The sequence below is a fragment of the Bradyrhizobium australafricanum genome (assembly GCF_020329495.1).
In the GTDB taxonomy this organism is placed as follows: Bacteria; Pseudomonadota; Alphaproteobacteria; order Rhizobiales; family Xanthobacteraceae; genus Bradyrhizobium; species Bradyrhizobium australafricanum.
On sequence record NZ_JAGKJL010000021.1, the window covers coordinates 1 to 115,343 of the forward strand.

The window sequence follows — 115,343 nt, forward strand, 5'->3', positions numbered from 1 at the left end:
TTACTAACGAAATGGAACTTGCAGCAGAGGAAATATTCGGGCCGGTGGCGCCGATTCTCCGAGTCGGCAATGCCGAAGAAGCGTTGGCTGTAGCCAATGAAACGAGTTTTGGATTAAGCGGCGCCGTGTTCACGCGCGACGTGCACCGGGGCATGCACTTTGCCCAGCGAATGCATGTCGGTATGGCCCATGTCAATGATCAGCCTGTCATCGATTTGCCGACCTGTCCGTTTGGCGGCGAGAAGAACTCCGGCCTCGGCCGGTTCAACGGCTCTTGGGCCATCGAGGCTTTCACTACCGATCAGTGGCTGACAGCACAGCACGCGCCGCGAGGCTTTCCCTGGAATGCTTCCGCCGTACAGGGGCCATGGTCCTGAAGGTGCATAGCGCGGACGATGTTGCTCAGCAGGCCAATTCCCCCTGATAAACTACGCTACCGGCTTTTGTTTTGGGGACTGTTGCTGCCCCTGGCGCTGTCGGCACGGGTATCGTTATTGGGCGCCGGAACCGCTGGAACGGGGCTCGCATTGGGTTGCGTATATGCGCTTCGCGGCGTGTCAGAGGCTTGGAACTCGCGTCGTCCGCTGCTTGTTTCTTTCATGGCCCAGAGCATCAGAATTATGGCAACGCAGACCATCGCGATCAGGAAGATAATTGCAAAGGGTACATTTTTGTTCATGCGATGCTCCTTCGCGTCGGGCTCAGCGAATGTGGCAACCGGTGTGCCAGCCATCTCATCAATCATAGAGGTCGGACGGCGCGGCGCGTTGATATCACGCAACCTCCGCGACTCTCGAACAGGGCTACCTGCATCATGTGCGCTCGCAAGGAGCGGACCGGCCGATGTCGTCGTATGATGCGCCTTGAGCTTGCAGGGTTCGGCGCAACGCCGTTGATCGAACTCTATCTGACGGCCAAGGCGCCGGGAGAATTGGACGCTGCCTAGCTCAAAGCGACGCGTCTGCTGACCGGGTCCTGCCGTAACATCACTAGGCATGGCCGGCGCATCGATGAGTGCATGTCATGGCAGATGGCTAATAAATGTAACGATGCGCCGATACTTGGCCGTGGACAATCCTCACTAGCGTACTGGGTTCAGGAGATGGTTGGATGGAGGTCTCGCGCCCGGAACGCCATCGAGGCGCGGCATCGGCAAACAGTCGATCCAAGCAGCGGACGAAAATGCGCTGGTCGAGGCATACGGTGCAGCTGATTCTTCTGAAGAACGTCCGGCGACGACATGAATAGTCTCATGACAGATGTCGTCGGCGGCCTGATCGAAAGAATGCGCGCCGGTTGGTCCGTCGGAAGGCTGGTTGACGGCCGTAAAGCAAGTCAGGGCTAAAGGCGCAACCGGACCTAGCGCTTAACTGACTTGGAGATAGATTTGGGTCTCAGCGGTTATCGCGTCGCCACTCTTCCGTTGCCAGACGCATGGCTTCCGTGCGGTCGCAACCGGTCCGATCCATCCAGCGCTTGATCAGGCCCTCCTTCCCCTGCGCGCTCGTCATTGAAAAGACGCGCTGAAAATCCCGCTGGGTTTCCGATTGCCGTCGCAAGTCGGCTTGTCGCCGCGTTGCCGGATCCGGCCGCAGCGGCTGCGATCCATGCTGCAACAGGTAATAAGCGACGCCACCGACTAACAGCAGCAGCAACAGGCCTAGAATGATTTGTTCCGTATCCATGTTCGCCACTCCGCTTGAGCTGGCCCAATATCCCTCCCGGCCCGGCCATTCGCATTGACGGATCGCAAGCCGGTGGGTGGCGGATCCAAGGGGTGGTTAGCTAAGGAGCACCATTGAACATTTTGGCCCGTTTTGCGTGAGCGTAAAATTCGCCAACTGCTCACATTTCCCGTATTGAATGTCCGTTTTGTCCCCACCAGCAGAGGAAAAGCGACATGCCGGGTCGAGCGGGGCGCGACTCGGCTAAGCGGGAGCGTGATCGCGGGTCGCGCTCAGACGTTCGGCAAGAAGTATCTCTTGATGTTGTCGCCGTCGGTCTTGAACAGCACGCGGGTGCCGCGAAGCTGCCGAATCTGCTTCTTGGTCCTTTTGATCATGCCGTGGCGCTTGCCGGCGTGGGCCGCCATTACTTTGCCGGTGGCAGTCACCTTGAAGCGCTTCTTTGCGCCTGATTTGGTCTTCAACTTGGGCATTCTGGCCTTCCTATGGCTGCGAGATGACAAAGCGACTCGGCGATGGCCTCAATCGTCGCTTCGTTCTGAATATCCGAGACAGCGAAATCCTGCGGAAGCATTAGATCAACGATCTGCCGCTAACCGTCCGGACGCACGGCCCACTATTTGGGAATTTCCTGAACATGATGGCGGGCTTAATCTTAGCGAACGATCCAGCCGCTTCACTGCGCAGCATTGTACTGAGAGTATCCGCCGATAGCAGGCCACGGGATAAGTTCTTATATTCATACTCGCACCCTTGCTTTGGCCGGGGGTAACGCTTTCGAGGTAACCGACCGGAAAGATGAACGATCGCCTCGCAAGAACGTTCAACTAAATGCTGCGAATTCCCGCACCGTAAAAGTACGTAATGCGGTCGCCGATGTCACAAACGAAGCGGCGCAGAGTTGCACGCTGGAAATTGATTGCAGCCAACGAGACGATGCTGACCGTTGAACGTGAAGAAGCGAGTCGGGCTTTCGATACCTTTGCACCGGATTTCATACTGCAGGCCACCCCCGACCAACACCTCAACGACCATGAACAAAAAGCCTTCATATTCTCTCGCAGCCGAGTTGAGGCCTTTTGTAGCTCCGTTCCGCTTCGACGGATCGAGCGAGTTTCACCTCAAATCACAGAAGACCAGAGAGAGGGGAGGTCTCGACAAGGGCCAGGGCGAGGAGATCATCGAGGCCAACCACAAACGGTTGAGTGATTTCCAGGAAAAGCTCTACGCGCAGAACAGTTGGTCGTTGCTGCTGATCTTCCAGGGCATGGACGCCGCCGGCAAAGACAGTGCCATCAAGAGCATCTTCAAGGGCATCAACCCGCAGGGCTGCGAGGTTCATTCCTTCAAGCAGCCGTCAACGCTTGAGCTCGATCATGATTTCATGTGGCGCAGCGTGATCGCGCTGCCGCGGCGTGGCCGCATCGGCATCTTTAACCGTTCTTATTATGAAGATTGCCTGGTGGTGCGGGTGCATCCGGAGATTCGCGCTAAGGAGAAGATTCCCGCCCGGTTGATTACCAGGAATATCTGGCGCGAGCGGTTTGAGGACATCTCTTCCTTTGAGCGCTACCTCGCGCGCAATGGCACAATCATCCTGAAGTTCTTCCTCAACATATCGAAGGAAGAACAGCGCCAGCGTCTTCTCGCGCGACTGGATGAGCCTTCGAAGAACTGGAAGTTCTCGATGGCCGATATCGCCGAGCGCGCACTGTGGGAGAAATACCAAGCGGCGTATCAGGAGGTTATCAGGCATACCTCAAACGAGGCGGCGCCGTGGCACGTGGTACCGGCCGATCACAAATGGTTCGCGCGAGTGGTGATCGGCTCCACTGTCGTCAGCGCGCTCAACAGGCTCGATTTGCAGTTCCCCAAGGTCGACCCTGCTTCGCTGCAGGAGTTAAAGCTGGTCCGCAAGGCATTGCTGGCGGAAGGGCAGGAGCGAAAAGTCGGTAAAGTCGCCGGTCAACAGGTTAAGTGAACCTAGAAAGGGTTTCATGCGCTTAGCAGACCCGGCACAGCCGCGGCGTCCGGGCTGGTCGGGTGGTTCGGGGCGACTTTCTTTATGCGTCCATGCTGGCAGGTCCATTGGTACCGATGCGTGCCCACAGCATCAGCACGATTGCAAAACAGACGAGCGCGACGATGACCAGGACGGCATAAGGCTTTCGGGGCTCATGGGAGTTCTCCTTTGCCTGGATTATCAAACCCAAGAATGAACTTGAGCGCGGCGCAAAGATCGCAGCCATAACCGTATCATTTTGGCGATGGCGTTGTCCCATCGCTGACCGCAGCTGCTCACTCGACGAGCGCCTGCTATTTTCCCAATTAACCGGCGCCGCATTCGGGCAGGCCGCAGTACTATTCAAGCGCTCCGAGCCGCGACGTCACCAACTTTTGCGTCTGGCCCTTGATCCCCAGTCGATCGAGTAGAGCGTTGGCAACAGCTTCCGAGGATGCTGGATTCTGTCCCGTGATTAGGTCGCCATCGGAGATGGCATAGGGCTGCCATTTCTCTTTCCGGGAATAGTTGCCGCCGTTGTTCCTCAACATATCTTCGACCAGGAACGGTAAGACGTCAGTCAGTTCAATTGCAGCCTCCTCGAGGTTGGAAAATCCGGTGACGGATTTGCCGGCGACAAGGGGCAGCCCATTGGATGCCCTGGTAGAACGCAACGCGCCGGGCCCATGGCAGACGAGCCCTAATGGACGACGCGTGCGGGCCATGGTTTCGATCAGTGCGATTGAGTGGGGGTCATTGGCGAGATCCCATAACGGCCCGTGGCCGCCTGGATAGAAGGCGGCATCATGGTCGCGGGCCGAAATGCTCGACAGCGTCCGGGTGTTCGTCAACTCGGCTTGCGCATGACTGTCGCGCTGAAAGCGAATAGTCGCTTCGGTCTCCGCCTCGGCCCACTCGCTTCTTGGATCGACCGGGGGCAGGCCTCCGTCGGGAGATGCAAGTGTGAGAACGATGCCGGCGTCCTTGAAGATGTAATAGGGCGTAGCGAGTTCATCGAACCAGAGGCCAGTCTTCTTCCCAGTGTCCCCAAGTCGGTCGTGCGAGGTTAGTACGATCAATATCCTCATCTCAGGTTTACTCCTCTGCTCGGCACCTCGGTGGTGGAGCATCGGGCATCATGGTTCGACGTTCATTGAGGGTCATCAATTTTGCCGTCAAAGTGCAAACCAGCGCTGATTGGCACAGGCTTTTGGTTGTTGTCACGTCACATTAATTGTCGGCGAACTTTCGAAGCTCGTCCTGGTCGAGCGCCTCTTCGGTTTTACCAGAGACCAGGTCGCTCTGATTTCGAACCGGATTACTCTCGTGATCGGCCCCAAGATAAAGGCGACGAGTTGGTGCGCAGCCTCTTTCGTGGAATGTCTGTTGTTGAAGCATCATCATTTGATGGGGATCTCAGCTGAGCATCTCCCATTCATGAAAACTGATCCCCGTCAAGGCCCTAGGACAACTGCAGCGGCATACTGTGCCACGCTTCCGTACTCCCGGAACGAAAGACGGCCGAGTGTTGAGAAGATTCGACGCTGCTGAATAGGCTGATCTGAACAAAGTTGGACTTCTGCCGCATGTCCCACAGTCGATCATGTAGGCCAAGCAGAGGTGTCGTTGAGCCGTCCGCCGACCCTCTCCTCGAGCTGTGTCGCTGTTACGGCCGCTTCGGGTGGGATTGCGGTTGCCAATCTCGATTACGACCAGCCGATGCTGACCGAAATCATGTGTCTAGGCTTAGGTTCATCGCTCCGCTGGTCCGACAAGAGGGAGAGACCGCATGCGAAGTTCGTGTACCTGCGTCGCGCTTGCCGCGTTCATCCTGGGCATTTGCAGCTCCATGGGTGCAGCCCAGCCGCAGAGTGAAGGTAAAAAGTCGGGAGATGCTCCTTGGAGCACCGGACGCACAGTATTGCCGGACAATCAGGGTCAACCCCAGCCACAGGGATGGACCGGCCCACTATCGACCGGCACTGGCGGCGCTCCACCGACAAGTCCACAGGGGGGCACACCGCCAGACATGCAACCCGCGCCGGGCGGTGCGACCAAGAGCATCGTTGATCCTTCTCCTAAGTACTAACGCGTGACGTGGCTGCACGAAGGGAGAGCCCCGATGAATGGCCCCATTGCCGGTCCGGCCTTGTGGTTTGCTGATGCATCTACGGGGTCAGGGCAGGAGGCCTCGGTACTCTCACTGTTCGCAACCACAGCGGAGAGAGCCGTGCTCTCGGCGCGCAGTAGACGGGGCAGGAGGAAAAAATCTGTCTAGAAAATGATGTTTGTCATGATGCCCACGTCTCGTGCTGTGCGCATAGTGGCAATTGAGTTTGATCTCCAACGCCCGTTGGAACCGTGTGGAAAGGCTTGTGTATGAAGGGACGTGTCCAGGCAGCTGTGTACCGGCGTGATCTGCTTCGCCTCGCGATTGTGAGCACTGCCGCCGCGACCGGTGGAACGTTGACCATCGAGCCCATCGTGGCTGAGCCCACGGGTAGCGCTAAGCGGAAGCCCCGTTACCGGGCGAACTCAGCCGAGGTTCAAAACTTCTATCGCGTCAACAGCTATCCCGCCCCATAGGGAGGCGCGCATGCTGTTCAGGAAGTCGGAACGTCGCAGTCGTGGGCAAGCAGCTGTCGCGCCGTGTCAACCACGCACGGGTATCGATCGCCGGACCTTCTTGAACCGCTCGGGCGTCACCATCGGTGCGCTGGCGGTGCTTGGCGACTTGCCACTTGGTTGCGTTCGTCAGGCGGAAGCCGGCCCGCCGCCTCCCGCGGGTGCCACAGTTAACACCCGTAAGAACATCTGCACACATTGCTCGGTCGGCTGTTCGGTTATCGCAACAGTCACGAACGGCGTGTGGACCGGGCAGGAGCCAGACTATGACAGCCCGATCAATCGTGGATCGCATTGCTGCAAGGGTGCTGCGGTTCGAGATGACGTCTTGAGTGAGCGCCGCTTGCGCTACCCCGTGAAGCTTGTCGATGGCCGATGGACGCGTCTGTCATGGGAGCAGGCCATCGACGAGATCGGAGACAAGCTCATTGAGATTCGCGAGAAGTCCGGACCGGAGTCGGTGTACTGGCTTGGATCCGCCAAGTTCACCAATGAAGCCGCCTACCTCAACCGCAAGCTTGCGGCCTTCTGGGGCACGAACAATGCCGACCATCAGGCGCGTATATGCCATTCCACGACGGTCACCGGGGTAGCCAATACCTGGGGCTATGGCGCGATGACCAATAGCTACAATGACATTCGAAATGCCAAGACCATCATGGTCATGGGCGGCAACCCAGCCGAGGCGCACCCGGTTTCGCTTCAACACATTCTTGAAGGCAAGGAGCTGAACCGGGCCAACATGATCGTCATCGATCCACGAATGACGCGGACGGCCGCGCACGCGACGGAGTATCTTCGTGTTCGCCCCGGAACCCACATCGCGACGATCTACGGCATGCTTTGGCACATCTTTCAAAACGGCTGGGAGGACAAGGAATTTATCCACCAGCGGTCGTACGGCATCGACGAGATCCGCAAGCAAGTCGCGAAGTGGACGCCCCGGGAAGTCGAGCGTATTACAGGTCTGCCTGAAGCACAGGTCAGCCATGTCGCGGAAATGTTCGCCAAAGAGAAGCCCGCAACATTGATCTGGGCTATGGGGCAGACGCAATTCTCGACCGGCACAGCGAACGTCCGTGCCAGCTGTATACTGCTGCTGGCGACAGGCAACGTCGGATGTCCCGGAGGCGGCGCCAATATTTTCCGCGGCCACACCAATGTGCAAGGCGCTACCGATCTCGGCCTCGATGTGACGACGTTGCCACTCTACTACGGCCTGACCCAGGATGCCTGGCAGCATTGGTGCAGGGTATGGGAGATCGATTACGACTGGATCGCTTCGCGCTTCGCGAGCAAAACGCTGATGGAAAGTCCGGGAATTCCGAGCACGCGCTGGTTCGACGCGAGTTTATTGCCGAAGGATCAGGTCACACAGCCCGACAATGTGCAAGCGATGTTCGTCATGGGGCATGGCGTCAACACGATCACCCGCATGCCGGAAGCCAAGCGAGGGATAGAAAAGCTCGAACTGCTGGTTGTGTGTGATCCGTATCCGACCGCATGGTCGGTGCTCTCGGAACGCAAGAACGGCATCTATCTTTTACCGGCCTGCACCAGCTTCGAGATGGATGGTTCGCGAACCGCCTCGAACCGCTCGCTGCAGTGGGGTGAGAAGATCGTGGACCCAGCGTTCGAATCGAAAAACGACTACGAGACGTTCTATCTGCTCGCCCGCAAGCTGGGTTTCGCCGACCGTATGTTCAAGAACATCAAGGTAGAAAACGGCGCGGTATCGGCGGAGGATATTCTGCGCGAGATCAATCGCGGCGGCTGGTCGACGGGCTATTGCGGACAATCGCCGGAGCGGCTCAAGGCGCACATGAGGAACCAAGCCAAATTCGATCTGGTCACCCTGCGGGCGCCGAAGGATGATCCGGAAGTGGGTGGAGACTATTACGGCTTGCCGTGGCCGTGCTGGGGGACGCCCGAGTACAGACATCCCGGCACGCCGATTCTCTACAATACCAATCTTCCGGTAAGCGAAGGCGGCGGCACGTTCCGCGCGCGGTTCGGCGTCGAACGCATCGTCAAGCGCAAGGTGATGGAGAACGGGCAGGAAGTCGAAAAGGAGCAACACGACAATTTGCTTGCCGAAGGGTCGTATTCGGTCGGCTCCGAAATCAAGGACGGCTACCCCGAGTTTACGCTGGCCGTGCTGAAGAAACTGGGCTGGGACAAGGACCTGGCTCGGCAGGAAATGGAGGTCATTCAACGCGTCAACCGTGCCAATCCCGATGCGGTGTCATGGGCGCTGGATCTTTCCGGCGGCATTCAACGTGTCGCAATCGAGCACGGCTGCTCGCCGCACGGCAACGGCAAGGCGCGCATGATCGCCTGGAATTTGCCTGATCCAATTCCGGTCCATCGCGAACCGATCTACACGCCCCGTCCAGATCTCGTGGCTGATTATCCGACGCTGCCGGATGCCAGGCAATTCCGCGTACCCAATATCGGCTTCAGCATTCAGAAGGCTGCCGTTGACAAAGGCATTGCCAAGCAATTTCCCTTGATCCTGAGTTCGGGACGGCTTGTAGAATACGAAGGAGGCGGCGAAGAGACGCGATCCAGTAAATGGCTAGCAGAACTGCAGCAGCACATGTTCGTCGAAATCAATCCGGTGGATGCAGGCGCCCGCGGAATCAAGGATGGCCGATGGGTTTGGGTAACCGGGCCAGAGAGTAATTCGAGGGCTCGCATGAAGGCCGTTGTGACGGAAAGAGTAGGCGAGGGAGTGGCCTGGATGCCTTTCCATTTCGCCGGTTGGTACGAAGGCACCGATCTGCGTCCCAAGTATCCGAAAGGTGCCGATCCGATCGTGCTCGGCGAGAGCGTGAACACGCTCACGACTTACGGATACGATCCATCGACCGGCATGCATGAGCCGAAGGCCACCCTTTGTCAGATCAGGGCGGCGTAAGAGGATAGAGCCCTGGCGTGCATGAAATTCCCTTGTAGATGCTGCAAAGCCTGCGTCACCATCCGCAAAAACTAGAATGACGTCTCCTGGAGAATGACGGCTAGCCCAGTAAGTTCGGTTTCGATGCGTGCATTGCACGGTCCACCCTGCGGGGGGCCGTGTGACATGCATCAATCCGACAGACGATTGCACTCGTGCTGCTTCGAAAGATTTGTGCATCAGCTGCGGCTACTGCTTCTATGCCCGCTCACTCGCGGCGCCGCAATATCCGATGGTCAATTTCGAGTTTCGCGGCAAGACGTCGCGATCCTGGAAGGTTGGCTGTTGGGTGCAGCGATACAGATACATCAGCGATCGCCCGGTTGATACATGGTGGTGCGCCAAACGGGCGTTCGCATGGCAGGCCCTGCGGCGGATCAAGGTTTGGTGGCGGACCTCAGCTACCAAGTGCACGACTTTGCTCGCTAATCTATGATGTACAATTTCCAGCGCGAGATCGTAGCGCCCGAACCGCTCAGCTATCCCCTCTGCCGTCAGTTCGAGCGCGCGCCCGGGGCGGGATTGCCAACTGAAGCTACTGCGTCCGGCGCGCTGGAATCGACGATTTCGGCGGCGCGCCGAGGTGTGCTGCTTCGATGAGAGGCCTCGCGATAGTGTTCACGGGACATCAGAAGCAGCAGCAATCCAATAATATCTGACCTGCCAATAGTCATAGATGTCCTGGTTGCGGGCCCGAGCTGTTTGCTCCCAGTGTTCCCCTTGCTCGATCTTCGGCGCGTTCTTAAGCTCCCCTTCGGTGATGTCCACCTGGAAGCCATCGGGCTTTTCATTCCAGGTCAACATCGACCAGGGAATAGGGTAGTGGTCCTCTCCGATGCCGAGGAAGCCGCCGAAACTCAGGATCGCGTAGGCGATCTGGCCGGTGAGCTTGTCGATCATCAGGCGCTCTACCTTCCCGATGCGCTTGCCGTGTACGTCATAGACCGGCATTCCTTCCACGCTGTCGCTAGTGATGAGGGAAGAAGTGTGGCCCTCTTGCATCGGGACGGGTTGCTCCCAATAACCATAGACCCGCTCGTCGCGGTCCGGGTTCGCTTGCTCCCAGCTTTCCACTGGTTCGGCCTTCGGAGCGTTCTTGAGTTGCTCCTCGGTGATGTCGACGCGATATCCACCGAGCTTCTCATCGTAGTTCAGCATCGGCCAAGGAATCGGATAGTGGGTCCCGCCGATACCGAGGAATCCCCCAAAACTCAGGACCGCGTAGGCGATGCGGCCGCCGGCCTTGTCGATCACTAGCCGCTCGACCTTCCCGATGCGCTTGCCCTGTGGATCATAGACCGCAGTGCCTTCTACGCGATCGCTTGCGATCACGGAAGACGCAGTTTCGCTCTCCGTCGCGGATGCGCGCTGCATTGTAGTCACCATTGATTGTCTCCTTGATTGGCACATTCAAAACCAGAGCATCGGCCCCCGGATTACTAATCGATGGTTTCGGAGGCTTGCACTCTATTGCATGCAGCTACGAGCTACGCTGCCATCTCGTCCGCTGCATTGATGGCCGTCAACGCACGTGCACGGTCTGCGGATGCTCGCGTTTGGTGAACTCGACGTCCAGCTCGCATAGCGACCGTTGCGTCAAGTGAAGAGCGTTGCAGCGTGTAACAGAACGCCAATTGAGCGTCAGGGTCAGCGTCCATTACCATGCTAGGCGTCGTTCACCACGACTGAAGCTGTTAAATCACCGGCCGGGCTGGCCGATTCGAACGTGGCGCAGCGCGTCCCCGCACGAGGACTGGCGATGTGACGCGACTTTTCGGGCCGTCAATGCTCGAGCAGGTAACGCGAACTGCAGCGGGCAAGCGACATTTCTACGAAACCCTAGCATACAGATAGCATTGTGACCCAGCTCTCATGACCTGGTTCAACGGCGCGTCCTAGCTGATGAACGTCGACTGTTGGGGAGCCGCCAAATGGAGCGACTTGCTGCCTCGACAGGAGATGGTCAATATCATGGTGCAGCTCAAGCTCCCCAGCTGCGACACCCGTTACGCCGCGGCCCCTAACGCCGCTACAGTAGTATTTGAGATGGACGGTTTCTTCGCGGGCCGTCCGCCGTAGCGGGCATGGCGTGATCCTCGCCGCGCGGACCGCCTGTCCGCGAGTTCTAGCAGCGCCGGACTTTGCGAACGATCAAAGTGCCGTCGGGCCGGTGGTGGCGCTCGACTACTATCCGGCAGTCGTCCCAGGCGTAGCTACGCCACGCCGGCTCGCGCACGATCACGTCGCGTTCGACCACGCGAGGTGGAGGACGAACGACTTCTTCTTCCCAGACCTGAGCTGAGCTGGGCCATGCGGCCAAAGTCGTCATGATGCCCGCAAGACCTATCGCGAAAATTCTCATGCTGTCTCTCCTTGCAATTTGACCGGTTGGCAGTGGGGGCCCAACGCTTGGCGATGTTGGATGTTGCCGTCGGTTGCGAAAATAAAGCACATGAGGCGCGGGCCGGAAATTGACGGCTGTCAAGGGCGCACTCGAGCAGCAGAGCTAGAAAAGCAGCCTGCGCCAGTTGGGCCACCAGACGCTCTCGAATGGTCCATATTGCTGATGCTGCTTTCTCGACCGGTGTGCTCAGCTACGATCTTTGCTCTGCTTTGTCTTTACTTTGCGGCCGCCGGCACATGGCTCGCCGTTCTCGGACGCACCTGGTATTATACGATGGCCGGAGTCGGCCTGCCCGCAGACTGCCTTGCGAGGAAGTCTACGTCACCTTCGGCTTACATCCCCATCTCGGAAAAGAATGCCATCGATCTTGCCAGAACGGTGAGCCGATTGCACCCTCTCTACCATTCTTATTGATGACCGGGAGGCGAGATGGACCAGTTGAAAGAAATTGCAGGATGCGGGTTCTTCAGAAGCCGATTTTACAGAAGCCATGGACTCGGCGAACTGGCGGAGGAAGTCACCTGGCGCTCGGCTAAGATCAGGTGCCTCGGCATCGATGATCCACGAGCATTTCAAATCAAGTCATGCTGCCCGGCATGAAGCAGCGGACCGTGGTTCCCATGTAGTCGCGGATCGGCCAAACCATGGTTCTTCCCACTCTGTTCGGCTCGGTGATGACGGCCTCATCCGGAACGTCAATCCATTGGTTGTCGAGCCGTACGCGGTAGTGGCCGTCGCGGGTTTCCCAATCGACATCGCTGACCGCCGTGCCGTCGGAGCAGCAGGGTCCCTTGCCCGATCTGAGCTGGTCGAACCAGGCTTTCAGCGGCGAATTGGCATGGCGGCCGTCGTCGCGGGCGTGCGCCGATAGTATCGGCGATGCCAGCGCCAGGATACAAGCAGCCGAAATGGCAATGGGTCGTTTCAAGCGCTTTGCGAACACATCACTCTCACGTCGAGATGTTGGAGCTGCGGGCGCGATCTGAATGGTAACGTCGTGCGTCAACGCCGTCGTTGACAACGAGCAATTTTAGAATGATTGGGATTTGACCTGCATTGCGTGCGCGTGCAATTGCGAAAGCTCTTCATCTGCGGGGTCTTGTCCTTCCAATCTTCAATAGCTACCGTGTCGATTTGACCGCTTTTCAGGCGCTATCGAGATGCGCCGCGGATCAACCAGTTGGATATCTCATTGACGCGCGCGAGATGTTGCAGCTCCCGGAATGGGGCTCGTCGACGTCGGGCAACATTTCCGCCGCGGTACTGGCCAGAGCAATCGCACCTCGAAGTCACCGTGCCGCCAATGCTCGATGGCGGCGTGGATCTGCCGCATCGATGCGTAGTGGAAACAGCTCTCGACGTGATGAGTGTTGCCGATCGCCGGTTCCCTCACGCTAGATGCGAGCCCTCACTGAGGCGAACGCAGTTCGCTATTCGCAAGTCTGGAGAGGCGGGGCCAATAGAGCGGATCGCCGCCCGCACAATTGATACAATCAAGAAACGGTCCAGCGCTCCACATACCGGACAGGGAACTGGGGCAACGTTCCTCTGCAGGTAACGCCTCATCTTACAACTCCATGAGAGGCGCATCTTGTCGGGCGGACACTGTGTGATCATGCGCGCAACGAACGCCGACGGCGTGACGAGGGGTAACACCGACTGACCAGTTCTTGCCAGCTATCGGCCAGCAATGCCGGTTTCCATTCCTGAATTGACAGCGGTCAACGCTTCCTATTCAGGAGCGGGCTAGCGTGGCTTATTCATTCGGGATTGGCCATGCGAAAGATGATGCAAGGCATCGCCACGGTTTTCGCGATCGCTGTCGCATCGCCAGCGTTCGCCCAAGGCAGCGTACGCTACGAGTTGCTCCCTGAGCCGGATGTCAAATCCAACACCTCATATCGGACGGCTACGGCCTATGTAGTCGACAAGAAGGAAAATCAAATTTTTGTATGTTCGGCGCGCTACAACTATCGTGACCTGACAGCGAACAATGGTTCGTGCGTCAAGCTCGACCCGACGATCGGCCGGCCATCGCTAAACGAGACATATGTGGCCCATCCAGTGACGGGCTCCACGATATTGAACCCGTTCCTGCCGGTGATCTGGTTTATCCATCCAGGCAGCGGCGATGTTCAGTTCTGCGCCATTCGTCACGCCGGCCTATGCGTGAAAATTAGTCTGCCGTGAACGACAGAGGAGTCGCATCATGACCGTGACGGAGGCCACCCGCACTATTGTACTACCTTCAGGTGAACACATTCCAATGCTCGGCCAAGGGACCTGGCACATGGCCGAGAATCCGCTGAACCGGACCAACGAGATCAAAGCGCTACGGCTCGGCATCGATCTCGGCATGAACCTGATCGACACGGCCGAAATGTACGCCGACGGTGGCGCCGAAAGGCTTGTCGGCGAGGCCATCAAGGGACGGCGCGACGAGATTTTTCTGGTGAGCAAGGTGCTGCCTCAGAACGCCACCCCACAGGGCACGATAGCGGCTTGCAACCGAAGTCTTGCCCGGCTTGGGGTGCATGAGATCGATCTCTATCTGCTGCATTGGCGAGGACTCGCTCCGCTGGAAGAAACCGTCGATGCTTTCGAGGCTTTGGTTGGCGCAGGCAAGATCCGGAACTGGGGTGTCAGCAATTTCGATATCGGCGACATGCAGGAACTCGTCGACTTGCCCAATGGTGCCAACGTCGCGACCGATCAGGTGCTCTACAATCTCGAGCGTCGCGGCATCGAGTTCGACCTCTTGCCATGGTGCCAGCGCAGCGGCGTCCCCGTTATGGCCTATTCGCCGATCGAGCAGGGCCGTGTGTTGCGTGATGTCACACTCAAGACCATTGCGGCTCGTCTCGGCGCGACCCCGGCACAAGTGGCGCTGGCATGGGTGCTACGCCAGGACGGCGTATGTGTTATACCGCAGTCGGGCAAGCCGGAACATGTTCGCGAGAATCGTGGCGCGCTGGACGTTCGCTTGACGCCACAGGATCTCGCCGATCTCGATGAAACCTTTCCGCCGCCGGACCGCAAACAACCTCTGGCGACGCATTGAGCCCAGTTCGGGAGCCATCCTAACATGAGTGCACAAATCCGCCACATCGTTTGTCCGCATTGCACAAGCATCAACCGAATTCCGGCCGAAAAAGATGCGCGCCGGGCGAAATGCGGCCATTGCCACCAACTCCTGTTTACGGGGCATCCGACGCCGGTTTCCGCTCGCGCCTTTGCCACCCACATCCAGCGTAACGATATTCCCGTCGTGGTCGATTTCTGGGCAGAGTGGTGTGGGCCCTGCAAGGGGATGGCACCGGCTTTTGAGCGCGCCGCCGGCGAGTTCGAACCCGAACTTCGTTTTCTGAAGGTTGACACAGAGGCCGAAGCCGAGCTGTCAGGTCGTTACAACATTCGAAGCATTCCAACGCTGATGCTATTCCATAAAGGCAATATCGTCGCCCAACGCACTGGAGCTGTGGGTGCCGAGGCGTTGCGCCAATGGCTACGCCAGCATGCGCCATTGGCCGCGCCTGCAGCCTCATGAGTACACCATCACAGTCTTGATGTTGACGAACTCCCTGATGCCGTAGCAGGACAATTCACGCCCATAGCCGCTTTCCTTGATGCCTCCGAAGGGCACTCTCGGATCGGAACGAACGTTGTCGTTGACGAAGACCATTCCCGATTCGATCTCGAACTCTGCAATCCTTTCTCCGCGCGCAAGATCGCGGGTGATCACGCCGCCGCCAAGTCCGAATGGGCTGTCGTTCGCGACCGCAATCGCCTCGGCCTCGTTCCGGGTCGGGATGATTGCCGCAACCGGACCGAACAATTCCTCTTCATAGGCCGGCATGCCTTTCCCTACGTCGGTGAGAACTGTCGGCGGATAGTAGGCTCCCGGATGATTGGGCACATTGCCGCCGAGGAGGAGGCGCGCTCCCTTTCCGACGCTTGCGACGACCTGCCGGTGCAAGGAGTCGCGCAAATCGTGCCGCGCCAGCGGACCTATCTCTGTCCCATGCTCGAACGGGTCTCCCATCTTGGTCTGGCTCATCAGCTCGACAAAGCGTTTCTCGAAAGCCGGCCTAGCCTTTTCGACCACGATGAATCGCTTGGCAGCGATGCAGCTCTGGCCCGAATTCAGCAGCCGGCCTCTGGCGCATATGGCGGCGGCGGAGCCGGTATCGGCATCTTCCAGGATCAGGTAGGGGTCGCTGCCGCCGAGCTCGAGCACTGTCTTCTTGAGCATGGCGCCAGCCTTGCTCGCGACTGCGCGCCCGGCGGCGCCGCTGCCCGTCAGGGTAACCGCGCGTACGAGCGGATGCTCGATCATGGCCTCGACTTGCTTGCTTGTGATCATCAATGTGCGGAGCAGATTTTCGGGAAAGCCGGCGTCGCGAAAGATCTGTTCGATCGCAAGCGCACAACCCGGAACGTTCGAGGCATGCTTGAGCAACGCGGCATTGCCCGCCATCAGGCTCGGTGCTGCGAAACGAAAGACCTGCCAGAATGGAAAATTCCAGGGCATGACCGCCAATACCACCCCGAGCGGGTTGAACGCGACGAAAGTTCTGCGTGCTTCCGTCCATACCGGCTGACGTCTCAGGAAATTCTCCGCATTGTCGGCAAAGTACTCGCAAGTCTTGGCGCATTTCTCGGCCTCTGCAACACCCTCGTGAAAGGGCTTTCCCATCTCCTCCGCCATCAACTTTGCATATTCGCGCGCCTTCTTGTTCAGGATCTCGGCTGCATTGCGCATCAGCGAAGCGCGGTGTTCGAAACCGGTGCGGCGCCAGGCGAGGTAATCCTGGTGAACCGTGCCGACGACGTCTTGCGCCTCCACGGTCGACCATTCCTCATATGTCGCAAACGGCTCACCGGTGGTGGGGTTGACGGATTGAAATGTCATCGCGGATGGTCCTCGCATCGCGCTCGGCCGGGCGGCACTCGCTGTCGATCACCATGAGTATGCGGGGTTCGATAGACCATGACGGCCGTCAATATGCGCTCTTGCAATGCAAGCTTTGATTATCGCCAGCTCTGGTCCACGCACGCCTTGGGCTGTTCGCCGCGGTCCTGGGCCAGCGACGGGTAGTCGGTGTATCCCTTCTCACCTCCGCCGTAGTAACTGCTGGGATCATCGGCGTTGAGTGCCGCGCCCAGACGCAGACGGTCTGGCAAGTCGGGGTTGGCGAGGAATTTCCGGCCGTACGCGATCAGATCGGCCCATCCCTCCCGAAGCCACTGCGCTCCGCTCTCGGCATCGAAGCCGCCTGCCACGATCAGGGTTCCCCTGAACTTGTTCCGGACCAGCTTCGCCATATCCAGAGCGGCTGGATCCGGTTCTTTCCCGCTTTGCATCTGCTCGAGCGCGGGGTTGACCATATGCAGATAGGCCAACCCGTATTCGCTCAGGCGTTCGGCCACATAGCCAAAGGTTGCTTGTGGGTTGTCGTCATGTATGTCGTTCAATTTTCCCAACGGGGATATGCGCACGCCGATGCGATCCGGTCCCCAGACCGGCGTCAGGGCCTCGACGATTTCAAATAGCAGGCGGGTGCGGCTCTCCACCGCGCCGCCATAGGCGTCGGCGCGCCGATTGGTGCCGCTTTCGATAAACTGGTCGAGCAAATAGCCGTTGGCTGCATGGATCTCCACGCCGTCGAAATCGGCCGCCACTGCATTCCTTGCCGCACGCACATATTGCGCCACCACGTAGGGCATCTCCTCGATGTCAAGCGCGCGGGGTCGTACAAAGGGAACGAGCGTGCCTTCCCCCCGCTCGTTTTCGATGAAGGCTTTTCCAGCAGGGATGATGGCCGAGGGAGCGACGGGCAGCATGTTGTCGGGCTGTAGCGCAGGATGTGAAATGCGGCCGACGTGCCAGAGCTGGCAAAACATCAGGCCCGCCGCCTGATGCACCGCGTCGGTAATACGTTGCCACGCCTCGACCTGCTCGCGGCTATGAATGCCGGGTGTCCAGGCATAGCCCTGACCCTGCATCGACACCTGCGTCGCTTCGCTGACGATCAGCGCCGCCGAGGCGCGCTGCGCATAGTAGCAGGCCGCCAACGCGCCCGGCACATTGCCGGGCTGTCGCGCGCGCGAGCGCGTCAGCGGGGCCATAACCACGCGATGGGACAGATTGAATGGACCAAGGCGGTACGGCAGGAACAGTGGTGCGGTATCCGTCTTCCGGCTCGCTTCTTGCGTTGGTGTCGCTGTCACCACGTCATCCATCGCCTGCTCCTGCATAGGGAAGAACCTCATTACAATCCTAGCTACCTCGAGAACCGCCCTCACTGACGATTGTCAACCAAACGGGTCAGAGCAACGATATGACTAAGACAAAATGGTTGGAACGCGTCAGCCGCCAGACTATCGCTGCAGTCATTCAATCGAGATGGTCTCCGATCGATGGCCGGACGAAGCCCGGCGATCGGAGACCGAGCTGCGATTCGTCTGCACGGCCTGCGGTGACCGGGGGCGCTGATGTACGGCCGCACGTTGCGCCTGCCCTCATGGGCACGATGCAATGAAAGAGGCCGCCAACTGATGCGGCCCTGCTTCAGCGTTATGACTTCACCGGTGCCTTGCAGGTCTTGCAGCCGTCCTCGGTATTAACGTCTTAAGGCCATTCGGGATGAGATCGACGGTTGACGCGTCTTCGTTGTCCTGAAAGAGGCTGGCCGTGCCGGTCCGTAGCATGGTCTTTCATGACGAACCGCCAAATTCATGCACTCGGCATTCGTTCAAATCAAATTAGGCCACCGAAATTTTAAGATAGGCCACTCGATGTCGGTGGCACACAGCAAGGCCTTTGATGATGCAGTGATTGCCATCCTGGAGGCACGCGCCAAACACTGAGGATAAACGTGGTAGCGCGATATCAAAACCTCCAGCTTGCGACCGGCCTTCACCACTTCAGCATTTTCATCGCTCCTTGTGGCGAGCTGATAAAGTTCCTCCACCGCCTCTTTCGACCGCGGCTTGGTCGCGTCCTGCGCTTGCGAAACGGAAAGGCGTTTCAGCGCGTCAGATCTTCAATCAAATGCTTCTCCAGCAATGCGTCAGCTTCCCCCAGTAGCCCGGCTGCTGGTCTGGCGGACGTCATCTGTCCGCGGATGTTACACTTTGGTTGATCTGCGCCTTCAAGGGGGCCATGAGTGTTCTTCCGCCTACGCTTGATTTCCAACTTTCGTTCTTACACCGCACGCAGCGCCAGCGTGTCGTGACTGCGATCAATTATTGCGGTCCGTAGGGAGCTCCTTGGCGACCGATTACGTATTCTTACGGTACGGAGATTTGTAAAAAGGTCGGATCATCAGGGCGATAACAGGGTTAGTGTGGTGGGAAATGGGCAGAATGAAGAAGAACGAGAACAGGAAGGTGCAGCGATGAAGGCGAAAACGCGCGCACTAGACTACTATCGGCGAATGTTAGCCGCGCAGAACCATGCGATGAAGCAGCTCGATGAGCATGCCAAGATAATGCTGATTGCCAGGAGCCAGGAGGTTCCAGGCAATTCGGAGCCGGCGGCCCATTGGTACTTCGTAATTTCGGGAGCGGTTCGGCGATCCGCCATCCGTTCAGACGGGCGGCGGCAGATTCTCGACTTAATGTTGCCGGGAGATTTCTTCGTCGTCGTCGATGGAAACGAAGATCTAACGGTTGAGGCGATCGCCGAGGAAACAGCGCTGGCTAGTTATTCTAGTCAAAGGGTCGAGCAATTGGCGCAGCGCGATGTGGAGTTCGCCCGCGAGCTCCGCAGTGTCGCATTTCAGACCTTGTCGCGGATTCAGGACCAATTGCTGATCATCGGCGGCGTAAGGGCGGTCGAAAAGGTCGGTTCATTCCTGCTTGCGTTGGCGAGCCGTTCGTCGAATGATAAGGGGCAGGTCGTATTGCCCCTGACGCGTTACGACATCGCCGAGTATCTGTCAGTTTCGGTCGAAACCGTTTGTCGTTGCTTCACTAGCCTGCAGCAGCGTGGCGCGATCACGCTGTCGGGAAAACGCACCGTCAGGATTATCGATCGAAATGTCTTGAGGAGAAGAACGAACATGATCCCGTGCGGCTCGGCGGCTAGCAATTCCGACCCAACTTATCGCCCTGAGCTATAGCGCTGACCACGAACTGCGTTAGGCCAGCCGCGCCCTGATGCCGAGACAAAGCGCTTCCGCAGTTTGATCGCATGCCGAGCCGCACTATCATACGCGTGCGCTGAACCTCGATCGTGCGCACGCTAAGGCCCGCTGATGAGCGGTCATCTTATTGGAGCTGTCGTCGATCAGCGACTGAAGTGCTTTTGCTTTCGCGCAAGGACATTGACGCGGCGCGTGGCATCGGCGGTCCTTCGCACGAACAGTCGTCCCTCCGTTCACGAAGGCGGCCTCAATAGCTTCCAGCTATGCTTGCTCCCTATGTGGTGTCTCAGAAATTCGAGTACGTTCGCATGGCGCGAGCAGCAACCTGAATACTGCCTGGGCCGCCATGGCGATGGCCGCAAATGGTCTCGGATGCGATGCCGCGCCTCCGACACTTCAATGCCGCTTGTGGTCGGGGGCCCAACATCCAGCGGGGCGTAGCCCTCCATTGTGCTTATCGCCAGCCCGGCGCCGATATCGCCGGAAATGCAGGACTTCAGGCCGAGGCTGATAGTCTGTGAAGCGAGATGTTCGAGGCGGCGCTCCTGTCGACCTTGCTTCAGGAGTCTGAGGCGATAAGAAGAATCAGCCGGTAAGAAGCTAGGGGTAGTGTCCGCTCAACAGGTTGGGGAAGTTTGCAAGCCGGGCTGCCATTGTCCCTGCCGGAACAATGCGATCTTGCCCTAGCAACAACAGACGAACACGCAAAATTTTGGTTACAAACTTGGTTGCGACCGTGCCGCCAAGGCGCCTGGGTAGTTGCATATGGCTTCGAGAAGCCACGCGGGGGTGGGTAGGTGATGCAGCGCCTTCGTTGACGAGCGGTTGCCCAGTTAGGCGCAAAAAGCTGATCAATTGCTCACGTCGTGTTTCGGCTTCTAGCACCCCAAGGCGAACACAGCGGTTGGGTCCTATGATATGCGGCGGCGGAGGAACACGTTCCCGGCAAGTGCAGTGACAAGGGGCGCGCGTCAATGTCGTTTCGATGATTACGACGAGCCCAGCAATGGTGCTGATGAATTGCGTAGACGAGCAGACTGCTTTGTCGATCTCGCTAATCTGCGTTGCGATTGTGCCCGGCATCTAACGGTGAGGGCTTCGATTGGAGGTCTGAACTCGAAAGAATTTGCTCTTCTGCTTTCCTCATAAGGGCCTATCGGCGCTGTGCGCTGGGTCGGTCAATGGCGATAGCGTAGGCGCTGCGTTCCTTCGCCACAAGCGCAGAAGCCGATCGGCCGGCTTGATTGACGTCCCGCGCTGGCGCAAGATTGCTGCTCTGAATCCGAAGCTTGCTACTTCGAATCCGAGGCGGGTGACGCTGAATCGGCTTCTGGCTTGGGGTCCTTAATCAGCACGGCAGGTTCGTCGTACCCCTTGCGGCTGCTGTAAAAGAGCAGGGCCATGAGTCCGAAGCCGAGGACAAGCGAGAAGGTCACGCCGAGTGCCATGGCGATGTAACCCGATGCGGGTACCTCGGCATCTCCGAGGCGCAAGCCCTCATTTGCAACGAAACCGGCGGCTGCCAGCAGCAACAACAATAGAGTGATGACCAGCCACGAACCGAGGCCCTTGGGAATTGACATCAGTCGTTCCTTTTTTTGAACGCAGGATTGGCTCTGTTCAGTTTTCTGCGGCTTCAGCCGCCACGCTTGCTGCGATCCAGCGTCTCCATGGTGTGGATATCCTGAACTAGGCAACGCAGCCCGTGCAGCTGATCCAGCAGGTGCAAGATTATCGAAATGCCTTCGTCGTTAACGCCGAAATCGGCCTTGAGGTCCTGGATCAAGCGCACCCGCGCAAGTTCGGCATCAGAAAAGTCCAATCTTCTTTTGGCAGCGATGGGGACAAGCCATTCCGCTTCGATCCACACATTTAGTGTCGGGAGGTCGAGATGTGATCGGTCGATGAATTCCTGCATTTGCATGTCAAACCCCCATAGACTGCCGCGGGCTTTCCGTGGCCGGCTGCCATCGGGCGACGAATTTCTCGAGTTCCGGATCCCGCTTTTGCGGCAGCACCAGCTTCAGTGTAATGTATTGATCGCCCTTGCCTCCGTCAGGACGCGGAACGCCGCGCCCCTTGAGCCGGAGCAAGCGACCGGTGCTCGACCATTTCGGCACCGTCACCGTAACCGTCCCGCTCGGCGTAGGGACGCTGATCTTTGCGCCCAGCACCGCTTCCTTCAGCGAGATCGGTAGATCCAGATGGATGTCGTCGCCTTTGCGGGTGAAGTAGGGGTGCGGCTGAACGCTGATCTCGATCAGGGCATCGCCGGGTTGACCTTCGGCGGCCGCCGGACGGCCTTTGCCTTTCAGACGCAGTGTCTGGCCGTCTCGCACACCCGGGGGGATGTTGACCTCGAGCCTGGATCCATCGGGAAGCACAAGCGATTGCTTGCCGCCGTTGACGGCATCGAGGAAGGCGAGGTCGATATGATAGCGGACATCTTGGCCCCGTCTGCGGCCGCCGCGGCCCGCGCGACCGAAAATCTCCGAGAGGATATCCTCGCTACCGGAAAAGTCGCCGAAATCGGCAAAACCGGAATTGCTGGTGTAGGTCGACCAGCCGTCCTGATCGGCGAAATCCCGATAGTACCGCCGCCTCGGTCGCTCAGCGCCCGAACTGTCGATCTCGCCGCGATCAAAGCGTGCGCGTTTCTCCGGATCGTTCAACAGATCGTAGGCGGCGGAGAGTTCCTTGAATTTTTCCTCGGCGGCCTTGTCGCCGGGATTGAGGTCAGGATGCGATTTCTTCGCGAGACGGCGATAGGCCTTCTGGATATCTGCTTGCGTGGCATCCTTTTTTACTCCCAGTGTCGCATAGGGGTCTGCAGCCAATATCCGCTCCCGTTCCTTTTGTACGCGGTTGGGCCGCGCGCAGCCCGCCTCACTGTCGTGTTGCCTGCGGAGATGGCTGTCGAGCTTTGGCTACCGCGACGCGCGCCGGCCGCAGTAGACGATCGTGCAGCGTGTAGCCATTCTCGAGAACCTGAACCACATTGCGGGACGGCTGCCCGGCTGCATCGATCTCCAGCACAGCTTCGTGTTTCTCGGGGTCGAACGGTGCGTCCAGCGCCTTCATCTCCTCCACGCCGAACCGCTTCAGGACCTCCGTCAGAATGCGGTCAGTTGCTGTCACGCCTTCGATCAATGGATCCTGCTGGCCAGTGTCAGCCCGGTTACTGCCGGCACCGATCGCCCGCCGCAGATTGTCGACCACCTGCAGCAGTTCGCGGGCGAAGCTCGCGATAGCGTACCTCCGTGCCTCCTCTGTGCGCCGCTCGCCTTGCCGGCGGGTATTCTCGGTCTCGGCGAGCGCGCGCATCAAACGTTCCCTCAAAAGTTCATTCTCGACCTCGAGATCGCCGCTCCCGGTCTCGACGCTATTCACCTGCGTTTCGCGGCTATTCGCCTGCGCCCTATTAGGATCCTCGTCCACGGGATTTGTTGCCATGTCATTCGCCTGTTTTCATGTGCGAGTTCGCGCTTCACGATGCTCATCGGTCGCGCGGGTCGACTTCCTCGAATTCGGCATCGACGACGTCTTCACCGGAAGAACCGCTTCCGCTCGACGACGCCTGCGCGTCGGCGCCTTGCGAGGCGGCGCGGTTCAGTGCCTCGCCGATCCTGGCGGCGGTCTGTTGCAAACGATCCGTCGCTTGGCGAATCGATTGCGGGTTTTCGGCCGTGAGGGCCTGCTTTGCATCGGAGATTGCCTGTTCGACCTCCTTCTTGAGATTGGCAGGGATCTTGGATTCCGATTCCTTCAGGGCCTTTTCAGTGCTGTAGATCGCCGCATCGGCTTGGTTGCGTGCTTCGACGAGTTCCTTGCGGCGCTTGTCCTCCTCGGCGTGGGCTTCGGCTTCCCTGACCATCTTCTGGATATCCGCCTCGCTAAGACCACCGGAGGCCTGGATCCGGATGCTTTGCTCCTTGCCGCTGGCCTTGTCCTTGGCGGAGACATTGACAATGCCATTGGCATCGATATCAAAGGTGACTTCGATCTGTGGCACGCCGCGGGGTGCCGGCGGAATCCCGACGAGGTCGAATTGCCCCAGCAGCTTATTGTCGGCTGCCATTTCCCGTTCGCCCTGAAAGACGCGAATGGTGACCGCCGTCTGGTTGTCTTCCGCAGTTGAGAATACCTGGCTCTTCCTGGTCGGAATGGTTGTATTGCGGTCGATCAGCTTGGTCATAACGCCGCCCAGCGTCTCGATGCCCAGCGAAAGTGGCGTCACGTCGAGCAGCAGCACGTCCTTGACGTCGCCCTGAAGCACGCCGGCCTGAATTGCGGCGCCGATCGCGACCACTTCGTCCGGGTTGACGCCCTTGTGCGGTTCACGCTGAAACAAGTTCTGCACGGTTTCCTGCACTTTCGGCATGCGGGTCTGGCCGCCAACCAGCACCACTTCGTTGATGTCGGACGCCTGCAGCCCGGCATCCTTCAACGCTGCCTTGCAGGGTCCGACGGTGCGCTCGATCAGATCGTCGACCAGCGCCTCCAGCTTCGCCCGGGAGAGCTTGATATTGAGATGTTTCGGCCCGTTCTGGTCGGCCGTGATGAAGGGCAAGTTGACGTCGGTCTGGGTGGCGCTCGAGAGCTCGATCTTGGCCTTCTCGGCGGCATCTTTGAGCCGCTGTAGTGCAAGGCGATCCTTGCGCAAATCGATGCCGTTCTCCTTGCGAAATTCGTCTGCCAGATAGTCGATGATGCGCTTGTCGAAATCTTCGCCACCGAGGAAGGTATCGCCGTTGGTAGCCTTCACCTCAAACACGCCATCTCCAACCTCAAGGATGGAAACGTCGAATGTGCCGCCGCCGAGATCGTAAACGGCGATCTTTCCGCTGCCCTTTTTGTCCAGGCCGTAGGCCAGCGCGGCCGCGGTCGGCTCGTTGATGATACGGAGTACCTCGAGGCCGGCAATCCGTCCGGCGTCCTTGGTTGCCTGACGCTGGGCATCGTTGAAATAGGCAGGCACGGTTATTACAGCCTGCGTTACCTTATCTCCTAGATGGGCTTCGGCAGTTTCCTTCATCTTGGTCAGGATGAAAGCGCTGATCTGGCTTGGGCTGTACCTCTTGCCCCTCACTTCGACCCATGCGTCACCGTTGTCGCCGGGCACGATGTGATAAGAAACCATACCCTTGTCTTTCGCCGTGATCGGGTCGTCATAGCGCCGCCCGATTAGCCGCTTGATGGCGTAGACGGTGTTCTCCGGATTGGTGATGCTCTGCCGCTTGGCGGGTTGCCCGACAAGGACCTCTCCTTCATCGGTGAAAGCGACCATCGACGGCGTCGTGCGGCCGCCCTCGGCGTTTTCAATGACCCTGGCCTTGCTTCCTTCCATCACGGCGACGCAGGAATTGGTGGTCCCGAGATCGATGCCGATTGCTTTCGCCATGACTGGCTCCTTTCGATGTAGTCGCGCTGGCTCGGTTGCGGAGCGGTCGTCGACCGCCAGACGTGTTGGTGTGATTTCGCATCAGCAGGTTGAGCGGGACGCGCAAAGCGCCGGGAGGAGAACGATTTGCGCGCCCCGCAGCCGCGGGGCTAGGCGGCTTCCTTGACCTCGATCTTCTTCGGCTCCGGTTTGGCAGGCTTCGGAATCGTAATCTTCAGCACACCGTTCGACATGGTTGCCTGAACGCTCGAAGGGTCGATACCGGAAGGCAATTGCAGCACGCGATAGAACACGCCGTAGCTGCGCTCGCTGTGCTGGACGTTCTTGTCCTTCTGTTGTTCTTCGACCTTCTTCTCGCCACGAATGGTGAGAGCGTCGTCCTCGATCGATATCTCGACGTCCTTGCGCTCGAGTCCGGGCATCTCGGCTGTAACTTCGATCGCCTTGTCGCTTTCGGAAATTTCGATGTTCGGCACGATGTTCGCTTTGCCGCTCGGGCCGATGCCTTGCGCGAACTCGCTAAAAAGTCGATCGATCTCCCGATGCAGACCGAACAGCCCGAAATCGGGTCGCATCAATGCGCCCGCATCTCCAAACGGGACCAGTGATTTTAACCTCATTGCAATTCTCCTTCTTTGAGTGAAGTTCTGCTGGCTTGGGGAGGACTAGTAAGGCCGGACGACAATCCGGTCTTCGACCTTTGTGACGCCGGGCGCCGACCATGCAACACGTTCGGCTTCCTCGCGCTCGATCCAGGAGCGAACGGTGCCCTCCAGCACCACTTCGCTGCCCCTCACGTCCACGCTGATGCGCTCCGCATCAACCTCGGCGCTTCGTTTGAAGGCATCCTGGATCTTGCGCTGGATGTCGGTGGGCTGGACCTTGGGCTTCAGTGTAATGACGTTGGTGACGCCTTTCACGCCCTTGACCTTGCGGACCGCCGCGTCTGCGGTGGTCTTCTGGTATCGCCACTCCACCGTGCCTTCGAGCGTGATCCAGCCATCCTTGACGATGACCTTTATCTGGTCGTGGGAAATTGGAAGTTGTGACTTCAGCGCGGCAACTGCGTCTCGGGCGATGTCGGGATCCGGACGTTGGTCGATCGCTGGTAGCCGCACTTCGATGTCGTTTGCGACGGCAAGAACACCGGCGACCCGCTTCGCGGCTGTCTCGGCCTCAAGCCTGTCGGTGTAGCTGTGGGTGAATCCCGCTAGCGTGACGACACCATCCTTGACTGACACGGCAATATCGTCGGCATTCAGATCGGGATCCCATTTCAGTTCGTCCCGAACATCGCGCTCTATTTCGCTGTCGGATTTCATGTTGTTCTCCTGGTCTGCACGAGGCTCGGTAAACTGTCTCACATCATTTTTGACGATAGAGTTGGAATCTATGCTGGCCAATGGAGGCGGCCATGACGACCATCAACTTCCTCACAAGGTTTTGTGCGGTCGATGAAGCCGTTTCCCGAGAGTGCTTCGCAATGCTGGCTCCAACGAACGATGAGCTATGGCCGCCCCAAGGGTTCGTTCCCTAACCACGGATCGGGCCGCAGCGAGTGAAACGGGAGATCGTCGGTCGTTTTGGCGATATCGATTTCGTGGATGTGAACGGCCTCTCCTCCGTGGCGAAGCAGAATTTCCTGTGCCAAAGCTTCCTTCTCCGGGGACTGAACCCGTACCCAGATCAGCAACCCGTCCCATTCGGCGGCAGGTTCCAATCCGCGAACCCGGTCACGCTGCATCACCCGTCGCAGCGGACGTATCGCAACAGCGGCCGCGACGATCCCGCCGAGGACAGAAACGAGGATAACGCTCGGTGGCGTTATTTCGCGCGATATGAGATAGAGCGCGATGACAAGGGCGACAACGCAGCCGACCACGCTGGCCGTGACGACTTCGAGGCCAAGCCGATCGTCTCCGCCTACGTAGGGCCTCCGCGCCGCTGCCGGTATGTCGGCAAGGTCGGCGGCCGGAATAACCTGATAGTTTAGCCGCCGTTGCTGTTCATCGGGCGAGGCGCTGATGTCGATGTCGGCTCGGTCAAATCCCGAGGACAACAAATCCTGGGCGGCGGTGTCGAGCGCTCTCCGGGAATGGAAGACGCCCGTCACCTCTCGTGTGCGGAGCTGGTCAAGGACATCGGAAGGTCCGGACATCGGACGCGCGCTCCTGTCCGACTAGGACGATTTATAATGGTATTCCGTCAGCTTCTTTAGTTCCTCCTTTGATGCGCCGGGCAAGGTGATCTTTTGTCCGTTGTCGTCGATGGCGAGGCTCTCATAGGGCACGACTATCAGGCGGCCGCCGACGCCGAGGAACCCGCCGACCTGCAGCACAGCAAAGTTCACTTGCTTCTTGTCCGCGATGACATCATCGAGGGTCCCGATCTTTTCGTTCTTGTCGTTGATAACGTTGCTGCCGAGCAGCTTGCTCATGCGGTAGCCATTGGCCACAACCGAGAAGTCGACCTTGATGAGACTTACGCCGGCCTGCGGAAGTGCCGGAGTGGTAGTCAATGCCGTGATCGACGCGAGCGCAAACCAAATCATCCAGTCGGGAGCGGTCCTGTGCGCTGCCAAGGCGTGACTAGGTGAGTGCGGCGATGCGGTGCGGGTGTCAGAGTCAAGAGAGGCTCCAAGTCTGTTGAATGCAATCATGGGTATCTCCTGGGCTTGATCATCACTGCAGAATTAAACCCTCAATCCCGGCAACGGCGATGACGGTTATCAATGTGGCGGACCGCTAATCGCTCGGGCACGTCCAACGTCGACCTGTTGGCTTGTCAGGCATGGCTATCGGCTGTAGGGGGCTTTGAATTGCCGAGGTCAGGGACGCGAAGTCAAACGGACCTTCATGACGGACACCATTGATGAAAAAGGGTCGGTGTGCCGTTTACGCCACCGCGTACACCGCCCATGAAGTCGTGCCGTACTTTGCATCTGAACTGTCCCGTTTCGAGAACATGGCGCATCATTGTCTCGGAAAGCCTGAGCTTCTCGGCAATTGGCATGATCGTCGGAACACTCAGAATTACTTGGTTTCGAAACACATGCATTTTACAGTAGAGGCCCCTCGCATCGGAGAATTCGGCGCTTTTGACCGCGACCTCGGCATAGGGATGAACTTCGGTTAGCGGAAAAGGGCGGAAGACAAATCGCATCTATCCTTCGAAATTCGATTCCAGTTGGTCGATGACGTCACAAGCCGAAGCGCAAAATGGTCACTGATGGTCGCCATACTCAAGGAGACTTATCCCAGCATGGGGCGGTCCGCGGGAATGCCATCTTCGCCGGGATTGAGCGCAACCGGTCAGCAATAGCTCCACGCGATCGTTCGCTGGCCAAGGACGAATTGTGAACGCTCACAAACGCCGTCGCTATGACGATAGGCGCTGCATCTTTTTGTTACTGCGCCCTTGGGCTCGAAGTCAGCGAGCAAGGGAAAATGCAAATGCACCGGTCACAGCGAAGGCCGCCGCGTGGTACCGAACTCCGTCGACGGAAATTTGAGTGTTTCCGCGCCGTGTTTGTGAAAGTCCGAAAGCAGATCGTTATATCGCGTCACCTGATCGGCGCAGATTGGGCTCCAGTCAGCTGGGTAGAACGCCAGAATGACAGGCTTGCCCCTGAGATCGGACAACGTGAGCATTTGGTCGGGGCTGACATGCAGCATGAGGCTCGGCGCGACGATACCCGCGGCTCAGGGTGAATGACATCGTCTTCCTGGTACGTGACTTGCGGCTCGAATTGAATCGATGCCGTTTTAGAGGAATGAGCCACTTGCTTCGTTGATTGCCGTCAATTGTGTGATGTCCAAATCTTCAACATGGCTGCGGAGCTGCGTCGCCTTGATCCGGCCGGCGTTACGTAATTTTACGGTACGCAAATCCCTCGAATCTTTGGAACGGGGGCATCCTGGATTGCTTATGGAGCCAGATAGTGCCGGCGACCTTCGAAAAGGGTTGAAACCATGAAAAAAAGCGCGCACGCGGCAGACTACTATCGGCGGATTCTTTCGAGGCAGGCCCATTCGTTGACGCAGCTAGATGCATTCGCCAAGATTGTGCTTTGCAATCGTGGTCAGAAAATTCCACGAAGTGTGAGTTCCGCCGGTCAATGGTATTGCGTCATTGCCGGGGCGGTTCGCAGGTGCGCGCTCAGAGCTGACGGCCGGCGGCAAATCCTTGATCTGATGCTGCCCCGAGACTTCTTCTTTGTGAGAGGCGACGGGGACGAGGTCGCCATCGAAGCGATTGTGGACGAGACGGCGCTTGCCAGCTATCCCGGCGAGGGGATCGAACAGCTGGCCGAGCGTGATCCGAAGTTTGCGCGCGAGCTCCGCGACGTAGCCTTCCGGGCGTTAGGCAGATCCCAGGCCCAGTTGATGATTGTTGGCGGCGTCACCGCACTCGAGAAGGTCGGTTCCTTTCTCCTTTCCCTCGACCGTCGTTCCTCGGACGAAGATGGACAGGTTGTGCTGCCCGTCTCGCGCTACGATATCGCTGACTACCTCGCGGTTTCGGTCGAGACGGTATGTCGCTCCTTCACCAATCTGCAGCAGCGGGGTGCCATTAGGCTGGCGGGCAAGCGTACGGTCAAAATCCTGAACCGCGCTGCGCTGGAAGACCATATTGGCGAACCAGGGAGCCGGGGCCTAACTCTATCTCTTAAGCCTGTTGAGCGTCGAAGTGATTTCTCAAAAGAAGGGCTTGCGCGAGCTCGCGCATGCCAAGCCGGTCCATCATACGCGCGCTGAACTTCGACCATCGCCGAGGCCGAGATTGTACACGAGCGCCTTGTTGGAGTGACCGTCCATCAAGCCGTCAGCCACCTGCCGCTCGCGCGCCGTGCTGCGTCCGCAACCTCGTTGTTGTAATCGGACTGCCTGCCTGTCGCAATGGTCATCTCGATCGTACTCAGCAGCGTACGCTCGCTGTATGGCTTCTCAAGGAAATCGATCGCCCGAAGCGGTCGCTACGATTACCGGAGATCGCGTCTGAGGCGTTGCTGGGCCCCAGTTCGCCATGCCTTGCAACCGGATATCGAGCAAGAGGCAACCCGCCTCGATCGGTTTCGCAACTGTGAGGAACGCGGCCGGATGCTCGAAGGTGACGGAGTCGAACTTCGCCGAGCGCAAAAGTCGCTCCATGCAGTGGCGGGCTAGCTCACGGTCGTCGAGATAGACAGCTCGTCCCGTGGGCATCGACACGTCGTAAGGAAACGATCGTCTCGCCTTTTATCTGGTGCGACCGTCAATCGATGGCCGTAGGCCTCGTGATCGATCACAGTCACATTGTAACTATGCCTCGTAGGGCATGGTACCAGAACTTGGCTTGGGTCGCGCGACCGCGCTGAGGCGATCCACTATTCTTACATTAATGCCGTTGCCTGCTTCTATTAAGCGGCCGTTCGGGCAACCGTTCGGTTGATCTGTTGGTTCTGTCTGAGCCGCAGCTTGAAGGATAGGATGACAAGCGCGAAGCCAAATGCGATGGCATAGGCCCCCATCCACCATGTCAGAACGATCGCCCCGATGAGCGGCGTGGCGACCAGAAGCGCTCCATAGCCGACGGACAACAATCCGCCCAGAACGAGCCACCACCTGCCGTGGCTGACGCTCAGCCGGAAAGCAGCGGCCGTCATCAACGCGCCCGAGACGATTGACCAGGCGGCAACAAGCAACACGAAGGCCAGAACAGTCATGCCGGGCCACAGAAAGGCAAGGATGGCTACGGCTATATTGACAGCGCCTTCGAAGATCAGCCATCCCCACCGCTCCTCCTTGCGCTGGATCGCCCTTACGGCCGAGATAATGCCAGCAACGCCATCGACAAGTGTGTAAGCCGAGAACAGGAGTACCAGGGAGAGCATCGTTGGGCCGGGAAAGATCAGCGCAACAACGCCGAAAAGGATTCCTAAAATGCCTCGCAGCAGGAACAGCCACCAATTCTGAGCCAAATTCTCGCTCGCCGAGGTGGACTCGGTGCCGAAACCGGAATTAACTGTGCTACTCGCCATGACATTCTCCCAAGTGCACCTAGTTTCCGACCAAATTGAAGTGTCGCTGCCTCCGCACCATAATTCTCCTATTCCATGCGCCCAAGGGATGCATTGACGCCCGTCAGTGGTTTGGCTCGGGTAGTCTTTTCGAAAAGCTCGCGGCGCTGGGTACCCGCTGCCCCACGATGATCCATCACCGGCAGAGCCCATAGATAGGTGACGTGGCTGGTATGTCTTCCAGAAGGTGCTGGTTATCGGGAACGCGCCGCCTGCCGTTCCGCGGGCGCTACCTGTGGTGTTTCCTCGAAACGGGGATCGAGCGTCTCCGGGCGATTTAGCGCAGCATCAATCGCGTCGTCGACCCGCTCAAGCCATATGAAGCGCAATCGGTTGCGCGCATTTTCAGGGACCTCCTCGATATCCCTTCGATTGCGGGCAGGGAGCATGATCGTGGTAATCCCTGCCTGCAGCGCGCCGAGCACTTTCTCCTTCACGCCACCGATCGGGAGGACCAGGCCGCGCAGTGAAATCTCGCCGGTCATCGCTGTATCGCTCCGGACCGTGCGGCGGGTCAGAAGCGAAGTCAGTGCCAGAAACATAGCCACGCCCGCGCTTGGGCCATCTTTGGGAATGGCGCCCGCCGGGACGTGAACGTGGACATCGGATTTCTGTAGCGCGATCGTATCGATGCCAAATTCAATGGCGCGCGACTTGACGAGGGAGAGTGCCGCCTGCGCGCTTTCCTTCATCACCGCACCCAGCTGACCGGTGAGGATCAGTTTGCCCCGGCCGGGAATGCTGGTCGCCTCGACAAAGAGAATATCGCCGCCGGCGGGAGTCCAGGCGAGGCCAGTAGCGACGCCGGGCACGCTAGTTCGCATCGCGACCTCCTGCTCGAAACGCCGCGGCCCCAGAATGGCAGAAAGGTCCGTCGGCGCGGCGATAAAGCGTGTGACGCTCGCCTCGGCTATCCGCATAGCCGCGTGCCGGCAAATGGCGCCGATATGGCGCTCCAAGTTGCGCACGCCGGCTTCGCGCGTGTAGTTGCGGATGACGGCTGTAATGACGTCGTCCGAGATCTCACATTGCTCGCCGGTTAGACCAGCGGATTTCAGTTGACGCGCGAGGAGATAGCGTTTGGCGATTGCCAGCTTTTCCTCCTCAGTGTAACCCGGCATCTCGATGATTTCCATGCGGTCGCGCACCGGGGCCGGGATATTGTCGATAACGTTGGCGGTGCCAATCAGCATGACCTTGGAGAGATCAAAGGGAATCGCAAGGTAGTTGTCGCGAAACGCCGCGTTCTGCTCGGGATCGAGCACTTCGAGCAGCGCCGCCGCCGGGTCGCCGTGAAATCCCGCACCCAGCTTGTCCATCTCGTCCAGCATCAGTACCGGGTTGCGCGTTCCTGCCTTCCGGATCGATTGGATAACGTTACCCGGCAACGCACCGAGATAGGTTCGGCGGTGTCCGCGTATTTCGCTTTCGTCATGGACGCCGCCGAGGCTCAATCTCACGAACTTGCGTCCCGTGGCGCGGGCGATGCTTTGGCCGAGCGAGGTCTTGCCGACGCCGGGAGGGCCGACAAAGCAGAGGATTGGGCTTTTGCCTTCCGGATTGAGCTTGCGCACAGCAAGGTGTTCAAGAATTCGCCGCTTCACCTTCTCAAGGCCATAGTGATCGTCATCGAGAATTCGCCGCGCTTCGACAATGTCGATCTGTTCCGGATCTAGCTTCGACCAAGGCAGCTCGGTCAGCCATTCGAGGTAGCTTCGCGTCAACCCATAGTCTGCCGCGGCCTCCGGCATGCGTTCGAGCCTTTTCAATTCCCGCCTGGCCTGCTCTTCGGCCTCCTTCGGCATCCCGGCCTTGTCGATCTTGTCACTGAGTTCCTTCAGTTCAATGGACTTGGCGTCGTCGTCGCCTAGTTCCTTCTGAATCTGGCGAAGCTGTTCGCGAAGAATGTGTTCGCGCTGCTGCGACGAAAGGGTCTGTTGCGTCTGTTCGCCAATCGCCTTTGAAAGCTGCAGGACCTGAATTCGCTTCGCCAGCAGCCCGAGCAGCTTGTCGAGAAGCTGGGTTACGTCGAAGGTTTCTAGCAGATCCTGCTTCTCGCCTACAGGAATATCGATGATGCCGCCGAGAAAGTCGGCGAGCACGGACGGCGAATCCAGACCTTCAATCGCCGCTGAAATTTCCGGCGGCAGATTCGGTAGCAACTGGATCGCTTCCCGGGCGCGCATCTTGAGCAGATTCATGCGCGCCTCGACCTCGGGGGTCATCACCTCTGATATGCCGACTTCCTCGATGCGCGCTACGATGTAGGGAAAACCGGAAAGAAATTCCTTGACGCGGAATCTGTTTATACCGCGGCAGATCGCATAGTGGGTCGCCTCGGAAGTGACATAGCGCAGAATTTCGGCCACCGTACCGACGTGCCGCAGATCCTCTGGCCCCGGCTCCTCAACGGTGGGGTCCTTCTGTAACAGCAGACCGATTTTGCGGCCGCTGCGGACGGCTTCCTGTGCGGCAGCGATGGACGACGGCCGGGCAATCGTCAAAGGCAGCACGACACCGGGGAACAGCAGTGTACTGCGAATCGGTAAGATGATGATTGCATCCTCGGGCACACCAGCCTGGTTTTGATCGGTCGTGGTGCCGGATTCGCGTTTGGATGCGTCAACCATCGATCGATCCTTCTATAGATTGCTTGAAGAAGGCCAGCACGAGACATCCGTTGCGGTATTCCGATTGACCGAACCGTAGGCCCTTAGTCGGAAACGCAACCCGGCGCTCGAATGTCCCGTAGGGGATTTCGAGACGGACCGCGGTGCCATCGCGCGGGATCGTGCCCTGACGGCGAAGGCCAACGACCAAAACGCCATCATCGTCGATCGTCACATTCAAGTCGTCCTGGTCGACGCCGGGAAGAGCGACCGTTATTCGAGCCTCGGAATCCGTCGCAATGATATCAATTGGCGGCTCCCAACGGGCTGCGGAAGCGATGGCGGTGATCGGCTGGAAGAATTGACGATGCAAGCGCTCGGCGCGCTCAATCATTTCGCAGGCAGTGGCCCACATAAGAGTTCCTGGATCGACGGCGGCCATGTCATCCTCGTGCGCGTGCCCGTCGAGCCTATGACGCAACTCCAGAGGTGACCTTGACGATCGTCAACCGGCAGCGATCCGGCATCGTCCTAGTGGGCGATGACCAGTGGTACCGGTGAATGATGCAGGAGTCGTGAAGTCGTGCTGCCTGGCAAGAATACGTGCAAGCGCGAGTGGCCATAGCTGCCATCACGAGAAGGTCGGCGTCCAGTCGCCGGCACTCTTCGATCACGATGTCGGCGATTTCGTTGTCCTCCCCGACCGCGCGATACTTTACCGCGTTGATGCCGTGATGCCGCAGATGCTGCGCGGCATCGTTGCTCCTCGGCCATCGGTCTGGGCCGGCCGCTCGTATTCCACCACGAGAAGCCAAACTTTCCTCGCTCGCTGCAGATAGGAGAGGGATTCGGACAGAGAGCGCGCAGATTCCCGGCTTCCGTTCCTGGCAACCACGACGTGATCGAGGGGCGCCATGGTTTTCTCGTCCTCCGGAACAAGAAACAGATGACGTCCCGCACCGTAGAGGAGTTCTTCGATCAGACCCCGCGGTTCGTTTGGTTGGCCGTTCAGGGCGAAGCGCCACGAAGGTATCGGCGGCACGAGCGAAGCGGTATCGACGGCGTCGCCGGCCTTCCTTGCATCGCGCGGCAGTTTTGCCGGTCCGCTAGACCCTGCATCCTGGACAAAATCTGATATAGCCGCCGGCAAGACGTTGAATAGCAGCCCGGCGGCGATCCGTCTGACAGCGGCCAGCCGCGCGAAGTCTCCTGCTGTCCCATCCAACCGAAGCAAGATGTCCTTGATCATGATGACCTCGCAAGACGTCGCTAGCACGCCGAAGAAGAAGGACCGCTCGGATTTCGCCGGCGGTCCAAGTCGGGGGAGGAGCCCCCGGGGAGGGGGCACCGGCAGGAGGATACTGCCGATCATGCAAGACTACGAATAGAACGGGGCTCCGCATTGACAACGCTCAATTTCCGTTCAACCTTCGTGACCCGTGGGCGGATACTTCGCTGCGTGCTCGTGGAGCGCCGGGCATCGTCTACTGATTGGTGCGCGACCGCATCAGCGCGTGGACGAGGATGCCCGAGGTTGCGCGTTGTACAGGTAAACAGGCAGTTTCTCCAATGCCGCGCGATTTGCTCCCGGAAGCACGATGAAGCCGCGTGAATCGTCCAGCTTCAAACTGTTGAACGGAACGGCGACCAAGCGGGGTCCGGCGCCGATGAAGTCGCCCACGGAAAGCACGGCGAAGATACGTTCATCCTTGCTGAAGATGAAATCGTTGATCTTCCCGATCGTCTCGTTCTTGTCATTGACGATTATCTTCAACTTCAGCGTCTCGGCGGGATAACCGTTCGCGACCTCGTTGACGTCAAGCGTAACAAGCCCGACTGGTTGCGCCGCCGAGTATTGCCCCGGCAAACAGCAGAGGACAACGGCAACCGCAGCAAGCCATGGCGAAGGAAGCCCTCCTTGGGGAGGCTTCCGTCGAGTGCCGTAGAGGTGTTTGCGCGTTACGAGCATGGGGGTACGGTACCGGCGCCACAGCCCGAACGAACGACGATGTTCTCGGAGCTCGAGCCGCTGGCATTTGGCTCCCCTACAATGTCGGTCACGAGTTTCGTATCGGGATTGATCAACACGATCCGGTCGGGCAGCTTCACAAAGAGAAGGCTTGTGACCTCCGGCACCTGATCGGTGACGTAGTTGGGAAGCGCTTGCGCGTTCATCGAGTTCGGACGCTTGGTGCCGTCCTGCGGTTGCGTGCCGCCGGGCGCGGACTGTGATGACGAGCACCCAAGTCCCCGGCTAATTATCTGTTGCGGACTCGACGTCAGATCAGCTTGGGCGGTATCGGCCTTCTGGGCAGCGGCAAAACCTGCGCTGCCAAGAAGTGCAAGGGTGACGGTGACTGCAAAAAGAGGTCTCTTCATGATATTATCTCTTGGATCGGGACCCGGCGTCGGCCGTCGTGCGTCGGCGATTGTACTCGCAAGGAACGGCAGGCCTGGCGTTGACCATCGTCAAGGTTTGTGCGGGAATTGAATGGCGGAGCGCAAATCACCAACGCTAGGCCGTGTGCGGTGGATCCAGATATGTCGGCGTCTTCTTCGCGCGTTGCGGCGTCATTTTTGCCGGCGATGGCTTGCCGGGAACACCACGAGGTCCAAGCAACTCCTGCTGGATGTCATCCTCGGTCTTGCGTGGCAGTCCATCATCAAGTTGGCGAGGTTCACCGAATATCAGCATCTTGCCACTCCGGATTTCCTGCTTAGTCCATGAGAGTTCAATTTAGTCCAGGAGACTTCAATGGGCATTGACGGTTGTCAAAACCGACCAATCGTTTTCTAACCACCATCGACTGGCTTTGGCAAAAGGCAAGGTAAACCGGAGGATCGTTCCGCCTCCAGCGTTTGGTTCGTAGCGCAGCGCGCCGCGACCAGAGGAAAGATAATCATCGAGAAGTTCTAATTCCCTCGATGATCGACCGGACAGGCAGCTACGTAAAAGTACTGAATTGCCGACTGCGTTGGACTCTTAGTAGTTGCCAGTCACTGAAGCCAAAGCGAGTTGAGGCGTTGCATGCAGGACATTCAGAAGCGGATCGATGAGATAGATGTCCAGGCGGCCGAATCGGCCTTGATTGCTGATCTGGCTACGGATTATGAGGCGCGAATCTACAACGGCAGGCGCGCGCGGCAGCTTCGTGAGTTTGCGGCGGACCTGCGTCAGCAGACACAAATCACAGGGAATGCACCGTCTTTCGCGGGCACCATCGGGCCCTCGTCCGACGGTCGTGCTCGGTAAAGGTCCCGTCCGCCATGCGATATCGATCAAGGCCACATCGCGCGGGGCTTGTCGACGCCGGCACTATGGTCTTCGGAGGCGATGCTAAGTGCCCTCGCAGATATCGCTGCGACGCCAATTAGCTTGCCCTCCTGGCCCGCATCGACGACCGTTTCGCCGCGACTTGCTTGGATCTTCTAGTGACACGCTGATGATGCGCTAAAGGCGTGCTGCGGCCATCTGCTGCGCTCTGGCGCAATGCATCCATCAGGTCAATAACCTCAGCCGAGGGCCGCTCCTTTAGTTTATCGATCTTTTCGCCGCGTTGTTTCCTCTTAATTAACGCTCGTAGGGCTCGTTCGTAGTGATCTTCAAATTGTTCGGGATGAAAGTGACCAGCCTTCATCGCGAGTATTTTCCTCCCTAGCTCAAGCATTTCTCTCGGTACTCTCTCCTCTGGCAGATCACCGAAATAATCCCTTTCGTCCCGGATTTCATAGGGATATCGCAGCGTCACGCCCAACAGGCCCTTGCCACGCGGCTCAACCGCCATCACATGTTCGCGCGTCGTGAGCACGACCCTGCCGAGCGCTACCATACCCTCTTTCCTGATTGCCTCTCTGATGACCACGTACGCCTGCCGGCCGATTTCTCCCGCCGGGGTCATATAGTAGGGACGACTCAAATAGAGATCGTCAATCTCGCTTCGTGGCACGAACTGGTCGATCTCGATTGTATGCGTCCCTTCGATCTCGATCGCCTTGAGCTCATCCTCGGTGAGGGCGACATATTGCCTCCGACCGACTTCGTAGCCCATGACGATGTCTTGCGTGTCTACCTGCTTGCCCGTCTCGGCATCAAGTTTGCAGTATTTGATCCGGTGCCCGGTCTTCTTGTTAATCAGATGAAATCGGACTTTCTCGCGGTCGGAGATCGCCGGAAACAGCTGGATCGGACACGATACTAGCGACACACGCAGATTGCCCTTCCAGTAAGCACGTGGACCCATCAAACTCTCCATTCGCAAATCTATCGTGTGTCAGCTAGTTGCAACGACTTTCTAGCTGGGCTGCCTACTTTGCGACAGGGCCAGACGACGCCCAGGTGACTGGCCAAAGCGCGCGGATCTCCTTCGGCAGAGACTGAACTACGTGGCCGATTTCTCCTGCGGAGACATGGTTCTCAAGGGTCTTGAAGACGGCACGTACAGCATCTTCGCGGCTGACGAGCGATGTGTTGGGGAGGCGCGTGTCAATCCAGGCTAGGAATTCGTCCCGCGACCGAATCTTTTCCGGCTTCCGGGCCGGACGCCATGCCTCGTAGTAGATGCCACGTATTAGCATCGGGAATTGTTCGCCGAGATGAGCCGCCTCATCGGTTGTCAAGCGGTCGCGGAGGCAATGCAGCACCACTCGCAACGCCTGATAGGCCTCGTGACGATCGGAGCCTAGCATCTCTCCGATTTCTTTGAGCCACGTGTTCGTCTTGTGAAGCGTTTCGTCAAACACTTCTAGGCCGGTCAAACTCATGATCACACCTTCCGGATTGAACGCGAACATTCCAAATGCGGGTCGAGCCCGAGTGACCGGTCACGCCCCCAAAGATTTTGCGCGCGACCGCCTAGGGCGCCTTGATGGGCGTCAATTCAGAGCATTCGCCCTGACCGTAAGCACTGCGCAGTGACGGCCTTGCAAGGAGTTCTAGGTTTCACCCGGCTTGCCCGTCTATAAGCGACGCAGTCAACGTTCAATGCGGAACGAGGCTGCACGGATACACAGGTGAATTATTTCTATGCTCAATTGACAAGTATCAGCATAGTCGTAACCGGGTTGGCTAGGAGTACTTGGGGGGAGTGGACGATAAGCCGTCGCTGGGGACCCACTTGGAAAGATGCACATGCGCAACCAAACTCCGGCGACCGTTGGCTTTGTGCTCGACGCAACAATGGGACAGCATCTACCGCGGCCATCGAAGAGTGATGATCTAGCCACTGCCAGGACAGTCGATCGCTTCGTACCGCAATCAGATAAAAAATTCCGCGTTTGAAGCCGCAGGAACGATAGGACGAAAAGCGGATTGATAGGGGAGCTCTTCTGAAGGAGTTTCCTGATGGATCTGAAAGGCAAGAAGATCGCCATCCTGGCGACCCATGGCTTCGAACAATCCGAACTTGAAGTGCCTCGCGACCGTTTGAAGAACGCGGGTGCAACCGTCGAGGTGATTTCGTTGGCTACTGGCGAGATCAAGGGGTGGGACATGAAGGACTGGGGTCGGACGGTGAAGGTCGACAAGTCGCTCGATCAAGTCTCATCGTCGGACTACGACGCTATCGTGCTACCGGGCGGGCAGATCAATCCCGACCTGCTCCGGGTCGAACCGAAAGCCCTCAAGTTCATCAAGGAGATTTTTGATGCCCAGAAGATCGTCGCTGCGGTCTGCCACGCACCGTGGCTGTTGATCGAGACCGGGATCGCGAAGGGACGGATGATGACGTCCTACAAGTCGATCAAGACCGACGTCATCAATGCCGGTGCGAAATGGGAGGACTCCCAGGTCGTAGTCGACCAGGGTGTGATCACCTCGCGGAACCCCGGTGACCTCGAAGCGTTCAGCGCGAAGATCATCGAGGAAGTCAAGGAAGGCCGCCACGTAAGGCGAAACGTAGCCTAGCCACCGTGTGTCGGCCGTTGTGGTGCAATAGTGGCCGAAGCGGGGGCGACCTCGTCTCGCCGGGGCCGCTTGCGCCCCGCTTTGGAATCGCAGGAGGCGCCAATGACAACGGTCCGAAAGATACGAATTCACCGCCATGGCGGGAACGACGTCGTTCGAGCCAATCAACTGAGCAGTCGCAGCCGGACGTTAGATCAAAACGCGCTCAGGAATCAGAGATGAAAGCAAAGTCCGTCACTGTCGGTTCGGAGCGTACCTTTGTCCTCGTGCTCGACCAGGGAAGAGGCGTTCGGGTCGAAGCACCGATTTCGCGAGCAAGGAGCAGGTCAGCGGCGCCGCAGTGACGGCGATCGGTGCCTTCGTGCATGCCGAAGTTGGCTGGTTCGAGCTCGCGGCTAAGAGCTACAAGCGCACTGCTGTCAACGAGCTGCGATGTCTTTAGCCTGATCGGCGATGTGGCGGAGAGCGATAGCGGCAAGGCCAGCCTTCACCTTCACACAGTGCTTGGTCTGCGGGATGGCTCGGTGCGCGGTGGTCACTTTCTGTCAGGTTCAGTGCGGCTGCCGCTGGAAGTCGCGATCAACGAAACGGTCAAGCAGACGCGGCGGAAAAAGCGCCCCGATCTCGCGATCGCTCTCCTCAATCTCTGACCGAGGATGAACCTGCCATTGATTCATTGCATTTTCGTGATCGAGGGTTTGATCGCGCTTTGAGTCAGTCGTTCTTGATGCGCAAGAAATTAGTGAGCTACTGAGATCTTGAGCCGCACTCGGAAGTCAACCGCCTGAGGCGTCGTTCGCCAAAGACGGCGCCGAACTTTGCTATCGCGCGATAGATAACAGAGATCGCTTCTTGAGATGATTGAGCTTGCGCTTTGACGGGATGCGTTGTGTTGGCATGGCAAAGTTTGTGGAAAGTTGATCGTTGTCAACGCGTAGAAACGGGCTGCCAGTTACTGGCGTGGGGAATCCGGCGGAATCTAACTCGGAGACTCCGAACAATGGCAAAGAAGCTCGAAAAATCGCAGTGGAGCGTCTATTTCGATCTCATTTCAAAAGCACTGGGCGGCAAACATGCCGAGATCGAGGTGACGTCGCTTAAGCTCGGTGATCAGGTCGAGGCGCACTGGCTACCGTTCTTTGGGGTTTCCTATGATCCAAAGGACGACCTAATCTCGCTCGTGCTCGAAGGACACGACCATCTGATCCGCAAACCGAGAGAAATATACATCGAAGGCGAAGGCCTGGAGTTGTCCAGCTTTGAGGTTATCGACGCGGACGGCGTGCGTCAGATCGTCGTCCTCAGAAATCCTCTGATGCTGCCGGCGCCGTCTGCGGTAAGGGCGGGCTGATCTTACACCAATTCAAAGAAATAAACGAATGCTCATGCTTTATGCCGCGATTATCCAATCGGGCGTCTGCTCGCGATGAGAGCCCGGACGCCCTCCAACAGAAGTAGCATATGCTCAGTCGTCATAGTTTCAAGCGGCTCTTCGCACAAGCGAAATTTGGAAGGGATGCCGCAGCAACAGCCCGGTTCAGCCGTCGAAAGCGATCGAGGGGCCCTGACAGTGCTGCAAGACGAAGACAGCTCCGACTCAGGCATTCAACTCCACGAATCTATCAATCGGTCGCAATAGATGATTGGTGGAAGGTGTCGCTCGGGAGGGCCGGCAGGCGCATTTCCGCGGTATGGCGCCATGGATCATCTCGTGGCCCAGCGCGTTGATCGAAACGCCCGCAACTAAGGAGCAAGCGATGTCCGAGCTAACCGTTTCACGCGAAAAGGTCAGCTTTCTGATCGAAAAAGCGCATGAGTTTGATGTCAAGGACCTGCCGGCCGATGAAGAGTCCGGATCGAATCCTACTGATGATGCTGAAGTCGACGTTTTGCAGGACGATGGTTGCGACGCTGTCGCTGCCGAGCTGGCGAGCTTCATCAGGGCATTGAACGAGGACGAACAGATCGACCTTGTCGCGTTGATGTGGCTCGGACGGGGCGATGGCACGATCGACGAGTGGGAAGATCTGCGTAGCCAGGCGGCCGAACGGCGAAGCGAATACCGCAACCCGCGTTGGGAGACCGTGCGCTACCTGCTCGGCGAACCGCTGTTGGGCGATTTCCTGGCTGAGGGCCTGGACAAGTTCGGAATATCCTGGGGCGATGAGGCGCCCACGCCCTGACGAGCACGATCATGGTGGCCGAGAGGAGCGTCGTGAGATTAGCTCAAGCTGATCGAACAAGCCCTCGGATTGGAAACGCGGAATCCGCGCTGTTGGCCCAGCGGAGCGCGGGAGACCGGAGACCAAATCAGACCCATTAGCGCGTACGTACTATGACAAATCGCACCCGGACATTTTATCGACGAGGCAGGACACTTCGAGAGGTGAGAGTGGAAAGCGGCAATGAACAGCTAATGCGCTCTCGATGTCTTGAAAATCAGAGGCGCGCCCACGCGATCAAAAGGAGACTTGCGCACGCGAAAGTGGAGATAATTTATGTTGTCTGACTATCCGAAGCCGCCTTACCCCAATCAGCACCCGGTTGGACCGCCAAGCTGGACCCGCGTCCGGATCACGGCGAGCACAGTTACAGTGGCACAGGTAAGTTGAAAGGCATGCGGGCCGCCATCACGGGCGGCGACAGCGGCATTGGACGAGCGATGGCAATCGCCTATGCGCGCGAAGGTGGTTCTTATCGCCTATCTAATCGAGCACGAGATGCGCAGGAGGTCAAGGCGTTGGTCGAGAACGAGGGGCGCAAGGCCGTCTTAATCGCCGGCGAGCCCTAGCAGCAGCAGCCCCGATTGACCCCACCCCAGCTACGTATATCTCGACTACCCTTTCGAAGCTCTCGTCATATGAATAGACGTCCAAGAATGAGCCTAGGATCTGATGCACGGCAAAGCCGCGCACTAAGCTCCGAAGCATATCCAAGGCGTCTTCTGCGTGTCGCCCATGCACCCCACATTCGGCGAGAACAGATTTGATGAGGTCGCAAAGTTCTCCGTGGCTTGCCCTCCACTCAGCGCAATCGCTTGTGGACGTTCTCGATCCGGCAGCCCACAAGGCGGGACGCTCCAACGCATATTGTCGCATTTCTCGGGCAACTGACCTAAGAGCATCAAAGGACGTTTTGCCCTCCCGTGCTGTCGTCAGCCTAGCGAGCAGGTCGCGATAGCACTTGATGGCGAAAAATGTCCGCAATTCCGGAATTGTGCAGCGCCTGTCGGAGGAGAAATGTTCTACCTCTGAGGCGAGATCTACTGCAAGCCGCTGATCCCAGGATGCCGACAACATTTCATCGACGTGGAAGCTACGTTCGCGGTTCATAAATCCAGCCCCACGTTCAGGAGGAAGGCCGGTTGCTTCCGCAGACACGCGACTTCGATCACGTTGCCGCGTGTGCTGACTCTTCTACATTGCCTTGACACCGGCTTTGGACGGGACGTGAATAAAAGATAGAACTCAGTGAGATCAGCCGGGAGACTTGCCTCAAGTTGTGCGCCGGTGTGCCAAGCGCTCAACACCAAGCAGTTTGTCGACCACAAACCATCGATCGACCTGCATCTGGCGTAAAGTGGGGTGGAGAAAACTACGCGCTTCGGCTCCGCTAGATTTAAGGGCGGGAACCCCAACGTTTGCTTGTTCCTATCCTTTTTGTGGAGGACATTGGCTCGCGGGAACGAAACGTTTCCGGGCTCCACTGGCGGTGTTTCTGTCTGCCGAGACGTCTGACGGTGATGCATCGTGGGTCGTCAAATCTGCAGCCTCCGCGTTATTGCGCATTCCGGCGAAAAGCTACTAAGTTTCCTTAGAGTGGACGTGCAACAACGCAGTCTCGAGTTGCGATTGTTTCTAGCAGATGCTCTGTGATTTCAATCGGCGGCCATGGATCAATTCGTCGGCTGATCTACGGTTAACGAACGGCAAACACGTGGAAACTATCTTCTCGACCTCCTCGGTTCATCCCCGCGACCGATTTGATTATTGGCACAGCCTGGCCTGCAAGAAGATCGTGGGTCATGACTCTGTGCCGGAAAATCGCCTGACATTCCAAGCCGAGATCAAAGCCGCGAAGTTCGGCAACCTGGACCTGGTTGAATTCAGCAACTCACCGATGCAGGTCTCTCACACCTTGGCCCACGTCGAGCGCACCGGCCCCGACACGTTGTTCCTGTGTTACCAATTGTCGGGCAGGGTCCTTATCGTCCAGAACGCGCGCGAGGTTAACCTGGACGCCGGTTCTTTGATGCTGCTTGAGCCGCTGTTGCCTTATGATGCGAAGTTTTCGCCAGACTCGAAAACTCTCCTCATCAAGGTTCCGCGCCGGGAGCTACGCGCACGGATCGGTACAAACCGCGAGTTGATCGGGCGTCGCGTGACTGCCGAGCGGACGGACGATGATCTGGCGCTTTCGGTCGCTGCAAAATTGCCGTCGCTCGCTGGGAGGACAGCTTCCATAACAGAAGAAATGGTCGGCAATCACGTGCTTGACTTACTCGGACTATCCATTGCGAGAACAATTGGGAGCGCTACCGTTCGCGTCTCGAATCCAAAAGCGCTATTGCTGGGGCAGATTCGTTCAGTGGTGGAAGCGAGGCTCACCGATCCCGACCTCGACGGACAGAAGGTCGCCGATATCGTTGGAATAAGCGTCCGATACGCCAATGCGCTTCTTGCCGAACAGGACTCCTCACTTCACCGTCTCATTCTGTCCCGACGGCTCTCGCGTTGCCGGTTTGCTCTTGAAGACCCCAACCAAGTCCATCGAACCATAGCCGAAATTGCACAGGGATGGGGGTTTTCGGACATGACGCATTTTGGCCGCTGCTTTAAAGGGGCTTATGGGGTTTCACCGCGCGAGTATCAGAAAGCAGCGGCGCAATCCCGGCAAGATGGTCGGCCCTGACCCTGGGCGCGCTTTTCGGGAGAAAATCGTGGCCGACCTCCATCGGCGGTCCGCTTAGAACTGTCGACGTATTTTAGCTTCTGGATTTCAACAGCATTGCAAGCGATGTCAGCGTCACCTTGCCGGCTGGATCTTGGTCGGCTGCCTCGAGCTTCGTCGCGCCGATCGCGCGCGCCTGATCGAAGCGCCGAACGCTGGCGACATTGACCGGGTTATAGCTCTTGCGCACTGCTTGTTGCGGTCGGCCGTCTTGGCCATCTTGTTGGACTGATCCTCGGCCGTGCGGCCGCCGGCGTCGCCGTCGACGGCGCCCGAGCGGCGCTGGGGGATCTCAGTCTTGCCGAACGCGAGCTCGCACACGGATGCAGACATTGGGCTCACAGCTCGCGGTCGCCACCAAGGACATCGCCGAGATGAAGGCGTCGATTTTGTTACAAGCGATCTCTTCGATTCGATCGCCCGAACATGTGATCTGCTGGTATCTAAGCTTCCCTACGCACCGGACACTGCCGCCAAGGCGAGCGATAATTTTTGGAGCGGCGGAATAGACGGTACTGAGCTTCTGCGAAGAGGTCGTCGTGGCTCTTCCCACGAGTTGGACGCGGACGGAACAGCCTGCATCAATTCCCTGTTTCCGAATCCTCCGGAACGAAAGTCAGGGATCATTTTAATGCTTGGCTTGGAGGCAATCTCACCGAGTGGGGATGTGCTGGATAACACCTGGCATGTGCCGGGATATCAAGATTTGCTCTCCGAGCAGCCATTCTAAGGTGATATGAGCGCGTGGCGCTTTGGCGTGGTCAGTATGCGTCGATCTCGGATTGGCCGCGGTTGGTGGAAGGAAGTCGCAGGCAATGGCGTGTTCTTTGCAGAAGATAGAAGCTGCAGCGTCATCGCTGATCACGATGCCTACGGGTCATCTGCTGGATTATCGCCGAACAGCCCGTAGCGTGCGCTGTCGAGCACAGCATCGATTTCATCGATCGTCAGAAGAGTTCCTATAGCTGGGCATCAGCTGCTATTCCGTGGCGGGTCAGTTCGTCACCCTTGCGCCGGCCACGTAAATCCCGTCCCATTGTCGTCCAGTGCAAAGCCCGCGATTGTCAGCGTCTAGCGCTGGGCGCAGGTCTTCTTGACCCAGTCCCGGCTGCGGGCGCCGGTCGGATAGACACTGTTTGCTACCTTCGACACCACGCCCTCGTAGCCGAGCTTGCAAGCATGGGTGAACATCTTGGGGCCGTCGATCGCGAAGCTTTCGCTGAACTGGATGGCGGCGCCGGCAAAGGCCGTCAATAAGGTCGGCAATAGCCGCAAGCGAGTTGAGGGCCGGCTGAGGTCGGCGATGAAGAAGTCGTTAGGAACGGCACCTTCGAAGCGTGGTTAGCAACGTGCCGCTCCCCGGCACAGCGCATTCGCGAATGAAGGTGCCCCGGCTCTTGCCCCCCAAAGACCCGGGGCACATTCGCGATTCATTCCCATGGGGGCCGTAGCTGTGGACCGGATAAAGCGCAGCTTTTTTCCCGCCGGGTACCCGCTAAGCGGGCAGCTCGAAAACCAGACCGCGTCGCGACGCTGGGAAATAGTGGCAACATTACCGCCACTGGATTAACGTGGGTTATTTCCACCCGATGCAAACCGTTGCTAGCCGCGCTGTTATCGTTGGATTAATGCCGGAGTGAGTTATGCCCGCCAAGCCGTGGTCCGAAGAGGACGAGCAACAGTTGCTAAAAATGATACGAGAGACAGCCCTAACGCAGTTGGAGATCGCCCGGAAGCTTGGACGAACGGAGGCTGCGGTAAGCAGTCGGCTTACGATCATCAGAAAGCGGGAGCAGGTTGTCGGCGCCCGAGCAAAGCACCCCCGCGGCGTGCCTGCTCGAGCTGTCATTTCGTCCTCTCGAAGGACGACCGGGAAATAGGAACTAAACGGCCGAGTGCTGGTTCTGGCGGGAAGGTAATCATGGCAACTCGGCCTCGGTGCCCCCCACCGCGCTGGGGCCATTTCGCGAAGAGGCCGCCAACTGAGTGGCCTCCGCTACCGAAAAATATCCTACGCACCCTACAACGACGACCAGCCAGACGAGCGATAAAATTCGATATATGGTATTGGGCAGCACCATTAAGGTTCTTCGGCCTCCTCCGTTACCGAGCCTTCTTTTTTGTCATGCTGGCGGGCGGTGACGGGCGGAAAGCCGTTTATCTGATCGCTCTCTTCATCAATTTCATCCATTCGAGAACCTTGCCAACAAACTGCCTTCAGCTCCCGGCGGCGAGTCAGTTCGGGCAGAGAGCCGAACCTTTCAGCTTTTTGCGCGCCATCAATCTCGCACCGCCGTCAAGTCTGTCGACCTAGATTATCTTTCAAGATTCGGTTACTGAGATGATGACCTTGAGAGCGTTCGTCTTGGCCGCCTCGCCGAACGTCGCATAGGCGTCCATGATATTGTCGAGCTTGAAGTGGTGCGTGATCAGTCGCTTGGGATCGATCTTGTTTGATTGTACAGTCTTAAGCAGCATCGCCGTTGTGACGGTATCGACGAGTCTTGTCGTGATCGCGACGTTACGGTCCCAGAGGCGTTCTAGATGCAGATCTACCTTGACGCCATGGACGCCGATGTTAGCGATGACACCACCAGGCGCCACGATGTCCTCGCAAGTGACAAAGCTTGAGGGAAGGCCGACGGCTTCGATCGCGGTATCGACGCCACGACCGTCGGTCATCTTCATGATTTTCTCGACTGCCTTGCCGTCCCTATTGTTTATTGTTGTGGTCGCACCGAAGCGGGACGACATTTCGAGCCGGTTGTCGTCAAAGTCGATCATTATGAGTTCCGACGGTGAGTAGAATTGAGCCGTCAGCAACGCCGCAAGCCCGATCGGGCCGGCTCCGACGATCGCGATGGTCGCGCCGGGTTGAACCTTGCCGTTGAGCACGCCGCATTCGAACCCGGTGGGCAGGATATCGCTCAGCATTACTGATGCTTCCTCATCCGCTCCGGCGGGGATGCGGTATAGGCTGGTTTCGGCAAAGGGAATGCGGACATACTCGGCCTGGGTGCCGTCAGTCGTGTTGCCGAGGATCCAGCCCCCGTTGACACAATGCGAGTACATTCCGCGGCGGCAATAGTCGCATTTTGCGCAGGACGAGATGCAGGACACGATCACGCGGTCGCCGGCCCGAAAGGCGGTGACGGCGGCGCCGACTTCTTCGATGACGCCGGTACCTTCGTGGCCAAGGATACGGCCTGGTGTACAGGTCGGCACGTCGCCTTTGAGGATATGCAAATCTGTTCCGCAAATCGTCGTCCTGACGATCTTGACGATAGCGTCCGTTGGCGCGGCAATCTTCGGCTTTGGGCGATCCTCAAGCGCCTTCTTTCCGGGGCCTTGGTATACCAGCGCTTTCATAACCATTCTCCTACGTTCGATTTTGCCAATCGAGTGAATCGTCTCGAGCATCAGGCGATGCCCCAGTGTCACCGGTGCTATCCTCCCACGCTGCGCCTGGGCATAGTCGCGTTTCATTGCAGAGAGCAGGCGAGCGGTCAGAACCGCGCCGGGCGCTCCGATCGGACAGCCGTGGGCAACGGCACCGCACTCGACCTTGATGACTGAGCGAGTCCAAGCTGCCGGTCAGGGCGATGGTGATCGATGCAGAGGCCTCATCTCGATGCGTCCAATCTCGCCAACCCGATCAGGCGCCTGCCGGACGACAAGATGAAGCCGAGCCCCAACATGCGTAGCGAAAACTATGACAGTTACTTCCTAGTTCCCTTGATAACCATCAATCGCCCGTATTATTCGGCGAGCAGGAGCAACTGGGAATATATGCTTGTTCATCACAGGTGTAGGATTGCGACCCGACCGCGCCCGAGCCGATCGACGTCACTGTCGACAGAAGATGCATCAAGCCTGCGCCGATTACTTCGAGGCGCTCGTGAGAGGACCTGTTCATTGACGATGGTCAATGCTTGAAGCCGTTGCGGAGTTCATGATTCCTTGTGATGCCAGCAGCGAAGGAAGTTTCTATGCGGCTCGGGAAAATATGCATCGCTCTTGCGATACTACCCGGCCCGCCCGCTTCCGCCCAGGCCGGCCGGTACGGGTTTTGTCCTGTAAAGCATGCGGAGATTGTATCCGCATGAAGCCTGCTCAGACATTTTGATGTTCTCGATTGTTAAGTCCCGGAACGCCAGCAAACATTGCGAACCGGCGCTCACGCGATCGACAAACAATGTACTACTGGTGTTGGGGCATCGGTTGACGGTCTTTGGAATGCAGGTTCATCATGAAAGTCGGAATCGTTGGAGCAGGTAGGGTAGGGTGTTCCTGTGCTCTTGCCATGGTGGTACGGGGGAGTGCCCGGACAATTGTGATCGTGGACCGAACGTCTAAGCGGGCGGGGGCGGTCGCCACCGATCTTCGTTACGGAGCGCCGCTCGGCCCAAAGACCACCATTGTCGATGGCGACTATGAAGAGCTTGCCGATTCTCAGCTGGTTGTGATTGCCGCCGGCATCAATGAAAAGGCGGGGGGCGCCACCGACCGCAGCGATTCCCAGGGCAGGTTGCGGTTGCTTGACAAGAATGCTGAAATCTACCGCGAGATCGTTCCGCGCATTGTGCACGCCGCGCCTAGCGCGGTGATATTGGTCGTGACCGATCCGCCGGATCCGCTCGCCGATATTGCGCGCGCAAGCGTATGCCATGATCGCGTGCTAAGTACCGGTACGTTTTTGGATTCCTTGCGTTTCCGCGTTCATCTGGCGGCGCATTTCGGCGTCGATGCCAATCAGGTAGAGGCGCAGGTGGTCGGCGAACATGGGACCTCGCAGGTATTCCTCTGGTCAACCGCCCGGATCGCCGGCGTGCCGGTCGGCGAACTCGTCGGACTTCGTGGCCGAGTGCCTCACAGTTTACGCAGGCAGATCGAGGCAGACGTTCGTTACGCGAATATCTCTATCATCGAAGGCAACGATGCGAGCCAGTTTGGCATTGGTATCGTTGCGGCGCGGATCGCGGAAATTGTTCTTCGCGATGAACGAGCGGTGATTCCGATCGGCAGCTATAACGGCAAATTTCGCGTCACTCTCTCACTTCCGAGCGTCGTCGGGCGCGAGGGAGTGCTTCGGATTTTCGAACCCGAGATGTCCGTCGAGGAGCAGCGGGCGCTGGAACTGGGCGCGGCTAACTTAAGGAGGTCGCTAGGTCGTCGGTAGACGGAAAGCATTTTGTCGGGCTGCAGCGCCGGACGCGAAATGCGCCCGGCGTGCCAGAGCTGATTGATAATCAATCCGTCAGCCTGGTCCGCCGCTCTCGTGACCTCACGCCGTGCCTCCTGCTTGCGGCGTGGATGCCGGGGGCCAGGTTGGCCTTGCATCGACAGTTGCTTGTAGTAGGAGGCCGCGAGGGCACGTTGCCGGTTGACGCGCCCGCGAGCGCGTCAACGACGCCATGACCATTCGATGCGGCAGCCTGAAAAGGACCCAGCCGGTACGGCAGGAACAGCGTGTTGGTGTCCGCCGTCTGCCTGACGCGAGGGCTGCCGCAACGATGGTGGCTTCGTCTATGTTTCCCTCCTTTCGAGGATGAAGAGACCCGCGGGATGGTGACCCGCGCTGAAGTCCACACACGCAACAAAGATGTCGCAACTTCGAAGAATTGCTCCGTGACAAAGATCAATTTCGTGTCCGTGCGAGAAGATCGCGCGAAACTGACGACCGTCAAGGGGGAGGCTGGCCTGCGCACGGTATCGTGCGGCGAGGAGACGCTTCCTATGATTATCGCCGCCGTGCAATCGAATCAGCCGCGCGCCAGCCATGTTATGCGCATGGCGAGATTCGAGCGATTTTTTCGGATCATAGCCAGCGTCGATGTCGACAAGCAGGACATCAAGCGCTACAGCAAGCGCTACAGCGATTTTATCAACCAAAAACTTTATGATTTCCTGCCGCGGGCCCAGGCGGTCGCCAAGGCGAACGGCGGCGTGATCCTGGAGCCATTCGACCTGCCGGTCACCAAGGGATTGCAGGAATGCATCCATGAATTCGTGAGACTCGACGAAGAGATCGAGCCGCGGCTAATCCTCGACCGCGTCGCCACGCGCCCGCCGATTGATCTTGCTTACGGAGAGGATCGAGGCTCGCCTACCGGACATCGTGGGACTGAGTGTCGCGCTCGCGCATACGTTCAACATCATCGCCCCCGGGTTGTAGAATCCATCGAACGAGCACTGGCGGAAGTGTTTTCGTATTTTCGATCTGCTGCTGTAGCTGCGCGAACAGCAGAGTAGCCAAACATCGCGACGGCTGTCGCGAGCGAGGAGAGAGCGATGATCAGGGATGTAATGGTGTGGCTGGACGGCGGCGCCTCCGACGAAATTCGTCTGGCAGCTGTCGCCGACATGACCCGCCAGCTGGAGACCCGCGTGGTCATCGGGTTGTATCTCAACGTTCTGCCTTTGCCGGGGCCGATTGAGGGCGACGTCACCGCCACAATCGTCGAGCATGCGCGCCAAACTGGCAATGCGGTGGAGGAGGCACTAGCCAAGCGGCTGCGAATGCTGGATCGGATGGTCGAGGTCCGGCGCCTCGATGTCTTGTCCGATGACGTAGCCAAAATTGCCGCGCGAGAGGCGCGCTCCGCCGACACCTTCGTGGCACTTCGTCCCAATGGCGCGATGGATCCGGAACAACTCGTCGAAGGCGTGCTGTTCGGCTCTGGCAGGAATGTCTATCTCGTTCCCGAGACGGAGCGGCCGAGGATCGCCTTCGATCGCGTTATGGTCGCTTGGAACGGGAGCCGGGAAGCGGCTCGTGCGCTTGCCGAAGCGATGCCGTTTCTTCACAAGGCGGAAAGTGTGTCGGTCATCGTTGCGACCGGCGAAAAGCCTACCGAGGAGGAGGCGGTGATGGGGATCGATGCCGTTAATCATCTTCGGCATCATGGAATCAAGGCCAGTCTGCATCGCATCAAGTGCCGCTCAAGCGAAGTCGGGCCGCAATTGATGGCTGAGGCCGAGCGCCGGAAGGCGAACCTTATCGTTATGGGCGGATATGGTCACATGCGCCTGCGCGAGCGGCTGCTCGGCGGGGTGACCTACAGCCTGTTGCACGAAGCGCCTATCCCGCTGCTGATGGCGCATTAGGACACGTCGCACCTTGCCCCGACAGCGAGATTGCAGATGCCGACGATTGATAGCCGCCGCGAGCAGATGTTTCCCAAGCTTGCGCCGCATGAAATCGACCGTCTTCGCCGCTTCGGCGCGGTGCGGAACTACCGTGCCGGCGAAGCGCTGTTCGTGACCGGAGAAGTCGCCCCGGGCATGTGTGTGCTGATCAAGGGCTCGGTGCGCGTCGTCAGGCGCGATCCGCTAGGCCATTGCGCGCCGATTGTGGAGCAGGGACCCGGTGAATTCGTCGCCGAAGTGGGACAATTGTCAGGCCAGCCCGCTTTTGTCGACGTTCACGCCATCGACGATGTCCAAGCCCTCTTGATCCCGCCGGAGAATCTACGTGCGTTGATGATTGGGGAGCCCGAACTCGGCGAACGGATCATGCAGGCTTTGATCCTCCGCCGCATTGCGCTGGTAGAGGCAGGCGCCGGTGGTCCAGTCCTAATCGGCCCCGAATCGAGCCCAGACGTTGTGCGCCTGCAAGGCTTTCTCGCCCGCAATGCGTATCCACATCAAGTGCTCGATCCAGCAAAGGACCCCGACGCGGCGAAGCTTGTCCAGCAGTATGCACCAAATCCGGCCGACCTGCCGCTTGCGGTGTGTCCGAAAGGAACAATCCTGAAAAATCCGAGCGAAGCAGAGCTGGCGCGCGCGCTTGGAATGGTGCCGATCGACGACGAGAGCCGAACCTATGATGTCGCAGTCGTTGGCGCTGGCCCGGCGGGCCTTTCGACGGCGGTGTATGCCGCATCAGAGGGCTTGTCGGTCGTCGTCTTCGACGCCCGTGCCTTCGGCGGGCAAGCCGGGGCCAGCGCGCGGATCGAGAACTATCTCGGTTTTCCCGCCGGCATATCCGGCCAAGCACTCACCGGCCGCGCCTACGTCCAGGCGCAGAAATTTGGCGCGCGGATGGTGATCCCTGCGGGGATATCGCGACTCGATTCGAGCGAATCACCGTTCACGCTGCACCTGGAGGATAGGCGGTGTGTGAGGGCCTCGACGGTGGTGGTTGCGAGCGGCGCCCGCTACCGCCGCCTCAACGTGCCGAATCTGCCGAGTTTCGAGGGACGCGGCGTTTGGTATTGGGCTTCGCCGATCGAGGCACGCCTGTGTCGGGGCGAGGAGATCGTCCTGGTCGGAGGCGGAAATTCAGCGGGCCAAGCCGCCGTATTCCTGCGCAACTTCGCAAAAAAAATCTGGATGCTGGTTCGTGGACCAAGCATCACGGAGAGCATGTCGCGTTACCTGATCGACCGTATTGCGAATCTCGATAATATCGAGGTGCTGACCCACACTGAGGTGGTCGCGCTTTATGGCAGCCGGGAAGGGCAATTGGAGCGCGTACGCTGGCGCAACAGCTCGACCGGCGAGGAAACCGAGAAGCCGATCCGCCACCTCTTCCTCTTCATCGGCGCGGAGCCGGCAACGGCTTGGCTTAAGGGCGCCGGGGTCGCGTTGGACAGCAAGAATTTTGTACTGACTGGATGGGACACTCCCTCCACCATCCGCTCGAAGGGTGGCGCTGGCCGTCCGTTGCTACTCGAGACCAGCGTAGACGGTGTATTCGCCGCCGGCGACGTGCGATCCGGGTCGGTCAAGCGCGTGGGTGCTGCGATCGGTGAGGGTGCCGTCGTCGGGGCGGAGCTACACATTGCGCTTGCCAACGGCCAAGTGCGAGACAAGAGTGAACAACGCGCCAGTCAAGACTCGCGCGAAACCGAAAACGCACTTGCAGTCCCATCACAACAGTGAGCAGCGGCGATGCCGAGATGTATCACGGCCACGACTTGCGAAGTTGACCATGCCAAGGTCGGCAGGGGTGGACTGGATACGATCCCGTTCGGACATCGCGCTGCTGCCGCGGCTTTGAGTAGCTTTTCGAATGCGATCATGAAAACCGTACCCGGCCGTTTCGCGATCTCAAACAAGCCACGCATATCTTGACGGCGGTCAAGGGCCAGCTCGGCGGTTTGCGGCATCATCGTTCGGGTCAAGGAACCCAGCGGAGAAAATCCATGTGCGACTACAGCCTACATGCCGTTACGTCACGCCCTGCAAAGGTGGGAGAGAGTTTGGTGTCGACCAGCTTTCGCGGCACATCGACCCGCGGCTTTGCCAACAAGGACGAACCCACCGTCGCCGTTTGTCTGCTGCCCGGCACCGAGCTCGCATTCGAGCAGGACGTGAGATACAATCGCAACTGGTTGTTGACCAAGAGCGCGGGCTTCCGTGTCGCCCAATTCTGCGTGATCAAACCGAAAACGCCGGGGCAGCACCACGATGCCCTGCTGTTTCCCGACGGCACCATCGTTCTTGTGAATCTCCTGTCGGAAGGACAGCATGCTCGGGTGCTTCAATTGCCAGCTGTCTGGCTGAGAAAGAAGAGCGGCGATCACGCTGGGCCCGCCCCCGTCTACTTTGCCGAGCAGGATGACCGCGTTGAGATCGAACCTGCTCAACAGGCATCATAGGTCTGGCCGGATAATTGGTGCTACTCCCGTCCTCAGGGGCGCAGAGGGCGACGCGATATCTCGTCAAGCGTTCGTGAGAAACGTCCAGGCCCGCCCGAAGCCGCAATCCTGCGCCCTTGTCATCTTCGGTGTCACAGGAGACCTGACCAAACGGCTGGTGATTCCTTCGCTTTACAATCTTGCGGCAGCCGAACTGTTGCCGGAAAGATTCTGCGTCGTCGGCGTCGCGCGCTGCGGCATATCGAACGAAGCGTTGCGCGAGAGCCTAATGAAGGGTCTGCATCAGTTCGCAACCCGCCCCGTGGAAGACGCGGTCGCGAATCGTCTTCTGGAATGCATCACCTCGGTCGTGGCCGATCCCGGCGACGGCTCTTCTTACGATCGTCTTAAGGAGCAGCTTGAACGGTTGGAAGCCGCGCGCGGCACCGGGGGCAATCGGCTGTTTTATTTGGCGACACCGCCTGATGCCTTCGCGCCGATCGTGCGCCAACTCGGCCGTCTCGGCTTGTTGAAGGAGGACCCCGGCGCCTGGCGGCGGGTCGTGATCGAAAAGCCGTTTGGAACCGATCTGGCATCGGCGCGTGTGCTGAATGCGGAATTGTTGAGCATCCTCGGCGAACACCAGATCTACCGAATCGATCACTACCTTGGCAAAGAGACCGTCCAGAACATCCTGGTGCTGCGCTTCGCCAACGGAATGTTCGAGCCGATCTGGAACCGCCATCACATCGATCACGTGCAGATCATCGTGGATGAGCAGCTCGGTGTTGGCCATCGCGGTAGCTTTTATGACGCGACCGGCGCTCTTCGCGACATGGTGCCGAACCATCTTTTTCAGCTGTTATCGCTGGTCGCTATGGAGCCGCCGAGACATTTCGATGCCCATAACGTGCGTTCGGAAAAGGACGGAGTGCTGTCGGCGATCCACTGTCAGAGCGAAGAGGAGGCGCTGAAAAACTCCGTGCGCGGCCAGTACACTGCCGGGAAAATCGGCGACACGGAGATTCCTGATTACCGAAATACCCCGGACGTCCGGCCGGACAGCGCTACGGAGACTTACGTTGCGATGAAACTGAATATTGACAACTGGCGTTGGGCCGGGGTCCCCTTCTATTTGCGCACCGGAAAGGCGCTCGCCATGAAGCGCACGGAAGTGGCGATCAAATTCCGCGAGACGCCGTTTGCGATGTTTCGATGCACGCCCATCGAGCAACTGGCTGAGAACTATTTCGTCATCGGCGTCGAGCCGAGTGAAGGCATCACGCTGCAGTTCAACACCAAGGTGCCGGGGCCAGTGATCAGGATCGACGGCGTGCAAATGAAGTTTCTCTATAAGGACTACTTCAAGTCCGAGCCTGCGACGGGATATGAGACCTTGATTTACGATTGCATGATTGGCGACAACATTCTGTTCCAACGCGCCGACGGCGTGGAGGCTGGCTGGCGGGCGGTTCAGCCGCTCCTCGACGCCTGGAAACGAGTGGGCAGCAAGGGGTTGGAATTCTATCCTGCGGGCAGTGAGGGCCCTCCGGGCGCGTTTGAACTTTTGAAGCGCGATGGCCGAAGCTGGCGGAAGCTCTGACGGCGATGCGCTCGGGGAAACAGCCGCCGAGAGATTGTGGGCCTGGATTCAGTGTCGACCGCGATACCGTGGAATCGGCTCACTTATCGCTTATCAAGGGTTGTGAGCACCGGCAGTTTCAACGGGGCTGTGCTTCGACGAAGAAAATTTAGGGATCAATATCTGAGAGCGGTTGCGTGGGCAGCGAGCCCAGGCCGAGAGTTGTGTATGGCGCTCAAAATCGAAAACTATGCGATGATCGGCGACTGCAAGACAGCAGCCATGGTCGGGCACAATGGCTCGATCGATTGGCTGTGCTTGCCGAGATTTGAGTCGGCTGCGTGCTTTGCCGCTTTGCTTGGCGACGCAGAAAATGGACGGTGGCTCATTGCGCCGAAGGATGAGCCGATCGAGACGTCGCGACGCTACCGCGCAGGCACGTTGGTTCTCGAAACGGAATTCAGAACGAAGGGTGGCACTGCGACGCTTATCGATTTCATGGCACCGGGAAATCGGGCCGAGCTTGTACGCATCCTCGTAGGTCGACAGGGGCGAGTCGAGTTTCACTCCGAATTTGTAGTGCGATTCGACTATGGGGCGACGGTGCCGTGGGTCAACCGGCTTGATGACGGCAGCATCAGCGCAATCGCCGGTCCGGAGCGTCTGGTGCTGCGTACGACAGCCGCGCTTCACGGCGAGGCCTAAAAACAGTTGGTGAACCTACGGTCACGGCCGGCCAGTCAATCCCGTTCATCCTCTCCTACGGGGCGTCGTTTCAAGATCCTCCTTCGGCGATTGATGCCTTCGACGCGCTGAAACGAACGGAAGCATTCTGGCGTGGATGGAGTGATCGGTGTCCCGAAGTCGGTCGCTGGACGGAAGCGGTCAAACGTTCGCTCATTACATTGAAGGCTCTGACCTACGCCCCGACCGGCGGGATTATCGCCGCGCCCACGACCTCTCTGCCGGAGCTTATTGGTGGAATCAGAAATTGGGACTATCGCTTTTGCTGGTTGCGTGACGCCACGTTCACCCTGCTGGCCCTAATGCACCTCGGGTACTACGACGAGGCGCGGGCATGGCGAGACTGGCTCCTTCGCACCATCGCCGGTAGTCCGGAGCAGGTGCAGATCGTGTACGGAGTGGGAGGCGAACGCTGGCTGCCGGAGCTGACCATTCCGTGGCTCGGCGGTTATGAAAGATCGTCGCCGGTGCGCATCGGAAACGCCGCCTACCAGCAACTCCAACTGGACGTCCTCGGCGAGGTCGCCGACGCCATGTTCCACGCCGGGAAGGGCGGTATAGGTTTAACCGACCGTGGCCGCGCCCTGCAGCCCATCATGCTGAAATATCTCGCCAGCGCTTGGCGCGAGCCGGATCAAGGTATTTGGGAGGTACGCGGCGAGCGGCAGCACTTCGTCCATTCGAAGGTCATGGCCTGGGTTGCGTTCGATCGTGCCGCGAATGAATTCGCCACCCGCGGATCAATCGAAGCATCTCGGCATTGGCGAGCGGTCGCCGACGAGATCCACGCCGACGTGTGCGACCGCGGCTTCGACCGCGATCTCGAAAGTTTCGTGCAGGCTTACGGCTCAAAACGGCTCGACGCTGGCTTGTTGCTGATGCCGCTGGTTGGCTTTTTGCCTGCAACGGATCCGCGCGTGAGGAATACCGTGCAGGCCATTGAAAAGAGACTGCTGGTCCAGGACGAGTTTGTTCTGCGGTATGAACGCGCTAATCCCGGTGACGGTCTGCCCCGGGGAGAAGGAGCGTTTCTGGCGTGCAGCTTTTGGTTGGCCGACAATTACATTCTGCAGGGCCGCTATTTGAAGGCCCGCAAGCTGTTCGACCGCCTCCTATCGCGTTGCAATGACGTGGGACTGTTCGCCGAGGAATACGGTCCGTTCGCCGGCCGCATGCTGGGCAATTTTCCGCAAGCCTACAGCCATGTGGGTTTGATCTGTTGCGCCTTGAATCTCACCCGGGGAACGTGTCCTGCGAAGGAGCGCGCCGAGCCGCAGCGCCCGGCGATGCGTCCGATTCCGCAAGCCGCAGCGGAGCCGGACTGACGTAGACGTTCCTGCTGGACGGCGGCCCGCGGGCAATGTCAACCAGCCGGTCTGGTTCTTCGAATATCATTTTTTTGCTGCTGGCGGTGGCGAAAACGGGCAATCGTCAAAGACAAATATCGCCGCTTGAGGTGATGTGTTTTCAGCGTCTCATGCAAGCAAGAGGAATAGTCAATGGTACTCAACGTGGTGACGATCAGTGGCAGCCTGCGCAAGGGCTCGTACAATACCGCGCTGATGCGGGCGTTGCCTAAGCTTGCGCCTTCGAATCTTTATCTTTCCGAGGCGCCGCCGTACGACGGCATGCCCCTGTACAATGTGGACGTTCAGGCCGCCGGCTTTCCAGGTGAAGTGACGACCTTCGCTGAAGCCATCAGGAAAGCCGATGGCATAATCATCGTCTCGCCCGAATACAACTGGACTATTCCCGGAGGCCTGAAGAACGAGCTGGATTGGGTATCGCGCCTGGAAAATCAGCCCTTCAGGGAGAAGCCAGTCGCCATTCAGTCCGCCAGCGGCGGTCCCCTGGGCGGGGCGCGAATGCAGTATCATCTGCGAATGGCGCTTACCTATCTCAGCGCCTTCGTGTTTGGGATACCGGAAGTATTCGTCGGACTAGCCCAGACAAAATTTGATCCGCATACGCTCGAACTGAAGGACGACCCGACCAGGAAGGTGGTTGCCGATCAGCTCGCGGCCTTCGCGAAATTCGTTGCTCGCTTCAAAGGGTGAGCTTCAACACTATTTCTTCCTTGGCGGCACGTTCCCACCATTGTCCAGGATCGCGGCCACCGACTGTCGGTCAGGTGAATCGGCTCACTCGTGCCAGTATTTGCCGATCTCGAATTCTGGCAGCTTGATCGCAAGCCTAGCCAACTGCATTTCACAACCTGGCGAAGCACTGAGACAGTGAGCCTATAGTTTATATGTGCGTATGCCTCGTCGCGCCCCGTATTGACAGTCGTGTATCGACGGCGTGAGCCAGTCATCACTGGCCAATTATTCTACCAGCCGCGATGGACCGATCGTAAGTTGATGCCTACGTAAAAATACGACATGGCGCATCCTGCGTATGGCCGATATTGCATAAGTGTGTAGGCTGCGCGGTTGAGTCATGCGTCTGCTCGCAGCACACATAAAAAGGAGAGCGGCTCGCGTCGGCGAAACCAATGTTCCTGGCTTCATCTGATACGCTCAGAGGGTTTGCGACAATCAAGAAACCCGCATGCCCGAAGTGTGGACGCGCTATGGCCGCGGGCAGGGCCGCGCCAGGCGCGCTCGGTTATCAAGAACTCACTTTTGCTTGTTCGACGTGCGGCCAGTCCACGACACTTTCAATCCCCATCGATCCGCTCAAGAGTGATGCGGTAGGTTGGCTTAGAAGCGAGCTCAGGCCGCCGAAATAGTCAGATTTGTTTGCATGCCGCGGCAGAAGAAGGGAGGAACGGGATCATGGTTAGAGTACAGCCGCTCAACGGCGAAGAACCCGAAAAGTCCGAGGACGTTATTCAGCGCGAACTGCTTGGTCCGCGCGGCGTGCTCGGCGCCCCGGACTCTGCCAGGCTGAGCCCACAGGGCGAAAAGAATACGCATGATTTCGGCGCAGTGCATAGAGTGGCGAGGACCGCTGGTGGATTGCTTTCTACTGTACTTTGCGTCGGCTCAGGTCGAGCTGCGTACATCCCGTACCACGATCTGCCTGACGCTCGCGGCGGGCATTCGCCGTGATCGACTTCGCTATGTCGGCCTTTGTGACCCTGTTACTGGTCGTCGACCCCGTCGGATTGGTGCCGGCGTTTCTCGCGGCAGCAGGCGGACTCAGTAGCCGAGACAGGGCGCGAATCGTCGTCCGGTCTCCGCTGATCGCTGCGGGGATCCTTGTAAGTCTTGCATTATGCGGGAACTGGCTGTTGGGCCAGCTTGGGATCAGCATTCCAGCTTTTCAGATCGCGGGCGGACTTCTTTTGTTCGCTGTTGCCTACCAGATGGTCTTCGGTGACCGGCCGCACCGGGAGGCACGCGAAACCGACAAGACGATGGCCGAGCAGGTTTCGGATATCGCCGTCTTTCCGTTGGCTATCCCGCTGATGGCCGGACCAGGCGCAATTGCCACCACGCTATTGTTGTCCAGCGCCGCAGGCACGACATCGAGACTGGTTGTGCTCATTCTGGTCATTCTGCTGGTGTGCCTGACCTGCATGATTAGCTTTGCTCTGGCCGTGCCGATCGCGAAAACACTGGGCAACACTGGAAATGCCGTGCTTTCCCGGCTGCTCGGGATATTGCTCGCGGCTTTCTCGGTTCAGTTCGTATTGGATGGGGTCGCATCCGCTCACGCAAGCGCCTGAATAGTCGGTGGGCGCGTTGACGAGACGACCCATCAATGACCGCGTCGGCATGCCATGCTAATTTGGCAACGGTCTGAGGCGGCCCCGCTGTACGTCAGTCCACCTCCACAGAATCCCCTCCGTCCGGCAGACTTCGCCGCACCGGCAGATATTCCACGCCGCCGCTGCTTTGCATGCGGACGGGTTGCGGATACAGTTTCAGGAGCTCGAAAACGCCGTCAGGCATGTCAGTGTTCACGGGCAGGCCCAGCCGCTTCGCTGTCGACGCCCAGATCGGATAGTCATGCGTCCAGGCACCGGATGCGAGCTGTTCCGCCAGCTTGGCGGCTTGTTCAGCGGGCAGCCGCCGCTCCAGCAGCTCGCTTGCCGACTGTTTGACCTGCGCAATAGCCTTGCGGCCGACGTCGGCCATTATCAGCGTTTGATCTTCAATCTTGGCTAGCGGCTTCTCCTCGACAACCTTAATCAGCGAGACTGCCGGCGACTGTCCGAGCTGCGGATCGATCGGGCCGAGCACGGCATGGCTGCTCATCACGGTCTCGTCGGCCGCCAGCGCGATCAGCGTACCGCCGGACATGGCGTAGTGCGGCACGAAGACCGTGACTTTCGCCTTGTGCTCGCGGATCGCCCTGGCGATCTGCAGCGCTGCCAACACGAGTCCTCCCGGCGTGTGCAGCACGAGGTCGAGGGGCACATTTTCGTCTGTCATCTGAATGGCGCGCAGAACCTCCTCCGAATCGTTGATGTCGATATAACGCGCGATCGGGAAACCCAGTAGCCGCATGGTTTCCTGCCGGTGCACCAGCAGGATCACCCGCGATTTTCGCTGGGCCTCCAGCTGCGAGATCTTGCGCACGCGCATCGCCTCGAGCATGCGCTGGCGCAACAGCGGCTGGATCGCCGAGAACATGAAGAAGATCCAGAAGAGATCACCGATCGACATGGAAGCCTCCACGAATAGCACCTCACATCCGCCCTTCAGGATCGAAGCCGAGCACGCCTTCGTCCCGATAGTAGGCCCGGTAACGCCGTTCGGACTGGACGATGAGAGAGACAAGTGCGAAGCCTGCCACAAACCCGCCGATATGGGCCCACCACGCGACGTCCGCGCGCATTGGCGTTACCGCCAAGTCCAGGAGTCCCTGCAAGATTTGCATGAGGAACCAGAACCCGACATAGAAGAAGGCATAGACTTCGAAGAACAGCGGGATGAACAGGATCGGGATCACCACGACCACCCGGGCGAGGGGGAACAGGCGCATGTAGCTCCCGAGGACACCGGCGATCGCTCCCGAGGCGCCCAATGCCGGTACGATCGAGACTGGGTTGAAGAAGATATGCGCGACAGAAGCCGCAACGCCGCAGGCAAGATAGAATGCCAAATAACGGCCATGACCCAGCCGATCTTCGATCGTCGGACCGAACAGCCATAGCGTCCACATGTTCAGGATGAGGTGCAGCCACCCGCCGTGCAGGAACATCATAGTGAAGAGCGGCAGGACGTCGTCGATGGCCGGGTCGATCCCATCGGAGGCAAGAATCCCGGAATAACGCGCAGGGACAAGCGCGAATTGATACAGCAGCTGCTCAAGCTCGTAGGGGCTAAGGCTGATCTCGAACAGGAACGCGATACAGTTGGTGGCGATCAGCACCCACGTGATCACCGGCGGGTAACGGGTCGGGACAGTATTCCTGATCGGGAACATCTGCGTCTCTTCGTAACCGTTCCGCGATGCCCGGTAGATACTGCGCCCAGATTCCTGGACGGACCATGACGATCGTCAATTTTCGGGCGGGGAGGGCCAAGCGTCGCCGCCGGCTGCGGGTGGTTTCGGTACGTCCGGGCGGTTGTTCTCGCTATCCTCCGGTTACGGCGAGAACGGCTTCCTTGATCTTGGCCAGCCCAAAATGTCCGATCATCTCCAAATCGACGTGCGGTAAATTGGGCATTTCATTTGAGATGACGGTTGCGTCAACAATTGCCGGGCCATCGATCGCGAGAGCTTCGACTACCGCTGCCATCAATTCCCACGGGCGTTTGGCCATGTATCCGTGGCCACCGCACGCACGGGCTAATGCTGCGAAATCCGGGTTTGGAAAGTCGATGGCTTCGCGAAATGGCACCAGTCCGACGCTTTCGGCTTCCAGCGTGATCAGTCCGAGCGACGAATTGTTGTAGATGATGACCTTGACCGGCAGGTTGTGATGCACTGCTGTCAGAAATTCGCACATCAGCATATTGAACCCGCCATCGCCGGTCAGCGCGATCACCTGACGGGAGCGATCCAACGCCTGTATGCCATTGGCTTGGCCGAGGGCCGTTCCTACCGCCGCATTGTTGAAGGATCCGATGATCCGCTGCGTCCCGGTCTGACGGATCCAATTGGCCGACCATAGCGTGTTTAGGCCGGTATCCAGGACGAATATCGCGTCGGAACGGGCGAGATCGCTAACCGCGCGGGCAACCGCCTGTGGATGGATCTGATGGTCGCTCCGCTTGATATCCGCTTGCTTGTTGAGCATGGCGTCCCATTTCCTGCGCTCGTCGGCGACCTCGTCCCAGAATTCGGTATCGGTCTTCTGGGCAACCCGGCCGAGTAATTGCTTCAGCGTCGGCCGGACCGATCCGGCAACGCCGAGCGCGGTCAGAACGCGTCGTCCTAGCACCTGTGGTCGTTCATCGATCTGAATCACCGTGCTCTTGGTCGGAAGGAAGTTGGAATAAGGATAATCAGTGCCGATCATCAGGAGCAGGTCGCAACGCATCACGGCATTGTAGACGGCCCGCGTCCCGATCATGCCGAGACCGCCCATCCAGCGGGGATCGTCGTAGGGCAGGAGGTCTTTGCCCTTAACTGTATGGATCAGCGGAGCCTTGAGCCGATCCGAAAGAGCGCACAACAGGTCAACGGAGCCGCGGCAGCCGGCGCCGCACATCATCACTATCTTGCCCGCCTCTTCAATCCGCCGGGCTAGTTCGGCGATCCTTGCCTCGCTGGCGGTGACTTCCGACCGGGGCTTCAAGGTTGGGATGCTGGGAACGGTGCCTTGCGCTTTCGCTGCGATCACGTCCTGCGGAAGCGTCAGATGTGCGACGCCCGGGCCGGCATAAGCGGCCGCTATCGCCTGATGGATGACCGCCGGTGCCTGCGCTGCGGTCGAGATGGTCTCGGTGTAGAGCGACACGTCACGAAACAAAAGATCGGGTTCAGTGGTCTGGATGTAATCGGTGCCATGTAGCTTGCGCGGCATGTCGCCAGACAAGGCCAGCACTGGCGCATGATCGCGGGCCGCTTCATAAAGACCAGCAACCAGATGATTGCTGCCAGGTCCAGTGGTGCCGGCACACACTGCGAGCGTGCCCGTGATCTTGGCCTGGCCGGCGGCGGCCTGCGCCGCGCCTTCCTCGTGGCGGACGCCGACCCACTCGATCTTGCTGCGTCGGACCACATCGGCAAGCGGATTGAGCGAGTCGCCGATCAATCCGAAGATGTGCCGAACGCCGATCTGTTCGAGGGCACTTACCAGAATGCCGGCAACTGTCTGTGACATGTTCCGTTCCCAACTCTCGCCACCGAAGTTCGTTCAATGCGGCAGGCTGGCGCCCCCACCGGCCATAGACCTTGACCGGCGTCAACCCGTCAACGAGGCGACGAAGTTGTGATAATTGCTGGCCCAGCTCCGTTGTTCCAACAGCGCTTGTCGCGGCAATGTGCGAGCAGTCGCCGCATGGGCGCGCCCGGTCGAGACCGGACGATGAGCCGCTACCTCCCCGTTTATGCGGGCGGTGGCCGCTCTCAGTAATTTAATGTTGGAACAACCCGTGCGGACGAGATCATCCGGATGTGCGCCGGGGCGCCACACCTCCTGGTCGATCGGCGCGCCAGCAGGCAGACCCCACATTGCTCTGATCCTGTCGTCCCATTGCAATTCGTTGGCTTGTGGATTCCACGCTTAACGGCCAAGCTTCACAAGATCGACGGCGGCCGGGCGATTACGATCGGCTGCACCATTTCGTCGCCGATGGCACGTCTGGGATGCGACACCGGTGGAGACAGAGCTGCTCAAAGACGCCGACCGGCTTGTCGGCGGCGGTGATGCGGTGCTGGTTATCGACGACACTGGGGAGCCGAAGAAGGACGAACACTCAGTCGGTGTTGCGGCTCAATATGCCTCGGGCTTGGCAAAAGGGGCGAATTGCCAAACATTGGTGTCGCTGACGCTCGCGTGGTGAAGTGCCGGTGATGATCGCATTGCGTCTCTTACTACCCGAGAGCTGGACCAGCGATGCGGTACGGTTGAAGCGCGCCGGCGTACGGTCAACTACCGATCGCCACGGTCCAAGCCAGGGATCGCTTTGGCGAAGATTGATCGCGCGATAGCAGCCCGCGTACGCTTCGGTTGTGTGCTGGCGGACGCGGGATACGGCCTGAGTGCGCCGTTTCGACAAGGACTCACGGCACGCGGGCTGGCGTGGGCCGTTGGCATCCCGCGTCACCTCAAGGTATACCCGGTCGGCGTCAAGCTTATCTGGCCGGTTGCAATGCGCGGGCGTCCCCCAAGCGGTCCATTCCGGACATCCTGTCGCGCCCGGCCGAAGACATGCTGGCCGACACCAAGTGGAAAAATGTGAGTTGGCGAACGGGGACAAAAGGCCGATTGAAAACCCGGTTTGCCGCGGTTCGGGTGCGGATCGCCGATGGATCTCCCCAGCGGATCAAGGATAAGGGCCAGCAACATCTTCCCGCCGAGGAGGCTTGGCTGACCGGCGAACACAGGACGTCAGGGGAAAAGAAATACTATCGCCAATCTGCCCGCCGCGACAGATCTGCGCACATTAGCCGCCGCCATCAAGGCACGATAGATTTGCGAGCAGGCGCATCAGCAGTTGGAAGAGGAACTCGGGCTTGATCACTTCGAGGGGCGGTCCTGGCAAGGCCTGCATCGTCACGCGCTGATGACCATGATCGCCTACGCCTCCCTGCAACACCCAAGCCTCGTCAGGCGGGGCGGAAAAAAAGAATCAACGGACCGCCGCCGCAGCCAAGCTTACCGGCGGTACGCCACACCATCGTCGACTTGATCCTTCGACCGTCAGCTCAGCGATGCCCATACTGCCGAAAACGAATCCGTGAAAAGCTGGCAGAGAATCAGTATCGTATTGTCGGAGCGGAAAAACTAATGAGTTCTTACCCTAGATCCTCCGCACTCGGGAAGGATGACAGGCGCGCGCAAGGCCATCAACCTTGCTATTTGCCGGCCAATTTCTTGATCGCCGACTTGATCGACGACGCGGCCTCGTCATAACCCTGCCATGCCGTGCCTCTGGCGAGCAACGCTGGCGCAGTGCGCACGGTGTAGCGCTCCGGATCGAGATCACTTTTCACCTGCGCCCAGGTCAGCGGCATCGAAACGGTGGCTCCGTCACGCGCCCGCGGCGATAGGGGTGCGACTGCCGTCGACGTGCGATCGTTGCGCAGATAGTCGAGGAAGATCTTCCCCTTGCGCAGCCGCTTCGATATGTAGAGCAGATACTGGTCGGGCGCATCCCTGGCCATCCACTGGCAAATGCCTTGCGCGAAGCCTTTGGCTTCCTTCCAGCTCAGCTTGTCTCTTGCACGATAGAGCAGCGGCACGACCACATGCAGACCCTTGCCGCCAGTGGTCTTGCAAAAGCTTTCCATGCCGACATCGGCCAAGCGCTGTCGCATCTCCTTGGCCGCAGTGACCACTTCGGTGAAATCGACGTCGGGCGCCGGATCAAGGTCGAACACGAGCCGGCCCGGCGTGTCATAGGCATATGGCGCGCAATTCCATGGATGCAGTTCGAGGCCACCGATCTGCGCGACCATGGCAAGCCCTTCGACGCGATCAATCTGCAAATATGGTTTGCGGCCGCCGGAGACTTTTGCGAGCTTGAGATATTTCGGTGTTCCCTGCATGGCATGACGCTGGAAGAAACGTTCGCCGTGGATGCCGTCGGGACCGCGGATGATCGAACAGGGTCGGCCCTTGATGTGGGGAATCAGCCATTCGCCGACCGCCTCAAAATATCGGGCGAGGTCGAGCTTCGTCACTGGCCTCCCGTCGCCGCCGTCCGGCCACAACTCCTTGTCGGGCTTTGAAATGACAACGCCCATGACCTCGGTGGATGTGCGCTCCGCCCCTGCGGGCTGCACCCCAGTCGGTTGCCGCGATGTCGCAGTTGCGCGTGCGACCGGATTGACAACTTTGTAAGTTACCGGCTCTTCCGCCTTGACCTCGCTGGCCAGCTTGTTCTGCCGAGATTGCTTACGTCGTCCCATGTTTGCAATGGCTCCTGGATACCAGAATTGTGGAAAAAAAGTTGGATCAGGCCGTCGGCCGATGTTTTCTCCATGCACCTCAGCCTTAAGTTCGTCGACTGAGTTGCTCCATGCAGTCTTCAAGCAATGCCGCAGGCAGTCGGTGTGGGACCATCGCGCTCGACGCCGCGTACCGAGCGCGCTCGACATGTGCCATAGCTTTGCTGATGAGCCGCTCGCCGTTTCCCACGTGCCATCCTGTCGTTGACCGGCGATGCGCTCGACCCCCCTTTCGTGCCGACATCATGATACCGGAACGCGACGAACTGGCGTGCCGGCGCCACCTGAAGTTGGAAGAATTGTCCGCCGCCGCGTGTGCCCGGTTTGGCGCGGCCGCGCCGCCCAAGTCCGGTTCCGCGAAGGCGACCGCTGCACCTTGAGCAATTTGCTTTTGCCTGCCTGCTTGCCTTTGCGTTGCGGTGGCCATTGCGCGCACCCATCTTATGCGCCGCTTCAAGGCGCACAATTACTCAAAGATCCGATTTTCTCGCTATTGAGGCTCCTATGCTTCATTGACTCGTCGGTTCGTCGCGATTGAACGCTTCGGGAGCGTTCGCCGGTGATCCGTGGAGGTGTGCCGACGACGTTGGTTGCGAGAACCACTCCGGTCGCCGCAGCGCTCTGCCGAAGCGCTTTCATCAGACTGGTTAGCTTGGTCGAGGTTCGACAAACGCAGTCGGCCTTTCGGCGTTGTCAATGAATCGCCGGCAAGCGGCGATGGAAGCGGCGACCATTCCATCATTGCGGCCGAGAATCGGTCCTTTGGCCCTTGACGGTCGTCATGGAACCGGCGGCGCGATGCGCATAATCATTTCTCGCCGAAGCCGATCGAGGAGACAGTTCCATTCAGATCAAGGTTGCGAAGCTCATCGCTGCAACACCCGCCACGGCATTTGCGATCGTTGCGAACGTCGCCGATTGGCCCGACATCGCGCTCGATCAGAAGCATCGAAGTGCTCACCGCCGGCCCGATCCGCGCCGGCACGCGGTTGCGCGAAGATCGCGTCATGTTCGGCGCCGAGGCGACGCATGAGCTGGAAGTCGTGACAGTCCATGTACAGCGGCAGGCGCGGCATGATGCTGATCTGTCGCAGCCGTCCGGAGACGGTGCCGGGACAGGGACTGCAGCCGCTCACGGCGCCGTCCATGAGAGTGAGCCTGCGCGACGAACTGGAACGCAACGCCTTCGCGGCGACGATCGACCGGCACGTTGCCGTCTAGGCTCTGCAGGCGTCCTCGCAGCGGTTCCTTGATTGCGTGTTGCTTGATGACCGTCAATGACCGGGCGTGCGCGTCGGCGCATGCTGACCGCCAATGACGGCGACCAGGAGACTTCGATCATGAAAGGATTCAGACCGCTGCACGATCGCGTCCTGGTGCGACGCATCGAGGCCGAGGAGAAGACGCCCGGCGGCATCATCATCCCCGATACCGCAAAGGAGAAGCCAGTCGAAGGCGAGGTGCTGGCGGTCGGAGCCGGCGCGCGCGACGAGAACGGCCGGATCGTTCCGCTCGACGTCAAGGTCGGCGATCGCGTCCTGTTCGGCAAATGGGCTGGCACCGATGTGATCATCGACGGTGAGGACCGGCTCATCCTCAAGGAGGCCGACATCCTCGGCGTGATCGAAGGAAAGACTCGCGCGCACGCCAAGGCGGGTAGCGCGCAGGCGTCGACGGCATCGATTTCGTCTTCAAGGAGTAAGCCAATGGCTGCCAAGGAAGTCCGGTTCAGCGGCGAGGCGCGCGAGAAGCTGCTGCGCGGCGTCGACATTCTGGCCGATGCGGTGAAGGTCACGCTCGGGCCCAAGGGCCGCAACGGCGTGCTCGACAAGTCGTTCGGGCCGCCCCGTATCAGCAAGGACGGCGTCACGGTCGCGCGCGAGATCGAGCTCGCCGACAAGTTCGAGAACGTCGGCGCCCAGCTGCTCAAGCAGGTCGCGCTGAAGACGAGCGAGTTCGCCGGCGACGGCACGACTACGGCGACGCTGCTCGGGCAGGCGATCGTCCGCGAGGGCGCCAAGGCAGTCGCCGCCGGCATGAACCCGATGGACATCAAGAACGGTATCGAACTCGCCGTCATCGCGGTGGTGGCGGACATTGGTGACGGATTCGGTGGACGTGCACGAGGAGAACTGGCCTGAACTGCGAACGGTCTCCATTGCGCCGCCGCTGGCCTCTGCCTTGAAGCGACTGGCAGCCGACGGCCCGCGCGGCGAGCTTCATTCGAAAAGCCTGCGCCGAACGGCTGCGCAGGCAAGGGAGGAGATATGATGCCAGGACTGTTTCTCGATCGTCGAGACGCGGGCAGACGACTCGCCGAGAAGCTTGGAGGCTACTCCCGTCGCCCGGACGTGCTCGTTTTGGCGCTGCCGCGCGGCGGCGTGCCCGTCGCCTATGAGGTAGCCCGCGCGCTCAACGCACCTCTGGACGTGTTTGTGGTCCGCAAGCTCGGCGTCCCCGGCCATGAGGAGTTGGCGATGGGCGCGGTCGCGACAGGTGGCGTGCGCGTGCTCAACAACGAGATCGTCGAAGCCCTGGGCATTCCCACGCCTATCATTGATGCGGTTGCGGCACGCGAGCGCCTGGAGCTGGCACGGCGCGAGCGGCTTTACCGTGGCAGCCGTCCGCAGCCCGACGTGCGCGGCCGCACGGTGATCCTGGTTGACGACGGGTTAGCGACAGGTGCCACCATGTACGCCGCGATCGAAGGGTTACGACAGCAGGGGCCTGCGCGCATTGTCGTCGCGGTTCCGACGGCATCGCGCGACGCCTGTGAGGAAATGAAGAAAAGGGCCGACGAGGTCATTTGCGCAATTACGCCGGAGCCATTCCAGGCGGTGGGTCGTTGGTATCAGGAGTTTTCACAGACTACGGACGATGAGGTGCGCGAGCTGTTGGCGAGCCAAAGCAAGTCCAACGCTGAAGTCGCACGTTTTCGCGCAGCAGATGATGTGCTCGTCAATGACTTGCGCGAGACTGCGTATCCCCTGGTCGGATCCGTGCGCGACTATGATCCGTTGATCGGGCGGATCGGTGAAGCGCGCTTCGCTCTGCTTGGTGAAGCGTCCCACGGTACCCACGAGTTCTATCGCGAGCGGGCCGAAATCACGAAGCGACTCATCATCGAGAAGAAGTTCACGGCGGTCGCGGTGGAGGCAGATTGGCCTGACGCCTATCGTCTCAATCGCTATGTGCGCGGCGCTGGCGACGATGTCGATGCGGTAGATGCGCTCGCCGATTTTCGTCGTTTCCCGACCTGGATGTGGCGTAACGCGGTGGTGGTCGAGTTCATTGAGTGGCTTCGGGCACACAATGATGGACTTCCTCCGGGTGTCGGAAAGGTCGGTTTCTACGGGCTCGATCTCTACAGCCTGCACGCATCGATGAAAGCCGTGCTCCGTTATCTGGAGAAGGTCGATCCCGGGGCGGCGATCCAGGCGCGTGAACGTTACGCCTGCTTCGATCATGTCGGCGAGGATACACAGGCCTACGGCCTGATGACGCGCCTGAATCTTTCCAAATCGTGCGAGGAGGAGGTTGTCAACCAGTTGCTCGAGTTGCAGCGCCGGGCGGCCGATCGTACGCGCCGTGGCGGCGCCTTGGATGATGATCTCTTCTATGCCGAACAGAATGCTCGCCTGGTGAAGAACGCCGAGGCCTATTACCGCTCGGTGTTCCTCGAGGCGGTGTCATCATGGAATTTGCGCGACCGACATATGGCTGAGACGCTTGAGGCACTGGTCAGCTACCTTGATCGAAAATCCGGTCGCGCCAAAATCGCCGTCTGGGAGCACAATTCGCATCTCGGCGACGCTCGCGCGACGGAAATGGGCCGGCGCGGCGAACTGAATGTCGGCCAGCTCACACGCGATAAATACGCCGACGATGCGGTTCTGATCGGCTTTACCACGCATCGTGGCACGGTAACGGCCGCTTCCGATTGGGGCGGCGCGGCCGACCGCAAGCGCGTCCGGCCGGCGCTCGGCGGCAGCTACGAGGCGCTGTTCCATGCTGCAGGGCACGACCGATTCCTTCTGATCATGGACGACAGCGATGTGGTGGTGCGGCAATTGGGCGCGCCTCGGCTCGAGCGCGCGATCGGCGTGATCTACCGCCCCGAAACCGAGCGGCAGAGTCACTATTTCCAGGCGCGACTGCCGGACCAATTTGATGCAGTCCTGCATTTCGATGAGACATGTGCGGTCAAGCCGCTCGAAACCACCGAGGCGTGGGAAGCCGGCGAACTTCCGGAAACATTCCCGTTCGCGGTATGAACTTCGGGCCATAGCAAGCGAAAAGGAAGCATGCCATGAACAGTTCCGCAGCTCAAATGATTGAGGGGCAATTGATCAGCGTCCCTGCTGGTTCCGTGACGCTTAACGGCAATCTGACTATGCCGGAGGACGCACGTGCGGTGGTGCTTTTCGCTCACGGGAGCGGCAGTAGCCGCCACAGCCCCCGCAACCGGTATGTGGCCCGTGTGCTCAACGAGGCGAAACTGGCAACCTTGCTGATCGACCTGTTAACGGTGCACGAGGAAGTGGTCGATTCGCGCACGACGCACTTGCGCTTCGACATCGACCTGTTGGCCGAAAGGCTCGTCGATATAACCGACTGGCTCATCCAATTCCCCGATACCAAGAACTTTCCGATAGGCTATTTCGGCGCCAGCACCGGGGCCGCAGCCGCGCTGGCGGCCGCAGCGATCCGCGCCGATCCAGTAGGGGCAGTTGTTTCGCGCGGAGGCCGACCGGATCTGGCCGGTGCTGCCTTGACGCGCGTTCGGGCTCCAACGCTATTGATCGTTGGAGAAGACGACAAGCAAGTCCTTGAGTTAAATCGGGCTGCTCTCGCGCAGCTGCGCTGCGAAAAGCAATTGGCGATCGTAACGCAAGCAACGCATTTGTTTGAAGAACCTGGAGCGCTGGATGAAGTGGCGAGCTTAGCGCGCGATTGGTTCAAGCGCTACCTCGTCGTCGCCGCTTAAGCCACTGCGACCGGGTAGGCCGCACCCGACGAACTCCGTCGCAGGATCGTTGACTGTCCTCCTCCGGCAGTGGGGTTTGATCGCGCTGAGGGCCCCAAGCCAAAGTCCGGACAGGCGAGCAGGTATGAACCAAAATCGAAATCGATCGCTTGGCAGCACGGATTTGATGCCCGTCATAGTCGCGGCCCAGGCACGGTCGTAGACTTGAGACGTACCCGAAAGCTCGCGGCAAAGTCCGGCTGGCCGCGTGGATGCTCATCGCGCAGGCCACGGAACATGGATACGTCGCGATATACAGAGCCAGAGCCCAACTCGCGTCCAATAGGCGCCTCGCGGAGCATCGCATACGGTCTCGAGCGCATCGGTCTGGTCTCGCTACGTTTTCCATGGCTCGTTTGGCTTGCCACCGTCGTGCTGTTGATAGTGGGAGCATTCGGGATAGCGCGTATCAAGGTCGATGACTCCCTTAGCCAGCTGTTCCGGTCCGAGACACCCGAGTTCAGGACGTTCGAAGAAGTGACGCGGCGCTTCCCGTCGAACGAATTCGACGTTCTCATCGTGGTCGAGGGCAAAGATCTGCTTGTGCGCGATTCGGTCGAAAAGCTGCGGGATCTAGTCACCGACCTGCAACTGATCGAAGGCACAAGAGGCATTATCTCGTTGTTTTCGGCGCGCGAGCCGCCAAAGGGCACCGACTTGCCCGCGCCGCTGTTTCCGGATCAACTCCCTGCCGGCGCCGAATATGACCGGCTAGTCCAGCGCGTACTGAACAACGAGATCATTCGCGGTAAATTGCTGTCCGAAGATGGACAATTGACCCTCATTGTGCTCGCACTGGACCCGGATGTCGTTGCGAGCAGCCGTTTGCGCGAGGTCATCGGCGAAATTCAGAGAACAATCGATAATGACCTGGCCGGCAGCAGACTTACCGCTCGCCTGTCCGGAGTACCGGTCATGCAACTCGAGATCCGCAATGCCGTGGAGCGCGATCGGCTGCTCTATAATGCATTCGGATTCGCAGCTGGAGCTTTGATCGCGATCCTGTTCTTCCGCCGGTTGTCATTCATGATCATCGCCGCCGGCCCACCCTTGATCGCCATCGTGCTGGCTCTCGGCGCTCTTGGCTGGCTTGATTTTCGCCTCAACATGTTTCTCAACGTCATGACGCCGCTGATCATGGTGATCAGCTTTTCGGACAGCATGCAATTGACGTTCGCAGGCCGCGACCGGCTGCTACAGGGCGAGGGGAGGTTTGAAGCATTTCGCAACGCCATGCTTGTGGTCGGGCCGGCATGCGTATTGACGCATGTGACCGCTGGTCTTTCGTTTATTGCGTTGCAATTTTCAGAATCCGATCTGATCCGGACGTTCGGCGAGGCCGGCCTGGTCGCAACTCTAATTGCCATGTTCGCGGTTCTGATGTTGGTGCCGCTTCTCGGTGTTCTGCTGATCCGGAACGAAGCGATGTTTGTTGTGGAAGTCAGAGGCGCGGACTCCGCTTTAGACGTGTTGCGGCGTTTCTGTTTCTGGGTTGCTGCCCGGATGGTGAGCCGGCCGGGGCTGTACAGCCTGCTCGGCGTCCTGGTTGTCGGCGGCCTTGGGCTAGTCTACGCCAATCTTCAACCTCGCTATCGATTGGCCGATCAGGTGCCCGACAGGGAACAGGCCGTTGCCGCGAGCCATCGTCTCGATGCCAAGCTCAATGGTGCCAATCCGATCGATATCCTGATCAAGGTTCCTGACGGCAAATCACTTTATGATCCGGAAACGCTTGCCGTGATAGCGGAGGTGCATGCGACCCTCGACAAGCAGCCTGGCATCGCCAATGTATGGTCGCTGGAGACACTGCGGCGCTGGCTTGCGGAGAAGATGGGCAAGTCCGACGTGGCGACGCTGAAGCAGTATGTCGATATCCTGCCCGAATATCTGACGCGTCGCTTCATTTCTGCGGAACAGGACGCCGTTCTGGTTTCCGGCCGCGTTCCGGACGTCGATTCCAGTCAGCTTCTGCCCGTCATCGAAGGCCTCGACAAAGCGCTGGATGCTGTCCGCGCAAAACATCCGAGCTACAAAGTAGCCGTGACGGGCCTGTCGGCTATTGCCGCCCGGAACAGCGCCCTCATGATCAACAAGTTGAACAGAGGTCTGACGCTTGAGTTTCTGTTTGTCGCCGCCTTCATCGGTCTCGCGTTCCGCTCGTTCGTCGTCATGCTGGCGAGCATCCTGCCCGGAATATTCCCGATCGTGCTCTCTGGATTCGTGTTATGGATTCTGGGAGAAGGCCTGCAGTTCGCGAGCGTCGTGGCGCTGACGGTATCTTTTGGATTGGGCCTGAGCGCTACCATTCACTTTTTGAATCGGCTACGGCACGAGGAACGACCGTACGAGGATCCGGCCGTTGCCGTTGAGCGGGCGACCGTCCTGGTTGGTCCGCCTTTAATTCTGACGTCCATCGTGCTTGCGTGCGGCCTGATTGTAACCGTCTTCTCCGGTCTGCCGTCGCTCCGCCTGTTCGGTTGGTTGAGCGCGTTTGCCATGCTCGCGGCGTTGACCGCAGACCTCTTGATCCTGCGGCCGACGGTGACGTTTTTGGGCAGACTTGCACAGCGGGTGGGCGGCAAGCCGTTTTACCGATAGTGGGGAGATCGAGTTCCCCTCACCTTGTTCTGGCGAGCGCGACAGAGACTTCAGTGATATCGTGACCCGGCGACTCAATCACCACGGATTGCCGGTCACCTCGCGTATTCAGGGTCAAACGGGCTGAAAATCCGGCACCGTCAATTCTGGCCTCGATCTCGCCACCACTCGCGCGGCCGGAAACACCACCGGAGGCGTGGCGGCTGGTTTCGGTCCAGGTTCCATGCAGTGCCCCGCCTTCTGAAACAATGTTGCTATCGACATCAAATCGGTAGCTGTCGCTTGCGCAGCGCAAACGTTGCTGCAGTCGTGTACCGCTTTCGGTGACGGAAGAGGTCGCCCGGCAGCGTAGGCGTTCACGTTGGCCGCTAGCCAGTTTGATGAAGCCGCCGCCCGACCAACTCCCGCTCAAGCCTGAGAAGGGGCTTTGTAGGGCATCACTTGGTACCGAGGAATGCAGGAGGGCGGCCACGAATATGGCCAGTGTCGTTGTCATGAGAGTTGTCCTGGTTAACATATCATCATCATTCAGGATGGATAATCCCATGATGGGGATCACCAGTGGAATTGTCTTTGAACGGCCGTCAAAACTCCATTGACCGGAATGCCGTGCCAATCGTCACATTTCTTCCGCCGCGCCGACGAACTTCAGAATGGGACTCGAACCGCAGAAAGGACTTCGGCGCCTTTCCGAGCGCGTCGTCGACTTTGCGTCGGAAGTCTTGCGGTGGCACTGGCACTGACGCCTATTCCGCGGCTTGGCGCCAATTTGCGTCCTGATCAGAATATACCTTCACTTGCCGCGGCGGCCCCATCAGAACCGGCTGGAAGAACACGGCCGCCCACATCGTGCACAGCAGTGACAAGGCCATCAGCTTGCCCATGCTCGACATGCCGGGATAGCTCGACGCCCACATACTCCCGAACGCAATCGCGGTGGTCATGGCGCTGAATAGTACCGCCCTGGTCAGCGTCGATTGTAGCAGACCGATTCTTCCGGCGCGCCACGCCATGACGTAGTAGATCTTGAATGCGACGCCGACGCCGAGCAGCAGCGGAAGTGCGATGATATTTGCGAAATTGAGCGAGACGCCAATCAGCACGCAAGCCTCGAGCGTAAGGACACCGGCGAGGAGGAGGGGGATGAGTGTCAGCAGCATATCGGTCAAGCGCCGCAGCGCTATAAGAAGCAGAATGGCGATCGAACTGATTGCCAGAACACCTGCTTCGACAAAAGCTGACATGACTGTCCTCGCAGCTTCATAGAGGCTGATCGCACCCCCCGCCGCCGACGGTTCGATACGAAGTACTGCGGTCGCGAAATTTCGCAGCACGTTGGTATCGTTCGGATCGCCCGCTGGCAGTGCTTGAACGCGGGCTCTACCATCGGACGTTAGCCAATTGCGTAGGAGATCTGGCGGCATCGTCTTGATGGTCACCACTTCCGGAACAAGAGACTTGCGTAGAAGGTCGAGATCGTAAATGAGCGGCTGCACGACCGCGGCGTCGGCCTTGGCCCGAATATCGGCATCTGCGCTCGCGAGGCGCCTCAGCAAATCCGAAACATGCCGTGCGGCCTCGGCGCCGGAGTCGTTTCCGCTTCCTGCGGCCAGGCCAAGAACTTCGGCTGCCTTTTGAATCGCAGCAATATTCTCCCGATCGCTCGGGCCAGGCCGCTGCATCGGAGAATTGAGGGCTGGGCCAATCTGTTTCCAGGCGGCCTTCAACGCGGCAATTTTTTTGTCTTGATCGGCTGGGATCAGACTGCTCAGCGTCAATGTTCGTGAGACTTCGGAAAGTGCAGCTAGACGTTTGGCCGCTTCATCCGCCCTTTCGAGTGACGGCGCCAATACCTGAGCATCGTTGCCGCTGGCTTCCGGCTCGGTCTGCAATTCACGATAGGTCACCACGGAAGGAGAATTCGGATTTTGCAGATCGACTGGATTGAAGTTGAACTCCAAATGGAGCAACAGCGGTATACCGGCGAGAACGACGAGAAACGTGCCAACGATTACCGCAATGCGATGCCGTTGAAGGAAATTGTCGAGCGGTGCGAGGCTTCGAAAGCCAACCGGCGCCGGCTCGCCTGGAGGTTTGAGCAGCGCTAGGCTCGCCGGTACCAATGTGATGCTGCAGGCGAATGCGACCAGCATGCCGCAACCGGCGATCAGGCCTAACTCCGACAGGCCGCGATAGCTGGTGGGCAGAAATGCGAAAAATCCGATGGCGGTGGCCGCGGTAGCCAATGAGAGCTGATCGCCCGCCTTGCGGGCAGCCGATCGCAGAGCGTCGTACAAGTCAGGGTGCTCGTGCCGTTCGGCGCGATAGCGCACGCTAAATTGGATGGCGAAATCTACTCCGAGGCCGACAAACAGCACGAACAATGCGATCGAGAGCAAATTGAAAGAGGTGACCAGAACGAGGCCGAGAGCGGCCGTCGCCGCAAGCCCGGCAATCAGGCTGAAGAAGACCGCAGCAATGATTTTCCAGGAACGAAGACCCAGCCAGAGAATGATCAGAACGCCGAACACCGCCGTCAGCGTGTCACGCACAGCACTGTATCTGATGACCGAGAATTGATCATCATTCATCGGCACCTCACCGGTTAGATCAACCGTCGCGCCGAATTTGTTTTGCAGGTCCAGATCCGAGGCTGCTTGCCGTATTCCGTCTTCCGCCTTGTGACCAGGCTGAAGCGCGGCAAAATCGAGCGTGGGTTGAACTCCAATAAGGTGTCGCAGCCGCCTTGCCGGCGGCAGCTGATTTTCCAATAGTTCCTGCCAGGAAAATGTGGCCGGTTTCCCGGACAGAACCTGGTTGAGTGTTCGATTTGCCAATGACAGAGGCCACGCAAGCTGATCCAGCGTGATTTGGCCTGCCCGTATGCCCTCGGCCGCAAACGAGAGCGCCGTCATCACGCCGCGCAGACTCGGATCGCTTGCGAGCGCCGCAATGAGCGGCTTGGCTCTCGTCAATCCCTCCGCGGTCCTGTTGACGTCCGCCGGAGACTCGAACAATAATCCATTGCGTTCGAAAAAATCCCCGCTGTCGAGTAATTCCACGGTGGGAAACAGATCAGAGTTTTTCGAGAGGGCCTGCGCCAGCGTGCCAGTCGCCCGTTCGGCGTTTTCAGGCGTCATCGCTTTCACGACAACCAGAATGCCTTTCCTCGGAAAAGCCTTGGACAATTCCAGCTCGCGCTGACGCCATGGCAGATCCTGGGAAATCAAACCCTCTATGTTAGTATTGATCGAGAATCGGGCGGCATCAAAGGCCGAGGCTCCAAGCATCAGCAGCGCGCCGGCAATAACGATCGTCCACCGATTGCGAGCGCAGAAATCGACAATTCGCACGATCACAGAATGAATCATAGCCGGGCACCAGCTCTCGATTTGCTACGCCAGGATCGAGATGAACCTAGAATCGATCAAGGATCGCAATTTGCGAGCGTTCGCATCCACGTACCGCGATCGAGTTCTTAGCATCATGGTATTGCCCGACGGAAATGTCGTTGACAAACGTCAAATGTCCATCAGTGCAGGACGCGCCTTGCTAATCGTCGCCGCTGCCATCTAGGTCGCCGCCACATTCTATGCAACGGCTCTCGTCGTCGGGATCTGTTTGATCGTTCGTAGTTGACGTCCGTCATTTTCAATCCCGTTGCCAATGCGTTACTCAAGGCGGAAAGCCGAAACCCAGTCAGCTTTAGCGGTCGAATCTATGGATAGCGTACTTATGTTGCGACGAAGGTGGACCAGCGCGACCTGCTTCGCTTTGCGATTGGCGGTACGGGAGCTGCCGCCGGTTGCCCGTGGTAGGGGAGCCGGCGACCGCCAAGGCTGTCAAATATCCCGGTGGTCGGCAAGAGCATGAGCACGTGCGACATGCGGCTAAGATCCAGCGACTGTCACGCAGGAGCCGAAGGCGAGCCACGGCCAGATCCGGGGGGAATGAAAGGAAGAAAGCGATGGTGCGCATGAAATTCCTTTGTGACGCGGATCGATGCATCGACTGCAACGCCTGCGTCACCGCATGCAAAAATGAGAACGAGGTGCCTTGGGGGATCAACCGCCGGCGGGTCGTCACGATCAACGATGGCAAGCCCGGCGAGCGCTCGGTGTCGATGGCCTGCATGCATTGCACCGATGCGCCCTGCGCGGCCGTCTGTCCGGTCAGCTGCATCTATCCGACCGAAGACGGCGTCGTGCTTCATTCGAAGGATCTGTGCATCGGCTGCGGCTACTGCTTCTATGCGTGCCCATTCGGCGCGCCGCAATATCCGCAGGTCGGCAATTTCGGCTCGCGCGGCAAGATGGATAAATGCACCTACTGCGCCGGCGGCGGCGGACCCGAAGCGCCGGGCAGTGCCGAGGAATTCGCAAAATACGGATCGAACCGGTTCGGGGAGGGTAAGTTACCGATGTGTGCCGAGATGTGCTCGACCAAGTCGTTGCTGGCCGGCGACGGCGAAGTCATTGCTCAGATCTACAAGGAACGAGTATTCAAGCGGGGCTACGGTTCTGGCTCATGGGGTTGGATGACTGCTTATGGCGAGGCAGTTCGAGTTTGAACCGCAACGCGGAGTGGGCAGTGAAGTGCAAGGTGGAAATGCGGAGAGGCTGGTCGTCATGGCGTTTCGCGTGCGTGTTCGCCTTCTTGTCGTCGCAGTCGCCCTCCTTTCGATTGCCGCGGCGGTTCCGACCCAAGCGCAAAAACGCGGCCCGGATGGCGCCCCTAACCCAACAGCCAGCGTCATCGATGAGCAGACGCTTCTGAGTCAGGCCCCCCGTGTCGAAGGTCGGGTAGATATTCCCGACCCCAAGGCCGGTGTTTTGATCGAACCGGCTGGACGAACGTGGCAGTATGTCCATGAGGTGCTGCTGCATCGGGCCAGCGCAGTCATAATCCTCGGCACCATCGCGATCCTCGGATTGGCGTACTTGATTGTGGGGCCGATCCGGATTGCCGAGGGGCGGTCGGGAAAGAAAATCTTCCGCTTCAAGGCGTATGAGAGATTTGCACATTGGCTGACGGCGGTGTCGTTCGTCGTTCTTGCCTTAACCGGCCTTAACGTTACCTTCGGCAAAGTGTTGCTGTTGCCGGTGATCGGCCCGGACGCGTTCACGCTCGTCTCGCAGGCGGCAAAGTACGTGCACAACTTCACAGGTTTCTCGTTTGCGATCGGCCTCGTCCTCATTGTCGTGATCTTCTTCAGGGACAACCTTTTCCAAAAAATTGACCTCGACTGGATCAAGCAGGGCGGGGGTTTCATCAAGAACAAACATGCCCCGGCCGGACGCTTTAACTTTGGCGAGAAGCTTGTCTATTGGCTTTCAGTGGCGGCTGGCGCTGCGGTCTCCGTATCGGGGTTCCTGATGCTGTTTCCTTTTTATGGTATGAGCATCGCCGGGATGCAACTCGCGCAGATCGTTCATACTGTGGTGGCCGTTCTGTTCGTCGCCCTGATCTTGGCCCACATCTATATCGGTACGATCGGAATGGAGGGTGCATTCGAGGCCATGGGTACCGGCGAGGTCGATCTCAACTGGGCTAAAGAACACCACGATCATTGGATCGCTCAACAACTGGCAAATGAAGTTCGGTTGAGGCCGCCTTCGGCGACTGTGGCGGAATGAGCGTTGGCGGGACGGCGCGCTTCGATCCCAGCCGGCGCGCCGCATCTGGCTCATCGTCAGTCTGCATAAGGAGCAATTGCCGGCGGCCCGAAAGGAGGCGTTTCATTGAGATCAACAGCTCTTGCGGTGATTCCGGTCGGCGTCTTGGTTGAACGGCGCAAGGCGAGAAGCGTCTGGGCTGACTTTCTGTGGGGACCGGTTTCAGTGCTTGCCGGAACACCAACGGCCGCTCCTTGGACACCAGTTGACACGCGAGAGGACACGACCTTGTTTTTTGTAGGTCAAGCCGTGATCGAACTGCACCGAACCGAGACTGCCAACTATCACGACAACCTCGCGTCGGGAACACCGGCGTTATGGACGGCCTTGCGTCCAGTTGCCTCGGAGCGAGGGCCGTATGAAATCCTCGCCGTAACGGCCGATCCAGCCGAGGGAGAAGGGTTCACCAACGCGGAAACCAACCATGTGGAAGCCGTGCCAATGCCGCCGGACGTCGTGAAGATTGTCGCCCAGTTCATCGCCGAGCATCATGTCGATCGTCCTTTCGTCAAGCGCCAACGTGACCAACAGACGTCCTCGCATCGGAAAGTAAGACAAGAGCGCGAGCGATAACGGAACGGGATAGTGTCATCTTGCGTTCGATGTAACCGGAAACAGGAGAAATACAATGCGCGCGTTCATCGTCGCATGCTTTGTCGTCGGCATCATTGCTGCGGGGGCGGCTGCTGTTCTCGACAATTTTGTGCAAAAATCTTCAGCGGCAGCACTGACGGAACCGGGCGTGAGAATTTAGCGCGGGTTCTTCGGCCCCTTGGCCGCCCCGATCAAAAGTGCGCATGATTCCTAACTGCGTGCAAGGAGAAGTCCCATTTCAACCGAGTTCGAACTGAAATTCGCCGCACCGCCGGAGAAGTTCGAAAAGCTGAAGAGCATGCTCCTGGCGATGCCGTCCGCAAAATCGGAGGCCCGGTCGACGCTAGTCAGTACGTACTACGACACACCTACGCTTGCGCTCCACCGCGAGCGGTTATCGCTTCGGGTACGCAAGCAGGGCTCGGAGTTCGTCCAGACCGTCAAGGTCGAAGATCCAGCTCGGTTGGATACTTTGGAGAGGGGCGAGTGGGAGGACCATATCCGGAGCAAATGGCCGATTCTCGATGCGCCGATGACTGGAAGGTGGCTGCGCGACCTGGTCCGCGATGAGGAGTTGCGTCCCGTCTTCATGACGATAGTCACGCGAACAACGATCGAAATTACTCGGGACCCATCCGCGCGGATCGAGGCGGCCATTGACGAGGGAGAGATCCGCACTTGCACCCGCGGTGCAGGCGCGCCGGTCAGCGAAATCGAACTTGAGCTCAAGGAGGGCGATCCACGAGTGATCTTCGATGTAGCGTTGCAACTGCTCGAAACTGAGCCAATCCGCATCGAGCCTTGCAGCAAGGCCGAGCGAGGTTATCGACTGCTTGGAGCCGATAGGTTGATACCGCAGGCAGTCCATGTGGGACCTATCACGCTCGATCCTGCCATGAGCGTCGAGGCCGCGCTACAACGCATCGGGCGACACTGCCTCACCCACGTTCTTAGCAACGAACAGGCCGTTCTCACGGGTGATCCGGAAGGCATCCACCAGATGCGGGTCGCCGTTCGCCGTCTTCGCTCCGCGCTTTTGGCCTTGAAGCGGCTCCTGCAGGAGAAGCATTACCACTGGGCCTCGGAGGAATTGAGATGGCTCGCTCACTCTCTTGCACCGGTGCGCAATCTGGACAGTTTTGCCGCCTCCCTGATCGGCGCGGTCACCCATGCATTGCCTGCCAGCTCAGACTTCGAACATCTCATCGATGCCACGGAGCGCCAGCGAGATGCGGCGCTTGAGCATGTTAAACAGGCGATCATGTCCGAAAGATACGCTACGTCGATGTTGCGGCTGTTGCGATGGTTTGCGGCCCGTGGGTGGCGTGATCAGGAAATATCAGAACATGCGGTCGTTCTTTTAGCGCCTATCGTCGATGTCGCTCCCGACCTGATCGATCGGCATCACCGCAAGGCTTGCAAACGTAGCAAGAAGTTCGAAGAGTTGACGGCAGCTCAGCGGCACAGGCTGCGTATCGCGCTGAAGCATTTGCACTACATCGTCGAATTTCTGGGAAGCCTGTTTAGCAGGGCCAGAATTCGAACGTTCGTCGGATATTTGAAGTCTTTGCAGGACGATCTCGGCTATACAAATGACGTGCGCGTCGCCCACGATCTCGTTGATCAGATAGGTAACGCAACGAACCGGGATGTTCGCGCGATTAATCGTGCGGGAGGGATCGTGCTAGGTTGGCATGAGCGGGTTCTGGCTGAACGACATCCGAAAACCAGAAAGCGTATTCGTCGCTTTAGACGGTTGGAGCCGTTCTGGTGAGGCAAAACGATGGTGTCGAGCAACTTCTTTCGAGGTCAGAGTGGTACTAACGCTGGGGCTTTCGCTCGCGTTCCGGTTGGTAGGTGAGCGCCCATGTTCGGCTGCGATCTGCTCGACCGACTACCCACTGACGCCAGGGCCCGGCTTCGAAAGCGCGCGCAGCCAGAATGGGTTGCGCCCATGTTGGCGACGCTTACGAATGAAGTCTTCTCGCGACAGGGATGGATATTTGAGCCGAAATGGGATGGGGAGCGCTGCCTCGCCTTTCGCCGAGGTCGCGATCTCGCTCTCTTTTCGCGGAATCGAATTCGACTGAATGCAAAATATCCCGAGGTGGTTCAGGCGATGCATCAGCAGGAAGCCACGTCCTTTATTGCGGATGGTGAGATTGTCGCGTTCGACGGCCAGATCACTAGCTTCGCAAAGCTGCAAGCTCGCATGCAGGTGGTGCGTCCGCCGACTGAACTGGTTCGCAAGGTGCCGGTATGGTTCTATATGTTCGACCTGCTCTACCTGGACCGGTACGACATCCGGCGGGTTCCGCTCCGGCACCGAAAGCAGGTACTTCGCCAGGCCTTTGACTTCCATGACGCCTTGCGGTTCACGGAACATCGCACGACTGAAGGCGAGGATTACTACCGACAGGCGTGTCGGACGGGAGGGGAAGGTATCATCGCAAAGGACGCGGACAGTGTGTACGTGTCCAAGCGAACGCGCGATTGGCTCAAATTCAAGTGCAAGCGAGAACAGGAGTTCGTCATTGGCGGTTACACCGATCCACGAGGTAGCCGCGGCGGATTCGGAGCGTTGCTGCTGGGTTACTACCGCGGAGGAAAGCTCGTGTATGCCGGGAAGGTAGGGACGGGGTTCGCCGACGATCTGCTGCGGCGTCTTGGCAAAATGCTCGCTCGGCTGGAGACGCCGATTTCCCCCTTTGCCGAGGATGGGTTGCCGCGGCGCGGCGTGCACTGGGTGAAGCCGGAGCTCGTCGCGCAGATCGGATTCACCGAGTGGACGGTAGGAGGTAAGTTAAGACACCCTCGATTTCTCGGCTTGCGGGATGACAAGCGGCCGGAGGATGTCGTGCGTGAGGGCTGATGTGCAATGAGGCGACATCGCCAAATCCCGCCGGCGGAACTCTAAATCGGTCTAAAGGACAACAGGTGTCGCTCGCAGCATATCGAGGCAAAAGAGCCTTTACGGAAACGCCCGAACCGGTCGGGCGAGTGCGGCGACGCGGTCGCACGCGTGCCTTTGTGGTTCAAAAACACGCTGCCAGCCGGCTTCACTATGATTTCCGGCTCGCCGTAAATGGGGTTTTGGCATCCTGGGCAGTGCCAAAAGGCCCTTCAATGAACCCTGCAGACAAGCGCTTGGCCGTAAGGACGGAGGACCATCCGCTCGAATATGCGAAGTTCGAAGGCGTGATCCCGCCCGGCCAGTACGGAGCAGGGATCGTGATGGTCTGGGACTTGGGAACGTATGAGCCACCGGAAAATCAGCCGCCAGAGGAGCAACTGGCTCGCGGCAAAGTTCAAATTGTGCTGCAGGGAGAAAAACTGCGCGGCGGTTTCACGTTAATCCAAACCAAACATCGATCCACGAATTCTGGCCGAAGAGACTATTGGTTGCTCGTCAAAAGTCGCGACGAGTACGCTGATCCGTCGTGGGACATCGAGAGCGCACGTTTCGATCGCTCTGTTCTTACCGGCCGCCGCATGAAGGAGATCAGGGAGAGAAAACCAGCAAAGCCTCGACCTGGCCGGCAGCGTGTCTGAATGCAGCCGCGGCTGCCGATCGGAGAGCGGCATCTGCCGCGTGGGTCAATTCGTTAGCATGGCAGGGACTGGCAGCCTCATCCCTCACAGAGTTCCTTCGCGACTTGGCCTCTGTCAATGCGGAGCGCACGGGACCCCGTAGGATTGGCCCGGTAAGTGCACAAAATGGAGGCGCGGCACCACCACTTAAGAGTCTTCGGAATCTGGAGAGTTCCTGATGTGGCTGTGGGTGGCATTCATTGTTTTCGTATTCTTCTTGGTGGCATTGGATCTCGGTGTACTTCATCGCGAGGCTCGCACGATAGCCTTCAAGGAGGCGCTGATGTTGAGCGCGGGGTGGATCACCGTCGCTCTCGCTTTCAATGTCGTGATCTTTTTTCTCTATGAGAATCATTGGTGCGGGCTTGATCTTGCCGGGAGTGAACCAGACGGACGAGCGGCCGCGGTTCTATTCCTTACAGGCTTCCTGATCGAAAAATCGCTCGGCCTGGACAATCTATTTTTCATCGTCTTGATTTTTTCGTACTTCCGCATTCCGATCGCGTCTCAGCATCGCGTACTATATTGGGGAATCTTGGGTGCAGTAATCATGCGCGCCGCGATGATTCTTGCCGGCACCGCGTTAATCGAGCGTGTCGACTGGATTCTCTACATTTTCGGCGCGTTCTTGATTGTCAGCGGTGTCAGGATGGGACTGGTCGGACACCCCCCGGATATTGAAAAGAATCCGATCATAATATGGATAAGGCGTTTCTTTCCTGTCTTCCCGAAATTCGCGGGTGAACGATTTGTCGTGAGGCGAAGAGGGCAGCTGGCCCTTACGCCGCTTGCGCTGGCATTGATCATGATCGAAGCGTCTGATCTGATCTTCGCTCTGGATTCCATTCCGGCGATTTTTTCCATCACGCGCGATTCGTTCCTGGTGTTCACGAGCAATATCATGGCGCTGCTCGGCTTGCGTTCGCTCTATTTCGCGCTGGCCGGAGCCGTCGATCGGTTTCGCTATCTCAGAACCTCGCTTGGGCTGCTCCTGGTGCTGATCGGGATCAAGCTACTGCTGAAAGACGTTCTCGTTGAAGGACCGACCAGCATGTTCCTTACGCTCGGTGCCGTAGCGATCCTTTTGGCAAGCGGGGTCATTGCATCGTTGCTCTTTGGGAGGCGTGCGCCAAATTGCACTTAGGGAAATCGAGCGCAGCGAGAGTAAACAGCGCGTCAGCATGGGCTATGCTATAGTGTTGCCGAACGTTGCGGGCTGGACCTGTGGCTGGTCTAGTTTCCAATGTATGGGATCTCGCGGTTTAGCGGCCGACGTGCCCACGCAGTTCCGGATGGAGTTCGGCTCGAACTGCAGTGATGATGCGTGCGGCATCATCCTGGGAGAAACCGCAAACAAGGAGCACTTGGTCAGCCAGCGCGAGGCCGGCCGCGATGTTCTCTGGAAACACGGTGCTGGCGCCCGCCAGCGCCAGCGATGAGATTCCCTCATCATCGGCAGCACTTACGACGGAGGATGCCGCTGGATTTTGCTGGCGCACATAGTGAAGAATGCGTTCAATCAAATGACGTCGATCGAAGGTTACCACGACGAGGCGCGCTCGGGCGACGCCGGCAGCTTCCATAACCCGTTTGCGGCCCGCGTCGCCGAAGACGACCTTGTGTCCAGACTGTTTTGCCCTGCGAAAGCGCATTAAGTCAGACTCGATCGCAATGTACGGAGCCTTTGCTGCCTCCAGCACGAGCGCCACTGGACGGCCCACGCGTCCACAGCCACACAGGATCACGTGATCGCTGAGATCTCGGCTTTCCTGGCGGATGGCAGCCTCTTCGGCATGTGCTTTGAGGCGATGTGATGCTCCGCGAACGAGTTCTGCAAATCGGTAGCTCGCTTGAATCAGCATTGGACCGAGCGCCATGGTGACCGCTAGGGCCAACAGAGCCGGCTGCCCAACGCCCGCTTCCAGGGCATTCACTCGCACCGCCTGTGTGAGTAGGAGTAAACCGGCTTCTCCGCCGTGTGCTAGAATAAGGGCAACTCGCACTGCGACCGGTGCTGGCCAGCGCATGATTGCACCAACCAGGATCACGACGACGGCCTTTCCTGGCAGGCATACGGCTATCCATGCGAGGACGGTCATGGGCGCCACAGCCACGGTTGAGGGATCCACCTCCATGCCGACGGTGACGAAGAATAGGCCCAACAGGATGTCACGAAAGGGTCGGATATCGTCCTCTACCTGATGACGGAAGTCGCTTTCGCTGACCACCATACCGGCGAGGAATGCTCCGATCGGCCCGGAAAGACCGGCGACATGTCCGACGAACGCCGTACCGAGCGCGAGCAACAGAACGGTGAGCAGAAATAGATCCGCCGAGCTGGTCCGGGCAACCCAGGTAAGCCACGTGCGAAAAACCGGTTTGCAGACGAAAGCCGCGGCGCCGAGTGCAATCGTCGCTGTTGCGAGCTGGCGCAGTGCTCCCAACGGTTCCGGCCCACCGCCTGGTTGCCACCCACCCAGCACGACGAGAAAGGGAAGGACAGCAAGATCCTGAAAGAGCAGGATTCCCAGCACAAGGCGGCCTTGTTGGCTGCTGACCTCTCCCTGATCGACCAATTGCTTGAGCGTGATGGCGGTCGATGACATCGCAACTGCACCACCGAGCAGCACCGCGCCGGATAAGCTCACACCCGAAAGCGTCGCAATTCCCGTCACGATAAAAACGGTGAACCCGACTTGCAGACTGCCGGCGCCGAAAACGTCGCGGCGTGCGGCAATCATTGCCGAGAGCGAAAACTCGAGGCCGACCATAAACATTAGGAAAATGATGCCGAGCTCGGCCAGAAATCTTGCTTCATCGCTTGCGGTGATGAGTTGCAAACCGTGTGGCCCGATTACCAAGCCGGCCAGCAGGTAACCGCCGGCCGCCGCAAATCTCAGACGCGCGACCAGGCTGATGGCGCAGACCGAGGCAAGGATCACGATTAGTGTCTTGATCAATAGGTCGTCGGCCATGCGCAGCTCCGATGCGCTTCGCCCCCCAGTTCGTTGTCCAGATTTGTCATTGCCGTGATGAGCATCAAGTTCCGCTAATCGGAGAAAAATGTTTCAGCGCTCAGCGGCTGACAACCGTCAATGTGACGAGGCGGATGAAGGATAAGCATTTTGCCCCGAGGGCTATGACCGTTGCGCCACGCAGCAGAAAATCCGCATGACGGGCGCAACTCGGAGTCACTGAATATGGCCACGTTCAAAGCAACCGACACTATTACGGTGATTGAAGGCTATGACGCGATCCGGATCTTTCTCGAGGCCGTTTGGCGTCGCCATGGTAGGCCGGTCGAGCAGATCGCATTCTTGCTCGGTAGCTTGAAGTGGGCCGACGGGACGCCAGTCGATCCGACATCGTGGCAAGACTGGCAGGCAGCCGTCCAAATGGCGGTGTCGGCCGGATCCTGCGAGATTGCCGCCGGCAGATGATTGCTTTGCTGCAGCGTGAGCGCTGGGGAACACGCTGTTAGGCGCGGTGAGGTCGTTTCTCGTGAAGGTGGAGCGCAAAGACAGCCCGATTGTTCCGCAGGGGCGCACCGCTCGTCTCTGGCCAACGCAACTCCTCAGCGTCGCAAGCGAATCCTCAGCGTCGCAAGCGAGACCAACGGTAGGCGCACAACTCGACGAAATCCGCCATGTTCCGTTGACGCTCGTCAAGGTGACGTTTCTTCGCAATTGACAAGAATAGTGGTGCTACCTGCCAATCCGCAAGTGGCCGATCCGTGGCACTTTCACGCAACGGGAGCGTGTCATGCCAATCACTATCTGCCGCCTCTATGATTCACATGCTGACGCACGCCGGGTCATCTTCGCGCTTGCGATCGCGGGTCTGCCGCCTTCGGAGACTAGCGTGATTTCGAACAATTCCGACACCTGGTACAGAGCTACCGAGAGCACGAATGTTGTGCCTTTGCGGAAACAGGTTACGAGCAGCGACACCGCCCGCGACGGAAAGCTCGAGGGTGCGGCCGTTGGAGCCGCAATCGGCGCAACGGCGGCGACCGCTGCCAGTCTCGTTACAATGCTGGCGCTTCCCGGCATCGGCGCCGTGGTGGGCGTGGGATGGCTTGCAGCGATGTTGGGTAGCATGGCGATCGGTGGCGTTACCGGCGGCCTGCTGGGAGCGCTGACCAACGCCGGCATCAGCGAAGAAGATGCGCACGTCTTTGCCGAGGGCGTTCGCCGCGGAGGAACATTGGTCGCCGCGCGGGTGCCTCCGGCCGATATGCCGCGAATAGAGCCGATTATGAACCGGTCAGCGGTAAGGCTTCAGGAACGCTGCGAGCTATACCGCAGGTCGGGCTGGCAGGCGTTCGATCCAAACGCCGTGCCCTATAGCGCTGACCAGGTACGGAACGAGCGCGCTTTGCATACGAATTAGCAGGCCTATCGGCAACTGACGTTCAAGGCTGCTCGATCAGTCGACCGCACAGGAGTAAGCCATGAGCTATTATGATTTTGATGCTCGCAAGTCACGGGACGCGGGCTTTCCACCATCGGTCGCCGAGATCGACGCCGCCTTGCGGGCCCATATGCAGCGCATCTACGGCTATATGGCCGGTGGCCTCGCGCTGACCGGCCTCGTGGCCTACCTGGCCGCGGCCTCCGGTTTCTACCAGTCTATCGCGGCGACGCCATTGATTTGGCTTGTTATGCTGGCGCCCCTCGGCTTCGTACTGCTCTTGAGCTTCGGGATCCAGCGTATGGCCGCAGGAACGGCGATGCTGCTGTTCTGGCTCTACGCCGCCGTCATGGGGCTGTCGCTGGGAGGCATCTTCCTGGTATTCACCGGGGAATCGATTGCGCGTGTGTTTTTCATCACGGCGGCGACCTTCGGCGCGATGAGCCTCTACGGCTATACCACCAGAGCCGATCTTTCCCGCTTTGGATCGTTTCTCATGATGGGGCTGATCGGTATCGTGATCGCATCCCTCGTCAATATCTTCATCGGATCGAGCGCGCTTCAGTTCGCTATCTCGATCATCGGCGTCATCGTGTTCGTAGGCCTCACTGCCTACGACACACAGCGCATCAAGGAGATGTATCTTGAATCCGATACCGGCGAAATCGCCGGCAAGAAGGCCGTGCTTGGCGCACTGGCACTTTACCTTGATTTCATCAACCTCTTCATGATGCTGCTCCAATTGTTCGGTCACCGCCGCGACAATTAGGCGGCGCACGGATTGATAGCGATGACACGTGTTCTGATCCTACTAGGCGCGCTGATCCTGGCGGTTGGCCTGCTTTGGCCCTATCTGAGCCAACTCGGATTGGGGCGGCTGCCCGGCGACATTGTCATCGAGCGGGGAAACACGACGCTCTATTTCCCGCTGATGACTTGTATACTTATCAGCTTGGTGTTCAGCCTCGTTCTTTGGGTCGCGAACCGTTGACGCGGCGTCGGAGCTAACGGGCAGTATGCCGGCCCCATGCGACACTTGTACTTGCAGCAGTCGCCTGTGCGCGCTCGGCGGCGACGTGGACGCGCGGCCTGCCGCGTTGACGACCATCAATTTCCCAATTGTCTTTGTACAGCGTTGCAGGGCGAAGCGACACAGGCGGCAAGCGATTCTTGACAGACGCCAATGTGGACCATTTTCCAGGCGGCTAGAGTCAGCGTCGCTGCGCGCTGGCGTCCGGGATCTCGGACACCGGGCAGTTGATTCGTCACAAGTGAAGAAGCGGAGGTCTCATGATGAGGAAAACAATGATTGCACTCGCGGTTGGTGCGACCGTTGTCGTCGGCTCGGTGGCAAGCTCAACCTCGGCGGACGCTCGATGGCGTCATGGATTTCCTGTCGCTCCGGTCGTCGGCGGCCTGGCGGCGGGCGCACTCATTGGCGCCGCACTCGCCGCACCGAAGCCATACTACTATAGCTACGCCTATGAGCCCGTCGATTTCGGGCCGTACTGTCGTGTTAGGCGTGAACGCTTCTGGGACGGTTGGAGGTGGCGAGTTCGCCGGATCGAGGATTGCTACTGATACTCTCACGTTCGGGAGGCGGTCCGGCAAGGGAACCCTGGCGAGGGGTGACGTCAGGTTTCTCCTTGATCTGTCGGAGTGAGTATCGTTCCGATGCTACGTTGCACCGTTAAAACTGCGGCCCGCCGATTGATCGTCATCAATGCCCGTTACGCCGTGAGTCTTGAGACTGCGCTCAGGGGGCGCATCGTATATTTGCTGGAACGGTTCGATGATCAAGGACATTGTCATCAATCTCGAGCATCAGGTAACCCGCGATCCGGCCGGTGAGTTTGCCATTTCGATTGCGGAGATGTTTGGCACCCACCTTGCCGGTGTTGCCTTCGCATATTCCCCTGAGTTTCCGGGTTACCCCGTGATGGAGCTTCCGCCTGATGTCCTGGCCCAGATGGTCGCGAGCAGTGAAAGATCTGCGCTCGCCGCGATCGAACGCTTCGATGCGGCGGCCGCGCGTTGCCTTGTTTCAACAGAGCACCGCTTGCTGAGGACGATAGGGGCGGAGGCGCCCGCGATCTTTGCGGCCCTGGCTCGGCGCTTCGATCTGAGCGTGTTCATGCAATCCGAGCCGTCTCGCGCGAACAACGATGACATGATCGAAACCGCGCTGTTCCAGTCAGGGCGTCCGCTGATTGTTGTGCCTTACGTCCAGAAAGACGGGTTGAAGCTCGATCGCGTGGTGTGCTGTTGGGATGGCGGCCGCGTGGCGGCACGCGCCTTCAGCGACGCGTTGCCGCTGCTCGCGAACGCGACGGCTGTGGATCTTTTGATCGTGCTGAACGGGAAGACCAACGCAGAGAACAAGGAAGTCCGCGGTGTTGAGATGGCGGCTCACCTCGCGCATCATGACGTCAAGGTCGAGATCGCGACTGTTGTGACCCCTGACACTGATATTACCAATGCGATCCTTTCCTATGTCGCAGATAATTCCGGGACCCTGATCGTGATGGGGGGGTACGGTCACGGGAGGCTGCGCGAAGTCATTCTGGGTGGCGTGACCCACGATATGATGAAGTCGATGACGGTGCCCGTGTTCATGTCGCATTGAAGGGTACGACAACCGCCTGCGCCAGGAGTGAGATCGATGCGGCTCGGTCTTTACGCATTTGCTGTCGCCGCGGCCTTTTCCGGCGCTACGGTTTACATCGGCCTCGTTGAGCAGCCAGCGCGACTCAGGCTCAATACTCGTGCGATGATCGAGGAATGGAAACTGAGCAATCGGCGCGGCACGCTGGTGCTGTCGGGTGTGGCCGTGCTGTCGGCCGCAATCGCGCTTGTACAGTTCAGGCAGAGTGGCGACGTTCGGTGGATCATTGGGGGCACTACTATTCTGGCAAGCTGGCCGTATACCTATTTTGTAATGATGCCAGTGAACGTCTGGCTGTTTGCCGTTCGAATCGGAAAACCGGTTTCGCCGCTGCGCAGGCTTATGCGGGACTGGGGGCTCTTGGAATGGGGATACGCGCTGATCGGATTCGCAGCCTGTGGCGTCTTCGCGTGGGCGTTGGAATTGCCGCCCTGATTGATCGCCGTCAATGTCAGAGTACCGCGCTTCGGCCAAAGTCGGTCTCTCAAAGCTACAGGCGAGCGAAGGGTTCTGCCGGCGAGGGCCAATGTTGCATATCGATATTCCAACGTTGGAGGAGTTCAGGACGCTGGCGCAGATCAAGGGCGAGACCTGCGTTTCCCTGTATCTGCCGACATCTCCCTTGGGGAGTAACGCCCAGCTCAACCGTACTGTGTTCAAGGACTTGGCCAGGGACGCGCTATCGCAGCTCAGGGCAGGCGGCGCCGACAACAGCAAGATCGTTGCCTTCGAGGGGCAGTTCGATCACCTCGCGGGTGTAGAGCACAATGTCCAGGATGAAGACAAGATCAGAAGGCTCCAGCGTCGAAAGCCGGACCCGGTCGATTCGTTCTGGCATTACCTGTCTACTGGATTGGCGGTGCTCACCACGTCCGCGACAATGCGAACGTTCCGCCTGCCGGAGTCCCCAAAGCCGCTCGCCGAAGTCGCGGACCGCTTCCATCTAACACCGCTGACCCGCGCCATGACGTCGCCGCACGATATCTTCGTGCTTGCGTTGGCGGAGGAGAGCGTTCGGCTAATTCACGCCTTCGCCAATTTTCCGCCAGAACGGCTGCAGGTTCGTGGCTTGCCCAAGAACGCGGAGGAAGCGACCCGGCGGCCGTCATTTCACGTACGCGCCCCGCGCGGCAAACTGCAGAACCTCGAAGGCGAAAAGGTCCTGCTGCACCAGTATGTCAGGAAGGTCGAGCACGCCATCCGCAGTCTGCTTTCGGGACGCAATGCACCACCTTTGGCTCTTGCGGCGGAGGAGCCTCTCGCGTCGATGTTCCGGTCCGTCACTACGTATTCAAGGCTGGCCGACGAGACGATTGAAGGAAACCCAGGCCGGAAGACGGATGCCGAACTGGGAGATACAGCGATTCCGATTCTCGACCGTCTCTATTCCCGCGAATTGAGAGCTGTGATCGCGCGCTACGACGAGCTCAAGCCCCGACGTGCAACTACTGACGTTTCCTATGCGGCGCATGCTGCGACTGCAGGTGCTATCGATCAGCTCGTTGTCGATCTTGATGCAGTTGTGCCGGGTCTCGTCAGCGACTTCGATGGCAGCGTGACATATTCAGCTTCTGATGATGCCGAAACTTACAGCGTCGTTGACGAAGTCGCGCGGCGGGCGCTGTCCACCGGCGCTAGGGTCATGGGCGCCAAGCAACATGAACTACCGAATCGGGCTCCACTGACCGCCATCCTCCGCTACGCATTCCATTGAAGCACCGTCAGGCCGCCGTCAAGTGTCGCCACAGTTCGGTCGGACACCTCCGTTGTCTGCGTCCGTGCTTTCCGGATTGATGATGCTCTGCCGGTGCCCGACCAGGACTTCCCCATCGTCGAGGAACGCAACCATGGTGGTGTGGGCGCGGGCGCGCCGTCGGCATTTTCGATCAATCTGGCCTTACTTCCCTTCGTCACGACGACGCAAGAGTTGGTGGTTCCGAGATGGATCCGAATTGCTTTTGACCAGGAGTTCTGCTTCGTGGCAAAAGCAAACTCTGCGGGAATGAGGGGGTGAGGCGCCGCGATGGGCTGTCGGCGATCGTATGCGGGACGCATTGGCCGAGGAGGAGGTGCTACCTACGCGTCCGCTGCTGCCGGCTCAGGCGGCTTTCTTGGCCTCCGCCTGCGAGGCGTCCTCGACCTCGATCTTCGTCGGCATGGACTTGGCCGGTTTAGGTATTGTGACCTTGAGGACGCCGTCGGACATGGCTGCCTGGACGCTGGACGGATCAATGCCGGAAGGCAACTGTAACACACACATGAACATACCGTAGATGCGCTCGCTGTGCTGCACGTTCTTGTCTTTTTTGATTATCCTCGACCTTTTTCTCGCCCTGGATCGTAAGGGTATCATCCTCGATCGATATTTCGACGTCCTTGCCCTCAAGGCCGGGCATCTCAGCGGTTACCTCAACGGCCTCCTCGGTCCGGTGATTTCGATGTTAGGGGTAAGCGACTTCGTGCCATCGTTTGAGGCTATTGCTTGCACGAGCTCGTTGAACAGCCCGTCGATCACTCAATGCTGGCCGAACAGTCTGAAATTCGCTCGCGTCGGTGCGTCGCTCTCACGAAACGGAACCAATGACCTTGGCACTCTCCTTTTGCCTCGATAAGACGTTAACTAACGGGGCGGATAACAGGCCGGGGCCGTTATGGACTGACCACAATCCGGTCTTCGACACGGGTGATGCCTGGTGCCGACCATGCGACACGCTCAGCTTCCTCGCGTTCGATCCACGAGCGAACAGTGCCTTTCAGGATGACCTCGCTGCCGTGGGTTTCGACGGCGATGCGATTGGCATCGACCTCCGCATTCCGCTTGAACGCCTCTTGGATCCTGCGCTGAATGTCTGTAGGCTCGACCTTGGGCTTCAGTGAGATGACGTTAGTCACGCCCTTGACCCCTTTAACCTTTCGTACGGCATTTTCGGCGGTGGTTTTCTGGTATTGCCATTCCACTGCGCCTTCGAGGGTCAGCCAGCCGTCTTTGACGACGACCTTGATATTTTCGTGCGAAAGGGGCAGTTGAGCCTTCAGACTGTCAATCGCATCGCGCGCGATGTCCGGATCGGGCCTTTGATCAATCGACGGTAGCCGGACCTCGATGTCATTCGCGACGGCATGCACGCCTGCGACGCGCTTCGCCGCGCGCTCGGCTTCCAGCCGGTCACTGTAACTTCTGGTGAATCCAGCCAGTGTGACCACGCCATCCTTCACTGAGATGGCGATGTCCTCGGCATCGAGATCGGGATCCCAGTTTAACTCTTCGCGGACGTCGCGTTCTATTTCACGGTCGGATCTCATGATTGGCTCCTGGTCTGTACAATGCGGATTGTGGGATCGGCGGGTCATTACGCTACCGATCAACGCAAATCCTAGGAGGTGTCACACGTCCAGCCATGATGCTCATCAACTTTCGCAGCAGGTTTCTCGGTGCGATCTTCGTGTAATCACTTTGCAGGATCGACCGAGTAGCGGTTGGTTCAAATTGTGAATGGGCGCTGCGGCCGTCTGGCTGGCGGCCGAGAGGCGTGCGATATGCAGCGGTTCGCTGTACAAATTTCAAGGCGGAGACCGGCTTGCGGGCGCTCGAGAGTGTCCGCCACGAGCGCGTCCTGTTTGCCTCCGCCAATTCGATCGGCGACGCCCAAGAGCGGCGATCGGGGACCGCAGAGCGAAGGTTGATGGTTCTTAGCCTACCCGACCTTGCAGGAAAGATTGTGCCGGTCACCAATGCCGTTTTCGAGCAGACTTGGATTTGGCCCGTCGCTCAGGAACGCCAACACGAGTGAGAGGTATCCAGGCGGGAGGATCGCTTGCCGGAAACGTCTCGATCAGGCTCATCAAGACGAATTCGTCCTCAGCCGGGGTCGTTTCAATTTCGCGGGGGAGTTGGGCTTTGGCCCCGCTCTTGTGACTTTGATGGCTCGATCGTCGTGGCGTCATCACAGGTCCGCTAGGCAACCGTGCCCACGGCCGCAGGATTGGTCGCCTGCTGCTGCCGCGCTCGAAGTCGGAACGAGAATATGATCAGGGCGACGCCAAAGGCGATGGCGTATGCGCCCATCCACCAAGTCAGAACGAGAGCTCCGATTAATGGTGTGAAGAAAAGCAGCGCGCCATATGCCAGCGACAGAATGCCACCCAAGACCAGCCACCATCGGCCATGCTCCAGGTTGAGGCGAGAACCCGCAGCCGTCATCAACGCGCCGGTGACGATCGCCCATGAGGCAACCAGTAACACGAAGGCAAGCACGGTAAGGCCCGGCCAGAGGAGGGCTCCGATGCCCACGGCGATATTGACCAGCCCTTCGAAGATCAGAAATCCCCAGCGGCCCCTGCGGCGCATCGCGCGGACCGCCGAGACGATCCCGGCCACGCCATCGACCAGCATGTACGCGGAGAACAGGAGCGCCAGCGACAGCATTGTCGGGCCGGGAAAGATCAATGCGAGACATCCGAAGATGATGCCCAGAATGCCTCGCACCAGGAACAGCCACCAGGTTGGAGCGAGCGCTGCCGTGGCAGCATCGGTATTGGCGTCCGAGGGGCCAGTGAACGTCGTGCTGGTCATGACATGCTCCCGCAATCTGATTGACCTTTGGTGATGCTTAGCGCGTGCCGGATGACGGGCGCCTTGACGGGCGTCAAAAATGTTTCCGTGCACCTTTGGGCCGTATCGATCTTCGCGGGTGACCGCTCAGTCGAAATTGTTGGAATTCTATCGGTCGTTCTCGAACTGGAGACCACGGCATTCCTCTCCTAAGCGTGCACTAAGCTTCCGGTGGAAAAGGAAACGCTTTATCCCGCCCCAAATTTGTCTGATGTCCAGCACAATATGAACGAACTGCCGATTTCCGATCGGTCAATTTCTGATCTAGTGGCAGATGTAATCGCGGGTGCGTGGAAATTGCCTCCTGTCGGCGAGCTTGGGCGCGCGGAGCGTCGAGATACATGTCTCGCCACTACGAAACGTGTATCGCAAGTATAATTTTACCGACTACATGACCCTCGGCTAGACGTTCATGCGCCTTGTGCGCGTGGGCCAGGGAATAGCATTCCGCGATCGGAACTTTGAGTTTCGCTGCGTGGGCCGCCGCGTTGAGGCGTTCGAACTCGCGAACGCCTGAAATGCCGTCGTAGCGGATCAATTCCGCGCCGCGCCGCTTCTTCGGGGCCGGCTCGATGCCGTTCGGGTGCGCCAGCCGGCCGCCGGGCCGCAGCACGTTCAGGCATTTCTCCAGCGCATCTCCACCGACGAGCGCCAAGATGGCGTCGACGCCGTCGGGCGCGAAGCGGCGCGCTTGGTCATCGATGTCGATGCGCTTGCCGTCGACGACGACATGCGCGTCCATCTCCCGCACGAGTTCCACGCCTTCCTGGCTTGATGCTGTTGCGAATACCCGGGCGCCGCGAAGTCTTGCGAATTGCACGGCAAGCGTTCCGACGCCGCCGGAAGCGCCGTGAATGATGATGGTCTCGCCCTTCTTCAGCTTCAGTGCGTCGTCAATCCCCTGCAGTGCCGTCAATCCCGTAATCGGGATCGCGCCAGCATGTCGCAGGTCAAGCCGTTTTGGGATCGGCGCGACCTTGTCGGCAGGCACGGCGACGTATTCGGCGTAGAAGCCGCCTTTCGGGTTCTCCCAATTGTAGGAATAGACCTTGTCGCCGACTTTCAACCGTCGCACCCGCGAGCCGACAGAGACGACGATTCCGGAACCGTCGTAGCCTAGTACCAATGGAAAATGCGGCTTGCGAGGCGCATAGAACCCCTCCCGGACGTCGGCATCCCACCCGCCAACGCCGGCGGTGTCGACGGCAATCATGACTTCGTCAGCGTCCAGCGGCGGCACCGCTAAAGCATGACCAGTGATCACCTCCGGTCCGCCGAAGCGGTCTATGGCCGCCGCAAACATGGTGCGGGGGACGTGCATCGTGTGATGCCGAAAAAGCAAAGCATTGCGGGGACGATCGAGCATGGTGGCTATCTCGCGTGGGCTTTCCGCCTGCATGGAGGAAATTGCCGGCAGCGACGCTGACGTCGGTCAATTTCGGAAGGAAATGCGAGGGTCCGCCTGTGAGCCCGCCGCGCCGCCCTGTCGTTCCGCCGCGTGGACCAACCTTAACGGCCTTCAATCGCGGGTTCGGGGTGGAAGAACGCGCCCGAAATTCATGCGCGATGAGGAGGCAATGGCGAGATGCGCAGGATACGGATGGTCGTGCTGCGTAGCACTAATTCGTGCAAGCTGTGCCTGGCGACGTCCTCATGAGTTCGGGTTAGAAAGATTTGAGCAAGGGTCAACAGCAAGGCCGTCCCGAGATCACACTGGAACAGATAGCCTCAGCTCCGCGGCGAAACCAGCTGATGCCTGTGAATTCGATCTGGGTAAATTGAAAACCGCGCCCGCGAAAGCGGCACTCACTCGAACGGCGCATCGGCATCGGCAAGTTGATGTCCATCAACGTGCGGAAGTGGCTAGCCATGTAGCCTGCGACCAGACGGATCGGTGCCAGCACGATGGATCCCCAATGCAGCGCCATGACTTCGTGCGAAGCGACGACGGAAGTGGACCTCGCACGCTGGAAGAACCTCCACCACCATTCGAATCGCACATGCGGGCGATCACCCAGGCCGTTATCGCAGTCGCAGTGGTGTTGCTCGCGCTTTGGGTCGCGCGCGATTTCCTGGTTGCACTGATTTGGGCAGGCGTGATTGCCATCACCACCTGGCCGATCTATGTTAGGTTTGCGCAGCTGATTTCTGCCCGTCCTTCATCACTGCTAGCATCGTTGCTGTTTACTTGCATAATCGGCCTTGTTCTTCTCGTACCCATTGTCTTGACCGTGCGTCAGGTCGCCCAGGGGAGCGACGCTCTTGTGCACGTGCTCAATCGCCTGCGCGAGGGCGGCGTTGTTGTCCCTGCTTGGTTCGCGCAGCTGCCGATCGCCGGCAAATACCTCGATCTCTGGTGGCGTGCCAACCTCAGCAGACCCGAGGCTCTCACGGAATGGCTTCGCGGTGTAAACATCGAAAGTCTGACGAGCTGGACCGGAACGCTCGGCGGCGCACTGCTACATCGTCTCTTTCTCTTCGCCATTACGTTGATCGCGCTTTCCTTGATGCTGCGTGACGGAACATGGCTTGCGAACCGTTCGGTCGTCACCGCTCGGCGGCTGCTCGGCAAACCCGGCACTCGCCTGATCGGCAAGATCGCCGACGCAACTCGCGCCACTGTGAACGGAACGATCGCAGCGGCGATTGTGAAGGGCGCTGTCGTCGGTATCGCCTACGTCATAATGGGCGTGCCGCGCCCGCTGCTATTTTCGGTGATGACAATTGTGTTGGCGATGGTGCCGCTCGGCGCCTGGGTTGCGCTTGCGGCGGCTTCTCTGACCTTGGTTGTTCAAGACGGAAGCTTGTTGGCGCCTATCGGACTGTTTGTCTTTGGTGCGGCGGTGCTTCTGATCGGCGACAATTTCATTCAGCCGGCTCTTATCGGAGGCAGCGCTGAGCTGCCCTTCCTGCTGGTGCTGGTCGGAATTCTCGGCGGGATGCAGTCGTTTGGATTGGTAGGCCTCTTTCTTGGCCCGGTAATCATGGCGGCGCTCCTGACCGTATGGCGTGAATGGATCGGCATTCGGGAGTGACGGTTGGGGGTGACCGTCACGAGGTCCCGTTGCTCTCTCGTCGTTCATCGGGCGGAAAAAGCGGACCGCGCGGCTTTCGCCGGCGGTCCAAGTCTTGGGAGGAGCGCCCACGCAGGGCAAGCGACGCGGGGGCGCCAAAGTCAAATCGCAAATCGAGCAGCCTCATGCATTGTCGAGGCTCAATTTTTTGCCTGGATTTTGTATTTTGCGAGAGGCTGACACCCATCAAGGTGCCGACGATCGATTGACGCAACATTACGACTAACCGGGACGGCGAGTATCGCGCCATGCCAGATAGCGGCTTCGAAGCATTTACGAAAGTTGGCGAACCCACCACGGCCCGCGCACTCCCGAGGCGTTCTCCTTACCTGGATCGGGATCTTCAGGGTTCGACGGAGAAGCCTGGTGTAGAAGGCGCGCCGGCGCCATCGCGAAGCCGCTGGCGCCGACCGCTGTTGGCCCTTGGTCCGGTCGCGCTGGTTGCCGGCGCGCTCGCGCTTTATCTGATGACCGGCCGCTACGTGTCCGAGGAAGACGCTTATGTTCAGGCGGTGAGCGCGTCGATCAGCGCGCAGATCTCGGGCCAGGTCATCGGCATCGCGGCAAAGTCGAACGCGCCGGTGAAGAAAGGCGACCCGCTCTTCAACATCGATACGGAGACATATCGGCTTGCGCTAGCCAACGCCGAAGCGCAGCTCGGCATTGCACGCGACCAGGCGCACACGCTGATCGAGACTTACCGCGCACGCCAGAAGCAGATCGATGAGGCAAGGGCCTCGGTCGACTACACGCAGGCCAATTATGAACGCCAGCAGCAGCTCTACAACACTGGCACCTCGCCTCGGGCGACGCTCGATGCCGCAATCCGCGACTTTCAGGCGGCCAAGGCCAATCTGGCCAGCTTGGAGCGGGAGGCAGCGGCGGCGCTCGCCCAGATTGGCGGCAACCTGGATTTGCCGGTCGACCAGCAATCCACGGTCAAACAGGCGCAGGCGGCCGTCGATCTGGCCGCGCGCAACCTGCGACTGACCTCTATCGTCGCACCTTTCGACGGCATTCCGCACAACGTCGAGAGCATCGCGATAGGCGTTTTTTTGAATGCCGGACAAGCCGCATTTCCGCTGGTAGCGACGCGCGATCTCTATGTCGAAGCCAATATCAAGGAGACGGATCTCACTTATGTGAGGAAAGGAAATCCGGCGCGGGTCATCGTTGACGCCTACCCGGACACGCCGATTGCAGCGCAGGTAACGTCGCTGGCACCCGCGAGTGGATCGGTCTTCGCACTACTGCCGCCGCAAAATGCCACAGGCAACTGGGTGAAAGTCGTGCAGCGCATTCCGGTTCGTCTTTCTTTCGATCAACCCGCGAACCACCCGCCACTGCGCGCAGGGATGAGTGTCAAGATCTCGATCGACACCGGCCACCAGCGATCGCTCCGCGAGCTGTGGCATGACTTCACCGCGATTTTCGGGGCCTGACATGGCGAGCAGCGCCGCAGATAGCAGCATCATGAACCGCGGAATGATCACAGTAACCGTGATGCTTGCGACCCTGATGCAGGCGCTTGATACCACGATAGCCAATGTCGCGTTGCCATATATGCAGGGCAGCCTGTCGGCAACGAGCGACCAAATCAACTGGGTCCTGACTTCCTATATCGTCGCAGCGGCGATCGTTACGCCGGCGACTGGCTGGCTCGAAGCAAGGCTCGGCCGCAAGCCATTATTCCTGACAGCGGTGATCGGCTTCATTGTGACCTCGATGCTCTGTGGGGCGGCCGTATCGCTAGGACAGATGGTCGTCTTTCGACTGCTTCAGGGTATCTTTGGCGCGCCGCTGGTGCCGCTCTCGCAATCCGTGCTGCTCGACGTTTATCCGCCGGAGCGGCAAGGACAGGCGACGGCGATATTCGGCCTCGGCGTCATGTTGGGCCCGATTCTCGGGCCGACACTCGGCGGCTGGTTGACCGACTCCTATAGCTGGCGCTGGGTGTTTTATGTCAACTTGCCGGTTGGCCTGCTGTGCGCGCTTGGCATTTTGCTGTTTCTCGGACGGCGCACCGATCGGCCCCTTGCGCGGCGGCTCGATTGGCTCGGATTTGCGTCGCTCAGCCTGGGCATTGGTGCATTGCAGCTTTTCCTGGACCGGGGCGAGCGCCTCGACTGGCTTTCTTCTCCCGAGATTCAGTTGGAAGCCGCCCTTTTCGTGCTCGGCTTCTATCTCTTTACGGTCCACTCCCTGTCGATGGCCGATCCTTTCATTGATCTTGCGTTGTTCCGCGACCGGAATTTTGTCGTCGGGGTCATCCTGATTTTCATCGTCGGTGTCGTGCTGCTAGCGACGCTATCGATGCTGACGCCCTATCTCGAAAAGCTCATGAACTATCCAGTGCTGACGGCGGGCCTCGTGCTAGCGCCACGTGGTGTCGGGACCATGGTCGCGATGTTGTTGGTCGGGCAACTCATCCGCCATATCGACGGACGCATCTTGATCGCGACTGGTTTCGGACTGACGGCGCTGTCCCTCTATTTCATGACCGGCTTTACTCCCGACGTATCGCAGGGCACCCTGGTCCGCACCGGTTTACTGCAGGGTTTCGGCCTTGGATTCGTCTTCGTACCGCTCGGCACGGTGGCGTTCGGAACCCTTCCCTCGACGTTGCGCACGCAGGGAACCGGGCTCTTCAATTTGATGCGAAATATCGGGGCGAGCATCGGCATTTCCCTGATGAGCTATCTGCTGGTGCGCAATTCAGCCACCGCCCAGGCCGAGCTGGTCGAGCACATCACCCCCTACCGGCAGGTGATACGCGACCATGCCCAGCATTTCGGTCTCGCAACCGTTCAGGGGCGGGCCGCACTTGCCCAGCTCGTTTCAGCACAGGCAGAAGCTGTCGCGTTCATCGACAATTTCAAGCTGATGATGTTCGTGTCCTTGCTGGCGATCCCGCTGGTAATACTGATACAACGTCCACCCCGAGCGCCTGGAAAGAGAGTCCGCCAGGAAGGATTTTGGAAGCGTGAGATGCCAGAAGCGTGAGACGCGGCGTGTCGGAGGCCCTGATGTCGATCAAGCACGAGTTGAGGGATGCGAGAGAACGATTGGGGCTGCTGTCGCTGTATCAACGCTTCGAGTACGTCGTCGTCATGTTCCTCACGGCGTTGATTGCCGTCATCGTCGTCGCCGCCATGTGGACCCTGACCTTGAAGATCTTGTTTGGCCTGGTTCTCGCTGGAGGATTCGATCCATCCGACTACTCGGCGTTTCAGGCTGCATTCGGCATGATCCTGACGGTGATCATTGCACTCGAGTTCAAGAAAACGCTTCTGGTGGTTGCTGAGCGCCGTGATACCGTTGTCCAGATACGCTCGGTCGTGATGATCACGTTATTGGCTATCTGCCGGAAGGTCATCATCCTCGATCTCACAGAGACGGACGCGCTGCACATCTTGTCGCTGGCGGCGGCGATCGTCGCGCTCGGCGTTATCTATTGGCTGATAGGTCGTCGCGATCTGGCGGAGGACGAGATGGCCTGACGTTAGTACGAAGCGCTATCAACTGCTGACGAAAGCCGGCAGTTTTGGGGCGCACTACCTCCGACGGAGGGAAAGGTTGAACTTAAGGTAATGGGGAATAGCGTAGGCTGGCCTACGAGACGGGCGAAATCGTTGACGGCGACGATGGCATCGATGTTACCGTCTTTGCCGAATGAAATCCTTGATCCTCCGACCGTCTCGCTCTTATTGATGTCAAGGTTTAGCTTTGGGCTACAGAACGGTAGCCTTGGGCAAGCTCGTTCGTCTTGAGTGCGTGAGCCCGAGTTTCCCGCGGCAGCACGATTCATCCACGGATCACGACGGGTCAGCAGCTCGCATGCGGCCTGTTTGACCTGCGTGATCGCCTTGCGGCCGACGTCGGCCATGATCAGCGTGCGGTCGTCGACCTTTGCAATCGGCTTGTCTGCCAAGACCTTGATCAGCGAGGCGGCCGGTGAGTCCCCGAGTTGCGGATCGATCGGGCCCAGCATGGAATGCTTGCTCATGACGATTTCGTCAGCGGCGAGTGCGATCAGCGTACCGCCCGACATGGCGTGGTGCGGCACAAAGACGGTGACCTTCGCTTTGTGCTCCCGTACCGCTTTGGCGATCTGCAATGCGGCTAGGACGAGTCCGCCCGGAGTATGAAGCACGAGATCAATCAGCACATCGGCGTCCGTCATCTGGATAGCGCGCATCACGTCCTCGGAATCGTTGATGTCGATGTAGCGCGCAAGCGGAAAGCCGAGAAACCGCATCGTTTCCTGCCGGTGCACCAGCAGGATCACCCGGGACTGTCGCTCGCGCTCGATCTGCGAAATCTTGCGTACCCGCAAGACTTCGAGAAACTGCTGCCGCAGCATCGGTTGGAGCGCTGAGAATATGAAGAACATCCAGACAATATCGCCTGTCGACATCGTGTCCTCCTCAGCGAGCGGAACGCTGGTTAGTCGTAACGACTAGGCCAAAGGCAAAACGCTGCTCCGCGTGCAGAGCACAGAGATGTCGTCTTCATCCGAACTCGCGCGGGGAACATTGAGCGCCGTCGTGTCGTGCACCATGATCGTTGTCAATATTTCGTGGCTCAAGGCGGCGCAAATTGACCTTCGTGTCGCATTGTAATTGATGCCTCTTCCAACAGAGGCGCTACCATTTTCTTAGGCCGACCGAACCGAACAATCTGGCGAGCCATCCCCTCGCAAAATTAGTGCAACTCGTTCTTCCATCAGGGAGATGAACGACGAGCCTGGTCCCCAATTCCCGCGCAACTGCTTGCGCGGCAAATTCGGCGTTTTCCCTGGTCGGATAGTGACCGAGCTCGCACCCCTTGTCGTCGCGAACGACCCAGTCGTCGAAATTGTCGTCGGGAAAAACGTGAATGGCCGCAACCATAGGGGAACTCCGCACCACGTGCAAAGATACTGCAATGTCGAACAGGGCGCCGTGATAAAGATCAATTTCGTGCCCGGTCCGGGCCGGGTGGTGGTGGTGGTGTGTGAGAGAATGCGAAACGGATGACAAATATCAAGGAGGAGGCTGATCCGTCCGTCGAGTTTCCGATCGCCGCGGGGAAGGCCATTTCGGAATCTTCCGCGCGATGCTTATGGAATTCTCGTTGCAAGAGGGCTGATTTGCGAGCTTCGCAATCAGTTCGCCTTCTCCTGCTTGCACACGAAGCCGTTCTGGCTGTTCCTGCAATGGGTGCCGGCTCAGTGCTTCGTGATCATACTCTGCCGAGAAGCGGCACGATCATCCTTCCATTGACGGACGTCATGGTCGGGCGAGACCTTGTTGGGCAAAGTTCCTTCAAAAGCTTGCTGCGAACCAAGCTGCGAGCCAAGGTGTGTTGCTCGCGATCAGTGCCTATTGGCAAGGCAAGCGGCGTTTTCGTTCGCAGCGGATAGGCGGGAGAGATAGCGGTCGCCGCAGCGCATTCCAGGAAGGAAAGTAACGATGCGCAATCCTGCTGCTCTAGCGATTGAAGACCAGTTGGTAGCCATCCCAGCGGGCTCGGAATCGCTCTACGGCAGGCTGACGGTGCCGCTAGAATCCAGCGGCCTTATTCTCTTCGCGCAAGGCAGCAGTGGCTTTCACAATCCTCGCAGTCGCTACCTGGATCGCTATGTGGAGCGTCTGCTCAACGAGTCCAATCTTGCGACTCTCCTTGTTGATTTGCTGACGGTCGAGGAGCAAGAAATAGACCTCCGCACGAAAAGGTTGCGGCTCAACATTGCGCTGCTCGCCGAACGGCTGATTGGTGTAGCCGATTGGATCACGCAATACCCGGATACGAAGGGCCTACGGATCGGCTATTTCGGAACTGACACCGGCATAGCGGCAGCATTGGAAGCGGCGGCGGTACGTTCCGATCAAGTTGGTGCGATCACGTCGCGAGGAGGCCGTCCCGATCTCGCCGGTGCTGCCTTGGTGCGCGTCTGCGCACCGACGCTGCTCATAGTAGGCGGAAACGACCTTGAGGCGGTTAAGCCGAACCGGGAAGCGTTCAAGCAGCTGAAATGCGAAAAGCAATTCGCCCTCGTGCCAGGCGCAACACGCTTCTTCGAGGAGCCCGTTGCGCTGGACGAAGTGGCAGCGCTGGCGCGTCGGTGGTATTACAGACACCTCGTTGGGTGAACTCGATCCGCGAAGAGGCGGCAAGGGATCGGTTGAACTACCGTCTCGAAGCCGCTGCGCGAAGCCTGGACGTAAGACATCTAGAGGCGGAGTTCTTGCAGGCTGCCGACGTCAGGGATGTCAAGACCGTTTACCGACTACTCGTCAGCGAGTTCAGCCAAGTCGGACAAAGCGAGGGCGGGCCGCACGCGGAGCGATTGGTCAGTATAGGTAACTGCTGTCTTCTCACATTTCTGTAGATGCTTGGTTGATGCGAATGCCGATGGAATCTTACGCACAGCAAATCATCGACTTCGTGCGTCAGAACGAGGCCTGGGCGCCGCCGATTGTTTTTGCGCTCGCTTTCGGTGAGTCGCTAGCATTCATCTCGGTGTTGGTTCCGGCTTGGGCTGCGTTGATCGCGATTGGTGGGCTGGTCAGCGTGAGCGAGATCAGGTTCTGGCCGATCTGGGTCGCCGCCTCGACGGGCGCTGGGCTCGGCGATTGGGTATCCTACTGGATCGGCTTGAAACTGGGGAAGGCCATCTACCACAGGTGGCCGTTCTCCCGGCATCCGCATCTCATTTCGAAGGGGGAGTCCTTCGTGAGGAAATGGGGCGTGTCCGGCGTCTTCATCGGTCGTTTCTTCGGCCCGTTGCGCGCGGTCGTTCCACTTGTCGCTGGCATCTTCGCCATGCCCTATTGGCCCTTTCAGGTCGCCAATTTCGCTTCGGCATTCCTGTGGGCGGCCGTGGTGCTGCAAATTGGCAAATTCGGATCGGAAGCCCTGACTTGGCTCTGGGAGTAGGCGACACCAATTTCGGCGCCCAAGAGCGATGCAATGGAGAAATTCAATGCGAGAAATACTGCTTGGCGCAGGAGGCAACTGGGTATTGCGATTCCACGTGGCGCTGCGAACGCCCACGGCTCGAACGAGACAATCAGGAATATATTCGAGATCGCGAGCCCGCAGCCTCGCAAGATCAAAATCGACGGCCGCAAAGGGTTATCGAAACCGACAACGTCGGCGATAACCGGTCCGTTCAGGCTGCCGCGGGTCGGTGGCCGCTGCTCAGTCGGTATCCAGGCGGCATGGCGCTCGCGATCATCAGCATTTCGCCTAGCCTTTCGGAACTCACAAGTCCAACCAGTCGGTCCGCACCATCAAGGACGCCGACGGCGGGCGCACCTTTTTCCTGCAGGAGTTTGAGTGCGTCTTCCAGCGTGCAGCGACGATTGCAGGTCGGGAAAGGCGACAATGTCGCGTCCTTTAGCCGAGCCTCGGGACCGAGCTCTTTCAGAGCGCGGATCAGGTCGGCGCGGGACAGGATACCGACTGGCCGCTGTGCATGATCGACGATCGGGAATTCGCTCTGGCTCGTGTGCAGCAGGAGCTCGATCGCCTCGTTGAGACGCGATTCCGGCGTGAGCATTGCGAACTGCGTCATCGTCGCGGCGTCGACCGGCACGCCTTGCGACAAGGAGCGGAGGGCGACCATATGGGCCTCCGAGGAGGCCGCCAGATAAACGAAGATCGCGATGAAGATCAGCATCGGGCTTCCGAACAGACCGATAAAGCCGAGCGCGAACGCGACCCATTGACCGATCATTGCAGCGATCTCGGTGGCGCGAACGAAGCCGAGCCGCGCTGAGAGGAGCGCGCGCAGGATGCGTCCGCCATCCATCGGGAAGGCGGGGACCAGGTTGAAGAGCGCGAGGAACAGATTCACCGATGCGAGCCGGTCGACCATTGAGACCTGGGCGCTTTCGACCGCCGCGAGCGAGCCGCCGTCCAGTGTCGCGCTCGTGAGGAGGACGAGACCGAACGCGATCACGACATTGACCAGTGGGCCCGCGATCGCGATGAGAAATTCCTCAAGCGGCGTTTGCGGAATGCGTTCCAGCCGCGCGACGCCGCCGATTGGAAGCAAAATGACATCGGGTGTCAGAACGCCGAAGGCGCGCGCCATCAGGATGTGGCCGAACTCATGCGCCAGCACGCAGATGAACAGGAGCATCATGAACAGAAGGCTGCTCCAGGCCGCATTGGTCCCGCCCGAGACGTAACTCGCGCCGAAAATCCACGCGAGGAAGAGGAGGAAAGTGATGTGGATTCGGACGGCTGTTCCGGCGATGGAGCCGAGCTTCAGGTACCAAGACATGGCTTGCCTCACAACGGTCGAGCTTCGGGGCAGGGGCAGGATGAAGCGGCTGTCCTGCTGCTGCGCTGACAAACCGCAACCCCAACGGTGTCAATCCGCTTGCATAATTTGGAGGCCGACCCCCGGCTCAGGGTCATATCGCTGCAGGCCGAACACGCTAAGAATTTCGAAATTCTCCGTATGCCCGTGATCAGGGGAAACTCGCAGTTGTCTCGTGCGTGCCTCGATCGCCACTTCGTGACAAGAGCGGCCCTCTCATCAAAGGCGGCTGTCGTGAGCAGGCCGGAAGAGGTGACGTCGTTAGACATCTGAGACGATCACACGCGGCTCATGCACTGACGACAAGGACCAAGCGAGCCAGAAGTCGTTAGAAAAAGGCTGCCGTGCGAACGAGAGTTTCCTCTCAACGCGGCTGATTGCGCCTGCAAAATGGGGTTCCGCGGCTGTGCCAGGAAGGTGCGTGAGGTATCTTGAGCGTGGCCGTGCCGCGCGTGCAGGCGTCATCGACGGCCGCCAACCTCGTCGACATGCCTCAACAGATCGGCCGGATCATCGTAAACGCGGATTGCACCGGATTGCCTCAACTCGTCTTGCCCATAGCCACCGCTCAAAAGACCAACACCCAGGGCCCGGCATCGTATTGCCGCCAGCATGTCCCAGACGCTATCACCCACAACCACTGCTGTTTCGATAGGTGCTTCCAGTCGGGCGGCGGCCGCGAGAAACAGGTCCGGATCGGGTTTGGCATATTTGACCTGATCGCGCGTCACTACCGGGATCCTGTCTGGATCGACGCTGAGCGCGGCCAGATTGACGGCTGCGGTTTCCATGCGGCCGCTGGTCGCAATCGTCCACGGAATACCGGCCTCCGACAACCACGACAGCAATTCTCGCGCTCCCGGCAGAGGCCGGATGTATCTGGCCTGCTGACGGTACGCGGCGGCGTGGCCCTCGCGCAGCCGTTCCGCGCGCTCATCGCTAATCTCGAACCCGGTCTCGCGCAGAAGCTGGTCGGTGAACAAGCCGCCGCTCATGCCGATCTTGCGATGGATGCGCCACACCGATAGCTCAATGCCTTCAGCGTCAAGCGCGTGCTTCCAGGCAAGGACGTGTTGGTACACGCTGTCCACCAGGGTTCCATCAAGGTCAAATATAAAGACGGGCTCGATCCGCATCGATTTCTCCTTCTTCGATAGCATTGTCATCTGCAATGACCGAGCATCTTCGATTTGACGGTGCCAGCGAGCGGCAATCCTCGGCCTTGGCGATCAACCGCCGTTCAGGCGGCGAAGACAAAGGCCACCACAGCGCAACTGCTCCGACCAGGTAGCGATTTTGCTGACGGTACGACGCCAAGAATGGCCACCGCCGCATCTGACGTGCTCAAGATGTCAGGTGTGAGGCGCGCCATGGACACCCAGGGCTCGCTTAACGTCGACGCCAGCCCCGTTCGAGGCGACCAATAGCCCGATGCCGAGCGCGACCGCGAGACGGGAGACCAGCGCTTGGGGGGCTTTGGACGGGTCCATGTCCGGACTGTTCTAGGTGCGACCATTGCGCCGCTCGGTAATGACTACCAGCGTTCGACCGGGTCTCCCTGGTTGCAACAGCGCAATCCATCATTCACCGAAATCTAGGGGCTCCCGCATCGCGAGCACCTTGATTGACGTCAGCTTGCTTGAGGGTTTTCAGCGGCCAATATCTTTGTCGGCCGCTCGGTGCAGCAATCGCGATGCGGATCGTGCGCGCGCAAGCACGGTATGCAGGCTGTGCTACTACGACTGAGTGACAGCCAAAGCTTTCGGGAAGCTTTATGGAGGTCAACGCGCTGTGGGTTCGGCCTGGACGATCGAAAAACAGGACGTGGAGCGTAAACGTCTTGCCACACAATCGGATGCAATTCCCTCATTCAACCGGCGCGCCGAGCTAGAGGTACTAGTCTGGCTGGTAGCCGGCGGAGAGCGGCACCGCTGCGGGGGGGGGGGGGCGGCTATGCCAAATGAGGTCGACGACCACCGGCCGGTTGACCGATATCAACGCGGCCAGGCGGAAACTCAATAATGATATTAGGGAGTGCCTTCGGGCTTGAGCGTCGCGCTGAAGGAAGCAAACCGATGAATATCGAGAAATATACCGAGCGTTCGCGCGGCTTCATCCAGTCGGCGCAATCGCTCGCCATGCGCGAGGGCCACCAGCAGTTCTCGACACTGCATGTGTTGAAAGTGCTGCTGGATGACAATGAGGGCCTTGCGAGCGGCCTGATTGACCGTGCGGGCGGCAACTCCCGCGCCATCCTGAAGGCGACCGAGGACGCGCTGAATAAATTGCCAAAAGTGTCCGGCGGCGGGGCTGGACAGGTCTATCTCGCGCCGGAACTGGCGCGCGCCTTCGATGCTTCCGAGAAGGCGGCCGACAAGGCCGGCGACAGCTTTGTCACCGTCGAGCGGCTGCTACTGGGCCTCGCGATGGACAAGAACAGCGAAGCCGGCAATATTTTGAGCAAGGGCGGCGTCACAACGCAGAATCTTAACGCGGCGATCGAGACCCTGCGCAAGGGCCGCACCGCGGATTCCGCGACGGCCGAAAACGCCTACGACGCGCTGAAGAAATATGCCCGCGACCTGACCCAGGCCGCACGCGACGGCAAGCTCGATCCCGTCATCGGCCGCGACGAGGAGATCCGTCGCACGATTCAAGTGCTCTCCCGCCGCACCAAGAACAATCCCGTGCTGATCGGCGAGCCCGGCGTCGGCAAGACCGCTATCGTCGAGGGCCTCGCGCTGCGCATCGTCAATGGCGACGTGCCGGAAAGCCTGCAGGACAAAAAGCTGCTCTCCCTCGACATGGGTGCGTTGATTGCCGGCGCAAAGTATCGCGGCGAGTTCGAGGAGCGGCTGAAAGCCGTGCTGCAGGAGGTCATCTCCGCGGAGGGCAGCATCATCCTGTTTATCGACGAGATGCACACGCTGATCGGCGCCGGCAAGGCCGACGGCGCGATGGACGCGTCCAATCTGTTGAAGCCTGCGCTCGCGCGCGGCGAGCTGCACTGCATCGGCGCCACAACGCTCGACGAATACCAGAAGCATGTCGAAAAGGATGCCGCGCTCGCCCGGCGCTTCCAGCCGATCTATGTCAACGAGCCCACAGTCGAGGACACCATCTCGATCCTGCGCGGCCTCAAGGACAAATATGAGCAGCATCATGGGGTGCGCATCACCGATTCCGCGCTGGTGGCCGCGACCACGCTGTCGAACCGCTACATCACCGACCGCTTCCTGCCGGACAAGGCCATCGACCTGATGGACGAGGCGGCGGCGCGGCTGAAGATGCAGGTCGATTCGAAGCCGGAAGAGCTCGATTCGCTCGATCGCGACATCATCCGGCTGAAGATCGAGCAGGAGGCGCTAAAGAAGGAAAGCGATCCGGGTTCCAAGACCCGGCTGCAGACGCTGGAGAAGGAACTTGCCGATCTCGAAGAGAAATCCGCGGCGCTGACGGCGCGCTGGAGCAAGGAGAAGAACAAGCTTTCCGATGCGGCGAAGCTGAAGAGCGAGCTCGATGCCTTGCGCATTGAACTTGCCAACGCGCAGCGCCGCGGCGAATTCCAGCGCGCGGGCGAACTTGCCTATGGCAAGATTCCCGAGCTTGAGAAGAAACTCGCCTCCATCGAGGACAACGAGGCGCCCGGCGAAATGATGGAGGAGGCGGTCACCGCCAACCACATCGCGCAGGTCGTGTCGCGCTGGACCGGCGTGCCCGTCGACAAGATGCTGGAAGGCGAAAAGGACAAGCTCCTCAAGATGGAGGAGGCGCTTTCCAGGCGCGTCGTTGGCCAGGCCGAAGCGGTGCACGCGGTGGCGACCGCCGTTCGGCGTTCGCGCGCGGGCCTGCAGGATCCGAACCGGCCGACCGGCTCGTTCATGTTCTTAGGACCCACCGGCGTCGGCAAGACCGAGCTGACGAAAGCCTTGGCGGAGTATCTCTTCAACGACGAGACCGCGATGGTGCGCCTCGACATGTCCGAATACATGGAGAAGCACTCGGTCTCCCGTCTGATCGGCGCGCCTCCGGGCTATGTGGGTTATGACGAGGGCGGCGCGCTCACGGAAGCGGTGCGGCGGCGGCCCTACCAGGTCGTGCTGTTCGACGAGATCGAGAAGGCGCACCCGGACGTCTTCAACGTGCTGCTGCAGGTGCTCGACGACGGCCGCTTGACCGACGGGCAGGGCCGCACCGTCGACTTCCGCAATACCCTGATCATCATGACGTCGAACCTCGGTTCGGAATTTTTGGTGAACCAGCCGGAAGGCGAGGACACCTCGGCCGTTCGCGATCAGGTGATGGGGATGGTGCGGGCACATTTCCGCCCTGAGTTCCTCAACCGCGTCGACGAGATCATCCTGTTCCACCGCCTGCAGAAGAGCGAGATGGGCCGGATCGTCGAGATCCAGTTCGCGCGGCTGCAAGAGCTGCTCGAGGATCGAAAGATCGCGCTGACGCTCGATGCTTCCGCACGCGACTGGCTCGCCGACAAGGGCTGGGACCCCGCCTATGGCGCGCGTCCCCTGAAGCGGGTGATCCAGCGCAGCGTGCAGGATCCGCTCGCCGAGATGATCCTGGCCGGCGAGGTCGCCGACGGGGACCGCGTTGTGATCTCGAGCGAAGGCAATGTGCTGACCTTCAATGGCAAGGCGGCGCAGACCGCCGAGGTAGCCCAGTTCGAGGCGCCGCAGGCCAGGCGCAAGCTGCATTAAAAGGGAATGACGTCGTGCTGATCGACGGCGCCTCATAGCCGGCCAGCCATGTGTGCGGGCGATTAAGCTGAAGTATCCCACCAGGATAGAAGCGAGTGTAGATGGGGAATGGCCCGCGGAGGCGGAACCCGGGGAGGGTGCCCGGGTTCCTAGCCCGCCGCAACAACATCCCTCCCTCCAGGGACCGCTCGGCATGGCCGCCTGTTATGTTCACAAGCCAGCTGAACGGTCGGTGAACTATGCACTTTTAGGAACTAAGAGCGCATGAAACAATTGGTTCGGCCGTGAGAGGTGGCCGGCTGTGCGACGATAAGCGATTTCCGCGAGCCGCCAAGTCGACTTCACCCCGGTCATCACAGAAGTCCGTTTTTGAGCCGGGCCATTGCTGCGCGGCTAAGAACGCGTTCTGGGGGGAGCAAGGTACGAGGAGGACCGAACACACAGCCGATTATTATGTGCCTCACCGGGCGTGAGCACGAGACGGACCGGTAGCCCGTCGGTGTCCACCACCGCGTGTATCTTGCCCGTGAGACCTCCTCGCGAGCGACCCATAATTGCGGGGCACCAAGCCAACCTACCTGCATGAAGGTACTTTTTGATGCTTGATGGCCCGGGCCAATCTATCGTACTTCAGGACAATAACGTCCGTTTCGCCTGCGCCCGCGAGAAGGCCCAGTGGGCAAGGACCTTCACCGAGGACGATCAGCTTGGCCGTCCAGCGGCGGCGAGATGGGCGCGCGCGATCGTACTTCAGGACAATGATGTCCTTTTCGCCAGCGCCCGCGAGAAGCCCAGGTGGGCAAGGACCTTCACCTAGGACGATCAGCTTGGCCATCCAGCGGCGGCGAGATGGGCGCGCGCGTTCGCGCGTTCGATTGGGAGAAGACTCCGCTTGGGCCGATTGCCAGTTGGCCCCAGAGCCTCAAGACCACCATTGACCTCATGATGGCATCGCAACTCGCGATGAATCTGATCTGGGGTCCCGAGCGCATCCTAATCTACAATGAGGTCCATCGGGCGTTCATGGGGACGATGCATCCTCGTGCCTTCGGTCGACCGGGGCGCGAAGTCTGGGGCGAGGTATGGGAGGCGGCTGAAGCGGCGATCCACCGCCGTGTTTTCGCGGGCGAGACCGTTACGCTGGAAGACCATCCCTGGACGCTCCTGCGCAACGACGGTCCTGAGGAAGCGTTTTTCACGTCGTATTTTACGCCCATCCGCGACGAGACGGGCGCGGTCGTCGCCAATCTCGCCACTGCTTTCGAAACCACCAACGCCATAAAGGAAAAGGCGGCGCGGGACCAGGCCGAACGGGCCTTGCGCAAGAGCGAAGCCAGCCTGCGCGAGGTACTCGAAGGGATCGGCGAGGCCTTTTATGCGCTTGATCAGGATCAACGTTTTCTTTACGCAAGCCGCAAGGCACTCGAAATTTGGGACAAGAAGCCCGACGATTTGATGGGCGTCCCGTTTCTCTCAGCGTTCCCGAACGCTGTCGGCGCGCTGGACTATGAGGCGCAGCGGCGCGCACTCGAGACAGGCACGGCCCAGCATTTCGAGAGCGCCTCGCCCTTGATTGGGCATTGGTTCGAGGTCGACATCTATCCGGCCTCGACGGGCGTTTCTGTTGCGTTCCGAGACATCGATCGGCGTAAACAAGCAGAAACGTTGCTGCTGGCCAGCGAAGCGCGGCTAAAGGCGGCAGTCGAACTGATCGGCTTATCGCCTTATTCTGGCGACCCTAGGACCGGCGCTCTCGACTGGGATGCACGCCTTAAGGCAATGTGGGGATTACCCGCTGACACCACCGTCGACGCGCCGATGACTGTCGCGGCCATACACCGTGACGACCAGGCTCGGGTCGCAGCGGCGTGGGAGGCCTCACTCGACCCCGATAGCGATGGCGTTTTCGTGGCCGAGTACCGTGTGCAGGGAATCGAGGATGGCATAGAACGTTGGGTCTCTACCCATGCCCAAAATTTCTTTGAAGGCCGACAGCCGGTCGGATTCATCGGTGCCATACGCGAGATCACGGAGGAGAAGCATGCCGAAGCGCGTCTGCGCGACAGCGAAGCACGGCTGAAGGCGGCCGTCGATCTCGCGCGGCTCGGCCGCTATGCTTGGAATCCGCAAACCAATGAGTTGCAATGGGATGACACGTTGCGGGCAATGTGGGGCCTGGCTGCAGGCACGCCTGTCGATTACGAGGTGTGGAGGGCCGGCGTTCATCCAGACGATCTTGCACGTGTCGAGGCTGCGGTCCAGCGGTGCGTCGACCCGCGGGGCGATGGGGTCTACGATATCGAGTACCGGGTCATCGGAAATACGGACGGCGTGGAACGCTGGATCGCGACGCGCGGGCGGACCAATTTCGAGAACGGGGCGCCAGTTGCGTTTTTCGGTATCGCCTTGGAGGTCACCGAGCGCAAACGTATTGAAGAAAGGCTCGAGCGCCGCATTGAAGACCGGAGGCGCGAATTGGAGGAGGCCAACCGGCAGCTCCGCTCTCAAATGGAGAAACGTAAGTTTGCCGAAACCGAGGTCCAGCAGTTGCAGCGGCTCGATGCGATCGGACAGATCACGTCAGGAGTGGCGCACGATTTCAACAACCTACTCACAGTCGTGCTCACCAATGCGCGTCTGCTCGCTCGTACAATGGAACGCCCTGACGATCGGGAAGGCGTCGAACTCATCCGGATCGCTGCTGACCGGGGCAGGAAGCTCATTGCGCAACTCCTCGCCTTTTCGCGGAAACAGCAACTTGCACCCCTCGAGGTTGATCTAAACAGAAAGATCGCCGGAATCGGCGATCTGCTCGGCGCCACCTTGGGCGGGACGGTGCAACTCAAAACAATATTTGCTCCGGATCTCTGGCCCGCTCTGGTCGATCCAAACCAAATCGAGATGATCGTTCTCAATCTCGCCATCAACGCCAGGGACGCGATGCAGCCGGGCGACACGCTCACTATCGAGACGTTCAACACCGTCATCGAAAGCGAGTCCTTTCGGCCGGAAGAGCCGTTGCCGGGAGACTACGTGGTTCTCGCCGTCAAGGATACCGGCACTGGTATCCCAGATGATGTCCTGCTGCATGTGTTCGAGCCTTTCTACACGACGAAAGAACCAGGAAAGGGCTCGGGCCTCGGATTGGCGCAAGTCTTCGGTTTTGCCAAACAGTCCGGTGGTGGCGTGCGTATTGAGACTCGCCTCGGTCAGGGCACTGCGGTGAAGGTTTTCTTGCCTCGCGCGGGGGTCGACAATGCTGATCACCATGCGGACACCGTTGATGCGAGCAAGCCTCTGCAAACCACCAAGAGATTTCGTGTTCTGGTCGCAGATGACGAAAAGGCTGTCCTGAGGTCCATGGTTAGGATGCTCGATGTTCTCGGATATGCAA

101 protein-coding genes and 9 pseudogenes (1 of these 110 running past the window's edge) are annotated in these 115,343 nt (G+C 59.2%); 56 read left to right on the top strand and 54 right to left on the bottom strand.

Annotation, left to right across the window (positions count from 1 at the left end; all coding sequences use genetic code 11):
* The coding region (locus J6525_RS19780) for an aldehyde dehydrogenase family protein (RefSeq protein WP_225645925.1) at nt 1–377 on the top strand (377 nt) is incomplete at its 5' end.
* A 56-nt stretch (nt 378–433) separates the two neighbouring features.
* Here J6525_RS19780 and J6525_RS19785 read toward each other — a convergent pair.
* From J6525_RS19785 to rpmI, 3 genes are all read right to left on the bottom strand, one after another.
* Nucleotides 434–781 (bottom strand): hypothetical protein, encoded by a 348-nt coding sequence (locus J6525_RS19785; RefSeq protein ID WP_225645926.1) that lies wholly within the window; start codon nt 779–781, stop codon nt 434–436.
* Between the two features lie 613 nt (nt 782–1,394).
* Nucleotides 1,395–1,685 (bottom strand): hypothetical protein, encoded by a 291-nt coding sequence (locus tag J6525_RS19790; protein WP_141340121.1) that lies wholly within the window; start codon nt 1,683–1,685, stop codon nt 1,395–1,397.
* A 272-nt stretch (nt 1,686–1,957) separates the two neighbouring features.
* Nucleotides 1,958–2,158, bottom strand: coding sequence for a 50S ribosomal protein L35 (rpmI, locus tag J6525_RS19795; RefSeq protein WP_141340122.1), 201 nt, complete (start codon nt 2,156–2,158; stop codon nt 1,958–1,960).
* A 560-nt stretch (nt 2,159–2,718) separates the two neighbouring features.
* Between rpmI and J6525_RS19800 the strand changes: the two genes are divergently transcribed.
* The gene (locus tag J6525_RS19800; protein ID WP_225646037.1) at nt 2,719–3,666 is read left to right on the top strand and encodes a polyphosphate kinase 2 family protein; all 948 of its coding nucleotides are present in this window, start codon (nt 2,719–2,721) and stop codon (nt 3,664–3,666) included.
* An 82-nt stretch (nt 3,667–3,748) separates the two neighbouring features.
* Here the strand turns inward: J6525_RS19800 and J6525_RS19805 are convergent, their stop codons facing one another.
* Together J6525_RS19805 and J6525_RS19810 are read right to left on the bottom strand one after the other, a co-directional pair.
* Nucleotides 3,749–3,934: a hypothetical protein gene (locus J6525_RS19805; protein WP_225645927.1), complete on the bottom strand. Its 186-nt coding sequence runs from the start codon at nt 3,932–3,934 to the stop codon at nt 3,749–3,751.
* Between the two features lie 112 nt (nt 3,935–4,046).
* A complete protein-coding gene (locus J6525_RS19810) occupies nt 4,047–4,775 on the bottom strand; it encodes a type 1 glutamine amidotransferase domain-containing protein (protein ID WP_225645928.1) in 729 nt (242 codons plus the stop codon).
* A gap of 1,508 nt (nt 4,776–6,283) precedes the next feature.
* Here J6525_RS19810 and J6525_RS19815 point away from each other — a divergent pair.
* A complete protein-coding gene (locus tag J6525_RS19815) occupies nt 6,284–9,232 on the top strand; it encodes a formate dehydrogenase subunit alpha (protein ID WP_225645929.1) in 2,949 nt (982 codons plus the stop codon).
* Nucleotides 9,233–9,889: 657 nt separating this feature from the next.
* On the opposite strand, the gene J6525_RS19820 is transcribed toward J6525_RS19815, so the two are convergent.
* From J6525_RS19820 to J6525_RS19835, 4 genes and pseudogenes are all read right to left on the bottom strand, one after another.
* On the bottom strand, nt 9,890–10,273 hold the full coding sequence (locus tag J6525_RS19820) for a PRC-barrel domain-containing protein (protein ID WP_225646038.1): 384 nt from the start codon (nt 10,271–10,273) through the stop codon (nt 9,890–9,892).
* Nucleotides 10,274–10,279: 6 nt separating this feature from the next.
* Nucleotides 10,280–10,657, bottom strand: a pseudogene (locus J6525_RS19825) (PRC-barrel domain-containing protein); the annotation flags it as partial.
* A gap of 739 nt (nt 10,658–11,396) precedes the next feature.
* The gene (locus J6525_RS19830; protein WP_225645930.1) at nt 11,397–11,633 is read right to left on the bottom strand and encodes a hypothetical protein; all 237 of its coding nucleotides are present in this window, start codon (nt 11,631–11,633) and stop codon (nt 11,397–11,399) included.
* A gap of 619 nt (nt 11,634–12,252) precedes the next feature.
* A complete protein-coding gene (locus J6525_RS19835; protein WP_225645931.1) occupies nt 12,253–12,603 on the bottom strand; it encodes a hypothetical protein in 351 nt (116 codons plus the stop codon).
* 848 nt (nt 12,604–13,451) lie between these two features.
* Between J6525_RS19835 and J6525_RS19840 the strand changes: the two genes are divergently transcribed.
* The 3 genes from J6525_RS19840 to trxC are packed head-to-tail and all read left to right on the top strand — an operon-like array spanning nt 13,452 to nt 15,222.
* Nucleotides 13,452–13,865, top strand: a complete 414-nt coding sequence (locus J6525_RS19840) for a hypothetical protein (RefSeq protein WP_225645932.1) — start codon at nt 13,452–13,454, stop codon at nt 13,863–13,865.
* Nucleotides 13,866–13,884: 19 nt separating this feature from the next.
* Nucleotides 13,885–14,736, top strand: coding sequence for an aldo/keto reductase (locus tag J6525_RS19845; RefSeq protein ID WP_225645933.1), 852 nt, complete (start codon nt 13,885–13,887; stop codon nt 14,734–14,736).
* 24 nt (nt 14,737–14,760) lie between these two features.
* Nucleotides 14,761–15,222 (top strand): thioredoxin TrxC, encoded by a 462-nt coding sequence (trxC, locus tag J6525_RS19850; RefSeq protein WP_225645934.1) that lies wholly within the window; start codon nt 14,761–14,763, stop codon nt 15,220–15,222.
* On the opposite strand, the gene J6525_RS19855 is transcribed toward trxC, so the two are convergent.
* Both J6525_RS19855 and J6525_RS19860 read right to left on the bottom strand, forming a co-directional pair.
* On the bottom strand, nt 15,217–16,605 hold the full coding sequence (locus J6525_RS19855) for an NAD-dependent succinate-semialdehyde dehydrogenase (protein ID WP_312009808.1): 1,389 nt from the start codon (nt 16,603–16,605) through the stop codon (nt 15,217–15,219). The genes trxC and J6525_RS19855 overlap by 6 nt on opposite strands.
* A gap of 101 nt (nt 16,606–16,706) precedes the next feature.
* Nucleotides 16,707–17,918, bottom strand: a complete 1,212-nt coding sequence (locus J6525_RS19860) for an alkene reductase (RefSeq protein WP_225645936.1) — start codon at nt 17,916–17,918, stop codon at nt 16,707–16,709.
* Nucleotides 17,919–19,075: 1,157 nt separating this feature from the next.
* Here J6525_RS19860 and J6525_RS19865 point away from each other — a divergent pair.
* The gene (locus J6525_RS19865; RefSeq protein WP_225645937.1) at nt 19,076–19,801 is read left to right on the top strand and encodes a helix-turn-helix domain-containing protein; all 726 of its coding nucleotides are present in this window, start codon (nt 19,076–19,078) and stop codon (nt 19,799–19,801) included.
* 1,316 nt (nt 19,802–21,117) lie between these two features.
* Here J6525_RS19865 and J6525_RS19870 read toward each other — a convergent pair.
* From J6525_RS19870 to J6525_RS19920, 11 genes are all read right to left on the bottom strand, one after another.
* On the bottom strand, nt 21,118–21,408 hold the full coding sequence (locus J6525_RS19870; protein WP_225645939.1) for a hypothetical protein: 291 nt from the start codon (nt 21,406–21,408) through the stop codon (nt 21,118–21,120).
* A 53-nt stretch (nt 21,409–21,461) separates the two neighbouring features.
* Nucleotides 21,462–21,749: a chaperone modulator CbpM gene (locus tag J6525_RS19875; protein ID WP_225645940.1), complete on the bottom strand. Its 288-nt coding sequence runs from the start codon at nt 21,747–21,749 to the stop codon at nt 21,462–21,464.
* 1 nt (nt 21,750) lies between these two features.
* The gene (locus tag J6525_RS19880) at nt 21,751–22,662 is read right to left on the bottom strand and encodes a DnaJ C-terminal domain-containing protein (RefSeq protein WP_225645941.1); all 912 of its coding nucleotides are present in this window, start codon (nt 22,660–22,662) and stop codon (nt 21,751–21,753) included.
* Between the two features lie 49 nt (nt 22,663–22,711).
* Nucleotides 22,712–23,278 (bottom strand): nucleotide exchange factor GrpE, encoded by a 567-nt coding sequence (locus J6525_RS19885; protein ID WP_225645942.1) that lies wholly within the window; start codon nt 23,276–23,278, stop codon nt 22,712–22,714.
* Between the two features lie 43 nt (nt 23,279–23,321).
* Nucleotides 23,322–25,226 carry a molecular chaperone DnaK gene (dnaK, locus tag J6525_RS19890; protein ID WP_225645943.1) on the bottom strand — a complete coding sequence of 635 codons (1,905 nt, stop codon included), beginning with the start codon at nt 25,224–25,226 and terminating at the stop codon, nt 23,322–23,324.
* A 149-nt stretch (nt 25,227–25,375) separates the two neighbouring features.
* On the bottom strand, nt 25,376–25,846 hold the full coding sequence (locus tag J6525_RS19895; protein WP_225645944.1) for an Hsp20/alpha crystallin family protein: 471 nt from the start codon (nt 25,844–25,846) through the stop codon (nt 25,376–25,378).
* A 45-nt stretch (nt 25,847–25,891) separates the two neighbouring features.
* The gene (locus J6525_RS19900) at nt 25,892–26,548 is read right to left on the bottom strand and encodes a BON domain-containing protein (protein ID WP_225645947.1); all 657 of its coding nucleotides are present in this window, start codon (nt 26,546–26,548) and stop codon (nt 25,892–25,894) included.
* 185 nt (nt 26,549–26,733) lie between these two features.
* Entirely contained in the window at nt 26,734–27,384 is a 651-nt protein-coding gene (locus J6525_RS19905) for a hypothetical protein (RefSeq protein ID WP_225645948.1), read from the bottom strand.
* Between the two features lie 21 nt (nt 27,385–27,405).
* Nucleotides 27,406–27,885: a PRC-barrel domain-containing protein gene (locus J6525_RS19910; RefSeq protein ID WP_225645949.1), complete on the bottom strand. Its 480-nt coding sequence runs from the start codon at nt 27,883–27,885 to the stop codon at nt 27,406–27,408.
* A 194-nt stretch (nt 27,886–28,079) separates the two neighbouring features.
* The gene (locus J6525_RS19915) at nt 28,080–28,388 is read right to left on the bottom strand and encodes a DsbA family protein (RefSeq protein ID WP_225645950.1); all 309 of its coding nucleotides are present in this window, start codon (nt 28,386–28,388) and stop codon (nt 28,080–28,082) included.
* A 299-nt stretch (nt 28,389–28,687) separates the two neighbouring features.
* Nucleotides 28,688–28,900 (bottom strand): redoxin domain-containing protein, encoded by a 213-nt coding sequence (locus J6525_RS19920; RefSeq protein ID WP_225645952.1) that lies wholly within the window; start codon nt 28,898–28,900, stop codon nt 28,688–28,690.
* Between the two features lie 297 nt (nt 28,901–29,197).
* Between J6525_RS19920 and J6525_RS19925 the strand changes: the two genes are divergently transcribed.
* The gene (locus tag J6525_RS19925) at nt 29,198–29,983 is read left to right on the top strand and encodes a helix-turn-helix domain-containing protein (protein WP_225645953.1); all 786 of its coding nucleotides are present in this window, start codon (nt 29,198–29,200) and stop codon (nt 29,981–29,983) included.
* Nucleotides 29,984–30,624: 641 nt separating this feature from the next.
* Here the strand turns inward: J6525_RS19925 and J6525_RS19930 are convergent.
* From J6525_RS19930 to J6525_RS19960, 7 genes are all read right to left on the bottom strand, one after another.
* Nucleotides 30,625–31,245 (bottom strand): HdeD family acid-resistance protein, encoded by a 621-nt coding sequence (locus J6525_RS19930; protein ID WP_225645954.1) that lies wholly within the window; start codon nt 31,243–31,245, stop codon nt 30,625–30,627.
* Between the two features lie 233 nt (nt 31,246–31,478).
* Complete coding sequence (gene lon, locus J6525_RS19935; protein ID WP_225645955.1) at nt 31,479–33,914, bottom strand: endopeptidase La; 2,436 nt, start codon at nt 33,912–33,914, stop codon at nt 31,479–31,481.
* Nucleotides 33,907–34,335, bottom strand: a complete 429-nt coding sequence (locus J6525_RS19940; protein WP_225645956.1) for an Hsp20/alpha crystallin family protein — start codon at nt 34,333–34,335, stop codon at nt 33,907–33,909. Before J6525_RS19940 ends, lon begins: the two co-directional genes overlap by 8 nt.
* 273 nt (nt 34,336–34,608) lie before the next feature.
* Complete coding sequence (locus tag J6525_RS19945; RefSeq protein WP_225645957.1) at nt 34,609–35,142, bottom strand: hypothetical protein; 534 nt, start codon at nt 35,140–35,142, stop codon at nt 34,609–34,611.
* A gap of 258 nt (nt 35,143–35,400) precedes the next feature.
* Nucleotides 35,401–35,862 (bottom strand): PRC-barrel domain-containing protein, encoded by a 462-nt coding sequence (locus J6525_RS19950; protein WP_225645958.1) that lies wholly within the window; start codon nt 35,860–35,862, stop codon nt 35,401–35,403.
* Nucleotides 35,853–36,272: a hypothetical protein gene (locus J6525_RS19955; RefSeq protein WP_225645959.1), complete on the bottom strand. Its 420-nt coding sequence runs from the start codon at nt 36,270–36,272 to the stop codon at nt 35,853–35,855. The genes J6525_RS19950 and J6525_RS19955 overlap by 10 nt, the downstream gene beginning before the upstream one ends.
* 136 nt (nt 36,273–36,408) lie before the next feature.
* Nucleotides 36,409–36,588, bottom strand: coding sequence for a hypothetical protein (locus J6525_RS19960; RefSeq protein ID WP_057836313.1), 180 nt, complete (start codon nt 36,586–36,588; stop codon nt 36,409–36,411).
* Between the two features lie 333 nt (nt 36,589–36,921).
* On the opposite strand from J6525_RS19960, the gene J6525_RS19965 reads away from it, so the two are divergent.
* Nucleotides 36,922–37,146, top strand: coding sequence for a hypothetical protein (locus J6525_RS19965; RefSeq protein WP_225645960.1), 225 nt, complete (start codon nt 36,922–36,924; stop codon nt 37,144–37,146).
* 118 nt (nt 37,147–37,264) lie between these two features.
* Here the strand turns inward: J6525_RS19965 and ku are convergent, their stop codons facing one another.
* Together ku and J6525_RS19975 are read right to left on the bottom strand one after the other, a co-directional pair.
* Complete coding sequence (ku, locus tag J6525_RS19970; RefSeq protein ID WP_225645961.1) at nt 37,265–38,134, bottom strand: non-homologous end joining protein Ku; 870 nt, start codon at nt 38,132–38,134, stop codon at nt 37,265–37,267.
* A 64-nt stretch (nt 38,135–38,198) separates the two neighbouring features.
* On the bottom strand, nt 38,199–38,684 hold the full coding sequence (locus J6525_RS19975; protein ID WP_225645962.1) for a DUF2267 domain-containing protein: 486 nt from the start codon (nt 38,682–38,684) through the stop codon (nt 38,199–38,201).
* A 550-nt stretch (nt 38,685–39,234) separates the two neighbouring features.
* Here J6525_RS19975 and J6525_RS19980 point away from each other — a divergent pair.
* The 5 genes and pseudogenes from J6525_RS19980 to J6525_RS20000 form a co-directional block, all read left to right on the top strand.
* Nucleotides 39,235–39,795, top strand: a complete 561-nt coding sequence (locus tag J6525_RS19980) for a type 1 glutamine amidotransferase domain-containing protein (protein ID WP_225645963.1) — start codon at nt 39,235–39,237, stop codon at nt 39,793–39,795.
* A 365-nt stretch (nt 39,796–40,160) separates the two neighbouring features.
* On the top strand, nt 40,161–40,445 hold the full coding sequence (locus tag J6525_RS19985; RefSeq protein ID WP_225645964.1) for a PCC domain-containing protein: 285 nt from the start codon (nt 40,161–40,163) through the stop codon (nt 40,443–40,445).
* 350 nt (nt 40,446–40,795) lie between these two features.
* Nucleotides 40,796–41,146, top strand: a complete 351-nt coding sequence (locus J6525_RS19990; RefSeq protein WP_225645965.1) for a DUF5335 domain-containing protein — start codon at nt 40,796–40,798, stop codon at nt 41,144–41,146.
* A 406-nt stretch (nt 41,147–41,552) separates the two neighbouring features.
* A complete protein-coding gene (locus J6525_RS19995; protein WP_225645966.1) occupies nt 41,553–41,978 on the top strand; it encodes a DUF3775 domain-containing protein in 426 nt (141 codons plus the stop codon).
* Nucleotides 41,979–42,296: 318 nt separating this feature from the next.
* Nucleotides 42,297–42,580, top strand: a pseudogene (locus tag J6525_RS20000) (SDR family NAD(P)-dependent oxidoreductase); the annotation flags it as partial.
* Here J6525_RS20000 and J6525_RS47495 read toward each other — a convergent pair.
* Nucleotides 42,528–43,127: a TetR-like C-terminal domain-containing protein gene (locus J6525_RS47495; RefSeq protein ID WP_376708535.1), complete on the bottom strand. Its 600-nt coding sequence runs from the start codon at nt 43,125–43,127 to the stop codon at nt 42,528–42,530. The pseudogene J6525_RS20000 and the gene J6525_RS47495 overlap by 53 nt on opposite strands.
* Before the next feature lie 604 nt (nt 43,128–43,731).
* On the opposite strand from J6525_RS47495, the gene J6525_RS20010 reads away from it, so the two are divergent.
* A complete protein-coding gene (locus tag J6525_RS20010; RefSeq protein ID WP_225645967.1) occupies nt 43,732–44,706 on the top strand; it encodes an AraC-like ligand-binding domain-containing protein in 975 nt (324 codons plus the stop codon).
* 73 nt (nt 44,707–44,779) lie between these two features.
* Here J6525_RS20010 and J6525_RS20015 read toward each other — a convergent pair whose 3' ends face one another.
* On the bottom strand, nt 44,780–44,935 hold the full coding sequence (locus tag J6525_RS20015; RefSeq protein ID WP_225645968.1) for a hypothetical protein: 156 nt from the start codon (nt 44,933–44,935) through the stop codon (nt 44,780–44,782).
* Between the two features lie 108 nt (nt 44,936–45,043).
* Between J6525_RS20015 and J6525_RS20020 the strand changes: the two genes are divergently transcribed.
* The gene (locus tag J6525_RS20020; protein ID WP_225645969.1) at nt 45,044–45,475 is read left to right on the top strand and encodes a class I SAM-dependent methyltransferase; all 432 of its coding nucleotides are present in this window, start codon (nt 45,044–45,046) and stop codon (nt 45,473–45,475) included.
* 253 nt (nt 45,476–45,728) lie between these two features.
* On the opposite strand, the pseudogene J6525_RS20025 reads toward J6525_RS20020, so the two are convergent.
* Together J6525_RS20025 and J6525_RS20030 are read right to left on the bottom strand one after the other, a co-directional pair.
* Nucleotides 45,729–45,987: pseudogene (locus J6525_RS20025) on the bottom strand (non-homologous end-joining DNA ligase); the annotation flags it as partial.
* Between the two features lie 1,080 nt (nt 45,988–47,067).
* On the bottom strand, nt 47,068–48,114 hold the full coding sequence (locus J6525_RS20030; protein WP_225645970.1) for a zinc-dependent alcohol dehydrogenase family protein: 1,047 nt from the start codon (nt 48,112–48,114) through the stop codon (nt 47,068–47,070).
* Between the two features lie 880 nt (nt 48,115–48,994).
* Between J6525_RS20030 and J6525_RS20035 the strand changes: the two genes are divergently transcribed.
* The 9 genes and pseudogenes from J6525_RS20035 (at nt 48,995) to J6525_RS20075 (ending at nt 60,328) form a co-directional block, all read left to right on the top strand.
* The gene (locus J6525_RS20035; RefSeq protein ID WP_225645971.1) at nt 48,995–49,924 is read left to right on the top strand and encodes a lactate/malate family dehydrogenase; all 930 of its coding nucleotides are present in this window, start codon (nt 48,995–48,997) and stop codon (nt 49,922–49,924) included.
* A gap of 449 nt (nt 49,925–50,373) precedes the next feature.
* Entirely contained in the window at nt 50,374–50,997 is a 624-nt protein-coding gene (locus tag J6525_RS20040; RefSeq protein ID WP_225645972.1) for a DUF1931 family protein, read from the top strand.
* A 39-nt stretch (nt 50,998–51,036) separates the two neighbouring features.
* A complete protein-coding gene (locus J6525_RS20045) occupies nt 51,037–51,852 on the top strand; it encodes a universal stress protein (RefSeq protein ID WP_225645973.1) in 816 nt (271 codons plus the stop codon).
* Nucleotides 51,853–51,888: 36 nt separating this feature from the next.
* The gene (locus J6525_RS20050; protein ID WP_225645974.1) at nt 51,889–53,631 is read left to right on the top strand and encodes an FAD-dependent oxidoreductase; all 1,743 of its coding nucleotides are present in this window, start codon (nt 51,889–51,891) and stop codon (nt 53,629–53,631) included.
* Nucleotides 53,632–53,894: 263 nt separating this feature from the next.
* Entirely contained in the window at nt 53,895–54,350 is a 456-nt protein-coding gene (locus J6525_RS20055; RefSeq protein ID WP_225645975.1) for a hypothetical protein, read from the top strand.
* Nucleotides 54,351–54,423: 73 nt separating this feature from the next.
* On the top strand, nt 54,424–55,932 hold the full coding sequence (zwf, locus tag J6525_RS20060; protein WP_225645976.1) for a glucose-6-phosphate dehydrogenase: 1,509 nt from the start codon (nt 54,424–54,426) through the stop codon (nt 55,930–55,932).
* 207 nt (nt 55,933–56,139) lie between these two features.
* Nucleotides 56,140–57,980: pseudogene (locus J6525_RS20065) on the top strand (glycoside hydrolase family 15 protein).
* 174 nt (nt 57,981–58,154) lie between these two features.
* Nucleotides 58,155–58,712: an NADPH-dependent FMN reductase gene (locus tag J6525_RS20070; protein WP_225645977.1), complete on the top strand. Its 558-nt coding sequence runs from the start codon at nt 58,155–58,157 to the stop codon at nt 58,710–58,712.
* Nucleotides 58,713–59,704: 992 nt separating this feature from the next.
* Nucleotides 59,705–60,328 (top strand): MarC family protein, encoded by a 624-nt coding sequence (locus J6525_RS20075; protein ID WP_225645978.1) that lies wholly within the window; start codon nt 59,705–59,707, stop codon nt 60,326–60,328.
* Between the two features lie 94 nt (nt 60,329–60,422).
* On the opposite strand, the gene J6525_RS20080 is transcribed toward J6525_RS20075, so the two are convergent.
* The 3 genes from J6525_RS20080 to J6525_RS20090 all read right to left on the bottom strand — a co-directional run bounded on the left by J6525_RS20080 (nt 60,423) and on the right by J6525_RS20090 (nt 63,880).
* A complete protein-coding gene (locus J6525_RS20080) occupies nt 60,423–61,271 on the bottom strand; it encodes an SDH family Clp fold serine proteinase (RefSeq protein WP_225645979.1) in 849 nt (282 codons plus the stop codon).
* A gap of 22 nt (nt 61,272–61,293) precedes the next feature.
* Nucleotides 61,294–62,034 carry a rhomboid family intramembrane serine protease gene (locus tag J6525_RS20085; RefSeq protein WP_225645980.1) on the bottom strand — a complete coding sequence of 247 codons (741 nt, stop codon included), beginning with the start codon at nt 62,032–62,034 and terminating at the stop codon, nt 61,294–61,296.
* Between the two features lie 151 nt (nt 62,035–62,185).
* A complete protein-coding gene (locus J6525_RS20090; protein WP_225645981.1) occupies nt 62,186–63,880 on the bottom strand; it encodes a thiamine pyrophosphate-dependent enzyme in 1,695 nt (564 codons plus the stop codon).
* Nucleotides 63,881–64,376: 496 nt separating this feature from the next.
* Between J6525_RS20090 and J6525_RS20095 the strand changes: the two are divergent.
* Nucleotides 64,377–64,961, top strand: a pseudogene (locus J6525_RS20095) (transposase).
* 616 nt (nt 64,962–65,577) lie between these two features.
* On the opposite strand, the pseudogene ligD (J6525_RS20100) reads toward J6525_RS20095, so the two are convergent.
* A pseudogene (gene ligD, locus J6525_RS20100) lies at nt 65,578–66,477 on the bottom strand (non-homologous end-joining DNA ligase); the annotation flags it as partial.
* A 1,003-nt stretch (nt 66,478–67,480) separates the two neighbouring features.
* Entirely contained in the window at nt 67,481–67,621 is a 141-nt protein-coding gene (locus J6525_RS20105; RefSeq protein ID WP_225645982.1) for a hypothetical protein, read from the bottom strand.
* 125 nt (nt 67,622–67,746) lie between these two features.
* On the opposite strand from J6525_RS20105, the gene J6525_RS20110 reads away from it, so the two are divergent.
* The 6 genes and pseudogenes from J6525_RS20110 (at nt 67,747) to J6525_RS20135 (ending at nt 74,296) form a co-directional block, all read left to right on the top strand.
* Nucleotides 67,747–67,893 carry a hypothetical protein gene (locus J6525_RS20110; RefSeq protein WP_225645983.1) on the top strand — a complete coding sequence of 49 codons (147 nt, stop codon included), beginning with the start codon at nt 67,747–67,749 and terminating at the stop codon, nt 67,891–67,893.
* Between the two features lie 119 nt (nt 67,894–68,012).
* A pseudogene (locus J6525_RS20115) lies at nt 68,013–68,288 on the top strand (co-chaperone GroES); the annotation flags it as partial.
* A 90-nt stretch (nt 68,289–68,378) separates the two neighbouring features.
* A pseudogene (locus J6525_RS20120) lies at nt 68,379–68,771 on the top strand (TCP-1/cpn60 chaperonin family protein); the annotation flags it as partial.
* A gap of 171 nt (nt 68,772–68,942) precedes the next feature.
* Nucleotides 68,943–70,946, top strand: coding sequence for an erythromycin esterase family protein (locus J6525_RS20125; RefSeq protein WP_225645984.1), 2,004 nt, complete (start codon nt 68,943–68,945; stop codon nt 70,944–70,946).
* 35 nt (nt 70,947–70,981) lie between these two features.
* Nucleotides 70,982–71,659, top strand: coding sequence for a dienelactone hydrolase family protein (locus J6525_RS20130; RefSeq protein WP_225645985.1), 678 nt, complete (start codon nt 70,982–70,984; stop codon nt 71,657–71,659).
* Between the two features lie 276 nt (nt 71,660–71,935).
* On the top strand, nt 71,936–74,296 hold the full coding sequence (locus J6525_RS20135; protein ID WP_225645986.1) for an efflux RND transporter permease subunit: 2,361 nt from the start codon (nt 71,936–71,938) through the stop codon (nt 74,294–74,296).
* Between the two features lie 19 nt (nt 74,297–74,315).
* On the opposite strand, the gene J6525_RS20140 is transcribed toward J6525_RS20135, so the two are convergent.
* Together J6525_RS20140 and hpnN are read right to left on the bottom strand one after the other, a co-directional pair.
* Nucleotides 74,316–74,912, bottom strand: coding sequence for a hypothetical protein (locus tag J6525_RS20140; protein ID WP_225645987.1), 597 nt, complete (start codon nt 74,910–74,912; stop codon nt 74,316–74,318).
* Nucleotides 74,913–75,042: 130 nt separating this feature from the next.
* On the bottom strand, nt 75,043–77,667 hold the full coding sequence (hpnN, locus tag J6525_RS20145) for a hopanoid transporter HpnN (protein ID WP_225645988.1): 2,625 nt from the start codon (nt 77,665–77,667) through the stop codon (nt 75,043–75,045).
* Nucleotides 77,668–78,263: 596 nt separating this feature from the next.
* Between hpnN and fdh3B the strand changes: the two genes are divergently transcribed.
* The 8 genes from fdh3B to J6525_RS20180 all read left to right on the top strand — a co-directional run bounded on the left by fdh3B (nt 78,264) and on the right by J6525_RS20180 (nt 85,300).
* Nucleotides 78,264–78,866, top strand: a complete 603-nt coding sequence (gene fdh3B, locus J6525_RS20150) for a formate dehydrogenase FDH3 subunit beta (RefSeq protein ID WP_225645989.1) — start codon at nt 78,264–78,266, stop codon at nt 78,864–78,866.
* Entirely contained in the window at nt 78,844–79,932 is a 1,089-nt protein-coding gene (locus J6525_RS20155; protein WP_225645990.1) for a formate dehydrogenase subunit gamma, read from the top strand. Before fdh3B ends, J6525_RS20155 begins: the two co-directional genes overlap by 23 nt.
* Before the next feature lie 105 nt (nt 79,933–80,037).
* Nucleotides 80,038–80,544, top strand: coding sequence for a DUF3305 domain-containing protein (locus tag J6525_RS20160; protein WP_225645991.1), 507 nt, complete (start codon nt 80,038–80,040; stop codon nt 80,542–80,544).
* 55 nt (nt 80,545–80,599) lie between these two features.
* On the top strand, nt 80,600–80,725 hold the full coding sequence (locus J6525_RS46950) for a hypothetical protein (RefSeq protein ID WP_283090002.1): 126 nt from the start codon (nt 80,600–80,602) through the stop codon (nt 80,723–80,725).
* A gap of 93 nt (nt 80,726–80,818) precedes the next feature.
* Entirely contained in the window at nt 80,819–82,339 is a 1,521-nt protein-coding gene (locus tag J6525_RS20165; RefSeq protein ID WP_225646040.1) for a CYTH and CHAD domain-containing protein, read from the top strand.
* Between the two features lie 180 nt (nt 82,340–82,519).
* Complete coding sequence (gene ligD, locus J6525_RS20170; protein WP_225645992.1) at nt 82,520–83,437, top strand: non-homologous end-joining DNA ligase; 918 nt, start codon at nt 82,520–82,522, stop codon at nt 83,435–83,437.
* Nucleotides 83,437–84,117: a DNA polymerase ligase N-terminal domain-containing protein gene (locus tag J6525_RS20175; RefSeq protein ID WP_225645993.1), complete on the top strand. Its 681-nt coding sequence runs from the start codon at nt 83,437–83,439 to the stop codon at nt 84,115–84,117. Before ligD (J6525_RS20170) ends, J6525_RS20175 begins: the two co-directional genes overlap by 1 nt.
* Before the next feature lie 217 nt (nt 84,118–84,334).
* Nucleotides 84,335–85,300: a TerC/Alx family metal homeostasis membrane protein gene (locus J6525_RS20180; RefSeq protein ID WP_225645994.1), complete on the top strand. Its 966-nt coding sequence runs from the start codon at nt 84,335–84,337 to the stop codon at nt 85,298–85,300.
* Between the two features lie 118 nt (nt 85,301–85,418).
* Here J6525_RS20180 and J6525_RS20185 read toward each other — a convergent pair whose 3' ends face one another.
* The gene (locus J6525_RS20185) at nt 85,419–87,131 is read right to left on the bottom strand and encodes a cation:proton antiporter domain-containing protein (RefSeq protein WP_225645995.1); all 1,713 of its coding nucleotides are present in this window, start codon (nt 87,129–87,131) and stop codon (nt 85,419–85,421) included.
* Nucleotides 87,132–87,356: 225 nt separating this feature from the next.
* Here J6525_RS20185 and J6525_RS20190 point away from each other — a divergent pair, with 225 nt between their 5' ends.
* The 8 genes from J6525_RS20190 (at nt 87,357) to J6525_RS47500 (ending at nt 93,248) form a co-directional block, all read left to right on the top strand.
* Complete coding sequence (locus J6525_RS20190) at nt 87,357–87,596, top strand: hypothetical protein (protein WP_225645996.1); 240 nt, start codon at nt 87,357–87,359, stop codon at nt 87,594–87,596.
* A 322-nt stretch (nt 87,597–87,918) separates the two neighbouring features.
* On the top strand, nt 87,919–88,548 hold the full coding sequence (locus J6525_RS20195) for a hypothetical protein (protein WP_225645997.1): 630 nt from the start codon (nt 87,919–87,921) through the stop codon (nt 88,546–88,548).
* A gap of 61 nt (nt 88,549–88,609) precedes the next feature.
* On the top strand, nt 88,610–89,338 hold the full coding sequence (locus J6525_RS20200) for a Bax inhibitor-1/YccA family protein (protein ID WP_225645998.1): 729 nt from the start codon (nt 88,610–88,612) through the stop codon (nt 89,336–89,338).
* Nucleotides 89,339–89,359: 21 nt separating this feature from the next.
* Entirely contained in the window at nt 89,360–89,560 is a 201-nt protein-coding gene (locus J6525_RS20205) for a DUF2905 domain-containing protein (protein WP_225645999.1), read from the top strand.
* Nucleotides 89,561–90,361: 801 nt separating this feature from the next.
* Nucleotides 90,362–91,195: a universal stress protein gene (locus tag J6525_RS20210; RefSeq protein ID WP_225646000.1), complete on the top strand. Its 834-nt coding sequence runs from the start codon at nt 90,362–90,364 to the stop codon at nt 91,193–91,195.
* Nucleotides 91,196–91,231: 36 nt separating this feature from the next.
* Nucleotides 91,232–91,669: an anthrone oxygenase family protein gene (locus tag J6525_RS20215; RefSeq protein ID WP_225646001.1), complete on the top strand. Its 438-nt coding sequence runs from the start codon at nt 91,232–91,234 to the stop codon at nt 91,667–91,669.
* A gap of 91 nt (nt 91,670–91,760) precedes the next feature.
* On the top strand, nt 91,761–92,948 hold the full coding sequence (locus tag J6525_RS20220) for a baeRF11 domain-containing protein (RefSeq protein WP_225646002.1): 1,188 nt from the start codon (nt 91,761–91,763) through the stop codon (nt 92,946–92,948).
* A 93-nt stretch (nt 92,949–93,041) separates the two neighbouring features.
* Nucleotides 93,042–93,248 (top strand): hypothetical protein, encoded by a 207-nt coding sequence (locus tag J6525_RS47500; RefSeq protein WP_376708536.1) that lies wholly within the window; start codon nt 93,042–93,044, stop codon nt 93,246–93,248.
* Nucleotides 93,249–93,332: 84 nt separating this feature from the next.
* Here the strand turns inward: J6525_RS47500 and J6525_RS46955 are convergent, their stop codons facing one another.
* The 6 genes from J6525_RS46955 to J6525_RS20250 form a co-directional block, all read right to left on the bottom strand.
* Nucleotides 93,333–93,527, bottom strand: coding sequence for an Hsp20/alpha crystallin family protein (locus tag J6525_RS46955; protein ID WP_376708537.1), 195 nt, complete (start codon nt 93,525–93,527; stop codon nt 93,333–93,335).
* Nucleotides 93,463–93,630: an Hsp20 family protein gene (locus tag J6525_RS47505; RefSeq protein ID WP_376708538.1), complete on the bottom strand. Its 168-nt coding sequence runs from the start codon at nt 93,628–93,630 to the stop codon at nt 93,463–93,465. The genes J6525_RS46955 and J6525_RS47505 overlap by 65 nt, the downstream gene beginning before the upstream one ends.
* 253 nt (nt 93,631–93,883) lie before the next feature.
* The gene (locus J6525_RS20235; protein WP_225646003.1) at nt 93,884–94,537 is read right to left on the bottom strand and encodes a BON domain-containing protein; all 654 of its coding nucleotides are present in this window, start codon (nt 94,535–94,537) and stop codon (nt 93,884–93,886) included.
* A gap of 652 nt (nt 94,538–95,189) precedes the next feature.
* Nucleotides 95,190–95,807 carry an HdeD family acid-resistance protein gene (locus J6525_RS20240; protein ID WP_225646004.1) on the bottom strand — a complete coding sequence of 206 codons (618 nt, stop codon included), beginning with the start codon at nt 95,805–95,807 and terminating at the stop codon, nt 95,190–95,192.
* 391 nt (nt 95,808–96,198) lie between these two features.
* Entirely contained in the window at nt 96,199–97,212 is a 1,014-nt protein-coding gene (locus J6525_RS20245) for a quinone oxidoreductase family protein (RefSeq protein ID WP_225646005.1), read from the bottom strand.
* 319 nt (nt 97,213–97,531) lie between these two features.
* Entirely contained in the window at nt 97,532–97,774 is a 243-nt protein-coding gene (locus J6525_RS20250; RefSeq protein WP_225646006.1) for a hypothetical protein, read from the bottom strand.
* 72 nt (nt 97,775–97,846) lie between these two features.
* Between J6525_RS20250 and J6525_RS20255 the strand changes: the two genes are divergently transcribed.
* From J6525_RS20255 to J6525_RS20270, 4 genes are all read left to right on the top strand, one after another.
* The gene (locus tag J6525_RS20255) at nt 97,847–98,881 is read left to right on the top strand and encodes an AI-2E family transporter (RefSeq protein WP_225646007.1); all 1,035 of its coding nucleotides are present in this window, start codon (nt 97,847–97,849) and stop codon (nt 98,879–98,881) included.
* Nucleotides 98,882–99,168: 287 nt separating this feature from the next.
* Entirely contained in the window at nt 99,169–100,362 is a 1,194-nt protein-coding gene (locus J6525_RS20260) for an HlyD family secretion protein (protein WP_225646008.1), read from the top strand.
* 1 nt (nt 100,363) lies between these two features.
* Nucleotides 100,364–101,923 carry a DHA2 family efflux MFS transporter permease subunit gene (locus tag J6525_RS20265; protein WP_225646009.1) on the top strand — a complete coding sequence of 520 codons (1,560 nt, stop codon included), beginning with the start codon at nt 100,364–100,366 and terminating at the stop codon, nt 101,921–101,923.
* A 23-nt stretch (nt 101,924–101,946) separates the two neighbouring features.
* Nucleotides 101,947–102,420, top strand: coding sequence for a phosphate-starvation-inducible PsiE family protein (locus tag J6525_RS20270; RefSeq protein WP_225646010.1), 474 nt, complete (start codon nt 101,947–101,949; stop codon nt 102,418–102,420).
* 2 nt (nt 102,421–102,422) lie between these two features.
* Here J6525_RS20270 and J6525_RS20275 read toward each other — a convergent pair whose 3' ends face one another.
* Complete coding sequence (locus J6525_RS20275) at nt 102,423–103,337, bottom strand: SDH family Clp fold serine proteinase (RefSeq protein WP_225646011.1); 915 nt, start codon at nt 103,335–103,337, stop codon at nt 102,423–102,425.
* Between the two features lie 229 nt (nt 103,338–103,566).
* Nucleotides 103,567–103,812 (bottom strand): DUF2188 domain-containing protein, encoded by a 246-nt coding sequence (locus J6525_RS47510; RefSeq protein ID WP_225646012.1) that lies wholly within the window; start codon nt 103,810–103,812, stop codon nt 103,567–103,569.
* A gap of 561 nt (nt 103,813–104,373) precedes the next feature.
* Between J6525_RS47510 and J6525_RS20285 the strand changes: the two genes are divergently transcribed.
* Nucleotides 104,374–105,054 (top strand): dienelactone hydrolase family protein, encoded by a 681-nt coding sequence (locus J6525_RS20285; protein WP_225646013.1) that lies wholly within the window; start codon nt 104,374–104,376, stop codon nt 105,052–105,054.
* A gap of 262 nt (nt 105,055–105,316) precedes the next feature.
* Complete coding sequence (locus J6525_RS20290; RefSeq protein WP_225646014.1) at nt 105,317–105,841, top strand: DedA family protein; 525 nt, start codon at nt 105,317–105,319, stop codon at nt 105,839–105,841.
* A gap of 235 nt (nt 105,842–106,076) precedes the next feature.
* Here the strand turns inward: J6525_RS20290 and J6525_RS20295 are convergent, their stop codons facing one another.
* The gene (locus J6525_RS20295; RefSeq protein ID WP_225646041.1) at nt 106,077–107,195 is read right to left on the bottom strand and encodes a site-2 protease family protein; all 1,119 of its coding nucleotides are present in this window, start codon (nt 107,193–107,195) and stop codon (nt 106,077–106,079) included.
* A gap of 500 nt (nt 107,196–107,695) precedes the next feature.
* Nucleotides 107,696–108,370, bottom strand: coding sequence for an HAD family hydrolase (locus tag J6525_RS20300; RefSeq protein WP_225646015.1), 675 nt, complete (start codon nt 108,368–108,370; stop codon nt 107,696–107,698).
* A gap of 939 nt (nt 108,371–109,309) precedes the next feature.
* On the opposite strand from J6525_RS20300, the gene clpB reads away from it, so the two are divergent.
* Entirely contained in the window at nt 109,310–111,949 is a 2,640-nt protein-coding gene (clpB, locus tag J6525_RS20305) for an ATP-dependent chaperone ClpB (protein WP_225646016.1), read from the top strand.
* Between the two features lie 456 nt (nt 111,950–112,405).
* On the opposite strand, the pseudogene J6525_RS20310 reads toward clpB, so the two are convergent.
* Nucleotides 112,406–112,501 (bottom strand): annotated as a pseudogene (locus J6525_RS20310) (IS5/IS1182 family transposase); the annotation flags it as partial.
* Nucleotides 112,502–112,744: 243 nt separating this feature from the next.
* On the opposite strand from J6525_RS20310, the gene J6525_RS20315 reads away from it, so the two are divergent.
* Nucleotides 112,745–115,343, top strand: partial view of a hybrid sensor histidine kinase/response regulator gene (locus tag J6525_RS20315; RefSeq protein WP_225646017.1) — the 5' portion only. Its footprint extends 269 nt past the window's final position; the window shows 2,599 of its 2,868 coding nt (coding positions 1–2,599); it begins with the start codon at nt 112,745–112,747; its stop codon lies off the right edge, out of view.

What these genes read in the sequence shown, in the direction of transcription:
- J6525_RS20195 (WP_225645997.1), top strand. Translation starts at nt 87,919, where the DNA reads ATGCCAATCACTATCTGCCGCCTCTATGATTCACATGCTGACGCACGC.
- J6525_RS20210 (WP_225646000.1), top strand. Translation starts at nt 90,362, where the DNA reads ATGATCAAGGACATTGTCATCAATCTCGAGCATCAGGTAACCCGCGAT.
- J6525_RS20080 (WP_225645979.1), bottom strand. Translation starts at nt 61,271, where the DNA reads ATGTCGATCGGTGATCTCTTCTGGATCTTCTTCATGTTCTCGGCGATC.
- J6525_RS19980 (WP_225645963.1), top strand. Translation starts at nt 39,235, where the DNA reads ATGGATCTGAAAGGCAAGAAGATCGCCATCCTGGCGACCCATGGCTTC.
- J6525_RS19915 (WP_225645950.1), bottom strand. Translation starts at nt 28,388, where the DNA reads ATGCGATTTGTCTTCCGCCCTTTTCCGCTAACCGAAGTTCATCCCTAT.
- J6525_RS20300 (WP_225646015.1), bottom strand. Translation starts at nt 108,370, where the DNA reads ATGCGGATCGAGCCCGTCTTTATATTTGACCTTGATGGAACCCTGGTG.
- J6525_RS19975 (WP_225645962.1), bottom strand. Translation starts at nt 38,684, where the DNA reads ATGTTCGCGTTCAATCCGGAAGGTGTGATCATGAGTTTGACCGGCCTA.
- J6525_RS20105 (WP_225645982.1), bottom strand. Translation starts at nt 67,621, where the DNA reads ATGCTTCTGATCGAGCGCGATGTCGGGCCAATCGGCGACGTTCGCAAC.
- J6525_RS19830 (WP_225645930.1), bottom strand. Translation starts at nt 11,633, where the DNA reads ATGAGAATTTTCGCGATAGGTCTTGCGGGCATCATGACGACTTTGGCC.
- ku (WP_225645961.1), bottom strand. Translation starts at nt 38,134, where the DNA reads ATGGGTCCACGTGCTTACTGGAAGGGCAATCTGCGTGTGTCGCTAGTA.
- J6525_RS20125 (WP_225645984.1), top strand. Translation starts at nt 68,943, where the DNA reads ATGCCAGGACTGTTTCTCGATCGTCGAGACGCGGGCAGACGACTCGCC.
- J6525_RS19990 (WP_225645965.1), top strand. Translation starts at nt 40,796, where the DNA reads ATGGCAAAGAAGCTCGAAAAATCGCAGTGGAGCGTCTATTTCGATCTC.
- J6525_RS20045 (WP_225645973.1), top strand. Translation starts at nt 51,037, where the DNA reads ATGATCAGGGATGTAATGGTGTGGCTGGACGGCGGCGCCTCCGACGAA.
- J6525_RS47510 (WP_225646012.1), bottom strand. Translation starts at nt 103,812, where the DNA reads ATGGTTGCGGCCATTCACGTTTTTCCCGACGACAATTTCGACGACTGG.
- J6525_RS19865 (WP_225645937.1), top strand. Translation starts at nt 19,076, where the DNA reads ATGAAGGCGAAAACGCGCGCACTAGACTACTATCGGCGAATGTTAGCC.
- J6525_RS19810 (WP_225645928.1), bottom strand. Translation starts at nt 4,775, where the DNA reads ATGAGGATATTGATCGTACTAACCTCGCACGACCGACTTGGGGACACT.
- J6525_RS20255 (WP_225646007.1), top strand. Translation starts at nt 97,847, where the DNA reads ATGCGGGCGATCACCCAGGCCGTTATCGCAGTCGCAGTGGTGTTGCTC.
- J6525_RS19925 (WP_225645953.1), top strand. Translation starts at nt 29,198, where the DNA reads ATGAAAAAAAGCGCGCACGCGGCAGACTACTATCGGCGGATTCTTTCG.
- J6525_RS19805 (WP_225645927.1), bottom strand. Translation starts at nt 3,934, where the DNA reads ATGGCTGCGATCTTTGCGCCGCGCTCAAGTTCATTCTTGGGTTTGATA.
- J6525_RS19815 (WP_225645929.1), top strand. Translation starts at nt 6,284, where the DNA reads ATGCTGTTCAGGAAGTCGGAACGTCGCAGTCGTGGGCAAGCAGCTGTC.
- J6525_RS20200 (WP_225645998.1), top strand. Translation starts at nt 88,610, where the DNA reads ATGAGCTATTATGATTTTGATGCTCGCAAGTCACGGGACGCGGGCTTT.
- J6525_RS19820 (WP_225646038.1), bottom strand. Translation starts at nt 10,273, where the DNA reads ATGCAAGAGGGCCACACTTCTTCCCTCATCACTAGCGACAGCGTGGAA.
- J6525_RS19920 (WP_225645952.1), bottom strand. Translation starts at nt 28,900, where the DNA reads ATGCTGCATGTCAGCCCCGACCAAATGCTCACGTTGTCCGATCTCAGG.
- J6525_RS46950 (WP_283090002.1), top strand. Translation starts at nt 80,600, where the DNA reads ATGCGCGCGTTCATCGTCGCATGCTTTGTCGTCGGCATCATTGCTGCG.
- J6525_RS19860 (WP_225645936.1), bottom strand. Translation starts at nt 17,918, where the DNA reads ATGGATGACGTGGTGACAGCGACACCAACGCAAGAAGCGAGCCGGAAG.
- J6525_RS19870 (WP_225645939.1), bottom strand. Translation starts at nt 21,408, where the DNA reads ATGTCAATTCCCAAGGGCCTCGGTTCGTGGCTGGTCATCACTCTATTG.
- J6525_RS19790 (WP_141340121.1), bottom strand. Translation starts at nt 1,685, where the DNA reads ATGGATACGGAACAAATCATTCTAGGCCTGTTGCTGCTGCTGTTAGTC.
- J6525_RS20285 (WP_225646013.1), top strand. Translation starts at nt 104,374, where the DNA reads ATGCGCAATCCTGCTGCTCTAGCGATTGAAGACCAGTTGGTAGCCATC.
- J6525_RS20085 (WP_225645980.1), bottom strand. Translation starts at nt 62,034, where the DNA reads ATGTTCCCGATCAGGAATACTGTCCCGACCCGTTACCCGCCGGTGATC.
- J6525_RS19960 (WP_057836313.1), bottom strand. Translation starts at nt 36,588, where the DNA reads ATGCTGATATTCGGTGAACCTCGCCAACTTGATGATGGACTGCCACGC.
- J6525_RS20260 (WP_225646008.1), top strand. Translation starts at nt 99,169, where the DNA reads ATGCCAGATAGCGGCTTCGAAGCATTTACGAAAGTTGGCGAACCCACC.
- J6525_RS19930 (WP_225645954.1), bottom strand. Translation starts at nt 31,245, where the DNA reads ATGGCGAGTAGCACAGTTAATTCCGGTTTCGGCACCGAGTCCACCTCG.
- J6525_RS20175 (WP_225645993.1), top strand. Translation starts at nt 83,437, where the DNA reads ATGTGCAATGAGGCGACATCGCCAAATCCCGCCGGCGGAACTCTAAAT.
- J6525_RS47495 (WP_376708535.1), bottom strand. Translation starts at nt 43,127, where the DNA reads ATGAACCGCGAACGTAGCTTCCACGTCGATGAAATGTTGTCGGCATCC.
- J6525_RS20135 (WP_225645986.1), top strand. Translation starts at nt 71,936, where the DNA reads ATGGATACGTCGCGATATACAGAGCCAGAGCCCAACTCGCGTCCAATA.
- J6525_RS20185 (WP_225645995.1), bottom strand. Translation starts at nt 87,131, where the DNA reads ATGGCCGACGACCTATTGATCAAGACACTAATCGTGATCCTTGCCTCG.
- J6525_RS19985 (WP_225645964.1), top strand. Translation starts at nt 40,161, where the DNA reads ATGCCGAAGTTGGCTGGTTCGAGCTCGCGGCTAAGAGCTACAAGCGCA.
- J6525_RS19950 (WP_225645958.1), bottom strand. Translation starts at nt 35,862, where the DNA reads ATGCTCGTAACGCGCAAACACCTCTACGGCACTCGACGGAAGCCTCCC.
- J6525_RS19855 (WP_312009808.1), bottom strand. Translation starts at nt 16,605, where the DNA reads ATGCGAGGACCATCCGCGATGACATTTCAATCCGTCAACCCCACCACC.
- J6525_RS20250 (WP_225646006.1), bottom strand. Translation starts at nt 97,774, where the DNA reads ATGGCGCTGCATTGGGGATCCATCGTGCTGGCACCGATCCGTCTGGTC.
- J6525_RS20235 (WP_225646003.1), bottom strand. Translation starts at nt 94,537, where the DNA reads ATGAGATCCGACCGTGAAATAGAACGCGACGTCCGCGAAGAGTTAAAC.
- J6525_RS20265 (WP_225646009.1), top strand. Translation starts at nt 100,364, where the DNA reads ATGGCGAGCAGCGCCGCAGATAGCAGCATCATGAACCGCGGAATGATC.
- J6525_RS20240 (WP_225646004.1), bottom strand. Translation starts at nt 95,807, where the DNA reads ATGACCAGCACGACGTTCACTGGCCCCTCGGACGCCAATACCGATGCT.
- J6525_RS20245 (WP_225646005.1), bottom strand. Translation starts at nt 97,212, where the DNA reads ATGCTCGATCGTCCCCGCAATGCTTTGCTTTTTCGGCATCACACGATG.
- J6525_RS20030 (WP_225645970.1), bottom strand. Translation starts at nt 48,114, where the DNA reads ATGAAAGCGCTGGTATACCAAGGCCCCGGAAAGAAGGCGCTTGAGGAT.
- J6525_RS19910 (WP_225645949.1), bottom strand. Translation starts at nt 27,885, where the DNA reads ATGATTGCATTCAACAGACTTGGAGCCTCTCTTGACTCTGACACCCGC.
- J6525_RS19800 (WP_225646037.1), top strand. Translation starts at nt 2,719, where the DNA reads ATGAACAAAAAGCCTTCATATTCTCTCGCAGCCGAGTTGAGGCCTTTT.
- J6525_RS20055 (WP_225645975.1), top strand. Translation starts at nt 53,895, where the DNA reads ATGTGCGACTACAGCCTACATGCCGTTACGTCACGCCCTGCAAAGGTG.
- J6525_RS19955 (WP_225645959.1), bottom strand. Translation starts at nt 36,272, where the DNA reads ATGAAGAGACCTCTTTTTGCAGTCACCGTCACCCTTGCACTTCTTGGC.
- J6525_RS19905 (WP_225645948.1), bottom strand. Translation starts at nt 27,384, where the DNA reads ATGTCCGGACCTTCCGATGTCCTTGACCAGCTCCGCACACGAGAGGTG.
- J6525_RS20275 (WP_225646011.1), bottom strand. Translation starts at nt 103,337, where the DNA reads ATGTCGACAGGCGATATTGTCTGGATGTTCTTCATATTCTCAGCGCTC.
- J6525_RS19995 (WP_225645966.1), top strand. Translation starts at nt 41,553, where the DNA reads ATGTCCGAGCTAACCGTTTCACGCGAAAAGGTCAGCTTTCTGATCGAA.
- rpmI (WP_141340122.1), bottom strand. Translation starts at nt 2,158, where the DNA reads ATGCCCAAGTTGAAGACCAAATCAGGCGCAAAGAAGCGCTTCAAGGTG.
- fdh3B (WP_225645989.1), top strand. Translation starts at nt 78,264, where the DNA reads ATGGTGCGCATGAAATTCCTTTGTGACGCGGATCGATGCATCGACTGC.
- lon (WP_225645955.1), bottom strand. Translation starts at nt 33,914, where the DNA reads ATGGTTGACGCATCCAAACGCGAATCCGGCACCACGACCGATCAAAAC.
- J6525_RS19900 (WP_225645947.1), bottom strand. Translation starts at nt 26,548, where the DNA reads ATGAAATCCGACAGCGAAATAGAGCGCGATGTTCGGGACGAACTGAAA.
- J6525_RS20090 (WP_225645981.1), bottom strand. Translation starts at nt 63,880, where the DNA reads ATGTCACAGACAGTTGCCGGCATTCTGGTAAGTGCCCTCGAACAGATC.
- J6525_RS20215 (WP_225646001.1), top strand. Translation starts at nt 91,232, where the DNA reads ATGCGGCTCGGTCTTTACGCATTTGCTGTCGCCGCGGCCTTTTCCGGC.
- J6525_RS20270 (WP_225646010.1), top strand. Translation starts at nt 101,947, where the DNA reads ATGTCGATCAAGCACGAGTTGAGGGATGCGAGAGAACGATTGGGGCTG.
- J6525_RS20110 (WP_225645983.1), top strand. Translation starts at nt 67,747, where the DNA reads ATGATGCTGATCTGTCGCAGCCGTCCGGAGACGGTGCCGGGACAGGGA.
- trxC (WP_225645934.1), top strand. Translation starts at nt 14,761, where the DNA reads ATGAGTGCACAAATCCGCCACATCGTTTGTCCGCATTGCACAAGCATC.
- J6525_RS19875 (WP_225645940.1), bottom strand. Translation starts at nt 21,749, where the DNA reads ATGCAAATGCAGGAATTCATCGACCGATCACATCTCGACCTCCCGACA.
- hpnN (WP_225645988.1), bottom strand. Translation starts at nt 77,667, where the DNA reads ATGATTCATTCTGTGATCGTGCGAATTGTCGATTTCTGCGCTCGCAAT.
- J6525_RS20220 (WP_225646002.1), top strand. Translation starts at nt 91,761, where the DNA reads ATGTTGCATATCGATATTCCAACGTTGGAGGAGTTCAGGACGCTGGCG.
- J6525_RS20070 (WP_225645977.1), top strand. Translation starts at nt 58,155, where the DNA reads ATGGTACTCAACGTGGTGACGATCAGTGGCAGCCTGCGCAAGGGCTCG.
- J6525_RS20180 (WP_225645994.1), top strand. Translation starts at nt 84,335, where the DNA reads ATGTGGCTGTGGGTGGCATTCATTGTTTTCGTATTCTTCTTGGTGGCA.
- J6525_RS19895 (WP_225645944.1), bottom strand. Translation starts at nt 25,846, where the DNA reads ATGAGGTTAAAATCACTGGTCCCGTTTGGAGATGCGGGCGCATTGATG.
- J6525_RS20295 (WP_225646041.1), bottom strand. Translation starts at nt 107,195, where the DNA reads ATGTCTTGGTACCTGAAGCTCGGCTCCATCGCCGGAACAGCCGTCCGA.
- J6525_RS19845 (WP_225645933.1), top strand. Translation starts at nt 13,885, where the DNA reads ATGACCGTGACGGAGGCCACCCGCACTATTGTACTACCTTCAGGTGAA.
- J6525_RS20035 (WP_225645971.1), top strand. Translation starts at nt 48,995, where the DNA reads ATGAAAGTCGGAATCGTTGGAGCAGGTAGGGTAGGGTGTTCCTGTGCT.
- ligD (WP_225645992.1), top strand. Translation starts at nt 82,520, where the DNA reads ATGTTGGCGACGCTTACGAATGAAGTCTTCTCGCGACAGGGATGGATA.
- clpB (WP_225646016.1), top strand. Translation starts at nt 109,310, where the DNA reads ATGAATATCGAGAAATATACCGAGCGTTCGCGCGGCTTCATCCAGTCG.
- J6525_RS20290 (WP_225646014.1), top strand. Translation starts at nt 105,317, where the DNA reads ATGGAATCTTACGCACAGCAAATCATCGACTTCGTGCGTCAGAACGAG.
- J6525_RS20130 (WP_225645985.1), top strand. Translation starts at nt 70,982, where the DNA reads ATGAACAGTTCCGCAGCTCAAATGATTGAGGGGCAATTGATCAGCGTC.
- J6525_RS19940 (WP_225645956.1), bottom strand. Translation starts at nt 34,335, where the DNA reads ATGGCCGCCGTCGATCCAGGAACTCTTATGTGGGCCACTGCCTGCGAA.
- J6525_RS19945 (WP_225645957.1), bottom strand. Translation starts at nt 35,142, where the DNA reads ATGATCAAGGACATCTTGCTTCGGTTGGATGGGACAGCAGGAGACTTC.
- J6525_RS20050 (WP_225645974.1), top strand. Translation starts at nt 51,889, where the DNA reads ATGCCGACGATTGATAGCCGCCGCGAGCAGATGTTTCCCAAGCTTGCG.
- J6525_RS20155 (WP_225645990.1), top strand. Translation starts at nt 78,844, where the DNA reads ATGGCGAGGCAGTTCGAGTTTGAACCGCAACGCGGAGTGGGCAGTGAA.
- J6525_RS19965 (WP_225645960.1), top strand. Translation starts at nt 36,922, where the DNA reads ATGCAGGACATTCAGAAGCGGATCGATGAGATAGATGTCCAGGCGGCC.
- dnaK (WP_225645943.1), bottom strand. Translation starts at nt 25,226, where the DNA reads ATGGCGAAAGCAATCGGCATCGATCTCGGGACCACCAATTCCTGCGTC.
- J6525_RS19885 (WP_225645942.1), bottom strand. Translation starts at nt 23,278, where the DNA reads ATGGCAACAAATCCCGTGGACGAGGATCCTAATAGGGCGCAGGCGAAT.
- J6525_RS20190 (WP_225645996.1), top strand. Translation starts at nt 87,357, where the DNA reads ATGGCCACGTTCAAAGCAACCGACACTATTACGGTGATTGAAGGCTAT.
- J6525_RS19840 (WP_225645932.1), top strand. Translation starts at nt 13,452, where the DNA reads ATGCGAAAGATGATGCAAGGCATCGCCACGGTTTTCGCGATCGCTGTC.
- J6525_RS47505 (WP_376708538.1), bottom strand. Translation starts at nt 93,630, where the DNA reads ATGCCCGGCCTTGAGGGCAAGGACGTCGAAATATCGATCGAGGATGAT.
- J6525_RS20205 (WP_225645999.1), top strand. Translation starts at nt 89,360, where the DNA reads ATGACACGTGTTCTGATCCTACTAGGCGCGCTGATCCTGGCGGTTGGC.